The sequence below is a fragment of the Asaia astilbis JCM 15831 genome, from assembly GCF_000613845.1.
GTDB lineage: Bacteria > Pseudomonadota > Alphaproteobacteria > Acetobacterales > Acetobacteraceae > Asaia > Asaia astilbis.
Genome location: NZ_BAJT01000007.1, coordinates 56,358 through 163,083 on the forward strand (window position 1 = coordinate 56,358; position 106,726 = coordinate 163,083).

General features: G+C 57.0%; 92 protein-coding genes, 2 tRNA genes and 10 pseudogenes (1 of these 104 running past the window's edge). 54 read left to right on the plus strand and 50 right to left on the minus strand.

What is annotated here, in order from left to right; genetic code table 11:
- The 6 genes and pseudogenes from JCM15831_RS06610 to JCM15831_RS17185 form a co-directional block, all read left to right on the plus strand.
- Positions 1–1,343, plus strand: partial view of a sensor histidine kinase NtrY-like gene (locus tag JCM15831_RS06610; protein ID WP_232228041.1) — the 3' portion only. Its footprint begins 937 nt before the window's first position; only the last 1,343 of its 2,280 coding nucleotides appear in the window; its start codon lies beyond the left edge, outside the window; the stop codon is at positions 1,341–1,343.
- 20 nt (positions 1,344–1,363) lie between these two features.
- Positions 1,364–2,747: pseudogene (gene ntrX, locus JCM15831_RS17175) on the plus strand (nitrogen assimilation response regulator NtrX).
- A 123-nt stretch (positions 2,748–2,870) separates the two neighbouring features.
- Positions 2,871–3,170, plus strand: a complete 300-nt coding sequence (hfq, locus tag JCM15831_RS17180; RefSeq protein ID WP_025823637.1) for an RNA chaperone Hfq — start codon at positions 2,871–2,873, stop codon at positions 3,168–3,170.
- A 21-nt stretch (positions 3,171–3,191) separates the two neighbouring features.
- The gene (gene hflX / locus JCM15831_RS06625) at positions 3,192–4,502 is read left to right on the plus strand and encodes a GTPase HflX (protein WP_025823639.1); all 1,311 of its coding nucleotides are present in this window, start codon (positions 3,192–3,194) and stop codon (positions 4,500–4,502) included.
- A gap of 59 nt (positions 4,503–4,561) precedes the next feature.
- The gene (locus JCM15831_RS06630; protein WP_084490584.1) at positions 4,562–5,431 is read left to right on the plus strand and encodes an inositol monophosphatase family protein; all 870 of its coding nucleotides are present in this window, start codon (positions 4,562–4,564) and stop codon (positions 5,429–5,431) included.
- Positions 5,428–6,141, plus strand: a complete 714-nt coding sequence (locus tag JCM15831_RS17185) for a host attachment protein (protein ID WP_232228032.1) — start codon at positions 5,428–5,430, stop codon at positions 6,139–6,141. The genes JCM15831_RS06630 and JCM15831_RS17185 overlap by 4 nt, the downstream gene beginning before the upstream one ends.
- Here JCM15831_RS17185 and JCM15831_RS22520 read toward each other — a convergent pair.
- Positions 6,068–6,433 (minus strand): ferredoxin reductase domain-containing protein, encoded by a 366-nt coding sequence (locus tag JCM15831_RS22520; RefSeq protein ID WP_084490585.1) that lies wholly within the window; start codon positions 6,431–6,433, stop codon positions 6,068–6,070. The genes JCM15831_RS17185 and JCM15831_RS22520 overlap by 74 nt on opposite strands.
- Complete coding sequence (locus tag JCM15831_RS17190; RefSeq protein ID WP_051528360.1) at positions 6,391–7,266, minus strand: globin domain-containing protein; 876 nt, start codon at positions 7,264–7,266, stop codon at positions 6,391–6,393. The genes JCM15831_RS22520 and JCM15831_RS17190 overlap by 43 nt, the downstream gene beginning before the upstream one ends.
- Before the next feature lie 83 nt (positions 7,267–7,349).
- On the opposite strand from JCM15831_RS17190, the gene JCM15831_RS06645 reads away from it, so the two are divergent.
- On the plus strand, positions 7,350–7,790 hold the full coding sequence (locus JCM15831_RS06645; protein ID WP_025823645.1) for an RrF2 family transcriptional regulator: 441 nt from the start codon (positions 7,350–7,352) through the stop codon (positions 7,788–7,790).
- A 5-nt stretch (positions 7,791–7,795) separates the two neighbouring features.
- On the opposite strand, the pseudogene JCM15831_RS17195 reads toward JCM15831_RS06645, so the two are convergent.
- Positions 7,796–9,249: pseudogene (locus JCM15831_RS17195) on the minus strand (SulP family inorganic anion transporter).
- 280 nt (positions 9,250–9,529) lie between these two features.
- On the opposite strand from JCM15831_RS17195, the gene JCM15831_RS06655 reads away from it, so the two are divergent.
- A tRNA-His gene (locus tag JCM15831_RS06655) sits at positions 9,530–9,605 on the plus strand.
- A 128-nt stretch (positions 9,606–9,733) separates the two neighbouring features.
- Here the strand turns inward: JCM15831_RS06655 and JCM15831_RS06660 are convergent.
- From JCM15831_RS06660 to JCM15831_RS06690, 7 genes are all read right to left on the minus strand, one after another.
- Complete coding sequence (locus JCM15831_RS06660; protein ID WP_025823646.1) at positions 9,734–11,176, minus strand: mannose-1-phosphate guanylyltransferase/mannose-6-phosphate isomerase; 1,443 nt, start codon at positions 11,174–11,176, stop codon at positions 9,734–9,736.
- Positions 11,177–11,277: 101 nt separating this feature from the next.
- Positions 11,278–11,574 carry a hypothetical protein gene (locus tag JCM15831_RS23915; protein WP_373277615.1) on the minus strand — a complete coding sequence of 99 codons (297 nt, stop codon included), beginning with the start codon at positions 11,572–11,574 and terminating at the stop codon, positions 11,278–11,280.
- A gap of 64 nt (positions 11,575–11,638) precedes the next feature.
- On the minus strand, positions 11,639–12,745 hold the full coding sequence (locus tag JCM15831_RS17200; protein WP_373277616.1) for a phosphohexomutase domain-containing protein: 1,107 nt from the start codon (positions 12,743–12,745) through the stop codon (positions 11,639–11,641).
- A gap of 75 nt (positions 12,746–12,820) precedes the next feature.
- Positions 12,821–13,306 carry a hypothetical protein gene (locus tag JCM15831_RS06675; RefSeq protein WP_025823647.1) on the minus strand — a complete coding sequence of 162 codons (486 nt, stop codon included), beginning with the start codon at positions 13,304–13,306 and terminating at the stop codon, positions 12,821–12,823.
- Positions 13,303–14,202: an SDR family oxidoreductase gene (locus JCM15831_RS06680; RefSeq protein WP_025823649.1), complete on the minus strand. Its 900-nt coding sequence runs from the start codon at positions 14,200–14,202 to the stop codon at positions 13,303–13,305. The genes JCM15831_RS06675 and JCM15831_RS06680 overlap by 4 nt, the downstream gene beginning before the upstream one ends.
- Positions 14,203–14,204: 2 nt before the next feature.
- The gene (locus JCM15831_RS06685; protein WP_025823651.1) at positions 14,205–15,302 is read right to left on the minus strand and encodes a hypothetical protein; all 1,098 of its coding nucleotides are present in this window, start codon (positions 15,300–15,302) and stop codon (positions 14,205–14,207) included.
- The gene (locus JCM15831_RS06690) at positions 15,299–15,625 is read right to left on the minus strand and encodes a hypothetical protein (RefSeq protein WP_025823653.1); all 327 of its coding nucleotides are present in this window, start codon (positions 15,623–15,625) and stop codon (positions 15,299–15,301) included. Before JCM15831_RS06690 ends, JCM15831_RS06685 begins: the two co-directional genes overlap by 4 nt.
- 232 nt (positions 15,626–15,857) lie before the next feature.
- Here JCM15831_RS06690 and rplM point away from each other — a divergent pair, with 232 nt between their 5' ends.
- The 3 genes from rplM (at position 15,858) to JCM15831_RS06705 (ending at position 18,760) form a co-directional block, all read left to right on the plus strand.
- Positions 15,858–16,334 (plus strand): 50S ribosomal protein L13, encoded by a 477-nt coding sequence (rplM, locus tag JCM15831_RS06695; protein ID WP_025823655.1) that lies wholly within the window; start codon positions 15,858–15,860, stop codon positions 16,332–16,334.
- Between the two features lie 5 nt (positions 16,335–16,339).
- Positions 16,340–16,825, plus strand: coding sequence for a 30S ribosomal protein S9 (rpsI, locus tag JCM15831_RS06700; protein WP_025823657.1), 486 nt, complete (start codon positions 16,340–16,342; stop codon positions 16,823–16,825).
- A 960-nt stretch (positions 16,826–17,785) separates the two neighbouring features.
- Positions 17,786–18,760, plus strand: coding sequence for a LysR family transcriptional regulator (locus JCM15831_RS06705; RefSeq protein WP_084490586.1), 975 nt, complete (start codon positions 17,786–17,788; stop codon positions 18,758–18,760).
- Here the strand turns inward: JCM15831_RS06705 and JCM15831_RS20940 are convergent, their stop codons facing one another.
- Entirely contained in the window at positions 18,761–18,940 is a 180-nt protein-coding gene (locus JCM15831_RS20940) for a DUF2256 domain-containing protein (protein WP_084490587.1), read from the minus strand.
- Between the two features lie 165 nt (positions 18,941–19,105).
- On the opposite strand from JCM15831_RS20940, the gene JCM15831_RS06710 reads away from it, so the two are divergent.
- Together JCM15831_RS06710 and JCM15831_RS20945 are read left to right on the plus strand one after the other, a co-directional pair.
- Positions 19,106–19,915 (plus strand): alpha/beta fold hydrolase, encoded by an 810-nt coding sequence (locus tag JCM15831_RS06710; RefSeq protein WP_025823660.1) that lies wholly within the window; start codon positions 19,106–19,108, stop codon positions 19,913–19,915.
- 118 nt (positions 19,916–20,033) lie between these two features.
- Entirely contained in the window at positions 20,034–21,029 is a 996-nt protein-coding gene (locus tag JCM15831_RS20945; protein WP_232228042.1) for a sugar phosphate isomerase/epimerase family protein, read from the plus strand.
- 952 nt (positions 21,030–21,981) lie between these two features.
- Here the strand turns inward: JCM15831_RS20945 and JCM15831_RS17210 are convergent.
- The 4 genes from JCM15831_RS17210 to panB form a co-directional block, all read right to left on the minus strand.
- A complete protein-coding gene (locus JCM15831_RS17210) occupies positions 21,982–23,193 on the minus strand; it encodes a PepSY-associated TM helix domain-containing protein (RefSeq protein WP_035774003.1) in 1,212 nt (403 codons plus the stop codon).
- 330 nt (positions 23,194–23,523) lie between these two features.
- Positions 23,524–24,252 (minus strand): SDR family oxidoreductase, encoded by a 729-nt coding sequence (locus JCM15831_RS06735; protein WP_025823669.1) that lies wholly within the window; start codon positions 24,250–24,252, stop codon positions 23,524–23,526.
- A gap of 115 nt (positions 24,253–24,367) precedes the next feature.
- On the minus strand, positions 24,368–25,195 hold the full coding sequence (gene panC / locus JCM15831_RS06740; RefSeq protein WP_025823670.1) for a pantoate--beta-alanine ligase: 828 nt from the start codon (positions 25,193–25,195) through the stop codon (positions 24,368–24,370).
- Positions 25,192–26,010 (minus strand): 3-methyl-2-oxobutanoate hydroxymethyltransferase, encoded by an 819-nt coding sequence (gene panB, locus JCM15831_RS06745; RefSeq protein WP_025823672.1) that lies wholly within the window; start codon positions 26,008–26,010, stop codon positions 25,192–25,194. The genes panC and panB overlap by 4 nt, the downstream gene beginning before the upstream one ends.
- A 195-nt stretch (positions 26,011–26,205) precedes the next feature.
- On the opposite strand from panB, the pseudogene JCM15831_RS17215 reads away from it, so the two are divergent.
- Positions 26,206–27,302: pseudogene (locus JCM15831_RS17215) on the plus strand (branched-chain amino acid aminotransferase).
- A gap of 74 nt (positions 27,303–27,376) precedes the next feature.
- Here JCM15831_RS17215 and JCM15831_RS06760 read toward each other — a convergent pair.
- On the minus strand, positions 27,377–27,688 hold the full coding sequence (locus JCM15831_RS06760; RefSeq protein ID WP_232228033.1) for a hypothetical protein: 312 nt from the start codon (positions 27,686–27,688) through the stop codon (positions 27,377–27,379).
- Between the two features lie 121 nt (positions 27,689–27,809).
- Here JCM15831_RS06760 and folP point away from each other — a divergent pair, with 121 nt between their 5' ends.
- From folP to JCM15831_RS23310, 5 genes are all read left to right on the plus strand, one after another.
- Positions 27,810–28,706 (plus strand): dihydropteroate synthase, encoded by an 897-nt coding sequence (folP, locus tag JCM15831_RS06765; RefSeq protein ID WP_025823675.1) that lies wholly within the window; start codon positions 27,810–27,812, stop codon positions 28,704–28,706.
- Positions 28,703–29,581 carry a 2-amino-4-hydroxy-6-hydroxymethyldihydropteridine diphosphokinase gene (gene folK, locus JCM15831_RS06770; protein WP_025823676.1) on the plus strand — a complete coding sequence of 293 codons (879 nt, stop codon included), beginning with the start codon at positions 28,703–28,705 and terminating at the stop codon, positions 29,579–29,581. The genes folP and folK overlap by 4 nt, the downstream gene beginning before the upstream one ends.
- The gene (folE, locus tag JCM15831_RS06775) at positions 29,578–30,234 is read left to right on the plus strand and encodes a GTP cyclohydrolase I FolE (protein WP_084490589.1); all 657 of its coding nucleotides are present in this window, start codon (positions 29,578–29,580) and stop codon (positions 30,232–30,234) included. Before folK ends, folE begins: the two co-directional genes overlap by 4 nt.
- A gap of 67 nt (positions 30,235–30,301) precedes the next feature.
- On the plus strand, positions 30,302–31,057 hold the full coding sequence (locus JCM15831_RS23305) for an L-dopachrome tautomerase-related protein (RefSeq protein WP_269530366.1): 756 nt from the start codon (positions 30,302–30,304) through the stop codon (positions 31,055–31,057).
- Positions 30,999–31,481 (plus strand): L-dopachrome tautomerase-related protein, encoded by a 483-nt coding sequence (locus tag JCM15831_RS23310; protein WP_269530368.1) that lies wholly within the window; start codon positions 30,999–31,001, stop codon positions 31,479–31,481. Before JCM15831_RS23305 ends, JCM15831_RS23310 begins: the two co-directional genes overlap by 59 nt.
- A 39-nt stretch (positions 31,482–31,520) precedes the next feature.
- On the opposite strand, the pseudogene JCM15831_RS23920 reads toward JCM15831_RS23310, so the two are convergent.
- A pseudogene (locus JCM15831_RS23920) lies at positions 31,521–32,236 on the minus strand (MgtC/SapB family protein).
- 199 nt (positions 32,237–32,435) lie between these two features.
- Here JCM15831_RS23920 and JCM15831_RS17230 point away from each other — a divergent pair.
- A complete protein-coding gene (locus JCM15831_RS17230; RefSeq protein WP_025823678.1) occupies positions 32,436–33,965 on the plus strand; it encodes an outer membrane beta-barrel protein in 1,530 nt (509 codons plus the stop codon).
- Here JCM15831_RS17230 and JCM15831_RS20950 read toward each other — a convergent pair.
- The 3 genes from JCM15831_RS20950 to JCM15831_RS23315 all read right to left on the minus strand — a co-directional run bounded on the left by JCM15831_RS20950 (position 33,848) and on the right by JCM15831_RS23315 (position 35,336).
- Positions 33,848–34,564 (minus strand): SDR family NAD(P)-dependent oxidoreductase, encoded by a 717-nt coding sequence (locus JCM15831_RS20950; protein WP_373277617.1) that lies wholly within the window; start codon positions 34,562–34,564, stop codon positions 33,848–33,850. The two genes, JCM15831_RS17230 and JCM15831_RS20950, sit on opposite strands and share 118 nt — an antisense overlap.
- The gene (locus JCM15831_RS23925; protein ID WP_025823679.1) at positions 34,510–34,761 is read right to left on the minus strand and encodes an SDR family NAD(P)-dependent oxidoreductase; all 252 of its coding nucleotides are present in this window, start codon (positions 34,759–34,761) and stop codon (positions 34,510–34,512) included. Before JCM15831_RS23925 ends, JCM15831_RS20950 begins: the two co-directional genes overlap by 55 nt.
- 440 nt (positions 34,762–35,201) lie before the next feature.
- Positions 35,202–35,336, minus strand: coding sequence for a hypothetical protein (locus tag JCM15831_RS23315; RefSeq protein ID WP_269530369.1), 135 nt, complete (start codon positions 35,334–35,336; stop codon positions 35,202–35,204).
- A 366-nt stretch (positions 35,337–35,702) separates the two neighbouring features.
- Here JCM15831_RS23315 and JCM15831_RS06805 point away from each other — a divergent pair, with 366 nt between their 5' ends.
- The 3 genes from JCM15831_RS06805 (at position 35,703) to JCM15831_RS06815 (ending at position 37,925) form a co-directional block, all read left to right on the plus strand.
- A complete protein-coding gene (locus JCM15831_RS06805; RefSeq protein ID WP_156938771.1) occupies positions 35,703–36,248 on the plus strand; it encodes a hypothetical protein in 546 nt (181 codons plus the stop codon).
- A 193-nt stretch (positions 36,249–36,441) separates the two neighbouring features.
- The gene (locus JCM15831_RS22535; RefSeq protein ID WP_269530373.1) at positions 36,442–36,945 is read left to right on the plus strand and encodes a hypothetical protein; all 504 of its coding nucleotides are present in this window, start codon (positions 36,442–36,444) and stop codon (positions 36,943–36,945) included.
- Positions 36,942–37,925, plus strand: a complete 984-nt coding sequence (locus tag JCM15831_RS06815; RefSeq protein ID WP_025823683.1) for a Hint domain-containing protein — start codon at positions 36,942–36,944, stop codon at positions 37,923–37,925. Before JCM15831_RS22535 ends, JCM15831_RS06815 begins: the two co-directional genes overlap by 4 nt.
- A gap of 30 nt (positions 37,926–37,955) precedes the next feature.
- On the opposite strand, the gene JCM15831_RS17240 is transcribed toward JCM15831_RS06815, so the two are convergent.
- The 6 genes and pseudogenes from JCM15831_RS17240 to JCM15831_RS06840 all read right to left on the minus strand — a co-directional run bounded on the left by JCM15831_RS17240 (position 37,956) and on the right by JCM15831_RS06840 (position 41,964).
- Positions 37,956–38,393, minus strand: a complete 438-nt coding sequence (locus JCM15831_RS17240; protein WP_051528362.1) for a hypothetical protein — start codon at positions 38,391–38,393, stop codon at positions 37,956–37,958.
- 29 nt (positions 38,394–38,422) lie between these two features.
- Entirely contained in the window at positions 38,423–38,575 is a 153-nt protein-coding gene (locus JCM15831_RS21415; RefSeq protein WP_156938772.1) for a hypothetical protein, read from the minus strand.
- A gap of 426 nt (positions 38,576–39,001) precedes the next feature.
- Positions 39,002–39,561: pseudogene (locus JCM15831_RS17245) on the minus strand (6-pyruvoyl trahydropterin synthase family protein).
- Positions 39,548–40,249 carry a 7-cyano-7-deazaguanine synthase QueC gene (gene queC, locus JCM15831_RS06830; protein WP_035774005.1) on the minus strand — a complete coding sequence of 234 codons (702 nt, stop codon included), beginning with the start codon at positions 40,247–40,249 and terminating at the stop codon, positions 39,548–39,550. Before queC ends, JCM15831_RS17245 begins: the two are co-directional and overlap by 14 nt.
- The gene (gene queE, locus JCM15831_RS06835) at positions 40,249–40,890 is read right to left on the minus strand and encodes a 7-carboxy-7-deazaguanine synthase (RefSeq protein ID WP_025823687.1); all 642 of its coding nucleotides are present in this window, start codon (positions 40,888–40,890) and stop codon (positions 40,249–40,251) included. The genes queC and queE overlap by 1 nt, the downstream gene beginning before the upstream one ends.
- A gap of 87 nt (positions 40,891–40,977) precedes the next feature.
- On the minus strand, positions 40,978–41,964 hold the full coding sequence (locus JCM15831_RS06840) for a retroviral-like aspartic protease family protein (protein ID WP_025823689.1): 987 nt from the start codon (positions 41,962–41,964) through the stop codon (positions 40,978–40,980).
- A 181-nt stretch (positions 41,965–42,145) separates the two neighbouring features.
- Between JCM15831_RS06840 and JCM15831_RS17250 the strand changes: the two genes are divergently transcribed.
- The 4 genes from JCM15831_RS17250 to JCM15831_RS06860 all read left to right on the plus strand — a co-directional run bounded on the left by JCM15831_RS17250 (position 42,146) and on the right by JCM15831_RS06860 (position 45,136).
- Positions 42,146–42,880: an MBL fold metallo-hydrolase gene (locus tag JCM15831_RS17250; protein ID WP_156938773.1), complete on the plus strand. Its 735-nt coding sequence runs from the start codon at positions 42,146–42,148 to the stop codon at positions 42,878–42,880.
- 53 nt (positions 42,881–42,933) lie between these two features.
- On the plus strand, positions 42,934–43,149 hold the full coding sequence (locus JCM15831_RS23930; RefSeq protein ID WP_373277618.1) for a hypothetical protein: 216 nt from the start codon (positions 42,934–42,936) through the stop codon (positions 43,147–43,149).
- Between the two features lie 368 nt (positions 43,150–43,517).
- Positions 43,518–44,369 (plus strand): ABC transporter permease, encoded by an 852-nt coding sequence (locus JCM15831_RS06855; protein WP_025823691.1) that lies wholly within the window; start codon positions 43,518–43,520, stop codon positions 44,367–44,369.
- Positions 44,370–44,371: 2 nt separating this feature from the next.
- Positions 44,372–45,136, plus strand: a complete 765-nt coding sequence (locus JCM15831_RS06860) for an ABC transporter ATP-binding protein (RefSeq protein WP_025823693.1) — start codon at positions 44,372–44,374, stop codon at positions 45,134–45,136.
- 112 nt (positions 45,137–45,248) lie between these two features.
- On the opposite strand, the gene JCM15831_RS06865 is transcribed toward JCM15831_RS06860, so the two are convergent.
- Positions 45,249–45,325: transfer RNA gene (locus JCM15831_RS06865), tRNA-Asp, on the minus strand.
- Positions 45,326–45,506: 181 nt separating this feature from the next.
- A pseudogene (locus JCM15831_RS23935) lies at positions 45,507–46,687 on the minus strand (phosphatidylinositol-specific phospholipase C1-like protein).
- A gap of 267 nt (positions 46,688–46,954) precedes the next feature.
- Here JCM15831_RS23935 and JCM15831_RS06875 point away from each other — a divergent pair.
- On the plus strand, positions 46,955–47,461 hold the full coding sequence (locus JCM15831_RS06875; protein WP_232228037.1) for a GNAT family N-acetyltransferase: 507 nt from the start codon (positions 46,955–46,957) through the stop codon (positions 47,459–47,461).
- Between the two features lie 37 nt (positions 47,462–47,498).
- On the opposite strand, the gene JCM15831_RS06880 is transcribed toward JCM15831_RS06875, so the two are convergent.
- Positions 47,499–48,284: an SDR family oxidoreductase gene (locus JCM15831_RS06880; protein ID WP_025823697.1), complete on the minus strand. Its 786-nt coding sequence runs from the start codon at positions 48,282–48,284 to the stop codon at positions 47,499–47,501.
- A gap of 43 nt (positions 48,285–48,327) precedes the next feature.
- Positions 48,328–50,349: a transketolase gene (gene tkt, locus JCM15831_RS06885; protein WP_025823699.1), complete on the minus strand. Its 2,022-nt coding sequence runs from the start codon at positions 50,347–50,349 to the stop codon at positions 48,328–48,330.
- A gap of 498 nt (positions 50,350–50,847) precedes the next feature.
- On the opposite strand from tkt, the gene JCM15831_RS06890 reads away from it, so the two are divergent.
- From JCM15831_RS06890 to JCM15831_RS23660, 3 genes are all read left to right on the plus strand, one after another.
- Positions 50,848–52,191 carry an MFS transporter gene (locus JCM15831_RS06890; protein ID WP_198024263.1) on the plus strand — a complete coding sequence of 448 codons (1,344 nt, stop codon included), beginning with the start codon at positions 50,848–50,850 and terminating at the stop codon, positions 52,189–52,191.
- Positions 52,192–52,565: 374 nt separating this feature from the next.
- A complete protein-coding gene (locus JCM15831_RS23655) occupies positions 52,566–54,458 on the plus strand; it encodes a TonB-dependent receptor plug domain-containing protein (RefSeq protein WP_051528363.1) in 1,893 nt (630 codons plus the stop codon).
- The gene (locus JCM15831_RS23660; protein WP_051528364.1) at positions 54,455–55,660 is read left to right on the plus strand and encodes a TonB-dependent receptor domain-containing protein; all 1,206 of its coding nucleotides are present in this window, start codon (positions 54,455–54,457) and stop codon (positions 55,658–55,660) included. Before JCM15831_RS23655 ends, JCM15831_RS23660 begins: the two co-directional genes overlap by 4 nt.
- 183 nt (positions 55,661–55,843) lie before the next feature.
- Here the strand turns inward: JCM15831_RS23660 and JCM15831_RS06900 are convergent, their stop codons facing one another.
- The gene (locus JCM15831_RS06900; protein WP_025823701.1) at positions 55,844–56,824 is read right to left on the minus strand and encodes a LysR family transcriptional regulator; all 981 of its coding nucleotides are present in this window, start codon (positions 56,822–56,824) and stop codon (positions 55,844–55,846) included.
- Positions 56,825–57,552: 728 nt separating this feature from the next.
- Between JCM15831_RS06900 and JCM15831_RS06905 the strand changes: the two genes are divergently transcribed.
- Positions 57,553–58,248 (plus strand): glycosyltransferase family 25 protein, encoded by a 696-nt coding sequence (locus JCM15831_RS06905; protein WP_025823703.1) that lies wholly within the window; start codon positions 57,553–57,555, stop codon positions 58,246–58,248.
- 36 nt (positions 58,249–58,284) lie between these two features.
- Here the strand turns inward: JCM15831_RS06905 and JCM15831_RS06910 are convergent, their stop codons facing one another.
- Positions 58,285–59,124: a MurR/RpiR family transcriptional regulator gene (locus tag JCM15831_RS06910; protein ID WP_025823705.1), complete on the minus strand. Its 840-nt coding sequence runs from the start codon at positions 59,122–59,124 to the stop codon at positions 58,285–58,287.
- A 189-nt stretch (positions 59,125–59,313) separates the two neighbouring features.
- On the opposite strand from JCM15831_RS06910, the gene JCM15831_RS17265 reads away from it, so the two are divergent.
- The 10 genes and pseudogenes from JCM15831_RS17265 to JCM15831_RS06965 all read left to right on the plus strand — a co-directional run bounded on the left by JCM15831_RS17265 (position 59,314) and on the right by JCM15831_RS06965 (position 71,955).
- Entirely contained in the window at positions 59,314–61,356 is a 2,043-nt protein-coding gene (locus tag JCM15831_RS17265) for a bifunctional 5-dehydro-2-deoxygluconokinase/5-dehydro-2-deoxyphosphogluconate aldolase (protein ID WP_232228038.1), read from the plus strand.
- Entirely contained in the window at positions 61,295–63,130 is a 1,836-nt protein-coding gene (gene iolD, locus JCM15831_RS06920) for a 3D-(3,5/4)-trihydroxycyclohexane-1,2-dione acylhydrolase (decyclizing) (RefSeq protein ID WP_456303427.1), read from the plus strand. Before JCM15831_RS17265 ends, iolD begins: the two co-directional genes overlap by 62 nt.
- A gap of 52 nt (positions 63,131–63,182) precedes the next feature.
- The gene (gene iolE, locus JCM15831_RS06925; RefSeq protein ID WP_025823708.1) at positions 63,183–64,082 is read left to right on the plus strand and encodes a myo-inosose-2 dehydratase; all 900 of its coding nucleotides are present in this window, start codon (positions 63,183–63,185) and stop codon (positions 64,080–64,082) included.
- Positions 64,079–64,879, plus strand: a complete 801-nt coding sequence (iolB, locus tag JCM15831_RS06930; RefSeq protein WP_025823709.1) for a 5-deoxy-glucuronate isomerase — start codon at positions 64,079–64,081, stop codon at positions 64,877–64,879. The genes iolE and iolB overlap by 4 nt, the downstream gene beginning before the upstream one ends.
- Before the next feature lie 23 nt (positions 64,880–64,902).
- On the plus strand, positions 64,903–65,916 hold the full coding sequence (locus JCM15831_RS06935) for a Gfo/Idh/MocA family protein (protein ID WP_025823711.1): 1,014 nt from the start codon (positions 64,903–64,905) through the stop codon (positions 65,914–65,916).
- A 175-nt stretch (positions 65,917–66,091) separates the two neighbouring features.
- The gene (locus JCM15831_RS06940) at positions 66,092–67,558 is read left to right on the plus strand and encodes a sugar porter family MFS transporter (protein WP_232228039.1); all 1,467 of its coding nucleotides are present in this window, start codon (positions 66,092–66,094) and stop codon (positions 67,556–67,558) included.
- A gap of 13 nt (positions 67,559–67,571) precedes the next feature.
- Positions 67,572–68,696 carry a Gfo/Idh/MocA family protein gene (locus JCM15831_RS06945; protein ID WP_232228040.1) on the plus strand — a complete coding sequence of 375 codons (1,125 nt, stop codon included), beginning with the start codon at positions 67,572–67,574 and terminating at the stop codon, positions 68,694–68,696.
- 57 nt (positions 68,697–68,753) lie between these two features.
- A pseudogene (locus JCM15831_RS17270) lies at positions 68,754–69,144 on the plus strand (tautomerase family protein).
- Between the two features lie 109 nt (positions 69,145–69,253).
- Entirely contained in the window at positions 69,254–70,072 is an 819-nt protein-coding gene (locus JCM15831_RS06955; RefSeq protein WP_025823716.1) for a TIM barrel protein, read from the plus strand.
- A 422-nt stretch (positions 70,073–70,494) separates the two neighbouring features.
- Positions 70,495–71,955 (plus strand): catalase, encoded by a 1,461-nt coding sequence (locus JCM15831_RS06965; RefSeq protein ID WP_025823719.1) that lies wholly within the window; start codon positions 70,495–70,497, stop codon positions 71,953–71,955.
- Between the two features lie 74 nt (positions 71,956–72,029).
- Here the strand turns inward: JCM15831_RS06965 and JCM15831_RS06970 are convergent, their stop codons facing one another.
- Positions 72,030–73,070: a tyrosine-protein phosphatase gene (locus JCM15831_RS06970; RefSeq protein WP_198024264.1), complete on the minus strand. Its 1,041-nt coding sequence runs from the start codon at positions 73,068–73,070 to the stop codon at positions 72,030–72,032.
- A 734-nt stretch (positions 73,071–73,804) separates the two neighbouring features.
- On the opposite strand from JCM15831_RS06970, the gene JCM15831_RS20090 reads away from it, so the two are divergent.
- On the plus strand, positions 73,805–74,803 hold the full coding sequence (locus JCM15831_RS20090) for a Hint domain-containing protein (protein WP_025823722.1): 999 nt from the start codon (positions 73,805–73,807) through the stop codon (positions 74,801–74,803).
- Positions 74,804–74,997: 194 nt separating this feature from the next.
- Here the strand turns inward: JCM15831_RS20090 and JCM15831_RS21425 are convergent, their stop codons facing one another.
- Positions 74,998–75,633 carry a hypothetical protein gene (locus JCM15831_RS21425; protein WP_156938775.1) on the minus strand — a complete coding sequence of 212 codons (636 nt, stop codon included), beginning with the start codon at positions 75,631–75,633 and terminating at the stop codon, positions 74,998–75,000.
- A gap of 805 nt (positions 75,634–76,438) precedes the next feature.
- Here JCM15831_RS21425 and JCM15831_RS23940 point away from each other — a divergent pair.
- Positions 76,439–76,606 (plus strand): carboxymuconolactone decarboxylase family protein, encoded by a 168-nt coding sequence (locus JCM15831_RS23940; RefSeq protein ID WP_084490591.1) that lies wholly within the window; start codon positions 76,439–76,441, stop codon positions 76,604–76,606.
- Positions 76,607–76,608: 2 nt separating this feature from the next.
- Positions 76,609–77,349: an SDR family oxidoreductase gene (locus tag JCM15831_RS06995; protein ID WP_025823724.1), complete on the plus strand. Its 741-nt coding sequence runs from the start codon at positions 76,609–76,611 to the stop codon at positions 77,347–77,349.
- 6 nt (positions 77,350–77,355) lie between these two features.
- Here the strand turns inward: JCM15831_RS06995 and JCM15831_RS07000 are convergent, their stop codons facing one another.
- Entirely contained in the window at positions 77,356–78,261 is a 906-nt protein-coding gene (locus tag JCM15831_RS07000; protein ID WP_025823726.1) for a LysR family transcriptional regulator, read from the minus strand.
- 126 nt (positions 78,262–78,387) lie between these two features.
- On the opposite strand from JCM15831_RS07000, the gene JCM15831_RS07005 reads away from it, so the two are divergent.
- The 8 genes and pseudogenes from JCM15831_RS07005 to JCM15831_RS20100 all read left to right on the plus strand — a co-directional run bounded on the left by JCM15831_RS07005 (position 78,388) and on the right by JCM15831_RS20100 (position 88,099).
- The gene (locus JCM15831_RS07005; RefSeq protein WP_025823728.1) at positions 78,388–78,777 is read left to right on the plus strand and encodes a (R)-mandelonitrile lyase; all 390 of its coding nucleotides are present in this window, start codon (positions 78,388–78,390) and stop codon (positions 78,775–78,777) included.
- 101 nt (positions 78,778–78,878) lie between these two features.
- Positions 78,879–79,801 (plus strand): annotated as a pseudogene (locus tag JCM15831_RS17285) (aldo/keto reductase).
- A gap of 225 nt (positions 79,802–80,026) precedes the next feature.
- Entirely contained in the window at positions 80,027–80,656 is a 630-nt protein-coding gene (gmk, locus tag JCM15831_RS07020) for a guanylate kinase (RefSeq protein ID WP_025823729.1), read from the plus strand.
- Between the two features lie 189 nt (positions 80,657–80,845).
- Positions 80,846–82,174, plus strand: coding sequence for a tricarballylate/proton symporter TcuC (gene tcuC / locus JCM15831_RS07025; protein ID WP_025823730.1), 1,329 nt, complete (start codon positions 80,846–80,848; stop codon positions 82,172–82,174).
- Positions 82,175–82,451: 277 nt separating this feature from the next.
- Positions 82,452–83,192, plus strand: a complete 741-nt coding sequence (locus JCM15831_RS20095) for a cache domain-containing protein (RefSeq protein ID WP_051528365.1) — start codon at positions 82,452–82,454, stop codon at positions 83,190–83,192.
- Positions 83,189–84,721 carry a methyl-accepting chemotaxis protein gene (locus JCM15831_RS17290; RefSeq protein WP_051528366.1) on the plus strand — a complete coding sequence of 511 codons (1,533 nt, stop codon included), beginning with the start codon at positions 83,189–83,191 and terminating at the stop codon, positions 84,719–84,721. The genes JCM15831_RS20095 and JCM15831_RS17290 overlap by 4 nt, the downstream gene beginning before the upstream one ends.
- A gap of 307 nt (positions 84,722–85,028) precedes the next feature.
- Positions 85,029–86,327: a tricarballylate/proton symporter TcuC gene (gene tcuC, locus JCM15831_RS07035; protein ID WP_025823732.1), complete on the plus strand. Its 1,299-nt coding sequence runs from the start codon at positions 85,029–85,031 to the stop codon at positions 86,325–86,327.
- Positions 86,324–88,099, plus strand: coding sequence for an OprO/OprP family phosphate-selective porin (locus JCM15831_RS20100; protein ID WP_025823734.1), 1,776 nt, complete (start codon positions 86,324–86,326; stop codon positions 88,097–88,099). The genes tcuC (JCM15831_RS07035) and JCM15831_RS20100 overlap by 4 nt, the downstream gene beginning before the upstream one ends.
- Before the next feature lie 102 nt (positions 88,100–88,201).
- Here JCM15831_RS20100 and JCM15831_RS17300 read toward each other — a convergent pair.
- The 4 genes and pseudogenes from JCM15831_RS17300 to sdhC all read right to left on the minus strand — a co-directional run bounded on the left by JCM15831_RS17300 (position 88,202) and on the right by sdhC (position 91,657).
- Positions 88,202–88,980: pseudogene (locus JCM15831_RS17300) on the minus strand (succinate dehydrogenase iron-sulfur subunit).
- Between the two features lie 12 nt (positions 88,981–88,992).
- Positions 88,993–90,795 (minus strand): succinate dehydrogenase flavoprotein subunit, encoded by a 1,803-nt coding sequence (sdhA, locus tag JCM15831_RS07050; RefSeq protein WP_025823735.1) that lies wholly within the window; start codon positions 90,793–90,795, stop codon positions 88,993–88,995.
- Positions 90,795–91,199, minus strand: a complete 405-nt coding sequence (sdhD, locus tag JCM15831_RS07055) for a succinate dehydrogenase, hydrophobic membrane anchor protein (RefSeq protein ID WP_025823737.1) — start codon at positions 91,197–91,199, stop codon at positions 90,795–90,797. Before sdhD ends, sdhA begins: the two co-directional genes overlap by 1 nt.
- Positions 91,196–91,657 (minus strand): succinate dehydrogenase, cytochrome b556 subunit, encoded by a 462-nt coding sequence (gene sdhC, locus JCM15831_RS07060; protein ID WP_035774007.1) that lies wholly within the window; start codon positions 91,655–91,657, stop codon positions 91,196–91,198. Before sdhC ends, sdhD begins: the two co-directional genes overlap by 4 nt.
- 249 nt (positions 91,658–91,906) lie before the next feature.
- Here sdhC and zapE point away from each other — a divergent pair, with 249 nt between their 5' ends.
- A complete protein-coding gene (gene zapE / locus JCM15831_RS17305) occupies positions 91,907–93,067 on the plus strand; it encodes a cell division protein ZapE (protein WP_051528367.1) in 1,161 nt (386 codons plus the stop codon).
- Here zapE and JCM15831_RS07070 read toward each other — a convergent pair.
- The 11 genes and pseudogenes from JCM15831_RS07070 to JCM15831_RS21865 form a co-directional block, all read right to left on the minus strand.
- Positions 93,058–93,780, minus strand: a complete 723-nt coding sequence (locus JCM15831_RS07070) for a histidine-type phosphatase (protein ID WP_156938777.1) — start codon at positions 93,778–93,780, stop codon at positions 93,058–93,060. The genes zapE and JCM15831_RS07070 overlap by 10 nt on opposite strands.
- Positions 93,781–93,923: 143 nt before the next feature.
- Positions 93,924–95,273, minus strand: a complete 1,350-nt coding sequence (locus tag JCM15831_RS17310; protein WP_084490592.1) for a phosphatidylinositol-specific phospholipase C1-like protein — start codon at positions 95,271–95,273, stop codon at positions 93,924–93,926.
- Between the two features lie 52 nt (positions 95,274–95,325).
- Positions 95,326–98,169: a TonB-dependent receptor gene (locus JCM15831_RS07080; protein WP_084490593.1), complete on the minus strand. Its 2,844-nt coding sequence runs from the start codon at positions 98,167–98,169 to the stop codon at positions 95,326–95,328.
- A gap of 462 nt (positions 98,170–98,631) precedes the next feature.
- Positions 98,632–100,754, minus strand: a pseudogene (locus tag JCM15831_RS17315) (M3 family metallopeptidase).
- Positions 100,755–100,846: 92 nt separating this feature from the next.
- Positions 100,847–101,464, minus strand: coding sequence for an IMPACT family protein (locus tag JCM15831_RS07090; protein ID WP_025823745.1), 618 nt, complete (start codon positions 101,462–101,464; stop codon positions 100,847–100,849).
- Between the two features lie 122 nt (positions 101,465–101,586).
- Positions 101,587–102,969, minus strand: a complete 1,383-nt coding sequence (gene radA / locus JCM15831_RS07095; RefSeq protein ID WP_025823747.1) for a DNA repair protein RadA — start codon at positions 102,967–102,969, stop codon at positions 101,587–101,589.
- Between the two features lie 200 nt (positions 102,970–103,169).
- Entirely contained in the window at positions 103,170–103,958 is a 789-nt protein-coding gene (locus JCM15831_RS07100; RefSeq protein WP_025823749.1) for an ABC transporter ATP-binding protein, read from the minus strand.
- Positions 103,955–104,740, minus strand: a complete 786-nt coding sequence (locus tag JCM15831_RS07105; RefSeq protein WP_025823750.1) for an MlaE family ABC transporter permease — start codon at positions 104,738–104,740, stop codon at positions 103,955–103,957. The genes JCM15831_RS07100 and JCM15831_RS07105 overlap by 4 nt, the downstream gene beginning before the upstream one ends.
- Before the next feature lie 111 nt (positions 104,741–104,851).
- Positions 104,852–105,001 carry a hypothetical protein gene (locus tag JCM15831_RS21430; RefSeq protein ID WP_156938779.1) on the minus strand — a complete coding sequence of 50 codons (150 nt, stop codon included), beginning with the start codon at positions 104,999–105,001 and terminating at the stop codon, positions 104,852–104,854.
- 98 nt (positions 105,002–105,099) lie between these two features.
- Positions 105,100–106,233, minus strand: coding sequence for a GIN domain-containing protein (locus JCM15831_RS20105; protein ID WP_025823751.1), 1,134 nt, complete (start codon positions 106,231–106,233; stop codon positions 105,100–105,102).
- 138 nt (positions 106,234–106,371) lie between these two features.
- Positions 106,372–106,726: hypothetical protein (locus JCM15831_RS21865; protein WP_198024265.1), on the minus strand; the 355-nt coding region annotated here is incomplete at its 5' end.

The following is a 106,726-nucleotide window of genomic DNA, read 5'->3' on the forward strand; positions in this document are numbered from 1 at the left end:
GATTGCTGATTCTTGCCGCGCGTAGGATCAGCGAGGGCGATCTCAGTGTGCGCGTTCCTGAGGCGCCCGTCAGGGATCCGCGACGGGACGATGAGGTCGGGACGCTTTCTCGCGCGTTCAACCGCATGACCAATCAGCTTTCCACGCAGCGCACCGAGCTCATGATTGCTTACGAGCAGATCGATGAACGACGCCGCTTCACGGAAACCGTGCTTTCCGGTGTCTCGGCCGGGGTGATCGGGCTTGATGCGGGTCAGACGATTGAGCTGCCCAACCGGGCGGCCTCGCGTCTGTTGCAACGTGATCTCGATCTCTGCATCGGGCAGCCCCTGCGAGAGATTGTTCCGGAATTTGCGACGATGCTCGATCAGGCGCGACTGGAGCCGGGTCAGGCGCATACGGCGGAAATCCAGATCGATACGTTAGAAAAAACGACTGTTCTGGGCGACGGGCCGAGCGTCGGCAGCTCCGGGCGGACGTTGCTCGTGCGCGTGGTCGGTGAGCAAAGTGGCGAGGGATCGACGGGCTACGTGGTGACGTTTGACGACATCACGGCGTTGCTGGCGGCCCAGAGAAAAGCGGCCTGGGCGGATGTTGCCCGCCGTATTGCCCATGAGATCAAGAATCCACTGACCCCCATCCAGCTTTCTGCCGAGCGGCTGAAGCGGCGTTTCCTGCGTGAGATTAGCTCCGACCCTGACACGTTCGGGCAGTGTGTCGATACGATCGTGCGTCATGTCGGGGACATTGGACGCATGGTCGACGAATTTTCATCCTTTGCCCGGATGCCGCAGCCTGTGCTCAGGGAGGAAGATCTGGTGCGTCTGGTGCGCGAGGCGCTGGTGCTTCAGCGGAACGCGCATCCGGAGATCGTGTACGATACGGGGTCCTTGCCGCCTCAGGGGCCTATCGTCCGGTGCGATCGCCGTCTCGTCGGTCAGGCGCTCACCAATCTGCTGCAAAATGCTGCTGACGCGATTGCCATGGTCGTACAATCACAGGAGACTATGTCCGAAAGCATCGAAGACGGGGCGGAGATGCGTGATAGCAAGGGGCACATCAAGGTGACGCTTGTCGTCAACGGAGCCGAGGCGGCGGTTCAGGTCGCTGATGATGGTGTCGGTTTGCCTTCTGTTGACCGGCACCGCTTGACGGAACCGTATATCACGCACAAACCGAAAGGGACGGGTCTCGGTCTCGCGATCGTCAAGAAGATCATGGAGGATCACGCAGGTGGCATCAGGCTGGAGGACCGACCGGATGGACGGGGCACCGTCTCGACGCTCACCCTGCCAGTACGTGATCCGGCCGTGGAGCCAGGTGATGCGGGCAAGGAGCAATGAACGGTTGATGAGAGATTCGCATGGAGCATGAAATCCTGATCGTCGATGACGAGCCGGATATCCGGCTTCTCATCGAGGGCCTCCTTCGCGATGAAGGCTATGAAACGCGCGTTGCGGCGAATTCGGATCAGGCTCTTGCCGCGTTCCGGGCGCGTCGCCCGTCGCTGATCATCCTCGATATCTGGCTTCAGGCTCGCGCCTCGACGGGATCGATCTGCTCAAGACCATTAAGGCTGAAGAGCCCGGTCTGCCTGTTGTGATGATCTCGGGTCATGGCACGATCGAGACGCTGTCTCCAGCCTTCAGCACGGCGCCTACGATTTCATTGAAAAGCCGTTTCAGACCGACCGCCTGATTCTGGTCGCCCAGCGCGCGATCGAGGCGGCGCGTCTTGAGCGTGAAAATGCCGAGCTGCGTCTGCGATCAGGCAATGAAACGCTGCTCTTCGGTGAAGGGCCTGGGATCAGTGCCGTGCGGGGGCAGATCGAGCGTGTAGCCCCCACCAACTCGCGCGTGCTCATCACAGGTCCGGCCGGTTCGGGTAAAGAGATTGCAGCGCGCATGGTTCATGCACGCTCGCGTCGCGGTGCAGGGCCGTTCATCGCGCTGAACTGCGCGACTCTGGCACCGAATCGTTTCGAAGAAGAGCTCTTCGGTATCGAGGGGCTCTCCGAAGGGGCGATGCGGCGCACCGGTGTGCTGGAACGTGCGCATAAAGGCACTCTCCTGCTCGATGAAGTGGCCGATATGCCGCTGGAAACGCAGGGCAAGATCGTACGGGCCTTGCAGGACCAGACCTTCGAACGTCTGGGGGGGGCAACGCGCGTCAAGGTCGATGTACGTGTCATTGCCACGACCAACCGGGACTTGCAGGGTGAAATCTCCCTCGGACGATTCCGCGAAGATCTTTATTACCGTCTGGCTGTCGTTCCGCTGCGTCTTCCCTCGCTGCGTGAACGCCGCGAAGACATTCCGGCTCTGGCGCAGCACTTCCTGCGTCGTTATGCGGAAAATGCCGGTCTCGCCCCACGTGAACTTTCAGTGGATGCTCTGGCAGCCCTGCAATCCTATGAGTGGCCGGGCAATATCAGAGAATTGCGGAATCTGATGGAACGCCTGCTGATCATGGTGCCCAATGGTCAGGACCTCATTCGGGCCGATATGCTGCCCAACACGGTCAGCCAGGGGGCGCCGTCAATGACACGGCTCGACGCCGGGGCGGATGTCATGGCGTTGCCGTTGCGTGAGGCGCGCGATCTGTTCGAGACACAATATCTGCAGGTTCAGCTTCTGCGTTTCGGGGGCAATATCAGTCGCACGGCCAATTTTGTCGGCATGGAGCGCTCTGCATTGCATCGCAAGCTGAAGCAGCTCGGCGTGACTCCCGAAGACAGGACCCTGTGAGTCTGGAAACCGGATTTCAATGAAGGTAAGGTAGAGTCACTGAGGTCACGGTGCCGTGGGTGGCGTTGACCTTTGGCCCGGTCCCGAGGGCCCGTTCAAACACCGGAAAAAAGAAGAGCAACATTGGCCAGAGCTAATCCAGATCCGACCTCCACCCCGTCTGCGACCCCCTATTCCGACTTCGACACAGGTGAGACCGTGCAGGAACTCTTTTTGCAGCATCTTCAGCAAAACGGCCTGCCCGTGACCGTGTTTCTGGTCAATGGCGTGAAGCTTCAGGGTGTCATCCCGCGCTTCGATCACGAAACCATCATCCTGCGTCGCGATGGTCATACCCAACTTGTTTACAAACATGCCGTTAGCACAATCATGCCTGTCGCCCCTCTGGCGGTCTTCGCGCAGGACAGCGACAGCGATCTGTAACGGCAGGAGTATTTTTAGAACGTGTCAGTAACGACCAGTACGACGCCTCCCGCAACGCGCGCTGCGGTTATTCTTCCCTGGGAGCGCCCGACACCCAATGACGAGTTTCGTGCAGCGGAAGCCCGTCTGGAGGAAGCCATCGGGCTTGCGGCTTCCATTGGCCTTGTCGTGGTCCGGCAGGCCGTGCTTGCCATCAGGGCGGTGCGCCCGGCAACCCTCTTCGGCAAGGGGCAGGTCGAGCAGCTTGCCGAACTCGTTGAAGAAAATGACGTCAAGGTCGTGGTTGTCGATGCCCGGCTCTCGCCAGGTCAGCAGCGCAATCTTGAAAAAGCCCTGAACTGCAAGGTTCTCGATCGTACCGGATTGATTCTCGATATCTTCGGAGCGCGTGCCGCGACTCGTGAAGGTGTTCTCCAGGTCGAGCTCGCTCATCTGGAATATCAGCGGTCGCGCCTTGTACGCCTCTGGACCCATCTTGAGCGTCAGCGCGGTGGGTTCGGCTTTCTGGGCGGCCCGGGTGAAACCCAGATCGAGGCTGACCGTCGCATGATCGGGGAGCGTCTGGTCAAGCTGCGCAAGGAGCTCGATCAGGTGCGTCGAACACGCGGATTGCATCGTTCGGCTCGCAAGAAGGTGCCTTTTCCGGTGGTGGCCCTCGTGGGCTATACCAATGCGGGCAAATCGACGCTTTTCAACGCGCTGACGGGCTCAGCCGTGCATGCCCAGGACCAGCTTTTTGCGACGCTGGATCCGACGATGCGCGGGTTGCGACTCCCGTCCGGCCGGCGTGTCATCCTCTCCGATACTGTCGGATTCATCAGCGAACTGCCGACGGAGCTCATTGCGGCCTTTCGGGCAACGCTTGAAGAAGTGGCTGAGGCAGACATCATTTTGCATGTGCGCGACGTGGCACATCCTGACAGTGCGGCGCAGCGTGCTGACGTCATCAATGTGCTCGACGGCATGGTGCGTGACGAAATGCTCGATAGCGACTGGCCCAAGCGCACGATCGAAGTGATGAACAAGGCCGATCTCATGGGGGGGATCGAAGCCGTGCCGCGCCATCCGGGATGCGTTGCGATTTCGGCGATTACGGGCGAAGGGCTGCCCAATCTCTACTCCATGCTCGATCAGCATATGACTGCGGCGATGAGTTTGACGCGTGTCAGCCTCGACATCAGCAACGGGGCTGCATTGGCCTGGCTCTACGAGCACGGCGAAGTTCTTGAGCGTCTCGATCAGGAGACAGAAATCACGCTCGATGTCAGGCTGTTCGATCAGGATCGGTCACGCTTTGGTCAGCTTTATCCGGATTGCCTTGTATCCGCCTGAAATCACCTCGATATTGGCCTGAATGAGAGACAAAGCAGCTCTTTGGAAGGTGAGACGCGGTGAAGGCTGAAGATATCGTCATGGCGGAGCGGCCTTCGGTCGTTACCCGTGGCCTGCTGGACGATCTGTCTGCGATCGTCCGTGAGGCTGCCTCGACAATCATCATGCCTCGTTTCGGTCGCCTCGCTGAGGGAGAGATCCGTACCAAGAGTTCGGCAACCGATCTGGTTACTGTGGCTGATCTCCTGACTGAGGAATATCTCTCTGAGAAATTCAAACGGTTATTGCCGCAAGCACTGCTTATCGGTGAAGAACAGTGCTGCGCCCGACCGGACCTCGCGCGTCAGGCGGCTGAGGCTGGTCTTTCCATCACGATCGATCCGATAGACGGCACAGCGAACTACGCTGCGGGCCTCCCGCTTTTCGGGGTCATGGTCGCTGTTCTGGAAAAGGGCATTCCTCTGGCAAGCGTTATCTTCGACCCTGTCACGCAGTCGTCGGCGATGGCTCTGAAAGGCGAGGGCGCCTGGATGGAAGACAGGACAGGGTGTGCGACGCCTCTTCGTGTTGCAGCGCCCTTCCAGAGGATCGATCAGATAACAGGGAAAATTGCCTGGAGGACGCTTCCCTTCAGCGATACGGCGCGGGCTGATCAGACATTGCGGGCAATGGATGGACTTTGGGATTTTCGCTGTGCGGCCCATGAGTATCGTCATGTCGCAGCGGGGCATGGTCATGTACTGGCCTATAGCCGGACCTGCCCCTGGGATCATTGCCCGGGCTGGCTTCTGCTCCATGAAGCCGGCGGATATGGCGCAAGATTCAACGGCGCTGCCTACCATGAAGCAATCCCTGGACGAGGCTTGCTTTATGCTCCTGACAAGCACTCCTGGCATCAGGTTCACGAGGCCCTCACACTCCCCGTGTGAAATTCATCTCAAGTATTTGTGTTATTCGAAACCTCGTTTGTTGTCCGACGTTTTTGTCTCGAGAACAAAGGAGAGGTTTCATGCCTGTTCAAGATCCGGTGCTCTATGCAGTTTGTGACGGCGAAAAAGCCCGTTTTCTGCGTTATGACGGTCAGCAGATGCGAACAGTCCAACGCTTTGGTGCTCACGACAAGGATACCGATGCGGTTGGCGAGGTAGCTTCCATCAAGGAGCCTCGTTCGGACCCGAAAGTGCAGGTCAAGGAGCGGTTTGCACGACAGATTGCCCATGAAATCGAGACGACATTAGATAGCAATTCAGCGCTGGAGGGTCTGATATTGGCGGCAGCACCTCACGTGCTGCACGATATTCGCGAACATCTGTCCAAGGCGGCCAGCAAGAAACTCATCAAAAGCCAAAGCAAGGATCTGACCAATATACCGGATCACGATCTGCTTTCTCATTTCGATCGCCCCGCCACAGGATGGCCTACGCCTGATTTTTCGATCTCCCCTGATTTCGTACTGATCGTAAAGGTTCGACGTGGCGGCGTTTACCATCAGGCGCGCCGTCGGGATGGTCACGGTCGTAACTATCCCGATGGTAGCGGGGAGGCGATCCTGATCTCGACTTTATTTAATCGCGCAAAGGCTCGGACGAGCCGAAAAATTCATGATGAAGACGGTTTTCTGAAACACCGAGCGCTTTGAGGCCGCCAATAAGGTCATGCTGAAAGCTGCTGGGACCGCAGAGGAAAATATGCGTCTCGTCGTCAATCTGCGTACTCAGCCAATGAGCGCTTACGCGACCCGTCTGAGTTGCAAGTGGTGCCAGATTGGTCGTTTCTTTTCCCTCGCTCCCGAAAAGCCGGATTCTGGATCCATAGGCTTCTTGGTTGAGGGCAGACAGAGTGCTCAGGAAGGGTCGGTCATGGAAATCATGGGCGGCATGTACGAGGCTCAACCGATGTGCCGAATTTGCGTCGTTTTCAGCCAGAAGCATGCTGATGAAGGGGGTAACGCCAATACCGGCCCCAACCAAGAGCACTGGGGCCCCTTGGCGCGAGCAAGTGTGAAATCTCCTGCGGGCGGAGCAACGTCCAGAAGAGCGCCTTCTTGGACGTGGTCATGGAACCAGTTGGAAATCTTGCCGTCGGGAACGCGTTTGATCGTCACACGATAGCTGTCGTCAGCGGGCGCGCTTGAGATGCTGTAGCTTCTGCGCGTGTTGAAGCCATCCTGAGTCAGGCGGAAGGTCAGGAACTGGCCAGGGTCGTGGCGAAGAATAGGCTTGCCATCCGCGGGTGTGAGCCAGAAAGACACGATGTCCGCGCATTCCTCAACGCGCGAGGAGACTCTGAACCGACGCCATCCACGCCAGCCCCCTGTCGCTGTCGCACGCTGTTCGTAAAGGGTGGCCTCACGAGCAATGAGCACATCGGCCAGAAAGCGATAGGCGTCTCCCCAGGCATCGAGAATTTCTTCAGTTGCAGCACTGCCGAGAACAGTTCTGATGGCTTCAAGCAGTGCTTTACCGACAACAGGATAGTGCCCCGGTTCGATCATGACAGCGACATGCCGCTCGACGATCAGGCTCAGCGCTGCATCGAGTTTTTCAGGATGATCTATGTGACGAGCATAGGCGAGCACCGCGGCGGCAAGGGCGTGGGGCTGGCGCCCATTGGCCTGGTCCGTCTGGTTGAACAGGGCCGCAATCGCGGGATCCTGCATCAGAGTGCCGTACATGGTTGTCGCGATCGCGACACCATGGATTTCAAGGGCGGGAATGGTTGCTTTGACGATCTCGGCTGTACCGGGCTTCAGAGGCTGGGGCATCGTCTCTCATTCTATAAGATGTATTATTTATACACCTTATAGGACAGCATCCTGAAAGATGCAAATATGGTACATCTTCATCTATGAGACTGACCCTGCACACAGATTATGCATTACGAGTCCTGCTCTACCTTGGCTTGAATCAGTCACGGAGGGCGTCGATTCGTGAAATAGCCGAGCGTTATCAGATCTCTGAAAATCACCTGGTCAAGGTGGTTCACAGGCTCGGGCAGGGCGGATTCGTGACGACTGTACGTGGCAAGGGTGGCGGATTGGTCCTTGCTCGTTCACCCGACGATATCAGAGTGGGTGACGTTGTCCGCTTTGCAGAAGAGGATATGGCGCTTGTCGCCTGCCTTCAGGCAGGCCAGAGCTGTCTTCTGACCGGAGCGTGCCGCTTGCAGCATGTTCTGGGTGATGCGCTTGAGGCGTTCATGGCCGTTCTTGATCGTCAAACATTGGCCGATCTGCTGGCCCCGCCAGAGTTTTCGAAGCTGGCGGGGCGGCTGAAAGTCCCTGAGTAGCGGGGTTACATCGAAAGCAGCGGGGCGTCCGATTGCTCGGCGATCAGCCCGTGGCGGCGACTATGCAGTCCCTCCACACGGACTTCGATGGAGCGCCCCTGAAGCTTGGCGATGGTTTTCTCGAGGATATCGACAGAAGTGATGTCCCAGAAAGTCGCATCGGCAAGATTGATTTCGACCGTCCTGGCCTGTGTCTGAAAATCGATGGCCTCATAAAGCATGTCGGCCGAAGCGAAGAAAACCTGTCCCTTCACAAGGTAGGAATCCGTCTCTTCTGTTCTGTTTGTCTCGACACGCAGCATGCCCATGGCGCGCCAGGCGAAAAAGACACCGCTTAACAAGACGCCGATTGCCACACCTGCGGCAAGATCATGGGTTGTGACAGTCACAAGGACGGTGACGATCATGACCAGACTCGACAATTTGGGATGACGCATCAGGTCACGCAAAGAACCCCAGGCGAATGTACTGACGGAGACCATGATCATGATGGCAACCAGCGCTGCCATGGGTACCCGCGCGACGTAGCTGTGCAGCAGCACCATCAGAGCGAGCAGAAATGCGCCCGCCGTAAAAGTGGAGAGCGCCCGCGCCCGCCATAGCGCAAATTGCCGACTGTCTGACCGATCATGCCGCATCCGGCGATCCCGCCGAACAGGCCGACAAGAATGTTCGAAATGCCGAGACCTGTGCATTCCATGCGTGGTTCGCCATGTGTGTCCGTATGATCGTCCACAACGCCCGCCGTCATCAGGGATTCGAGCAGACCAACTGCGGCCATTGCCAACGCATACGGCATCACGATTTCGAAGGTTTCAAAAGTGAACGGGACATGAGGAAGAATGAGGGACGGCAGACCGTTGGGCAGGGCGCCCAGATCGGCCACTGTATGGACCGGCATCGGGTGCCAGATCGTAATGAGCGTCAACACCACGATACAGATCAGGGGCGACGGTATGGCCGTCGTCAGGCGTGGGACCAGGTAGATAATGGCCAGCCCCAGCGCAATCAACGCATAGGTATGCCACGTGACATGCAGCATCTGGGGCAGCTGGGCGGCAAAGATCATGATCGCCAGCGCGTTGACGAACCCTGTCTGCACCTCTTTCGAGACGAAATGCATCAGCACGTGCAATCGCATCAGGCCGAACAGGATCTGCATCCCACCAGCGAGAAGCGTCGCGAGAAACATGTAGTCAATGCCGTGACGGTGGACGAGGGCCGCAGCCACCAAGGCGACGGATCCCGCCGCGCCTGAAATCATGCCGGGCCTTCCCCCCGTTATGGCGATCGCGATGCTGATGACGAAGGATGCGTAAAGCGATACGGCGGGAGAGACGCCAGCGATATACGAAAAGGCGATCACCTCGGGGATGAGCGCAAATGTGCCAACCATGCCGGCCAGCACCTCGCGCAGCGGGCTGAAAGCCCACTGTGCGCGATAAGTTGAGAGATTCAACAGACGTCTCCTAGCGAATGACAAGACAAAAGATTTTCTCGTCGTATTCCGGCCCGACGCGGCAATGATGCCGTGAAACTAGAAAGAGCGGTGCAGGATCGCAAGGGGAAATGACAAAAACTGCTCTCCGGTTGAAAGCAGAAAATTTTCTCGCTCCCTGCCGGGCCATTTGCGGGCTGTCCCGCTCACCTGTGAGAAAAGGGTCTGGATGGCGAAAATAATCTCGCCAAAGGGGCTAGACGTTTGCCGCGCAGTTCTCTAAATCGGGCCTCGCTATGTGGCGGATGTAGCTCAGTTGGTAGAGCGCCGGTTTGTGGTACCGGTGGTCGCGGGTTCGAGTCCCGTCATTCGCCCCAGCACTTCCCAAAAAAGCAGCCATTCGATTCTGGGGCCGAGCTTCCCCGAGACGTGTTCGCTCTCCGGGCGTTTTTTCGAACGCCCTTCGAGAAGTGGTTTTTTACGAGCCGTCATTCCTCGGGCTGGCTCAGCTGCGCGCGTAGACATCGTCCAGACGAACGATATCGTCTTCACCAAGATAAGGGCCGGATTGCACTTCGATCAGGGTAAGTGCAATTTTCCCCGGGTTCGCGAGGCGGTGGGTACAGCCCAATGGCAGATAGACGCTCTCATTCTCGCGGATGATCAGCTCTTCTGAATCCCGCGTGACGACAGCCGTACCCGCGACAACGACCCAGTGTTCCGCCCGGTGGAAATGCTTCTGCAGGGACAGGATCTGCCCCGGATTGACGTGGATGCGCTTGACCTGAAAGCGATCGCCCCGGATCAGACTCTCGTAGAAGCCCCAGGGACGATACATGCGATTATGAGTTGTCGCCTCTAACCGACCGGCTTTGGTAAGCTGGGCCACCATTTTTTTGACATCCTGGGCCCGGTCGCGATGTGACACCATGATGGCGTCTTCAGTGACCACCACAATCAGGTTATCGACCCCCATCACGGCTGTAACCGTGCCATCCGAGCGGACATAGCAATTACTGGTGGTGTCTAAAAAGACCTCACCAGAGGTGACGTTGCCGTTCTCGTCCTTGTCGCTGATTTCCCATAAAGCATCCCAGCTGCCGATATCCGACCAGCCGAAACTGGCAGGCACGATGGCGGCAACGCGTGTGCGCTCGGCGACAGCATAATCGATGGAAATGTCCGGCGATTGATCGAACATCTCTGGAGCCAGACGCTCGAAATCGAGATCCGTCTTGCGGTGTGCAACCGCTTGCCCGACATGCGTATGAATATCGGGCTCAAAAGCCTCGATTTCGCGGAGCAAGATATCGGCACGAGCGACAAACATCCCGGAGTTCCAGGAATAACGTGCATCCTTGATGAGCTCCGAGGCGCTGGCGAGATCGGGCTTTTCCATGAAGCGTGCGACATGAAACGCTCCCGGCATAGCAGGAATTTCGTCCCCACGCTCGATATAGCCGTAGCCGGTCTCTGGTTTGTTGGGTTGGATGCCGAACGTTGCGATAAAGCCCTTCTCGGCAGCCTCGACGGCTGTGTCGAGCGTTCTGTAGAGTGCCGCAACATCGCTGATGGCGGCATCGGCGGCCATGACCCATAGAATGGCTTGTGGGTTTTCCTCTGCCACTAAAAACGCCGCCGCAGCGATGGCCGGAGCAGAGTTGCGGGCGGATGGCTCCAGAAGAATACGCGCATCGTCGATCTCGATGGCGCGTAATTGCTCGGCGATAATGAATCGATGGGCAGCGTTGCACACAACGATAGGCTGACCCAGATTTGCGTTTTTGCCACGCAGGGCTGTTTCCTGCAGCAGGGTCTTGTCGGTCAGCAGGGGCCAGAACTGCTTGGGAAAGCTGCCCCGTGAAACCGGCCAGAGCCGGCTGCCGGAACCACCAGACAGAATGACCGGAACGATAAGGGGCTTTGAAGGGCAGAGTGCAGACGACAAGACGGTATCCCGTAGAGAAGCGCTGAGCCGGGGCGCTCGTGTTGAGACTAAAGAATAGACGCTCGCAAAAGCAGGCCGGGTGAGAAGTTACCGTGTCTTCTCTAGTCGCGCCATGGGGCGGCTACTGCCAGACCGAGTGCCAGCAGGGTTTGGGCGGTAACCGTGCTCTCTGCTTCGGCGTAGACGCGCAGCTCTGGTGCATTGCCTGAGGGGCGGAAATGCACAATTGCTCCGCTCTCGAAAGTCAGACGCAGCCCGTCACTCTCATCGATATGGGCAACAGACCCGAAGGACGTGCTGAAGGGTGCCAATGCTGAATGGTGCTTCAGTCCGTCGCGGAGGGCGGCAATGTTCTCTCGACTGCGCCGGGTAGGGAGAGGGGACAGGCGGTCACTCACCGTGTAGCGCTGGGGCAGAGTTGCGCAGAGGCAGAGAGGTCATCGCCCTCGTCGCGCGCCGCCATCAATGCGCACAGCATCGGCAGCACGGCATCGCGCGTCGCAGCGCCTTAAGTGTTTTGCCATTCAGCGTCACAGACGTTGCCAGGAGGAAACCGCCATTGGCCTCATAGCCGATTGATGGGGCAAAGCCCTCTTGAGCGGCTTCAGTCATCGCGTCGACGACAAAGGGTGAGCCGATGCGGGTGCGGGAAATCCGTTCGGCGAAGGCTGCTTTTTCGAGGGCTGTATTGCTGTTGACCGGGGTGGCGACCGCCCGGGCTTGCAGGTAGCGTGCCGCCAGAATACCGAGCACATCGCCGCGAAGCCAGCTTCCCTCCCGGTCCGCCAGAAGCGGTCGATCCGAATCCCCGTCAGTGGTCAGAAGGGCATCGAATCCTATCTCTTGAGCCCAGCGGCATGCGGCTGCCGCATCTTCCGGGCGGACAGCTTCGGTATCGACGGGGAGGAAGTCTTCGGAGCGTCCAAGCGGGATGACGATGGCGCCCATCCCTTCAAGCAAGGGGATAAGGGCATCACGGCCAACGGCTGAGTGCTGATAGACGCCGAGCCTGAGGCCCTTGAGGGCGGTATCGCCGAAGAATAGTCGGTATCGCGCAGAATAGGCTGTCAGGACGTCATGAGCTGCAGGCAGATCGATCTTGGTGAGCAGGGCGCCTGAATGATCAAACCAGCCATCAGGCAGGGTCACGCGCTGTTCACGCATCCCGGCTTCGTCCTGCTTGAGGAACTCGCCGGTTGCGCGATTGAACTTGATGCCGTTTCGATCGGCCGGGATATGGCTGCCCGTCACCATGAGAGACGGTATGGCGCGATCATAGGCGTAGAGGCAGAGTGCCGGTGTGGGGACAAAGCCACAGAACAAGGGCACACCGCCCGCGTGTCGAATCGCTGCCATGCAGGCGCGCAAGATACGCGGCGTGCTGGGACGTAAATCGCCCGCGACGGCGACCGAGACGCCGGGGCCGAATTCGTCGAGGCTTTCGAGATGGTGCAGGTAGCCCAACGTGTAGGCGAAGCACACATCATCGGTCATGGCGGCAACAAGTCCGCGTGCGCCGCTGGTGCCGAACCCCACCCCGGAGCGCTGCATCCACTCGGAAATAATCACCGAGCCATCCGTGTCAGTTTGGCGAGAAGCATTTCTGCAAACGCCTTCGCCATGCCTTCTTCGATTAAGTGCGCCTCAGACACGACCATAGCCGAAGCTGTTGCGTGCCCGCGGGGCGAGGCGGCAGCAGAGCCAGCCCCCCTGGCCCATATCCGGCGTATTCTGATCGGTTGCCGGGGTCAGATAGCCATTAGGCAGCAAGACATAATGGGAGATGTGCAGTTCCGGCCCTTTGAGGAAGACATTGCGCCAGATCTTGCCATCGACGGTGTATTCTTTAAGTGTCCAGGTGCCATCCAGCGAGTCCGAGCGGTTGAACATCATGTCTTCTGCCCAGAAAGACTGTCTGTGCAGACGATAGCGTCCAGAGCTGGCCGTCGGCCCACCATCCAGAACCAGCTCGATTGAAATATTGCCTTGTGGTGTTGGTAACGGATTGAAGCCGTACCAGTCGCCATAGACAGGCCCGGTCGGGTCTGTGCAGGCCGGAAGTGTGCTGAGGGTTGCCAGAGCGATCGAGAGGCTGCCAAGTTGCGAAAGTGTTTTGAGCAGACGTGTCATGAGCGTTTTCCGGCAGGGAGGGGGACCGTCGATGCGGTCTTGTGAAAGAGACGATCAAGCCCGTCTTGCAAGGCGAGAGGAGACAGGCCCAAACGGCTCTGCATAGGCTGGATGGAAAATGCCTTATCTTCAAGTAAGCGTCTGATCTCGGCGCGCCCGATTGACGGAAAACCCGGTATTTTCGCGGCAATCGGCGCTATAAATTCGAGTATAATACCCGGGACAGGCAGGTAGACTCGTCGGCCGAGCCCCGCTGAGCGGAGAATGGCGTCGATGAATTCGCGATAGGTTGTCGCTTCCGGACCTGCGATGACGAGCGCTTCCGGGCCGGTCAGTTGCCCCGTTTCTGCCAGAGTGAGTGCGGCAAGCACAGCGTCTGTCACGTCATCCTGATAGATAGGCTGCACGAGGGCGCGCCCGCCATTGGGAAGCGGGATGAGCGGAAGCCGGCGCAGTAGAGCAGCGAGGCGCTGGACGTTATTCTCCCCCTGAGCCCCATAGATCATGGTCGGATGCAGGATCATCCCCTTGCGTCCCGAGTGCAGAAGCGCATTCTCTCCTACCAAGACGCCATTGCCATGCGCGTCGGGCCAGCGGGTAAATTTTCGCGTACTGCCGAGCGCGATCAGAGAAGCCTTGCTGGGTGACGCTTCCAGAATAGTCGGGATATGCCGCGCGTGAGCGGTCGAGACAATCCTCTCTGCGTCATGCAGCGCTGCGCGCAGAGTCTGGATGTCTTCAAGATGGGCAGTACGAAAGGTGCTTCGCAGAAACTCAGGGAGGTTTTCCGGCCTACGGACGACAGGGATCACCGTTTCACCAAGCGCTTTCAGAGCGCGCGCTATGGCTGAACCCGAGCGTCCGGTTGCACCGATGAGATGGACGGGTGATGCCATGCTCAGTTTACGCTGGAAGACAGGGTAGGCGGTGAAATCCAGCGCTGTGCAAGGTCGGGGTTCTTCGAGAACTGCGGCGCGAGACGCTTTACAGACGCAGCATCGACGGGCTCTGGCGGATGGAAGGAGATGGTCAGACTGTGACCGGAAGGCGTGTTCAGGAACTCTGGAACGGCGCTGAGGCCGGGGGCGCGCTGGGTAATGAAGGCAAGGGGGATGGCCAGCATTTCCTTCAACTGCGGCAAGGTCTGGTTGCGCTGCGCAGCCACGCGGGTAAGCAGCGTATCGATGTTGGTCGCATCGTCGCGGTAACTTAATTCCAGCGATGTCAGGGCTGGTGGATGCGCGACATCAGGATTTTCGACATTGTTTATGCTTGCGTGCCACTCGAAGCCAAAAGATTTGGGTGTCATGGCGGCCAGAGCGAGAGTGCTTATGAACGTCTTTGTGTCTGTCGAGACTTCCTGGGTCAGGTTGGTGATGTGAATTCCGTCAGGAAGGAAGGCCGCTAAAGGCGACGAGGAGGGTACGGTGATGCTGATGTTGTGGGACTCGCCCCTTGCAAGCATCTTGTCGCCCTGTTTCCAGCGACGCCCGGTGCTCGTCTCAACGAGAGTTCGAATATCGAACAGCGAGAAAGAAAGACCGTGCGTCTCAGCATTGCTTGGTGTCTCTGCGACGTCGCGGAGCGGGGTTGTCTCGGCAGGGATGGGGTCGCGCGCGAATTGCTCGGCCCATGCAACAATCCGGGCATAGCGCGTCCCCGTCTCGTGTATCTCCTTAACGTCGAGAACGACGGGTCCAGCTGGCAGGTGCGTCAGGCTGTGTAGTTTCTGGGACAGCACACTGTCAGGTGAACAGGCTGCATGCGCGTCATGCAGCGACCCGGCATTGCCATCGTCATGGCCATAATTCTCGAGGGTAGCTTCCGACAGGGTGAGCGCACAGCCATTGGTTGAGTTCAGGGAAACTCCGTGAATCTGGCCATGACGGAAATGAATTTGTGATGCAGGCGGCAGTTCGCTGACATCGCGCTTATCGACGCTGATCGGCGGAAGCAGGAGTTTGCTGAGTGTGAGATCCTCGATCGTGCCGCTCAAGGTCCCTGGATCGACACATCCTCGGCATGAATGCGTGAAAATTTCAGACCCGTCGACAGATAGCCATTCGGGTTGTTGATCGTCAGGACGCGGGCTTTGAAGGTCATATTCCCTTTTATAAAGCGCGCATTGTCGAAACCGGCACCCCGGGCGAAAAAGCGAGGGTAGGCGTGATCGTATTCGAATCTTGCGTCTGGCGGGAGGTTGGCGCGCAGACTGGCGAGCGCCCGTTGCAATTCGGCTCTGGACTCGTGCCGCACGCCGATGCCGCCTAGTCCGACAACAACGAGGCACAAGCCTGCGACAAGCAAAGGTCTCTTCACGTCAGATCATCCTCAGAAATACCGCTTCGACAGACGGGCGCATGTTAGTCCGGCTTTGCGCCAGGGACAATCGCGTGTCAAATAATGTGGTATAAAGATACCGCAATACAAAAAATGGCGGAAATCAGCCATTTTCTGGGGATGGAGACTCTCAAAAAAGCTTGACCTTAGGCGCAGGACATCCGATAAGGCGCCCCCAATACCAACACATGTTGCTGGATCAGTCCGAACCATGAAGACCACACCTTCGTTAAAGCCTGCAGAGGTGACGAAAGGCTGGACCCTGATCGACGCCGAAGGGCTCGTTCTTGGCCGCCTCGCCACCATCATTGCGACCCGCCTGCGCGGCAAGCACAAGCCTCAGTTTACCCCGCATGTCGATTGCGGCGACAACATCGTCGTGATCAACGCCGAGAAGATCGTCCTGACCGGCAACAAGGTGGGTCAGAAGCTGTTCCATTATCACACGGGTCATCCCGGTGGTATCAAGGAGCGCACGATCACGCAGCGCCTCGAGGGCAAGAACCCGGGCAGCGTCGTCGAGAAGGCAGTCGAGCGTATGATTACGCGCGGCCCGCTGCAGCGCGCCCAGATGAAGCATCTGTATGTCTATGCCGGTGACAAGCACCCGCATGAGGGGCAGCAGCCGGTGAAGCTGGATGTTGCGTCCATGAACCGCAAGAACACCCTCAACGTGATCGAGGCCTGAGAGATATGTCTGAAACTCAAGAGCGCACGGGTACGCTTCAGGACCTCGCTGGCATCGCTCCTGCAACGCAGGCTGCACCGGTGCACGAAGTCAAGCGTGATGCACAGGGCCGTTCCTACGCAACCGGTCGTCGTAAGGACGCCACTGCTCGCGTATGGATCAAGCCAGGCAAAGGCGACATCATCGTCAATGGCCGTCCGGTCACGACTTATTTCGCTCGCCCGGTTCTGCGCATGCTGATCACCCAGCCTTTCCTGCTGACCGATCGCTACAACCAGTTTGACGTTTATTGCACAGTCAGGGGCGGCGGTCTCTCCGGCCAGGCTGGCGCAGTCCGTCATGGCATTTCGCGCGCGCTGACCCATTATGATCCCGCTCTTCGTGGTATCCTGAAGGTTGCTGGCTTCCTGACGCGTGATAGCCGCGTTGTGGAGCGTAAGAAGTACGGCCGTGCCAAGGCACGTCGTTCCTTCCAGTTCTCCAAGCGCTGATTTCTTCGGGCCTCTCGGCCCGGCGATATCAAGGGCTTCAAAAAAACCCGGCCTCGCGAGAGGTCGGGTTTTTTGCGTCCAGACTCTTCATCCGACCGTTTTATCCCTGCCTAAAAATATCGGGGTCTTATCTGCGTAATTTGCAGAGGCCTTTATGGCGTCTCAGGCAGCGTTACGCTGATCGCTTGCTACGTAAGCTGACAGCGAGGGCGGTATATCGAAATTAAGTTCAGGGCTGTGAACCTAATTTCGATTGCCCGTGTATGATCCGAAATTATAGAGCATCAGAAATGAAGAAGGTATTTATGGGTAATTCCTTCGTTGTAAAAAAAGTATTTCTTTCTATCGGTACGCTCTACCTAAAGTTTTAAACTCTTACATCAATGATTTCAGAGGTTTCGGATACTGTCCTTCTGCCTGTGGCGCGACACTTCAGAAGTGAACTCGCCTTATATTTCGGATGATGGATGGAAAATACAGTTATGACGATGTCGATCAGGAGTCTACTGAGTGAAACCAACGAAGAAAAAAGGGCTTCATACGGAATAAATGCAGCGATGAGAGACGACCTTACTCGGTCGATGCGCCGGTGGAGAGGCCCCATTGGTCGGCTTATGTTCCTCGTATCGGATTAATTGACTGCTGATGATCTAGGCGGTGTGAGGAGTGAATGCTTCATGAAACGATGAATAAAACTGTCCATGCTGCCCGTTAGAGTAATGCTGCCAAAAGAGAGAGTCAAAATAGTAAGCTTAGTATTTACAACGGATATTAATAATCCCGCCGTCACCTGAAAATTCGGATCGATGTAGGTGTTTTTTGTGACAGTTCGAATAGTGCTGTCTTCTACATGTTGGGGAGAGACGTTTTAAGTAAGTAAATGCGCTTTTCAATGATTTCCTCAAGAACAATGAATGCCCAAAGGCTCAAATCGGGTCAAAGGCGGCACAGAGAGCCGAAATGAATAGAGAAGGTTTTGGACTTGAGTCGTGTCGAGCTATGAAAAATATGAAGCTTCGATATCTCAAAGTCATCGAAGAAATATTCAATGCTCAGTCTCTGGTCGGAGCATCGTCAAAACTGAACTTGACGCCGACCGCTGTCTCGAAGGCTTGTTTGGAAGCAGAGAACATTCTCGGGCTCAAACTTTTCACGAGATCGAATTCCGGAATGACACCGACTGATATTTGTCTGCCCGTGGTCGAGGCCGGTAGAGTGATAAAATTTGAGCTTGAGAAACTTGCTTGTAAAGTAAATGAATTCAAAGAAATAAAATCAGGTGTGATCAATATTGGATTTCAGGCTCCAGCACTTGAATCAAGAATGATGCAGGTCATATCTGCGTTAAAGATGAAATATTCTTCTATAAAAATAAGAGTTCTCTACAAGGAAAGGCCTATTATAATAGACATGCTTGAGAAGGGGGATTTGGATTTTGCCTTTGTGGATTTTTTCCAGCTAAATCAGAACGACAAGCTTAATCTTTCTGTGATGCATTGCGATAATTGCTTTGCCGCCTCACGCGCAAATTCACTTTCTCTTCCCGAGCTCCTGATGGGGTGGCAAGAAAACAGGTGCAATTTATGGGTCTTGCCTGTGAAAGGTATCGCCCTTCGGGAGCGTTTCGACGCAATCTTGTCGGCGCGCGATCTGCGGCCTCCGTTGAATATTATCGAGTATAACTCTTCAGTGGGTTTGAACGATTTATTTCACTATTCCAACGGATGGGGCATCGTACCGTTTTATACGGTGCCTCTTGAGCAAAAGCATTTCCTCAGTGAGAGAAGGTACGAGCTTCTCGATGAGATGAAGCTTGAAAGTGGCCTGATATGGCTCAAGAACCGGACTCGCTTGCCCCATATTGAGGATGCGATAAGAATGTTTGCCGAAAATGAGGTGGAGAACACGGAAAGCGGACGCTGTTTCCCGACCTAATTAGCCCGGAGGGTTTACGCTCGATTTTCGTCGACAGGCCTCAGAACAATAGCGCACGCGTTCCCAATCACGAGCCCATTTTTTCCGCCACGAAAAAGGGCGCTTGCACACGGGGCAAATTTTCTCAGGCAGATCAGCTTTATCTGGCCCTCGGGCTACACGCCCTTTGCCTCGGCTCATGACAGGTTCGATCCCTTTCCGCAAAGTGGTGCTTAACGTCAATTGCCGGGAAGGTTTCAGTTTCCTGTAGTCTGCATCGTCTTTTCTTTCAGGGAACCTACTCTTCGCTCAAGCGCTTGCCAGAGGACTTCAGATCCGATTCAGAATATCGCCAGGAGCGTTCCCATGCCTTTCATTACCACCAGCGACGGAATACGGCTGCACTACAGGGATGAAGGGCGTGGTCGTCCTCTGGTCATGATCCATGGATGGACATTCTCTGGGCAGTTCTTCCACCGCAATGTCCCGGCGTTGTCGCAAAATGCTCGTGTGATCACTCTGGATCTGCGAGGCCATGGTGACTCGGATAAACCCGAGCATTCCTATCGTATCCCGCGGCTTGCTGCCGATTTGCGCGACTTGCTTGAGGCGCTCGAACTTGACGATGTGACCGTTCTCGGCTGGTCGATTGGCTGCCCGATTATCTGGTCCTACCTTGAGCTCTTCGGCAAAACCCGTCTGCGCGACGCGATTTTCGTACAGCAAACCCCGCGACAATATTTTTCTTCCGAATGGAAATTCGGTCATGCGGCTTGCTATGATCAGGCTGGTCTTGCCGAGACAATTCAGAAGCTCACCTTGGCTCCGGAGGAGTTCGACAAGCAGAATTTCTCTGATTGCCTCGCCACTGAGCCGGAAGAAGACGAACGTGCCATGCTCTTGGCGGAAATGGCGAAGAGTCCTGCCTATGCCCGCGCTGCGATGATGGCGGATCATACGGTGCACGACTGGCGCGATCTGTTACCCCATGTCGATTTGCCGGCTCTCATGATGATTGCCGAAAAAGACGCTGTGCTGGTGCCTGAGGGACCTTCCTGGGTTGCTGAGAATATGCCGAATTGCCAGGCTCTTCGCTTCGAGAAGAGCTCCCACATGCTTTTTCTTGATGAAACGGAAAAATTCAATGAGGCGGTCAAGGAGTTCCTGAATCGATGAGCTCCTTTCCGTTTCAGTACGGCGTGAACGAATTTACGACACAGCTTGGTCTTTTGAAGAAGATGTCGCGCGTTACGCGGCGCTCAACGTCGATGCCATAGAAATCTGCGAAGCCAAACTGGACCCGCAGCGCACGGAGCAACAGCTGCGTGCCGCGAAACAGGCCGGGCTTGCGATAAGTGCGGTCCAGCCAAAAATTCGTACCTTCTTCAGCAGCAAGATGGCACCTGAACCTGAGGGTATCGAAGCGCGTGTTTCCGCATTCGCCCAGAGTATGCGGACGCTCTCCCCTCACGTAGAAGGGGCGCCTTTCGTTATGAATACCGGCGCGCCGCCAGAGGGAAATATGCAGCGCTGCCTGGACGAGACCGTGCACCATCTGCGTCGCCTCGCACCGCTTGCCGCCGATCTGGGCGTTACGATTGCGATCGAACCGCTGAACCCCACGTCGATCAACATTGAAACGGCGATCTGGACGATCGATCAGGCGCTCGATTTGCTGGACGCTGTCGGCCATGAGGCGTGTGGTCTCTGTCTGGATTACTGGAACATCTGGCAGCAGCCGGACTGTGCGCAAGCTATCCGCCGTGCCGGACGACGCCTGATGGTGGTACAGGCCAGTGACTGGCGGACACCTTATTCCGGGATGGATCGTCTCATTCCTGGTTCAGGCAGCATACCTCTGGGCGAGCTTTTGCACGCGACAGCCGAAGCAGGTTTTCGAGGGGCATGCACGCTGGAAATTTTCTCCTCAGGGTACCCGATTCGCTTTATGATCAGGACTTGTCCGAGGTTGTTCATCAGGGGCGTCTGGGTTTGGAGCGGGCCTGGAATGACTACCGATCGGCTGAACACTCAGTTTGATCTGTTCCGATTACTAAAGTCCTCTCTGATCGAGATGCGCGACAATGCCGGGGGAGCTGAATGGTCTCCTCCGGTGTTTTCAATTCTTCCTGTCGCTTCAATAAGGCGTAAAAACAGTCGGGCTGGAAGACCTTGCTGCGCGCTTATGCGGCGGAGCGGGTTGAGATTGCTGAACTGCTATCCGTTGGTTTCTCAGTGTGATGGCTGGGGCGGTGGCCTGTTGCCCGAGCTCGGTGGCCATTGCGTATGAGGTCGAAAAGATCTGACCATGGCAGAAGGTGAGAAGTTCTTTAAGGGAAGCCGTGGTTTCCCGACTTTTCTAATCGTGGATTAATCAAAAGACAGTGAAATCGTCGGTTCAGATTTTATTGCGTTTTGAGGAGGGGACACGAAGCGAGGGTTTCTGTCCTGTATTTCAGGACCGGTACGGAAAATAGTCAAGAACTTAATATATACGACATAAAATGTGATAAATCCTGTCATTTACTATAAACAAAATCTAATTCTCGCAAGAAGAAAGTATAGAAACAATATAAATTTGTTTGTTTAAATGAAACAAAACGGACTATGCAAGATGACTCATTCTCACGAAGTCGTTCTGACGAGAATTTTGGTTTTCGTCTGAAGGCTCGATCCCTGTTTTTTATTTCGAGCGATGGGCTAGAGATGTCACCCGGTGAGAGGGTATTGTCACTCCGGCATGTCACATCTTTCCGGATGGACAGCTCGTTTTTTGTTAGAATGACCCACCTAGGGTTTTTCGAGATGCTTTTTTCACTGGAGTAGAGTCTGACTTTGACCGACGACCCCGATTTCCATCTCATGGATGAACGAGGGCGCCGTATCCGCAAAGCCCGGACCCATGGTCGGAAGTCCATTTTCATGGTTCCAGGCGATGTGGATTTCGTCTGGCTGGTTTCGCGCCTCTGCATCCCAAGAGAGCCTTCTGAGGGTGAGCAATCAAAGCGTGGTGTTCTCGTCGGCGGTGTCACATTTTTCGACTCACGTCGCTCACGCAATCTCACGGAGCACCTTGCCAAGCGCCGTTGGAGGGGTGGGACCACGTTCTGGGCGAGGGGTGCCGGTGGACTTCAGGTCATGCGCGGCTCCCTCTTACCAAGCGAGACAGTTACGCTCAGGGGGTTCTTTCTATCGAAATTCTGTCCAATGAGACTTACAGCCTTGAATGAGTGTGAAACCGTCTAGGTGACCACCCGTTTCTCAGGCGATGAGATCTCTCTCTTGTGCCTCGCTGAGCGCCGCGCGCGCCGCTTGCGCTCCCAGATCAAAACCCCGGTCACGGTGAGAAGCGCGGTGACAACCCCGCTTAGGCAGACAAGGGCGCGGCCCACGCTTCCGGCCAGGCGCCCGCTATGAAAAGGATCCTGACCCTGCAGAATCAGATCGCCGAGTTTGCCCTGGGGCGCAAACACAGCCTGTGTTGTCGCGCCGGTATCGAGAGCAATCGTGATCAGGGGGCTTCCGAAGCCTGACGGAAGCTCTCCCGTGTCTGAGAAAAGATAAAAAAGGGCCCGATCCGGCGCGTGGGTAAGCATGAGGGCGGCGGGATGGGCCGTCCAGCCATGTGCGTGCACCACTTCGAGGGCGCGTTGTTCCGCCGCGTCAAGGGTAAGCACGTGGGGGCCACCCGGCAGAGCAATCTCTTCACTAAGTGGCGCCATTGGGAAAAGAGAGCGAATGGCCGGCTGAAAGAGTTGTGGACCCAAAGCCAATGCGACTCCGCTAATGGCCATGCCGAGCAGTAAAAACCAGAGCCAGAGTCCGCAAGCCCGATGGAGATCGAAAAGAAGGCGGAGGATGTGCCGCGGTCGGAGGATCTTCCATGCCGGGCTCCATGCTGCCCAGAAGGCTCGTCTCCAAGGAGGGACGATTGCGGGAAAGGTCAGCAACAGACCGGTCACGCAATCGAGACTCCATACCAGCGCTGTCAGCCCGACAATCCATAGCCCTGTCTGACCTGCGGCGAGGGAGTAATGCAGACGGTAAATGAAAGGAAAGAGTGCGCGACGGTTGAGGCAGCATCCTTCAGTAAAGCGTGCGCCCAGTTCATGGGCGTCTCCGGGGTCGAGGAAGATTTCATCCGGTTCGGGAAGCTTTGCTGCGTTTCGTCCCGGTGTCAGATAGGCATGCACCGTCTCATGCAGGCCTGGACGATACTCGAGGGCGATCACGGGCTGGTCAGGGTGTTGTTGCTGGATGCGTTCGAGGAGAACGGACAGGGGGAGGTGGCGGTCAACGGTCTGGGTACGAAAAAAATCAGGATTGAGCATCGCGTCGAGTTCGTTGCGATACACGCTGAGACTGCCCGTGAGGCTGATGACGATAAGCAATGGCGCCAAAGACAGGCCAATATAGCGATGCGCCAGAACAAGAGCGTTGCGTGACCGCTTCAAAGGCCAGAACGCACTCTCATTCTGTCTTTTCCGTGTGGGGCGTTTGGCGACCCGTTCCGACCGGTTGGCGATAGGGGTAATTCCTGAATGAGCGCATCCGCTTATGCACGGCGCAAGCCGGATCCGACCGAGAAGAATCGGACCTTACGCACCGGATCACGATCTAGAGAGGGCGCAAGTGATAGTCAATCGCATCGTTTAGGAGCACGCCTTTGAGCATTGTCGCCTGAAAACACCCGTGATGATGGGCAAAACAAAAACCCCGCCATGAAGGGCGGGGCTTGTTGAGATCTTTATAAAGGCTGACGGCCTGGTGAGCGGGCGCCCGCTTCAGATGTCGAACCGGCTTGGTAAAAGGACCAGATCACGCACGACGGTCCCTTGACGGCGGGTCAGCATGAAAATGAGAGCCTCTGCGACGTCTGTGGGTTGCATCATGCCACCGTTTTCGAGAGCGGCCTTGCGGCGCTCGGGATCCCAGTCGTCGATGAGCGGCGTCACAACCGGGCCCGGCTGTATCGCACTCATCCGCACGCCGTGAGGGGCGAGCTGACGACGACATGTGTGGGTGAAGGCCTGAATGGCATGTTTGGAGGCCGTATAGACGGGCTCCACCATCACGGGCACGACTCCCGCAACCGAGCTGGTGATGACGATGTCGCCACTGCCCTGTTTCATCATGGGCGCCATGGCAACGCGGGCAGAGTGAAGAGCCGCATTGATGTTGAGGATGAGCATGCGATCCCACGCATCCGGATCGCCTTCCCAGGCATCGCCACCCACATAAGAGCCCGCATTGGCGAACATGATGTCGAGACGGCCCTGCTCCTTCAGAATACGGTCTACGGCCTCCTGAATGCTGGCATGGCGAAAGAGATCGACCTCGATACCATGCAGGTTTTCGCCCAGCTCGGCGTGCGCCTTCTCCATGGCCGCCTTGTCGCGGTCGAGGACGTACACGACGGCACCATTGGCGATGAGGTGACGGACGCATTCCAGGCCGATGCCTGAGGCACCGCCTGTAACAGTGGCGATTTTATTCTGAAGTGGGAGCGACATGCTTGCCTACCTTCCTGTGCTCTAGCGCTCTTTTTTTGGGAGAGAGCGCCGGAGGTCAGGCAGTCAAGGCCCGACCTTGCGATGACAGGAAGGATCGCATGCGACTCAGCCTCGGCTAAATGACGATGTTGTCAATCAGACGCACAGTATCGAGAGCCACCGCCGCCATAAGGCGCAGAGGGTCATTATTTCTCTCGGCAGGCTCGAGAGTCTCGGCGTGACAGCAATCGAGATAATCGATTGGCGCGAAGCCTGCGTTTTTCAGGGCGGAAAGGCCGGTATTGAGGGCCTCGTTGATCGGGGTGCCTTGTCGGATCGAATTTGCCGTTTCCTGCATGATGCTGTGCAGCTGCGGCGCGATCTCGCGGGCCTGTGGTGTGAGACGTCGATTGCGTGAAGAAAGGGCCAGCCCGTCCCTTTCTCTCAGCGTTGGACAGCCGATAATCTCGATCGGCAGGGCCAGATCGGCAACCAGTCGGCGCACGATCTGAAGCTGTTGCCAGTCTTTCTCGCCGAAAAAGGCGCAATCGGCTCCTGTGATCGTGAAAAGCTTGGTGACCACGGTTGCCATGCCGTCGAAATGCCCCGGTCGATGCGCGCCTTCCAGACGGGTCGAGAGCCCCCCGACATGCACAGCGGTGCAATAACCCGCAGGATACATGGTCTCGACAGAGGGAATGAAGACGGCGTCGGTCCCGGTAAGGAGCGCGATATCGTCCTCTTCCGTGCGGGGGTAGAGCGCCAGATCGGACGGGTTGTTGAACTGGCGCGGATTGACGAAAATCGAGACGATCACACGCTGACAGGTTTTTCGCGCCTCGTTCACGAGGCTCAGATGGCCCTCATGCAGAGCACCCATGGTCGGCACCAGCCCAATACGCTCTCCTGCGGCCTTCCAGGCCGCAATTTCAGCGCGTAAGGAGGGGATCGTGCGAAAGATCATGGTTTGTCCCCAAAACTATGCTCTGCGTCGGGGAATGCGCGCTGCCTTACATCGTCTGCATAGGCCGCAAGGGCCTTGGCTGCGTCATCGGCCAGGGTGGCATAACGCTTGACGAATTTCGGCTTGAAGTCGGCGAACAGTCCTAACATGTCGTCAATGACCAGGATCTGTCCGTCGCAATCCGGCCCGGCGCCGATACCGATGGTGGGGATTGCGAGGCATTCGGTAATGTCCTGGCCAAGGCTCCGGGGCAGTTTTTCCAGCACGATCGCAAAAGCGCCTGCCTCTTCCACCGCGCGGGCATCTTCCATGACACGTTGCGCATCCTCATTGCGCCCCTGCACCTTGTAGCCCCCCAGAACATTCACGGCCTGGGGAGTCAGCCCGATATGTCCCATGACAGGCACGCCGCGCGCGACCAGAAACGCGATGGTCTCTTTCATCTGCACGCCGCCTTCGAGCTTAACCGCTGAAGCGCCCGTCTCAGCCAGAAGGCGCGAGGCATTGCGAAAGGCCTGAGCCGGACTTTCCTCATAGCTGCCAAAGGGCATATCCACGACACAGAGCGCCTTCTGGATTCCCCGCATGACGGCCTTCCCATGCAGGATCATCATCTCCATCGTCACGCCTAGTGTGGAGGGCAGGCCATGCAGGACCATGCCCACGCTATCGCCCACCAGAACGATATCGCAGGCGGCGTCGGCGAGACGCGCGATCGGGGTGGTATAGGCTGTCAGGCAGACGAGGGGTGTCTGTCCCTTGCGTGCCAGAACAGAGGCCGGGGTCAGGGTCCGGATGGGGGTTGAAGCGCTCATGGAGGCCCTTTCAAAGCAGTGCTGTCTGACACGCAACGCGCGAGGGCGAGGCGCAGGGTCCTCTCCCCGCAGGAGCGATCCTTTCACGATCCGGTCAGGCGCAGGTCGCGTTCTTCTCTCTCCCCGACAAAGGGTGTCAAGATGAGGCGAACTGGATAGAGTGTCACGACAATCGACCTGAAGATGGAACAGAACATGGTTTCCGAGAGCGCCGCGCTGCAATTCACCATCGAGCCCACGAGCAATCCGACATTGGCGGATCATCGTGCAGAGCTGATCGCCAACCCGGCTTTCGGCCGGATTTTCACCGATCACATGGCGATTGTGAAATACAGCGAGAACCGCGGCTGGCATGACGCCAGAATCACCGCTCGCAAACCGCTTTCTCTCGATCCCGCAGCGGCGGTTCTGCATTACGCACAGGAAATCTTCGAGGGCATGAAAGCCTATCGGACCGAGAGCGGCGGCATTGCCGCTTTTCGTCCGGAAGAGAATGCCAGACGTTTTCGTGCCTCGGCCGAGCGCATGGCGATGGCCGATCTTCCGTCTGAGATTTTCATCAAGGCTGTCGATGAACTGGTCAAGATCGATCAGGATTGGGTTCCTGCCGGGGAAGGCAAAAGCCTTTATCTGCGCCCCTTCATGATCGCGACCGAGGTGTTTCTCGGTGTGAAGCCAGCCTCGGAATATCTGTTCATGGTCATTGCCTGCCCTGTGGGCGCGTATTTTGGCTCGGGTTGTGTCTCGGTCTGGGTTTCCGAGGATTACACGCGGGCAGCGCCGGGCGGCACGGGTGCGGCTAAATGCGGCGGCAATTATGCAGCCAGTCTCGTGGCTCAGCGTGATTCAAAAACGCATGGCTGCGATCAGGTGCTGTTTCTCGACAGCCGTGAACAGCGCTTCATCGAAGAAATGGGCGGCATGAATGTCATGTTCCTGCGAGATGACAACACGCTTGTCACGCCTCCGCTCACCGGAACCATTCTGCCGGGTATCACCCGCGATGCCATCTTGCAGCTCGCCAGGGATCGCGGCCTGAAGGTGGAGCAGACGCCGCTAGAAGTGGACGAGATCTTCGCTGGAGCCGCCTCGGGGCGGTACAAGGAGGCTTTCGCCTGCGGCACCGCTGCCGTCATCAGCCGATCGGGGTTCTGCGCCGTAACGGGGGTGAGGCTGTCTTCGGAGATGGCAAGACACCCGGAGAGGTGTCGACCGGCCTCAAGAAAGCCCTGACGGACATTCAGGCGGGTAAGACGAATGATGCCCATGGCTGGATTCATCCGATCGTCTGACGCTTGTCCCCTCTCCAGTCCGGATCGGTCCCGGCCGTCTCTCGACAGGGCGGCCCGGGAAAGATTCTGCTGGGTCAGTAGTTCTCGTCGATTGCTTCAGGCGGCGGGCTGCGCCTTTCCGGCTCGACCGTACGGCTCATGGCCGCCACTTCTTCATCGTTTGAGGCAGGAGTGGGGGTAAATCCCGGGTGTTCGCTCCGACGTTCGAGTAGGACACTCTCAAGAGCGGACGGGTCTGCGGCCTCAGCCTGTCGGAAAAGCTGTTCTGCCTTTTCCTGATCGCCCTCTTCTTCAGCGCGCAGAGCAGCCTCGGCGAGAGCCCGGGCGCTGTGATGCTTGTTGTCTTCCCCGTCAAAAGCTGGGGTTTCAAAGTGATCGTTGGCCATGATGCCTCTCCTTGTCATCAGGCAAAACACCTCCGACGCAGCCCGGTTCGTTTTTGTGGACCTGTGCGCTCCTGTACTTTATGAGCGGGGCTTTCGTGCAGTCATGACGTGAATGGATAGAATGGAAGCGGTCAGATCCGCAGCGCAGAATGTCCGATGGCAAGAAAAACGGGATGCGCTCGTCCAGGCAATATGGGCGGCTCATGACGGATCTGCGCCGCTGGTCATGGGGATCGTCAACGCCACGCCTGACTCGTTTTCCGATGGAGGGCGCTACGATCGACCAGATGCGGCCATCGCACAGGCCCGCCGACTGAGTGCGGAAGGGGCTGCCCTGATCGATATCGGGGGAGAGTCGACCCGTCCCGGTGCTGAATTTGTCTCTGTCTCTGAGGAAATCGCGCGCACGCGTCCGGTTTTTCAGGCGTTGCAGGACGAGGCCGCGTTTCTCTCGATCGACACCTATAAAGCCAGCGTCGCGCGCGAGGCGGTTCAGGCCGGGGCCGTCATGGTCAATGATGTCTGGGGCATGCAGCGTGATGCCGCCATGGCTGACACGCTGGCAGAGACCGGAGCTGTCGCCGTCCTGATGCACAACCGTGACACGATCGACCCCGCGCTCGATTTACACGCGGCGTTTCGCCGCTGGTTCGACGCAGTGCTCGGTCAGGCTGAGCGGGCGGGGATCAGTCGGGATCGGATCGTGCTGGACCCGGGAATTGGTTTCGGCAAGACAGATCCGCAAAATCTGGAGAGCATCCGGCTCATCGCGGCGCTCAGAGCAGAGTATCGTTTGCCGGTGTTGCTTGGCCTGTCGCGCAAATCGCTTTTCGGCCGTCTTCTCGGTCGGCAGATCGAAGACCGTCTGGCAGGAACACTGGCCTCCAATCTGTATGGCGTGCGACAGGGAGCCGCTGTCTTGCGTGTTCACGATGTCAGTCAGCATGTCGATGCGGTGAAAATGACAGCGTGGCTTCACACGTCTGCCTCGCAACAGGAAAGTGCTCTGCCTGCATGACACAGTCGATTATCCGCCTTGAAGGGCTGACGGTTTTCGGGCGCCATGGCGTGCTCCCCGAAGAAACCCGGCTCGGGCAGAAATTCGTGATCGATCTCGTGGCAACCGTGGATACCGAGGGCGCGACACGAGACGATGATTATCAGCAGGCTGTCTGTTACGCCGCTCTCTGCGACCGGATGGTGACGCTGACGGCGGGTGAGCCGGTGCAGCTTATCGAGACGCTGGCCGATCGGATTGCCCGCGATCTTCTTGCGCATTTTCCGACGCTCGCCCATGTGACGGTGCGCGTCAGCAAACCGGGCGCACCGATTGCTCATCCCTTCGGGATGGTCAGTGTCGAGACGTCGAAGGCGCGCCTTCTGCCGGTCGGGTTCTCACTCGGCTGCAATATGGGCGATCGTGCGTCCGCTTTGAATTTGGCGGTTACCTGGCTTGGCCTGATACCGGGTCTGACCCTTGAGGCAGTCTCCGGGCTTTACCGCACCGCGCCATGGGGCGTCGTCGAGCAACCTGACTTCTATAATCTGTGTGCCACAGGCCGGACCAGCCTCGATCCCATGACCTTGCTGCGCCATTGCAAGGAGATCGAGACCCGTCTCGGACGTGTGCCCTCCGTGCGCTGGGGGCAGAGGGCGATGGATGTCGATCTGCTCTATCTGGGCACGCAGGAAGTAAAAAACACCGTTCTGAGTTTGCCGCATCCGGGCATCGCCCAGCGCGCTTTTGTACTCGTTCCTCTTGCGGAAATTGCATCGGAACAGAAAATCAGTGGACTTTCCGTTTCGGACATGTTGGACAGGCTCCCCCGCGAGGCTAATGACGTTGTCCCCTGCGCGGAAGACCCGTCTTGCATTGCCGAGGACCAGAAATGACCAATCCGACTGCCGATCTCGTGGCGCTGGATGCCGCCCGCCACAAGGGGCAGGGTGGGGAGCGCCCCATATCACCGATTGCAAAACCCGAAGACGCCCAGATGCGTATCGCTGGAGCCGTGCGCGAGATCCTCGAAGCGCTGGGCGAGGACCCCAATCGTGAAGGGCTGTTCGAGACGCCCGATCGCGTCGCACGCATGTATCTCGACGTGCTGGGCGGCCTGCATGAAGATCCGCGGGATCATCTGCACAAGCAGTTTCTGGCCGATCAGCATGAAGGGGCCGTGATCGTTCGCGATATCGGATTCCACTCGATGTGCGAACATCATCTCCTGCCGTTTTTTGGCAAGGCTCATGTGGCTTATTTGCCAGAGGGCGGTCGTCTGACGGGGCTCAGCAAAATTGCACGTACTGTCAATGTGTTGGCACGCCGTCCTCAGCTGCAGGAGCGCCTGACAGACCAGATTGCCGCGTCGATCATCGAAGTGCTCGAACCCAAGGCGGTTATGGTGCTGGTCGAGGCCGAACATATGTGTATGGCTATGCGTGGGATACGCAATGTCGGCAGTCGTACGGTGACGACGGTCGTGCGCGGTACCTGGCAGCGTGATGCTGCCTCGCGTGCAGAGATTATGTCGCTTCTCAAGGGATAAGCCTCACGCTGCTGTGGCTTGACGCGTGGGCGCAGACCTCTCTTCATGATTGATTGGAAGAGAGAACATGAAAACGCGTCTGGCCCTCTACACCCTGATGATGTCCCTCTCGCTTGCAGCATTCTGTCCCGGTTCGGGACGCGCTGCAGATGAGAAGGATGACACCCCGGACCTCGGCGCAGCACTGGTCGATGACAGCATCGATGAAGGGTATCGGCCGAGCGGCAATGTCGTGGTCATAGGCCGGTTCTGGGATGCGCAGCCTTCGGGCATTGCTATTTTATGCGATCACCGTCTTGTCCTTGGTTTTCCGCGTAGCCTGCACGATCATGACGGGCCAAGACTGGCGCTGTTCGATCATGGAAAACTGACCCCTTTTCCCAATGCCGAGAGCCAGGGACGTTTTGTTTCGCCGCTCGGGATGACGGTCGATGCCAGTGGGCAGCTCTGGGTTCTGGATGAGGGGATCCTTGCGGATAAAGGCACGGTGCCGGGAGCAGCGCGTCTGATTCACATCGATCCGGTGCGCGCACGGATCGTCGAGGAGATCCCCCTGGCCGCGCCGGCTCTTCGTTCTGACAGCCATCCGAATGATGTCCGTATCGACCTGACCCATGGCGACCGCGGCGTTGCGTTTATCACCGATTCCTCTCTGACTGTGCATCCAGCCCTGATTGTGGTCGATATCGCGACTGGGGTGCAGCGCCGCATTCTGGCCGATACAGGACCGGTCATGCCGCGCCACGGGTTTCTCGCAGTGCTTGATGGCAAGGCGTCTCGCTATAATCCTGACAAGCCGACCATGGCGCAGGCGGGGGGCTAATGGGATCGGACTGAGCGCCGATCAGCAGACACTTTTCTGGCAGCCTTTGACGAGCCGTGAGCTTTATTCAGCACCGACGGCAGTATTGGCAGATCCGAAGGCATCCGAGACGGAAATCGAATTTAGCGTGAAAGATGAGGGCGAGGCAGGAATGGGCGATGGGATGGCCACCGCGCCAGATGGTCGTCTGTTCCTGACCGATATCGAACGTCATGCCATTCTCGAGCGCGCATCCGATGGGACGATTTCGGTCGTCGCGCATGATCCTCGTCTGATCGCCCCTGACGGTCTCGCTTATCGCGACCACATGCTCTACGGCACGATTGGCCAATGGTCGCGTCAGCCCGCCTTTCATGGCGGGCATGATCAACAAAAGCGTCCGTGGCTGTTGGTCAAAATATGCGTGCCGCTCTCTGCGCCCTGAGGGTGAGCCGGGGGCGGAGTGTCAACAGAAACCGGGCGTTTAACTATCGGCGTTGAGCGATAACGACGCCTCGGAAACGCGACTATCCTGCATCAAGGTCGAGATTAATGTCTCCAGAGGTTCCGATCCATTGGAGGAAACCATGAGGCTGACGCAGATGGCGGCCTGCTCCTCCTCTTCCTCACTCAGGGAAAGCCTGCCGATCGTGTAATCGGCGTCCTCCAGCCTTGCCTTGAGCAGCTGGGTCATTTCCTGAACCGATTGACGGCAGGTCAGGACGCGCAGGGCGTAACCGGCTTCCATCGATTTCTGCTGAAGCGGAATGCGGTCAATAGCCCGCACGATGGGCCTGAGCAGAGTGTTCCCGGCAATGATGAAAAAGGTCAGTAAAATGCCTTCGGCCAGCATGTCACTTCCGACACAGGCGCCGACGGCAGCAGAACACCACAGCGTCGCCGCCGTGTTCATACCGCGGACTGTTGCCCCTTCCTTGATGATGGCGCCAGCCCGATGAAGCCAATCCCCGAGACAACATAGGCGATGACGCGCAGTGACTCGACGTCGCCCGCGAGTCTCTGTGCGAGATCGACGAAAGCCGCGCCTCCAAGCGCGACCAGGGCATTTGTACGTACGCCGGCCGTACGCTGCCGATATTGTCTTTCAGCTCCGATCAGCGTGCCAAAAATGAAGGCACTCAACAGGCTGATACTGGAATCCCCGAACGAGCTGAGGTCGAAAGTGTCAATGAACCGCACGGGAGCTCCTGATTTCAGCAAGTGAGCGGACTGAATTTCGTTAGACGGGTTTTCGGAACTTAGCCATGGGGGCGACAGATGAAATCGACCTGAGGGAAGAGTGTTTGCAATAAAAAATCACGTGAAAGTGAGGTGGTTTATAGGTCACATGGCCGCCAAGAAGACAGGAGATCACTCCAGCTGATGTTTGGGACTTAAAATGACGAAGACCCGCTCGGGCTTTTTCTGGGCTTGGCCCACGATTTTCCCGTTCATGTTCAATGGGCGTGAAGGTGGCGCAAGCCTCCCCCTTATCACTCCTTGCTGCATTATACTTGCCTCTGCGACGTTTTTTGCTCCGTTCAGCAGTGCGGGCGCAGTCACTCCTCAAACAACGGGAGAGAGCACCGACACCCCTCAGCAGACCTCTCAGCAGACGAGCAAACGGGTGCATCTGCCGCGGCGCGGCATGGGGCCGCAGGCGCGTGGTGTTCGCCGTCCGGAGCCGCCCCAACCGGAAGTTCCAAAAGAGACGCCCAATACATTCTGGAGCGGCCTGAAAACCCATATGACGGTCGAAGCGGGGATTGCGGCCAATCCCTGGACCAAATCGGCACGCAATTTCGGCCAGTTCTATCTCGATCGAGCGAATACCGTGACGCTCAATCAAATTCTGGGTTCGGTCTCTCGTGATGTGGCTGATATCGGAGGAGGGTATGGCCTTGGGTTTGTTGCTGAAGCGATGTACGGATCTGACTCGCGTTTTGACGGAACGCTTGGGATGGGCGATCGCGCCCTGAGCGGAATGTATCAATGGGCGCCGACGCAGGCACATATCGATCTGCACACGCCCTGGATTTTCAAAAAGGGAATCGATTTCCAGATCGGTCAGTCTTACGGGCTCATGGGGTCCGAAGGGACTGGTGCGCTGACACGCCCGTTTTACAGCTTCGATTATTCATCAGATTTCATTGTGCCGTTTCAAACGGTGGGGATTATCGCGACCGCGCATGTGAATTCCGATCTGGACGTCATCACAGGAATCGATGCCGGAAATTCCACAACCTTCGGGAGAGCGCGCAATAACAAACGGCCCTCAGGCTATCTTGGCGTGGCGTTTGCTCACCTCATGGATGGGCGGTTGGAAGGGCACGTGATCGGGCGCGTCGGTCCTCAGGGCCATGATGGGGATCCGAGGATTTCCCCCGAAGGCTGGGCGAGTGCGGGTATCGGCTCGGCTGCTGTGCATCGCATGCAGTATAATGCAGATCTGCTGCTGACATATCACGCCAGCAAGACCTTGGCGTTCATGTTCGATGGCATCTATCTGCATGATGAAGTGCCCAATGACGATCTTTACGGTGCGACGGCCTATCTCGCCTGGGATATCAATCCGGAGCTTCAGTTCAACGCACGCGCCGAGGTGTTCAGAGACAATACCGGTGTGATGATCACGTCTTATCCGGGAACGACAGCCTATAGTAAGCAGATGCGGAACCTGCCATATCCGTTTTACGCGGCGCCTCCGACGACCTATGGAGACCTGACAGTCGGTGTTCGTTACATGCCGGGCTTCGTCAATCGTCATCTGCCTTTGGGCCAGTTCAGCATTCGGCCTGAGTTGCGTGTGGATCAGAGCCTGAACGGAACCCATCCTTTCAATCGCGAGGCGTCCTTGCCCGATCCTGTTGTTCGCAACGGGGATTCGACCATGTTCTGGTTCTCATGCGATGTGATCTGGAGCTTCTGACAGGCTTGTGACTTGTCAGGATCAGGCTGAGCGGCCGATCCGGCCAGCAGCCCACCCTCAATCGAGAGCTCAGAGCCCGTTACATAGCGCGCTTCGTCTGAGGCCAGCATGACGCAGAGTGCGGCGACTTCCTCTATCGTGCCAAAGCGCTTGAGCGGTGTATCGGCGACGAGCGCTTCCATGCGCCTGTCTCGATCAGGCCCGTCACCCAGCATGGCGTCCCATAAGGGAGTGAGGATTGCTGCCGGATGTACCGAGTTACAGCGTATGGTCCATCCTTTCTGGGCAGCGTAGAGCGCGACTGTCTTGGTATGATTGCGTATCGCGGCTTTCGATGAAGCATAGGCCGCTGCACCGGGAATTCCGACGAGGCCTGAGCGCGAGGAGATATTGATGATCGACCCCGTTCCACGCTTGCCCATGCAGCGTAGCGCGTAACGACAGCCAAGAAATGTGCCGTCGAGATTTGTGCGATGCACGTCATGCCAGTCCCGTAGGGAGACATGTTCCGGATCGTGAGGCGCTGTCCCGTTCTCAAAACCGGTTATCCCCGCATTATTGATGAGAATGTCCGGCGTCGGGCATAGCTTTTCCAGCATCTCCCAATCGTCTTCGGTGCGTACATCGAGTCGAACGAACCGGGAGGATAGGCCTCTGCTTCGCGCGACCCTGCTTCGACATCGATGTCGGTCAAAACGACTTCGCAGCCTTCTTGGACAAAATGCTTGGCAAGGCCCAGTCCTATGCCGCGTGCGGCTCCGGTGATGATGGCGCGTTTGTTCTTGAGGCGGCTCATATTTTCGTTCCGGTTTTTGGGAAATTTTTACGCTTATCAGGGAGGTGCGCAAGCCGGTCTGTGCCTTCCTCGGGTCGAGATTAGTGTAGGCTGACGCGTCAGCCGGGAAGAGCGTGATGGACGTGAAGCCCGTTTTTTTGCCAATCGACTTTCAGGAACGTCACGCCCGGCTCGTTAAGGCTGGTCCTAAAGCGTGCCTTGATGCTGTCGAAGCATTCAGAAGCGACGATGACGTAGTGGTTCGTCTTTGTTTGGCCCTGCGTGACTTGCCGGGACGTCTGATACGGGGACAGACTGCGCATCGTTTCAGTATGGAGAGTTTCACGCCTCTGGGACGCGTAGGGGACAGCGTGGTCCGCTATGGTCTGGTCGGCGCGTTTTGGCGTTGGGACTATGGCCTTGCACCTGATTGCCGAGATGCGACCCGGTTTTGGGAAGAGTCAGGCGCAGCGTGTCGCCTGTTGCTGACTTTTGAGACTGTACCCGTGACGCACGAACTGACCAGACTGGTGAGGCGCACCATGGTTTCGTGCCCGCATGGGCCAGATCGCCGCCGCATGGCGTCCTACTGGCATGCAATCCGTCCGGTGAGTGGTTTAATCAGGCGGCGAATCCTCGCCCAGCTCGCTGCTCGTGCCGAGGGTCTAGACCGGGGATCTAACTCCGTTCCTAGAGACGGGGATAATAAGGGCATCCCAGTAATACTTTAGAAACTAATTTTTGTATTAGGGGCGTTGGTCGCTGCTGCGATCCAGAGTCGGTTCATTGCGCGACTTAGTTCATAAAAAAAACAATGAACTCTTTTATTCCCGTGCGTTTAAAGATTGTTGAGAGTAAACTTTTCGTGTATCACACCGTCGTGATATTTATCGATGTCTCTTTTTAAAAATAAAAAACATCGAGAAAAGTAAAAAACAAACTTTTCCGTAATGGATATAGAATTGGCAAATAACCAGAAGAGAAGCGGTGCTACTGTGACTGGTGGCGCGACTAATTATGTCGGCAAGGGCAAAGTCACTTCTGGCGATCTCGTTTATGGTTTGAACGGGGGTACCAATCGCCCTTCGGTCAATCTTGCTTCTGGCGGAGTCATTTCCGGTGCCACCGTCCTCTCGGGTGGTGTCGCTGCTGCGGCGGCCAATGGAACCGTTTACGGTGGCACGGCCTATGAGAGCGGGTCCATTGCGGCGCTAAATCAGGCACTGTCATCAGCTCGACGATTGCATCGGGAGCAGGTCTCGCTGTCGGTAATCTTTCTGGTTACAAAGGAACACCGGCTCAGGCGATCGCTCCTCATGTCATGGCCGGAGGACACGCGATTGTCGGAGGTGGTTTCACGATCAAAGGTCAAACCTTTGCAGGCTCTGGTGTGGTCTCGGGTGGAACGTTTGACGTGGGATCGACCGAGCAGCTCGCCAGCGGCGGGACCGATAGCGGCAGCCTCTTCGGTGGGACGCAGATCGTTTCCGGGGGCGGCACCGCGTTGAAGGATATCTTCAGCGGAGGCGTCCAGCTGGTGAAAGGAGGTCTGGCTTCGGAGACCGTCGTCTCATCAGGCGGCACTGTCGTGGCGATGAGTGGCGGCAGGGTCTCATCAGTCCGCGTGGGAGAGGGGGGGACGGCGGTCGCAGGGCCCGGTGGCGTGATTATCAACCGCTCGTCCTTGCGAGAGCTGTCTCGATCGTCAGTTCGGACGGAACGGTCAGTGGCGCGACTATTGCCTCGGGTGGGTCTGAGAAGGTTCAGTCCGGCGGGGTCGTCAGCGGCGCAACAATCCAGTCTGGGGGAGAGCAAAGCGTCGAGTCCGGGGGCACAGTGTCAAGGGCGCTGGTTTCGGCGGGAGGATCGATGCTTGTGGATTCCGGGGCAACGGTTTCCAATCTCACAATCGGCGGTGCGTCTAATAGCACTGATCCGGCAGGGTTGGTGGTCGTTTCTCCTGGAGCCGTGCTGAGCAATGTCAGTGTTGGCTGGCGCGGTCGGGTCGAAATCAAGGGTCTTGCGTATCAGCCGGGCAGCAAGATCACGGTCAACAGGGGTGTTCTCCGGGTCGCTATCCTGATGGGTCCAGCTGGTCGACTCCCCTTGCGGGGTCGTACAAGGCGGCGGACTTCCATGTCGAAGCGGATAGCGATGGCAGCACCGACCTCGTTTACGACAATTGTTTTCTTGCAGGGACAATGATTCGAACCTTGGAGGGCGAGCGACCGGTTGAATCACTGCGTGTGGGTGACGCTGTCCTCGTTTCCTCGGATCAGGGACTGACCATCAGGCTGGTCACCTGGGTTGGGTCTGGCGATGTTCTTGTCGATGCATCGCGCCCCGACGATGAGGCAGGTCATCCTGTCCGGTTCCGTGCTGGCGCGATCGAGCCATCTGTTCCGGATCGTGACCTCTATATCACGGCAGAGCATAACGTCTTTTTGCGCGGCGCTCTCGTGCCTGCCCGCATGTTGGTCAATGGCGATAGCATCGCCTATGATCGGACGCGGTCGCAGTACAAGGTCTATCATTTCAGAACCGGAGATCATGCGATTATCTGGTCGAACAACATGGCGACCGAGACCTTCCTGGACGACGGAAATCTGTCAGGGTTGGTGCCTGATGCAGACTCAGCCGCTGTGGTCGCGGCATCCGAGCCGCAAGCTCTCGCAGCCCCGTTGAATGTCACGAGGGAGTTTGTCGAGCCGCTCTTCTACGATCTGGCGAGAGTGGGAGAGACGCTAGCTGAGAGTGCCCCGAAACCGCAGAGGAGGCAGGATTCCGACATGCATCTGACCTCCGCCGATGGCCGGGTTATCAGACCGACCCGTCAAATGGATGACATGGTCGTCTTCCATGTCCCGACCGAAATTGAGGAGGTGTGGATCCGTTCCAACTCGGCGCGTCCATCCGATACTGAAGGACCTTTTGTCGACGATCGTCGCGACCTTGGTGTGCTGATCGGCGATATTCTCTTGTGGGATACGGATCACACGAGCCGTCTGGATGCCCATCTCAAGGACGAAGTTCTGGAGGGATGGTACGGTCTCGAGAGCGAACCGATGAGGTGGACAAACGGCAATGCGCGTCTCGTGCTCGGCAGTCGCAAGGTGGGCGCACCGGGCGTTCTGGGCATTCATGTCAAGGCGAGGGCGTTGTACGAGCCGGTGGTCACTGGCTAAGTTGATTTACAGACGGCTCTGTTCCTGAGGTTACGGAAAAAGCTGTTCCTGGCGGTTTAACTGTTTGCCCGAGCGTAGGGCACTGCCTCGCCGCACATGCTTTGCCTGAGTGAGTCTGAAGAGCTCCTCAGGTGGGGCCAAAGCCAGCTGACGCTGAAGAATATGCGCCGTCACATAGGCATCCGGCCCGGCACGGTGGGCCGGAGACGCCAAAGCTCGATCGAGATCGAGTTTGAGCCAGTACCGCAGGATCTGGTTTGTGTGGCGAGGTGCCTCCGGCCAGAGTTTTTGCCCGATACGCAGCGTGCAGAGCCAGGGAAGTTCCTGAGTTATGGAGTCCGTTAGAAAATAGCGCTCGAAGGCAATATGATGCGCGGCCAGCATGTCTGGCGTTGGGGCCCGGTGCACGAGAGCTGCCAGTGTCTCTGGTGTTGCCCGAGGGAGATCAGACGCGAAATCCTTTTCCATCAGATGATGAACGGCCTGTGTTTCGGGCGTCAGCGGGGCATTGGGCAGAAAAAGTTGAGTGTGAGGCGCTCGATCTGCCAGCCTTCCTTACTCGAGATAAGATCGACAGAACCGAATTCGATGACTTCGGAAGAGCCGGGATGATTTCCCGAAGTTTCGAGATCGATAACACGCAGGCGCATGAAGTTGTTGAGATCCCTAGGTTTATAACGGACGCAACTTGGAAACGTGTCATCGTTGCTTGGGGTCGCTAAAAATAAGACAGAAAAACTGTAACGAGATCGTATTTATCCCAACTTTCCATAGCGAATGACGTTTAGGTCAGCAGGGAACGCGTCCGCCTCGAGGCGCCTCATTCTTTCATGACGATGCCAGATTGACGCCATCTTCCCTTGATGTCCTGTAAAAAAGGAGAGGGTTATGAGCCAGAAACCGACATCCCCCCACAAAGATGTTCCTCCCCTCGACCAGGAGGTCCAATCAGAGCCTCCTGTCTCGCGTGATGTAAAGACCGACGATCACGGTGCGTTTCGTGTCCACGTCCAGCTTCTGGGACAGGAATGGTCTCGGACACCTTGAGCGCTCTCTTGAGAGGGCGTTTTCTCTCTTCAAGCGATGGATGCGGAGGTCGGGCGTAGATCCGAGATCGAAGAATCTGCCCTGTGCCACCAGAATAAGGCAGCGTCTCCCTCTGTTGAGGGAGGTAGGCTTCAGGACCGCCGGTTATTTTCACAGTGTTGGTCGGAGTCTCTTCCAGCGTCAGGCTCGTACACCGGAGCAGATCGCCTTCCGCGAGCAGAATTGCCTGCAATTTGGCGTAGAGAAGTGCCGCCATCAATTCGGTTGTTGGATCACCGGGAGTAACGACAAGTCTGTCTGCACGCTGGGGTTCGTTTTGCAGAAACCAGTCGAGCAGTGGATCTGTCGAGGAAATCTGGAAGGCATGATCCAGCCGTGTATCGATAAACGCATGCCATCGTGCTTTTGCCTCGGCAAAAGGGACGACCATGTTGCGCGCGCCATCAAGGCGAGCCGGTTGTTTGGCTTCCAGCGTTACCGTGACGAACTCATTATGCCCGTGTGGAATGGCGCAGCGCTCCGAACTACCGGTGATCAGCCGGTGGCCCATGCTGAAACGGCGGGTAAAGCTGAGTTCAAGCGCTGACATAGCTTGACCATCCCTTGGCTCGCAGATCACAGGCCGGGCAGGTACCGCACCCATAGCCCCAGTCATGACGATGGGTTCTGTCGCCCAGATAGCAGCTATGGCTATCATGGTTGATCGTGGAAACGAGGTCTTGGCCGCCAAGTGTTTCGGCGAGGCGCCATGTGTCAGCCTTGTCGAGCCACATCAGGGGCGTGTGCAGGACAAAGCGCGTTTCCATACCGAGGTTGAGGGCAACCTGGAGCGCCTTGATCGTGTCGTCGCGACAATCGGGATAGCCTGAATAATCGGTCTCGCAGACGCCGGTGACGATGTGGCGTGCGTTGCGTCGCACGGCAAGCGTCGCGGCAAAACTCAAAAAGAGCAGGTTGCGGCCCGGCACGAAGGTTGAAGGCAGACCGTTTTCATTCATCTCGATGGCTGCTTCGCGTGTCAGTGCCGTGTCCGAGATCTGACCCAGCACAGACAGATCGAGGGTATGGTCCTCTCCCAGCCTGTCACGCCATTCGGGCTTCGCCTCGATCAGGGATTCACGCAGTGTGTCCCGGCATTCCAGCTCGATCAGATGCCGCTGGCCATAGGCAAAGCCGAGTGTCTCAACCCGGGCGAAACGGTCGAGTGCCCAAGCGAGACAGGTGGCGGAGTCCTGTCCGCCCGAGAAAAGAACGATCGCTGTAGTGTCGGAAAGCATCAGGGAATACCGATCAGCTTGTGGGTTTGCAGCGAGAGACGCCAGCGTGGATGCTCAAGGCAATAGGCCACCGCTTTTTGCGTGTTCTCAACACGCTCGGGACCGTCCATCGGTTGCAGCCAGAAATGATCGAAATCCCAGTTCTCGAACATTTCCGGATGAAGGCTTTCCTGAGGGAAAACCAGTTTCAGCTCCTGTCCGGAGCGCTGTACCAGTGTGCTGGCTGGTTTCGGGCTGATACAGATCCAGTCGATGCCTTCCGGGACTTCGATCGTGCCGTTGCTTTCAATGGCGATCTCGAAACCGGCCTTGTGCACAGCGGCGACAAGGGCCGTGTCGATCTGCAGCAGCGGTTCTCCACCCGTGAAGACAACATAGCGTCGGGCGGGATCGGCAGAGACGCTGTTCCACGAGGCGACAAGGGCGTCGGCGAGGGCGTCGGCCGTTGCGAAGCGACCGCCGCCTTCACCATCTGTGCCGATGAAGTCTGTGTCGCAAAACTGGCAGGCTGCCTTGTGACGGTCTTCTTCACGGCCTGACCAGAGATTGCATCCGGCGAAGCGACAGAACACGGAGGCGCGTCCGGCATGGGCGCCTTCTCCCTGAAGTGTCGCGAAGAGTTCCTTTACGGCGTATGGCATGCACCGCATGTCGGCGAGCTGCGCGCCTGATGCAAGTGAAAAAACACCGGGATTGCGTTCAAGGTGTTCTCTCGCGCTTTTTCCGGGTCAGGGATTGGCGGAAAGAGGGCGCTCATCAGGCTGTATTTCAGAGATGTGTTGCACGTACATCGTGTCTTTTGTCGTAATCCAGACACGATGCTGACTCAGAAAATCCGCACCGAACAGGGCGTATTCTAGGGTATCGGTGTCGATGATCGTCACATCAGCATCGCGGATCGTGAAATCCCCCAAGGTCATGGTTTCAAAACGATGATGATATGCGGTGACCTTATCGTCACCAATAGCGCTGAGATCGGTTGTTGAGTGATCGTGTTTCAGCATTTCGTCAGTGATGCCGAGCCTGTGGGCATAACGCAGAGGAAGTGTGATCCGCGACGAGCCAGTATCGAAAATGGCTTTCAGGGGCGCGCTTCCGTTGAGTTTAAACTGCAGATGGATCTTCATGTCATCGAGATTGCGCTCGATCGGCACTTTATGAGCGATGCCTTTCCAGAGTGGGGCTGGATAGGGACAGCGTTGCATGTCGAGCAACTGCATGTTGTGATTTGGCAGATCGATCACGAGGTCCGAGGCAAGCAGGATTTCGGCTCCCAGAATGCCAACCAGTGGGGGAAGAGGGGGCTTGCTGGCTTCGAACTCCATCGAGGTTAGTGCGAAAGCGTGGTTGGTGTTTGTCGCGCCTCCAAGGCCAATATCATCGACCTGAGCGATATTGGCCATTTCGGTGCCTTTGACGCCTGTAGTCCGGATCGTGGCTGCGGCATAGGTCAGATCAAAACGTTTCGCGAGGCGCTCGCTCAGCACGCTGTTGAAAGCGCCTGTGTCGACTACGAACAGCACGGGCTGCTTGTTGATGGTTGCTCTGACCACAGGAACGTTATGTGTTGTGAAGAGAGGGAGCTTCCCTATGGTACCAATGGTGCAGCTACCGTCTTTTACTGGTGCATCGCATCCTGCGACCGAAGATGCGGCCAGAATAAGGGGAAGTAGTGCAAAAGATCTCTTTTTGAAGGCAGTGGCAGATGTTTTCATTCATAAACTCATGATCTTTTGCGGTTCGTGCTGACGCTATCATTCAGACCAAAATGGATCATGTGACAGTTTTGAGTACTGCGTCACGCGATTTGTCGACATGGTCTATTCTTGCAAGCATCATGTGATCCCGATACCTCGTGAGGGGTAGCCCTATCGCCGGGGTGAGAGAGGAAGATCGATGCGTGTCAGGATTGGGAAAGCCATACTCGGCTGGGGCGCGGTCGCGCTCATTCTGTTTTCAGGGGCGAAGGTGCAGGCCAAGGGCTTCGAGGTGACGGTTCTCGGCGCCCATGGGGGGCTCGAGGATGGTAACCTGAGTGCCTATCTTCTGCGTGAGCAGGGGGCCAATGTCGGTGTGCTGCTCGATGCCGGCACGGTTCTGAACGGGATGGAAAAAGCTGACGCGGCGCATGCGTTTGACAGACTTACCCTTCCGGATGACCCAAAAACATCTCGCGCAGGCGGTCTGGTGCATCATGTCATTCAGGGTTATCTGATCAGCCATGCCCATCTGGATCACGTCGCCGGATTGATTGCCGTCTCTCCCAATGACCCGGGCAAACCCATCTATGCTCTGCCTTCTGTCCTGTCAGTTATGCAGGATGATCTCTTCAACCATCGCGTCTGGCCTAATCTGGCCGATCGGGGCCCGAAGCCGGCCCTTGGCCTGTTTCATTACCATGATCTACTTGAGGGTCAGTCCGTACCTTTGGCCGAAACAACACTGACGGTCACCTCGTATCCGCTCAGTCATGGAGGAGTGGAATCGACCGCTTTTCTGCTGAGGTCGGGGGCAGATGCACTTCTCTATCTCGGCGATACCGGTCCTGATGCGGTTGAACATAGCAATCGGCTGGAGACCTTGTGGCGGCTAATGGCCCCTTTGGTGCGGGCTCATCAGCTACGTGGATGATAATCGAGTGCTCGTACGACAATAGCAGAGCCGACGCGCAGCTCTTCGGTCACATGACACCTCTCTGGCTCCTCCGGGAACTCAGGGCGCTCAAAACCCAAGCCGGCCTCTCCATGAAAGGGTTTCCGGTTCTGGTTTCGCATATCAAGCCGGTTCTTACCCAAGGTGAGGCGGTCGAGCATCGTATCGAGGCGCAGCTTGGCGCCGGTAATGAGGAAGGGTTTCGTTTCATAATAGCCCGTCAGGGCGCGCAAATCGCGTTTCCCTGACAGCAGGCTTCTTTGGTGGACATCTCGATCAATGCTGGGCTCATTTGTCTGAATGATCGAACAGGCTTGATTTATAGATGCGTCGGACGAGCAGTGCAGCCAGAAGAGGGCCTATCGCGTAGGCAGCGAAAACGAAACAGATCATGAAGTAATCGGCCGCGTTCATCGTTCTCGCCAGGCCTTAAGCATGCTGCGGCACCCCGAATTGAAGGTCCCTACCATAGGTGAGTGGCGGGTATGGATCCAACATTCGATGATGACAACGCTGATTTTGATGGTATCGCGGAGAGCGCCGCGCGAAGCGACCCTAGGAGGGGCGCCTCCGAACGGCTAGAGCATCTGTTCAGGCCCAGTGAAGAGCGAGAAGCATGAAGACAACGCAGTCAGGGACAGGCATTCGAGAAAAGGTGCTCGACCTTTCGTCTTTGACGGGGGCGGCGCGCTTCAGGGCCGCTTTTGTCGATCTGCGCGAGGGCATCAATCTGTTGCCACTTGCTGTGACTCTGGGGTGGCTCGATATCAAGATGCGCTACCGAGGGTCGATTCTCGGCCCTTTCTGGATGACGATAACGACGGCTGTCATGGTGGCTGCCCTTGGTGTTCTCTATGCCGAGCTCTTCGGGATCGTGCTGAAGGATTATCTTCCCTTCCTCGCCCTGTCTCTCGTTCTGTGGGGCTATATTTCGACATTGATTACCGAGGCTGCTTCTGTCTTCTCCCTGCAATCGAAGCTGATCACGGCGGCGCGCATGCCGTTCAGCATGTTTGCCACTCAGGCGATCATCCGCAACTTTTTGGTGCTTGCGCATAATGCGGTTGTCGTGCTCGGTGTCTTCCTCATCTTCCATATCGTTCCGCATAAGATCTGGCTGATTGTTCCGGCGCTGGCGCTCTGGAGCCTCGACAGTCTGGCGATATTGCTTTGCCTTGGGGTGGTGGGTGCCCGTTTTCGCGATATTCCTCCCATTGTGGGATCGCTGCTTCAGGTTTTCTTTTTCATCACACCGATCATCTGGCGGCCTGAGCTGGTTGGCGCTTTGAGCGGGTGGCTGCTTCTCGACCCCTTATATCCCCTGATCGCCATTATCCGTGCGCCTCTTTTAGGGGAAAGCCTGCCGAGGCTTATCTGGGAAGCGGCGCTCGCCCATAGCGCTGTTCTTGTCGTTATTGCGACACTTGTCTTCGCCCGCTTTCGTGCCCGCATTGCTTACTGGGTTTGAGTATGACCAGAGTTTCCGTTGACCGTCTGTGCCTGCAATTTCCGGTCTATCATGCCGAAAATCGGACTCTCAAGCGTTCCATGGCTCACGCTGTCGCCAGTCGGACCGGACAGCGCGTGGGTAGTGTTCTCGTGGAGGACGCCCGTCAACGTGTGACAGTCGATGTTCTGAAGGAGATCAGCTTTTCGCTGCGCAGTGGTGAGCGTCTTGGTCTTGTAGGGGGCAATGGCGCAGGCAAAACGACTCTTCTGCGTGCATTGGCCGGTATCTACGAGCCAGTCTCGGGCCGTGTCTGCGTGCGGGGGGAGATCGGGACCCTTCTCGACACCCAGCTTGGTATGAACATGGAGTTGACTGGCGCAGAGAACGTGCGGCTTCGGTGCCTTTTTCACGGAGTGGGTCAGGCTGAAACGCGTGCCATCCTGCAGAATGTTTCCGACTTTGCGGAGTTGGGTGACTTTCTGGCCTTGCCAGTCAAGACATATAGCAGTGGCATGCTGGTGCGTCTGGCTTTTGGGCTTGCTACTGCCATCACGCCAGACGTGCTTTTTATGGATGAATGGATTCTGGCGGGAGACATCACATTTCTGGCCAAAGCACGAAAGCGGATTGAAGCGCTCGTGCAGAAATCGGATGTTCTGGTCATGTCCTCGCATCAGCCGGAGATCATCCGACAATGGTGCACGCGCCTGATCTGGCTCGATAAGGGGCAGATCCGTATGGATGGGCCTACCGACGTTGTGCTTGATGCGTATCTTCAAGGCTGAGCGCAACGACGCTCAGATCCAAGCATCAGGCGGCGTCACTGAGCGTAAACGTAGCGCGTAGATCACAATCTTCCCTATGTGGAGAAGATAGATATTTTTTATTTTGGAAAAGTGGCGCGAGTGACGGGGCTCGAACCCGCGACCTCCGGCGTGACAGGCCGGCGCTCTAACCAACTGAGCTACACCCGCATGAAGCTTTTCAGCTTCAGCAACCGTTTCGGAGGAGGCCGTAACGTCCTCGTCTTCGGTGAAGGGGGAACTACCAGCCTCACTTTCGTTTGGCAACAGCCGGAAGCGCATTTTTTTCATTTTTCTTGCCGTCCTCGCGCTCAACTCAGGAGTGGAGGGACGGCAAGAAGAAAGGGCGGCCTCAGGGGGTCTGCGGTTCGATCAGTCGATTCTGGCATGAATGCGGGGCATTGACCGGATTGCACCGCGCGACCAGCCCGGGACCGAACGTGACCGAATAGCCATGCCAGGGGGCGGGTTCGAAGCCAGGGTAGTCGGTGCTGATCAGATGCGCGCCTGAACCGAAAGCGACAGCGCGTCGCGTGAGATCGTTCTGCCTTGCTTCGATTGTGTTGGCATCTGCGCGTGTCCGCACGAGATAGCCTTGTTTCACAAGAGCGGGGATGGTCTGGGCGGCCGCCTTGTTATCGACACTCTCGCTGCCATTGCCCTTGGTCCCGACAAAGCCCTCATTGACTTCAGTAAAGGCGCAGTCCGGATCGCCGGGCTTTCCATTGGTAAAGACGATGCGATGTCTCAGGGCCGGATGGCCTTGCACATACCGTGCTGTGTCATGAGGGCGGTCGAACAGAAAAACGACCTTGCCTCTCGTCTCGGCGAGGCTCGGCCAGCCATGCTCGTGAACACCCTGATCGAGCGTCTCGGCAGAGCCACGCACCTGATCCGGTGTGACTATACCGTCTGCTCCGAAAACCGACACGAGCTCGGCATCGAGTTTGTCATAGGTGGCGGGGGTGAAGATTTCGGGTTGGGTGAAGTCGAGTTTGCCGCCTCCAAAGGGGATATCCTGCTTGGTTTCAAGATCGATGAAGACGGGCACATGGTGCGGATGCGCGTCCGACCAAGCTTGATTTCTGCCAGACAGGTGCGAAGTGGCTGACAGCTTGAACGCTGATCGATATCGACAACATGCATTACCTTGAAATCGGTGCCTTGCATGGTCTCGGGTGCTGTCGGGTCCTGATCGGGAGTGATGCCAGCCTTGCGCTCCCATTCTGGGCCCTTCGGATGGGCATAACGGCCGCCTTGAGTGTCGGCATAGATATCGATTTCAAGCTGACGCACTCCATGATCGAGCTGAGCCGTCAGCGTGCCATGACGATAATCGAGTGCAATGGCGGCTTGCGGGGAGAGCTGCGTCAGCCATTTCAGTGTCGCTGGTGAGATGTCGCGACGGTAGCTGTTATGCGTACCGATCACCTGTATCTGGTTGAGATGGATTGTCTTATCCATCGTTTCGGCATGGGCCGACCCAAGGAGTGAGGCCAGAAGAGTCAGGGGCAAGGCAGAGCGAAGGCGCATCGACAGATCCTGAAAGCGGGAAATGGAACTGTGATAAGGCCATGTCGATTTCGAACTGAATAGCGCGTCATGAAATCTTCACGGGCACTATAAAAAACCGCCACAAATAATTCACTTCGGCTTGTCACTCGGCATAGCTGTCGGAGAGGTGCATCGACCGTTTTAAGCAGAGTGCTTTAGCAGTTAGTATTCTTCGTAGCGGTCAACAGGATTGGCCAAAGGGGATGGCGCCTTTGTTAGGAAGGCAGTGCTGAGGGAGTATGTGGCTTGCAAGCTCTGGGAGGCCGAGGCGACATGGATGTGCAGATTGACGATCTCTCGAGCGTGGAGAGCCGTTCGCTTCTCGCGCTGCATCTGGAGGGGATGACTGAGCATTCTCCGGCTGCGTTCAGATTTGCGCTCGATCTGTCAGCGCTCACTGTACCCGAGGTTACGCTCTGGTCGGCACGGATCGAGGGGCGTGTTGCAGCCATTGGCGCTCTGAAAGACTTGGGTGCGGATCTGGGTGAAGTGAAGTCCATGCGGACCCATCCCGATTACCTCAAGCGGGGTGCCGCAGCGGCCATTCTGGCCACAATCATCGAGACAGCGCAGGAGCGCCCGCTCAAGCGATTATGTCTTGAGACCGGTGTCGGTCCCTCCTTCTCGGCAGCGATTGCGCTGTATCGGAAGAACGGGTTCGCGACCGGGCCAGCCTTCGGTGCCTATCAGACAAGCCCCTTCAACCAGTTTTTCCATCTTGATCTTGGAGAGGGGACGGCTGAGGGGTTTTAGCCTTTCTTATGGGGGACAGGTCGGCTTCGTTGCCGCGTCACCAGCAGCAGAAGCCACCATCGACCAGCAGGTCGACGCCCGTGCAGAAGGACGCTGCCCGTGATGAGAGGAAGATGGCCGGTCCCACCATCTCACGTGGTGTGGCAATGCGGTTCATGGGGGTGTCGTTTTCAAACACGATGACGCGCTCAGCCCATTCCGGGCGGGTGTTCATGGGGGTGGCGGTGTAGCCGGGGCTGATCGTGTTGACGCGTACACCACGCGCGGCCCATTCCATGGCGAGGCTTTTGCTGAGATGGATCACTGCGGCCTTGGAGGCGTTGTAATGCGCCTGCATCAGTCCGCGATTGACGATCACCCCCGACATGGAGGCGATGTTGACGATCGAACCACGTCCATTGGCGAGCATTGCGCGCCCTTCGGCCTGCGACGAGAGAAATACTCCTGTCGTGTTGACGTCGAGCACGCGTTGCCATTGCTCACGGCTCATCTCTTCTGCCGGTGCGGCATTGGCGATGCCTGCCGCATTCACGGCAACGGAAAGCGGGCCGAGCTCCTTTTGGGTGTCGGCAATGGCGTCGGTGAGGCTCGTTTCATCGGTTGCGTCGCCTGTGCAGACGAGGACAGAGCGCTTGAGACTGCGAATTCTGTCAGCCGTTTCCTCGAGTCCGCTGCGCGAACCGGGCAAATCGAAGCAGGCGACCGAGGCGCCAGCCTCTGCAAGACCGATGGCAATTTGCTGTCCGATACCACTGCCTGCTCCCGTTACGAAGGCGATGTCACCAGAGAGTTCGAAGAGTCCATGAAAAATATCCACTGTCATGGGCGTCGCCTCATGGCCCGCCCGGTGAGGAAGGGGCGGGAGGTCAGACACACTGACGGCTTCTGAGGCGTGTCAGAATCGCTTCGGCGCGCGCGACGACATTTTCGACCGTGAAGCCGAAATGGCGGAACAGATCCGCGGCAGGTCCGGACTCGCCGAATCCGCTCATGCCCACCACGTCTCCGTCGAGGCCGACATAACGCGCCCAGTAAGATGTGCTTGCGGCCTCAATGGCGAGCCGGGCTCGCACTGCGTCAGGTAACACAGTTTCGCGATAGGAAGCGTCCTGTGCGTCGAACGTTTCGGGTGAGGGGAGGGAGACCACACGTACGGCCAGATTTCTGGCTCGCAACGCCTTGGCTGAGTCGAGGGCGAGCGTCATTTCAGACCCTGTGGCGATCAGGATCAGATCGGGCGTGCCTGTGCAGTCGGAGAGTACGTAGCCACCGCGCCAGGCATCCCTCAGCTGCGCATCATTGCGACTTTGCTGTTGGAGCGGGAGGCGCGACAGCGAGAAGGCTGTCGGTCCGTCGAGGCGTTCGAGCGCACTCACCCAGGCAATGGTGGCCTCGACCTGATCGCAGGGGCGCCATGTCACCATGTTCGGGGTCTGGCGCAGGCTGGCCAATTGCTCGACGGGCTGATGGGTCGGACCGTCTTCGCCCAGCCCAATGGAGTCATGCGTATAGACCAGAATTTGGCGCTGCTTCATCAAGGCGGCCATGCGCACCGCGTTGCGTGCGTATTCCATGAACATCAGAAAGGTGGCGGTATAGGGAATGAAGCCGCCATGCAGGGCAACGCCACTGGCCATGGCGACCATCCCGAATTCGCGGACGCCGTAATCTACGTAATTCCCGCCAGCATCGACAGACACCGAAGAAGACCCCGACCAGCGCGTCAGGCAACTCGGGGTAATGTCGGCGCAACCGCCAAACATCTCTGGCAGATGCGGGGCAAAAGCCTCGATGGCGTTTTGGGACGCCTTGCGTGACGGGATATCCTGAGGCGCGTCCTGAAGGCTCCGGACAAGGTCGCGTGACACAGTCTCCCAATTTCGCGGGAAGCTCTTATTTTGGCGCCGCATGAATTCAGCTGCGAGCTCGGGATGGGCGTCTCTGTAGCGCGCGAACAGGTCGTTCCAGGCGGTCTCGACCTCTTTTCCTGCAGCGCGATGATCCCAGTCCCGATAGATCTCCTGAGGGATATCAAAAGCAGGGTGGGGCCAGTTCAGGCGCTCCCGGATTTTGGCGATTTCATCGGCCGGGAGCACGCCGCCATGGACCTTGTGCGTGCCTGCATAGCCTTCGGAACATCCCTGGCCGATCGTGGTGCGGCAGATAATCAGGCTCGGTCGTGTTCTTTCTTCGCGGGCCTCTTTCAAGGCCGTCAGAACGGCTTCGGGGTCGTGACCGTCAATCTCACCGATAACCTGCCAGTTATAGGCCTCGAAGCGCTTGCGCGTATCGTCAGTATAGACACCGTCAATCGGCCCGTCATTGGTGACCATGTTCCGATCATAGATCGTTATCAGCTTGCCCAGACCTAACGTTCCCGCAAGAGCGCAGGCCTCGTGCGAGATGCCCTCCATCAGACAGCCTTCACCCAGATAGGCATAGGTATGATGATCGACAATCGGCAATCCGGGACGGTTGAACTGCGCAGCCAATGTCTTTTCTGCCAGGGCCATGCCAACAGCGTTGGCAATGCCCTGACCGAGCGGTCCGGTTGTGGTCTCTATGCCGGGCGCATAACCGAATTCGGGGTGGCCGGGTGTCTTTGAGTGGAGCTGACGAAACTGTTTGATATCGTCGATGCCCAGCGCGAAGCCGGAGAGATGCAGCAGGGCATAAAGCAGCATCGATCCGTGGCCGTTGGAATAGACGAAGCGGTCCCGGTTGCACCAATCCGGATTGCCCGGATTGTAGCGCATGATGTCACGCCACAGCACTTCCGAGATATCGGCCATGCCCATTGGTGTTCCCGGGTGGCCCGACTGAGCTTTGAAAATGGCATCGATCGCAAGAATGCGGATGGCGTTGGCGCGTTGGCTACGTGTGGTCATTGGAAGACCTTCGTCTGATCCCGACTGGGGTGGGGGAGGATGTGATTTTCGTCACAGTGGAGCTTGTCTGTCTGACCGCAGGATATCTGCCTGTCTCATTTTCCGATGAGAGAAAGTATTTATAATAACAATACTTATGAGGATATTGGCTTAGACTCATTGTTATAAATCATAATTATGTGATTAAATCATGTTGTATCATCGAGATATGTTTCGAAAATCCTGATCGGTTTCTCCGAATCTCGAGAAATTTCTCATATAATCAGAAATATATCACCAAAACAGAGATGTTATTTCTCAAATATTTTGAGAAACATACCGATTCCCTCTGTTGATTATATCAACAACCGTATCAAAAATATCCCAAACTAACATCCAAGTTGGTATACATAACTCGAACTTGTGATTTGTTGACGCGTGAGACTTCAAGCAAGGAAGGGTGATCCAGGCGCGCTGCACACCAGTCGATGGCCTGATGAACAAAACAGGAGAAACACGATGGCAGGCGGGACATTCGCCGGCGACGCTCGCTCGTTAACCGGTACGTTGCAGGACATGGAGCCCAGAACCGCCGTTGAGCGGTTCGTTTCCTGGGCAGGAATTCCACCAGTCATGATCTGGGGATTTATCGGAACGCTGTTGTTCATGATCGGCGATGGGGTGGAAAGTGGGTATCTCTCCCCTTATCTCGTCTCGCTTGGCTTCCTGGAGCACGATGTTGCCGGGCTTTTCACGATTTACGGTTTGACTGCAGCGGTGTCGGCATGGGCTTCGGGCGCGCTCTCCGATATGTGGGGCAGCCGAAAGGTCATGTTGATCGGTCTGGCTATCTGGATCGTCTTTCAGATCGGTTTTCTAGGCTTTGCTCTGCCTTCAAAATCCTGGACACTCATCACGCTGTTTTACGGTCTGCGCGGTTTCGGGTATCCGCTTTTCGCGTTCGGTTTTCTTGTCTGGGTCGTCAACACGGCACCGGTGCAGAAGCTGGGGTCGGCTGTCGGCTGGTTCTGGTTCTGCTTCACGGCGGGGCTGCCCACGCTGGGTACGACAATTGCGGGTGTGCTCCTGCCGATCATTGGCGGCTATGCGACGCTTTGGGTTGCACTCAGCTTCGTTATCTTTGGTGGAGCGCTGGCGCTGCTTGGCATGAAGCGGGTCCCTCGGGTCGAGGCAGGAAAGCATGGCGCGCTCAAGACGCTTTTTCTGTCATTGGCAATCGGCTGGCAGCGCCCAAAAGTAGGTATGGGCTGCATCGTGCGCGCCATCAACTCCTCTGCCGAGTTCGGTTTTCTGGTGTTCATGCCGCTTTATTTCACCCATACGCTGCACTTCACCATGGGGCAGTGGCTGGCTGTTCTTCAGGCCATTTTCATCAGCAATATCTTCTTCAATCTTGTTCTGGGGATCATCAGCGACAAGTTGAGCTGGCGCTATACTGTCATGATCATGGGAGGGATCGGCTCGACCCTGAGCACCATGGCATTCTATTTTGCGCCGACCTTTCTCGGGCCCGACCATCTTTTTATCGTTATGGTGGCCGGCGCCTTTTACGGCATGACTCTTGCTGGCTATGTGCCGCTTTCGGCTCTGATGCCTTATCTGGCTCCTGAAAACAAAGGGGCTGCCATGTCACTGCTCAACCTTGGTGCTGGTGCGAGCGTCTGGATCGGGCCGGCAATTGTTTATATTTTCGAGCCGTCCTTTGGAGTGCTCGGCGTGATGATTGTCTATTCCGTGATCTACTTCATCAGTGCCGTTCTGACTTATTTTCTGACGCTGGATCCTGATGTTGAGGCGCATCTGCACGCAACGCGTGCGGAGGCCAGGGAGGGGGCGGCCTAGTGTTGTCCTGGTGAGATAAAACATTGGCGAGGGCGGGTTCACAGACCCGCCTTTTTTATTGCCTGCATCTAACGTGTTCGTCTCTTCGTGGATCGAAATCGATAAGGCTTGCGGTGATTATCAACCCGTTGCAGGAAAACAACGATAGGATGATATCTCACTATAAAATCTTGTGGAAAACTATAGATATCGGAAAACGCTGCTTTTTAATTCACTATATGCAATGTCATATAGTGTGACATTGTTGCACAACCGTGGCGAAAATGTGTAATAATCTTGTAACCCTCCTTGTGGGTTTGAACGATATCCCGTTACGAATTGGGAATGTTGCGACGATATCTGTCGCAGAGTAACCTATTTTGACGGACCCTTTTATGACGCCGCTCAGCCCAGAGATGAACGAATCCGCGATTATGCGCGGTGCGGTTGCCCCGTCGCGCCGCCAGAAGCGCGCTCTTGCCGCCGGTTTGATGGGCGCGACTGCCTGTATCGCCCTGTTGCATTTCGCAAGCGACGCTCAGGCACAAACTGTTTCAGCGCCTGTCACATCGACCGCCTCCAAAAGCCCTGTGAAAACGAAGGTCAAGGGGACTGCGTCGAGCCGCTCGGCTCGCGCCAAGGCGGTTGCGGCCCCGGTTTCTGACAGCTCTGTCTCAGCTCCTTCGTCGCGTGCAGAGACAATCATGGTCACGGGATCGCTGTTTCGCGATCCGAACACCACGAGCGCTTCACCGATCACCCATATCACCATGAAAGACATGCAGCAGCGCGGGATCAAGACCGTGACTGACGCGCTGCAACTTCTGTCTTCCAACGGTGCTGGTAATCTGACCAATTCCTGGTCGGCAGGTGGCGGTTTCGCAGCAGGCTCTTCGGCGCCCTCATTGCGTGGCCTCAGCGTGGACTCAACGCTCGTGCTGATGGATGGGCAGCGTCTGTCTTATTATCCACTGGCGGATGACGGGCAGCGCAATTTCGTCGACACCAACTGGATGCCGCAATCGATCATGCAGAGCGTTGATGTCCTGCAGGATGGTGGGTCGGCGACCTATGGCGCCGATGCCGTCGCCGGCGTGATCAACATGATCACCCGTAAGGAAATCAAGGGTTTCGAAGGGAATGCCGAGGGCGGTCTGACCCAACGTGGCGATGCGGGCCATCAGCGCCTTTACGCTACATGGGGTCACGGCGATCTGCACAAGGATGGTTATAACTTCTACATCAACTCGGAATATCAGCAGGACGATCCGCTTTATTACCGCCAGTTGAGTGCACCATATAACAACGGTGATTTGACGGATATCGGCGGGAAGAACGGCAATAGCAACATTGTCTCCGGCAGCGCGATCACCAATTTCTCGCCATCGACGGTTGCGATTGTGCGTCCTGTGACCAGCACGGGGGCGAATGCAGGTCCGTGGCAGTTGCTCAATCCGCAGGCTGGCTGCACCAGTGGAACAGATGGCGTCGTGAGTGGCGTTGTCTCTGGAACGACCGGGATCAGCCAAGCCTGCTCATGGAATAGCCGGAAATATGCCCAGTTGGCACCTGATCTGCGCCGCGTTAGTGCTACGGCTCATTTTACGGCCAATGTGACCGAACGTTCGCAGCTGACAGCGATGTTTACGTGGTCGCAGTCCCGGTCAATCACCACCGGAACGCCGGCAGCAACCTATGGCGGCTCGTCTTATAGCCAGGCAAAGCTGGCGACAGCGCAGAACACCTATCTGCCTATTTATCTCGCTGATGGATCGCTCAACCCAAATAACCCGTATGCGTCTCTAGGGCAGCAGGCGCAGATCAATTATCGCTTCGGTGATCTTGAGCCCACGACGGCAAGCACCACCCAGAATTTCCGCGGCTCGGTGCGCTATAACGGATGGCGTCCTTCACGCTGGGGTTCTGACTGGAATTACGACGTCAATTTCGTCGGGATGAACTCCCTTCTCAATCAGACGATCACCGGCGTCCCGACGATTGCGGGTATTCAAAACGCCATCACAAGCGGCAGCTATAATTTTGTCGATCCGTCGGCCAATTCGCAGTCGGTACTCAACTCCATCGCACCGCGTAATGTCATCAATGCGCGTACGCAGGAATATTCGGGTGAGGCGACCTTGAGCAAGGGACTGTTCCACCTGCCGGGCGGTGTGGCCAAGCTCGCGATTGGTGGGAACATTCGCTACGAAGCGCTGAACGACCCGAATGCCAACCCGCTCGATCCTGCAAATCCTGCGGCGCAATATACCGGTGCAATCAACCGGTGAATGCACAGGGGAGCCGTTGGGTCGAATCCGGCTTTTTCGAAGCCAATGCGCCGATCGTGAAAATGCTGACTGCCGATGCGTCCGGTCGCTACGATCACTATTCGGAAGGCTTTAGTAATTTCTCGCCGAAATTTGGAGTGCAATTCAAGCCAACTGAAAAGCTGACTTTGCGTGGCACGTTCGCCAAAGGCTTCCGCGTTCCGAGCTTCGCAGAAACAGGTGGGTCCAATGTTGGTTACACGACTTACACGCCAACAAACGCAAACTTCATTAGCCAGCATCTGAATGCCAACGGGACCCCGAATAACTACGCTCAGAATTACAGCATCGGCTCCAATGCATCAGGCAACCCAAATCTGCGCCCTGAGACGTCGACCAATTATTCGGCTGGTCCCATTTTCCGTCCGACACGTTGGCTGACTCTGAGCGCCGATTACTACTACATCCGCAAGAACCATTATATTGCGCCGAACCCGGTTGGCACGGCCACCGTGGCCAATGCCTATCTTGCGGGTGAGACGCTGCCGACGGGTGTGACGGTTACCCCGGATGTCGCCGATCCGCAGAATCCGAGCGGTCAGCTCCGTCCGGGCATCATCAATCTGGGCTATGTCAACACGAACAAGCTCGTCACTGATGGTTTCGATCTGTCTTTTGAGGCCAACACGCAGCTTCCTGGCGTGCTCCACGAGGTGCATTGGTACAGCAAAGGGACGGCGACCTATGTGCGTCGTATGAACCTGACCAATCCGGACGGCTCGGTCTATCGTTTTGCAGGAACACTGGGTAATTATGCTGCCGTGTCCGCTTCGGGAACGCCCCGCTGGCGCGCCAACTGGGCCAATACCTTTGCCTGGCGCAAGCTGGCTGTGACGCCGACAGTCTACTACACCAGCGGCTACCGCACGACGGCTGAAGATCAGACAGGTTCCAACACGGCGCATAATTGTGCGGATGCTCAGGTATCGAGCAGCTTCGTGCCTCAGGGACAGTGCAGCGTCAAAGCCTTCTGGGACGTCGATCTGACAGTGAATTATCAATTCAACCGCCGTTGGAGCGCTTATGCCAACGTCTACAATCTGCTCGGCTTCAAATCGCCTTATGATTTCGGGACTTATGGCGGTTATCTCTACAACTCTTCCTGGTCGCAGAACGGTGTCGTTCTCCGTTCCTTCCAGTTCGGCGTAAAGGTCGTTCTCTAACTCTCGTTGCTCCGGGCCTCGCGGCCCGGAGTTTTTCTATCCGGTCAGTGAATCCCATGCGACCGAACAGCAGGCCGCATTGTCCGGAAGATGGCTGAGCCGATCGGTGTCCGCCCGCTAAGCGATAGTGCTGCGTACGGTCTGTCTGTTTTGAATTACTCGCTGAGTGTCAATTCGCGTTGTCTAGCGTTCCAGTTTGAGGTCGTTTTCGCTGATTTCCATCAGAATTGTGCGGAATGTCTCGACCAGGAGACGGTTGCCCGGGGTCGGACGGGTCACGAAGTGGAAATGACTGACCAGATGCAGATCGTTGAAGTCGATACGACGAAGACTGCCTCGCTGCACCAATTGTGCGGCGAAAAGCTCGGGCAGGAAGCCTATATATTCGCCCGATAGAATGAGGAGCGCGCGTGCATCGATGTGATCGGCTCTGGCAGCAAAAGTCATTGACGGTTGCAGCTCTTCCCAAGAAGGAGATGAGGCAGCGTCGCTGACACTGATCATTCGGGCATTTGTCAGCGACGGATGATCGATCGTGTGGTCTGCTCGTTCGAAGAGGGGATGACCTGCGCCGCAGTAAAGATTGGAGCGCTCGTAGAAAAGCGGGATCGAGTCCATCTCAGACGGCTGATGCGGAGTCAGGGTGACGCCTGCTGTCGCCGTACCGTTGTGGACAGCCAACTCCACATCCTGTGTAGAGGCTGAGTGCAATTCCATCTCGATGGCTGGGTAGCGACTGGCAAGGGTCTGTATGGCGCGTACGAGAACCGTTTCGCCGTGAATCTGAATATTATCGGTCAGATAAAGACAGAACCGGCCTGAAACCGTGCCGCTTACATCATTAACACGTTGCTGGAACAGTTCAATTTCGTCAAAGAGCTTTGCCGTAGCGTCTAAAATTCCCTCGCCTTCGCGGGTTAGAGCAAATCCCGATCGTCCGCGATGGCACAACACCATGTTCAGACGATCTTCGAGGGCGGCGATATCGATACTGATCGAGGATTTGCTTTTGCCGAGAGCCAATTCGGCAGCCGCGAAGCCTCCGTGATGCGCTACGGAGGAAAATACGCGCAAAAGGCGCAGATCTACCTCAGCGATACGACCTTGAAACCCGCTGACACGGGGAAGAGGGCGGGCGTTGGCGGGTATGCGTGGACGAGACAAGGGCTAAGATCCAGTTTCAGACGTCAGGCAATGGTATCTCTCCCTGCGACGTGACGAAAATTTCAAAACGCCTACAGGTAATATCCTTATGATAAATGAAGTGTGATCGTGCGAAATCAAAGTTAAATTCTCTAAATGGAAAATAAAATATCGACTCGTTATTAGTGGATCGTCATTCGTACTTCGGGCGAAGGCTGGGTGATCAACCGCTCACACTCGAGGCATGTCAGCTTCATGTTGCCAGTTTATGGCCTTGACCGTACGCGATACGTCATCCGACTAGCTCTCATGAGCGGAGTGGCACCGCCCACCCCATGACGATGCCGCTCAGATGTGCCAAGTTGTGTAGCGTGTCCCAGTTCAAGCGCGAGCGCCCCTACGTCGGTGATGGTTCTTCGACATGGCCATATCGGATCCGGTGTCGCGGGATGTCTGACAAGCCTACCTCATAGTTACCGTACAAAGCGGCCCTGACATGCTGCTGCCTCTGCTCTGTGGGGTCGTTTTAAAATAATGCCTGACATCTGATATTGCTTCGGGATCATCACTTGAGGCGCAGGTTGTTCGTGTCGCAGAGGCAATAGTGAAGCGAGACCTCCGCCCTTCTCTAAAATTATAACCCGAGATGACTCGGCTTGGATCGACCTTGACGCGCCAATTTCGTGTTTTCTTCTGCATACGGTAAAATCTGGTATTGTCGCTTGACTGCCGCCACATGAGAGGACCCCATGCGCCGTGTCGTAATCAACCGTGCCGTCGATACAGATCGTCTTGAACGGTTCAGACGTTTCAATCAGCATGCTGGAGTGATCGAATGGGCCGAGGGCGTGGAGGGAGAGCGTTTTACTCCAGGAGACCTTGCAGAGCGCGGGATGGCTGACCCGGGTTTAAAATACACGCCCGGCGCATTGGGCGCGGCTCTGTCTCATCTCGGTTTATGGAGCCAGGCTGCGCAGCAGGACACGCCCTTGGTTGTTTTTGAAGATGACGCGCTACTGTGTCGTAATTTCACGACGGAAAGCGAGCGCCTGATTGCGACCTTGCCTGAGGGGTGGGACGTCGCGCTATTGGGCTATAATTTCAACGCGCCCATTACGATTGACGCTCTGCCCGGTGTTACACGAGGGACCGTTACCCTTGATGAAAAGCGGATGCAGAAAAATGCATCGTCTTTCACGTCACAGGATGTCAATGCCGGTGTCTTCAGACTACTTCAGGCGTTCGGCCTTTGCGCATATGTCGTCTCGCCCAAAGGAGCACGCAGACTGCTCGACTGTTGCCTCCCGCTAAGCGCAGGAATATCAGCAGCTCGGTCTGGACCGTATGGTGCGCAATGTCGGGATCGACGTTGTGACGTCCTATCACTACGCACAGCTCAATGCGTTTGGAGCCTTTCCACCGCTGGCTATTTCGCCCAACGATAAGGCACTTTCCACGACGAGACGGACCGCCTGAGGGTGTCAGCTTCGGCGTTCTGCCACTGCGGCTGCGAGCGTTGAGACAAGAACCATCGATGCGGCGTTGGAACGGAACCCCTGAAAATCGGCCTCATGGACCTCAAGCCATAAGCCGGATTGGGGAATGACCGGGCTGGCAGCGCTGTCGGTCATTGAGATGATCGGGACCTCACGGGCTTCGAGCGCCTGAAAGAGCTCGACCGTACGCGGGGCATAGGCCTTGTAGCTAAGGACGAGAGCGGCATCCTCAGGGCCAGCATAGGCAAAGCTTTCCTCTTCCATCCCGGTTTCGAGCCCGATGATGTGATGCTGAATGTCGAGCTTCGACAGCAGATAGGACAGATAGCGGATCACCGGCATCGACCGACGCAGTCCCAGTAGGTAGAGGCATTTTGCCTGAGCCAGCGTTGTGACCGCAGCGTCAAGCCGATCTGGCAAAAGCTGTGTCTGAAGTGCCCGAAGGGATTCGTGAGCAGCTTCGTAAAACCCGCTGAAAATAGCCGATGCTTCGACCGCTTCACCATCCACGCGATGCAGGGCGTTGACGCGCTCCTTATAGGTGACATTGCGCACACGCAGCCTGTCTCGAAACACAGCCTGCATATCCGAAAATCCTGCAAACCCCAGCGTCCGAGCAAAACGTACGACCGTCGAGGGCTGAACGACGGCCTGACGCGCGAGTGAGCTGACTGTGCCGAGGGCCACTTCGTCAGGCGCATTGCTGACGAAATCAGCGAGTTGCACCAGTCGTTTGGGCAGCTCCTCGTAACAGAGGCGCAAGCGATGATGAAAGGCGTCGAAATCGGACTGGATGGAGAAGGTGTCGTCAGGAAATTCGGTCAAGGTAGCGCAATCCGGTAAGGGAATGAAAATTCCATAACATTCTATCGGCAGAACGCCAAAGGCACTGCTGTCTAGGGCTCGGATCCCGATCTGATCACATCACCGTGCAAAATTAAAGAAAATTAGGGAATATACGTTCCGTGTGGTGACCTATAACAGAACTTATGTTCTGATAATGAGCAACCTAACATGCTGCAGGAGTCGGGGATGCGCGGACAGGATCTCGATATCGTCGCTATTGGACGTTCCTCTGTCGATCTTTACGGTCAGCAGATCGGTGGCCGACTGGAAGATATGGCCAGCTTCAGCAAGGCCGTGGGGGGGTGTCCCGCCAATATCGCGATCGGCACTGCGCGACTGGGTTTGAAATCGGCGCTTGTCACGCGCGTCGGCGATGAGCATTTCGGCCGCTTCATCACCGAGCAGCTGGAGCGGGAAGGGGTTTGTACCGATGGTGTGCAGATCGATCCGGATCGTTTTACCGCTCTGGCCATTCTAGGCGTGCGCGATCGGGAGAATTTCCCGCTTCTCTTTTATCGAACCGATTGTGCCGATGCTGCTCTCGATGAGGGCGATGTCGATCCGGCGTTGATCGCGCGCACGAAAGCAGTTGTCGTGACGGGCACGCATTTTTCGCGTCCCGCTTCGGCCAAGGCACAGCGCAAGGCAATGGATCTGGTGCATCAGCATGGCGGCAAGGTTGTGTTCGATGTCGATTATCGCCCCAATCTCTGGGGCCTGGCAGGGATTGGCGACGGAGAATCACGCTACATCAAGTCGGATAGCGTAACCGCTCATCTGAAGGAAATCCTGCCCCATTGCGATCTGATCGTCGGCACGGAAGAAGAGCTGCATATTGCGGGTGGCAGTGAGGACACGCTTGAGGCCATTCGTGCCGTCAGGGCTGTGTCGAAAGCCACCATCGTTTGCAAGCGTGGACCGATGGGGTGCGTCGTTTTCGAAGGAGCTATTCCGGACTCTCTGGAAGACGGCATTTCGGGGCCCGGTTTCCCGGTGGAGGTCTATAACACGCTCGGTGCTGGCGACGCCTTCATGTCCGGCTTTCTACGCGGCTGGGTTCGGGGCGAGAAAATTGCCGAATGCTGTCGTTTCGCGAATGCCTGCGGCGCTTTTGCGGTCTCGCGTCTGCTCTGCTCGTCTGAAATTCCGACCTGGGAAGAGCTCAGCTATTTCCTGGCAAAAGGCAGCAGTCAGCGCGCCCTGCGCCGTGATGAGGCGCTCAATCATCTGCATTGGGTCACGACACGTCGGCAGCAGACCACCCCCATCATGGCACTGGCATGCGATCATCGATTGCAGCTCGAAGAGATTGCGAACGCAGTCGGCGCCTCTTTCGATCGCCTGCCCAAGTTCAAGAAATTGGCCGTTCAGGCAGCCAAAAGTGTGGCGCAAGGCCGTCCTGGCTTTGGCGTGTTCATGGATGGACGTTACGGGCAGGATGCCCTGTTCGACGCCTCACACGCGGGTTTGTGGACAGCGCGCCCCATAGAGAAAACGGGCTCGCGTCCGCTCGAGTTTGAGTGTGGCGGATCTCTTGGTGCACATCTGGTTGAATGGCCGAGCGCGCAAATCATTAAATGCCTGTGCTTCTATCATCCTGATGACAGCGATGAGCTGAAGCATCGTCAGGAGCGCGAATTGCTTCGGGCGCAGGATGCGTGTCGCAAGTTTGGCAAGGAGATCCTGATCGAGATCATTGCGGGCAAGAACGGTACGCTGACCAGTAACACCGTCTCGTCTATTCTCTCTCGCCTTTACGATGTCGGCCTGCGTCCCGATTGGTGGAAGCTCGAAGGCCAGCGCGATCCAAAGTCCTGGGAGAAGATCGGGGCAGTTATCGAAGCACGCGATCCCCATTGCCGTGGTGTCGTCATTCTGGGTCTCGACGCGCCAGCAGAAGAGCTGATGGAGGCCTTCAGGGCCTCGTCAGCGACACCATGGGTCAAGGGCTTTGCCATAGGGCGCACCATTTTCGCACAGCCCGCCCGAGACTGGCTGGCCGGGAAGACTACTGATGAGCAGGCCGTTGCGAGATGGCGCGGCGTTTCAGCGCCTTCGTCGATGCCTGGACGTCCCGCGATCAGGCGGCACTGTCCGGCGCAAGCGCCTGAAGCGAGGGAGCACGGCAATGAAAACGATCCGTTTGACCATGAGCCAGGCCCTTGTGCGGGCCATGATGGCGCAGAAGACCGAAATCGACGGGCGTATTGAGCCCTTCTTTGCCGGGGTCTGGGCAATCTTTGGCCATGGCAATGTCGCCGGTCTGGGTGAGGCGCTTCATGCCCAACGTGAGACTCTGCCGACGCTGCGCGGTCATAACGAGCAGGGTATGGTCCACGCGGCGACGGCCTTTGCGAAGGCCTCCCGTCGTCGACGCGCCATGGCGTGCACCAGCTCGATCGGGCCGGGTGCGTTGAACATGGTGACCGGAGCGGCCGTGGCTCATGTGAACCGGCTGCCAGTCCTGCTTTTGCCGGGTGATGTATTCGCTAATCGTATTCCCGATCCGGTTCTGCAACAGGTCGAAGATTTCGGCGATGGCACGGTCACGGCGAGTGATGCTTTTCGGTCGGTCTCCCGTTATTTCGACCGGATTACCCGGCCCGAGCAGATCGTGCCCGCGTTCGCTCGCGCGATGGCTGTGCTGACCGATCCCGCCGAATGCGGGCCGGTCGCGCTTTCCCTATGTCAGGACGTGCAGGCAGAGGCCTTCGATTATCCCGAGAGCTTCTTTGCCGAACGTGTGCACCGCATTCGTCGTCCTCTCGCAGATGAAGTCGAACTCGAGGAAGCCATTGCGCTCATCAGTCAGTCGCGCAAGCCGCTGGTCATTGCGGGTGGCGGCGTCCTGTATGCCGGTATCGAGAAACAGCTTGCGGCGTTTTGTGCCGAAAAAGGCATTCCCGTGGGCGAGACACAGGCAGGGCGCTCGTCGCTGCCGACGTCGAACACCCTGAATATGGGGGGCATTGGTGTCAGTGGCACCACTGCTGCCAATGCAATGGCGGCGGAGGCCGATCTTGTTATTGCGGTTGGAACGCGCCTTGCCGATTTTACGACGGGATCCTGGGGGCTGTTCTCGAACCCCGATATGAAAATCGTGTCGCTCAACATCCAGCCTTTCGATGCGACCAAGCATCAGGCGCTTGCGGTTGTGGGTGATGCCGGAAAATCCCTCATCGCACTCGATGCCAGGCTGAAGGGCTGGAAAGCAGCGCCTGAATGGACGGGTAAGGCCGAGCGTGCCTATCGCGAGTGGAGGGAGATCTCGGCGCGCTATCAGGCCCTGCCTGATGCGACGCAAAAGACATTGCCGACCGACGCGCAGGTGATCGGCGCCGTGCAGCGCAACGGCCGCCCCACCGATACAGTGGTCTGCGCGGCGGGGGGGCTGCCTGCCGAGTTGCAGAAGCATTGGCAGGCCGAACAACCCGGCGGATACCATATGGAATATGGGTTCTCCTGCATGGGGTATGAATTGGCTGGAGCGCTCGGTGTAAAAATGGCCTGTCCCGATCGCGAGGTGATCGTGATGCTGGGGGACGGCTCGTGGCTGATGCTGAACACCGAAATCGCCACCTCCGTTTTGCTTGGCCAGAAGCTCATCGTCGTGTTGCTCGATAATCATGGATATGGCTGCATCAACCGTTTGCAGCAGGCCTGCGGCGGTGCTCCGTTCAATAATCTCTGGGAAGATTGCCAGCAGGTCCGTCCTTTCAAGATCGATTTCGTGCAGCTCGCTCATGGCCTTGGCGCGCATGCCGAAAAGATCTCAGGCCTCGCCGATCTGACAGAGGCCTTGGAGCGCGCACGCTCGGCAGACCGGACGACCGTTCTCGTCATCGACACCGACCCGGCACCGACCACCCAAGAGGGCGGCGCCTGGTGGGATGTCGCAGTGCCTGAGGTCTCGATCCGTCCGCAGGTCGATAAGGCCCGCGAAGAATATGAGAGGGCGCGTGGCGCGCAGCGTATCGGTAACTGAGACAGCTTTATTCCGTCTCTCGCCAATACGGCGATGAGGCAAGGAGACGAGTATGACAATCAAAATTGGCGCCAATCCCATCATCTGGTCCAATGACGACATGCAGTCGGTTGGCGCATCCACAACGCTCGAAATGTGTCTGGCACAGGCGAAAAAGGCCGGCATTCAGGGCATGGAACTGGGTCATAAATTTCCCCAGACAGTCTCTGGCATGAAGGCTGCACTCGATCCGTTCGGGCTGGAATTCATCTCCGGCTGGTGGTCGACCGAACTTCTGACGCGCTCTGCCGAAGAGGAAATTGAGGCACTCAAACCCCGTCTGGAATTGCTCAAGGGCATGGGGTGCAAGGTCTGCATTGCGGCAGAGACGTCCAACGCGATTCATGGGCAGATCGATACGCCCCTCTCTGCGCGCCCTTTTCTGGCGGCAGCCGAGTGGAAAGCGTTTGCCCAGCGTATGACCGTCGTGGCCGGTTTTCTGGCAGATCATGGGATCGATCTCGTCTATCATCACCACATGGGCACGGTTGTGCAGTCGCGAGACGATATTGCGCGCTTCATGGATCTGACCGGTCCCGCGGTGAAGCTGTTGCTCGATACAGGCCATGCGCTTTGGGGCGGGTCCGATCCCGCCGAGTTGGCCCGCTCTTATCGGGAGCGGATCCGTCATGTGCATGGCAAGGATATCCGTCCGTTCAAGCGGGCGCAGGCCGATGTGTGTGACTGGAGTTTCTTACGAAGCGTGTTGTCCGGCGTGTTTACCGTGCCGGGCGATGGCTGCATCGACTATGCCCGCGTTATGCGTGAGCTGCCCGATTATGCAGGCTGGATCGTGCTTGAGGCCGAACAGGACCCTGAACTCGCTAATCCCCTCGTTTACGCCCGCATGGGCCGAAATTATCTGGTCGATACGCTGATTGCGACCGGCCATCTTTCGGGAGCGTCCCTATGACGTCCACTCTTCTGGTGCGGTCTCACAAGCCTGACGAGACCAAGCGCACTGTCTCCGTAACGCCTCAATCGGCGGGATGGGGCTATATCGATTTCAATGTGCGTTCTTTGGCGCCGGGAGATCACATCTCCGATCGCACCGGCCCGAATGAGACTTGTCTTGTGCTCGTCAGTGGCAAGGCGCGCATCCAGGGGGCAGGACAGGATTTCGGTCTGCTCGGAGAGCGCATGGATCCCTTCAGTGGAGCGCCCTGGTCTGTCTATCTGCCTTCTGGGGCCGATTGGCGTGTCGAGGCGGAGACGGCGGTCGAGCTGGCAGTCTGTTCGTCTCCTGCCAAGGGCAAATACCCTGCCCGTGTCATTTCGCCGGACGATGTGGGCGAACTGACGCGAGGGACGGGCACCAATCAGCGTTTCGTCCGCAATATTCTGCCTGACACGGCAGAAGCGGAAACTCTGCTGGTCGTCGAGGTCATCACGCCGGGTGGGCATTGGTCGAGCTATCCACCGCACAAACACGACACCGACGATTTCCCCAACGAGACCTATCTCGAAGAGACTTATTATCATCGTCTCAAACGCGGCAGCGGGTTCGCCTTACAGCGTGTCTACACAAAAGACGGGTCGCTGGATGAGGCCATGGCTATTGCCGATCGTGACGTGGTGCTCGTGCCCAAAGGCTACCATCCTGTCGGCGCGCCGCATGGTTTCGACCTTTATTATCTCAATGTCATGGCGGGACCCCGTCGGGCCTGGAAATTCTCCATGGATCCTGACCAGGCCTTTCTCCCCTATTGATTTGGACAAGTGGAGTTCTTGAAATGACTCTCAAAATTGGTGTTATCGGCACGGGCGCTATTGGTGAGGACCATATCCGCCGGTGCATGCAGAGCCTCTCCGGTGCAGAAATCGTTGCTGTGACCGACGTCAATCTCGATCGCGCTCAGGAAGTAGCGAATAAATACGCGCCGAAAGCCAAAGTGCCGCAGGATGGCGGGACGCTGATTGTCTTGCCCGAAGTCGAGGCCGTGATCGTCACCTCCTGGGGCGGGACACATGCGCAGTATGTGTTGGAGGCATTGCGGCACAAGAAATACGTCTTTTGTGAAAAGCCACTCGCTACGACGGCTGAAGATTGCCGCCGGATCGTCGAGGCTGAAGCCGCACATGGCAAACGCCTTTTGCAAGTTGGGTTCATGCGGCCCTATGACACAGGGTACCGTGCACTGAAATCCCTGATCGACAAGGGTGAAATCGGCGAGGTTCTGATGATCCATGCGGCTCATCGTAACCAGCGTGTCGGCGCCAATTACAAGACCGATATGGGTATAACGGACACGCTCGTACACGAGCTTGACGTGTTTCGCTGGATGCTTGGCGATGATTATGTGAGCGCTCAGGTCATTTTCCCACGTCGGACATCCAAGGCGCTGGAGCATATTCGTGATCCGCAGATTGTTTTGCTGGAAACGAAAAAAGGCATTCGCATCGATGTCGAAATATTCGTCAATTGCCAATACGGATATGACATCAAATGCGCGGTGGTCGGAGAGCTGGGTGAGGCCAGCTTGCCCTTACCTCCTGCTATTGAACTGCGTAAGGCCGCCGCCTTGTCGACCGAAATCATGACCGACTGGAAAGAGCGGTTCATCGCGGCGTATGACGTTGAGGTTCAGGATTTTATCAATGGCGTCAAAGCTGGCGCGCTGAACGGGGCGACCGCGTGGGACGGTTACTGCGCCTCGGTGGCTGCTGATGCCTGCGTCAGGGCGCAGGAAAGCGGACAGATCGAAAAAATTGAAATGACAATGCGTCCAGCCCTTTACGGCGGTTGAGTTTCCACTGGCGGAAACGACTGTCTGACAGAGGCTGAAGCCGTAAAGATCTCATGCACCATTTCCTGACCGAATAATGATCAGCACAGGGCGCACATGATCCGGAACGGCTCTCTAAAACCCGTTCAATGACTGTCTCTCCCGGCAAAAAAAAGCCGGGAAAGGAGAGCATCTCATGAAAAGAGTAAAAGACGTCGTCATGGTGCAATCAGAGCGCCATGACGTTGGATATGTGCTGCGTATCTGCGCGATCGCTGCTTTGGGGGGTATTCTTTTCGGCTACGATACGTCGGTGATCTCCGGCGCGATTTCGCCTTTGCAGGAATATTTCCACCTCTCTCCGGCCCAGACGGGCTGGGCTGTTTCCAATGTGGTGGTCGGCTGCATGGTTGGCGCGCTTGTTTCCGGCGCGATGGCGGACAGGCTGGGACGGCGTATGACGCTGTTTATCTGTGCGCTGTTGTTCAGCTTACAATCGATCGGAACGGCACTCGCGACGGATTTTACGTGGTTTGTCGTCTATCGCATGCTCGGCGGGATCGCGGTTGGCGTCGCTTCAGCTGTCTCGCCCATGTATATGTCCGAGGTCTCGCCAAAGGATATGCGGGGGCGCGCGCTCAGTATGGAGCAATTCGCCATCGTCTTCGGTCAGGTGGTCGTTTTCGTCGTCAATTATCTCATTGCGCGGTCTGCGACGCCCGAATGGCTGCTCGACATGGGGTGGCGCTGGATGTTCGGCTCGGAAATCGTGCCGTGTATCCTCTTCTGCGCGATGATTTTCTTCATTCCGGAATCGCCGCGCTGGCACGTGCTCAAGGGACGCCACGATGAGGCGCTGAAGACCCTGACACGCATTTCGAACGATCATCATGCGCGCAATCTTCATGCCGAGATCAAAGAGTCTCTGGGCGCCGTCGCCAAAACGTCTCTGGGCTTCTCAAAGGTTTTTGGCGATGCTCGTGCTCGCTGGATCATTTTCGTCGGGGCGAGTATCGCTGCGCTGCAGCAGGTCACCGGCATCAATGTGATGATGTATTACGCACCGATGGTTCTGAAATCGACCAGCGGCAGTCTTCAGGCCGCTCTGTTTCAAACCATCTGGATCGGGCTGGCCCTGCTGCTCGGATGCGTGATCGGAGCCTGGATTGTCGATCGTCATGGCCGTAAGCCGCTGATGCTCTGGGGCTCGATCGGCATGGTGATCGGACTTCTGGTCGTTTCATGGGGGCTTTACACCCAGTCAACAGGCCTGATGGCCCTGTCGGGCATGCTGGTTTTTATGCTGATGTTCGGTCTGTCCTGGGGGCCGATCTCCTGGATCCTTATCTCCGAGATTTTCCCCAATCGCTTCCGCGCTGTCGGGATCAGTCTGGCCGTAACGGCCAATTGGGGCATGAATTTCGTTGTCAGCCAATTCTTCCCGATGCTGAGCGAAAATCATTATCTCTCCGAGAAATTTCACGGTGCCTTTTCGATGTGGCTGTTCGCGTTACTTGGCCTTGGCGCCCTCTGGTTCATGATGAAATTCGTGCCTGAGACCAAAGGTGTTTCTCTGGAAAAAATCGAAGAGACGATGATCGATTATCGCTCTTTCTCTTCCTCGACGTCGCCTGTCGCCGTCAAAACCACCAGACATGTCTGAACCGGGAGCGAGCATGATGAGAAATACAATCCGCATCGGTCTGATTGGTACGGGCTTTATGGGCAAAGCGCATGCTCTGGCCTATCAGGCTGCAGGGAACGTCTTCGACGATATTCCGCGCCCAATGCTTCATGCAGTGGCCGATCTCGATGGTGCCCGAGCTGAGGGTTTCAGAAACCAGTTCGGGTTCGTCAAGGCTCTGACGGAGTGGCGCGCGCTTGTCGAAGATCCGGAGATCGATGTCGTATCGATCACGACCCCGACCCTGTTTCACAAGGAAATGGCGCTTGCTGCTCTCGCTGCCGGCAAGCATGTCCATTGCGAAAAGCCTCTGACGATCAGTGGCGCTGATGCGCAGGAGATGATGCTCGCTGCGGAAAAGGCGGGCGTCAGGACGGCAAGTGGATTTAATTATCTCAAGAATCCGCTGCTGAAATATGCGCGCGAGATGATTGCTTCCGGTGAACTTGGAGAGATCACCGATTTCAATGGGATCCACGCCGAAGGCTTCATGGCCGATCCGGAAACGCCTTGGTCATGGCGTTGTGATCCGGCAGGTGGACAGGGAGCTATCGCCGATGTGGGCAGTCATATCATCGCCGTTGCGCGGTTCCTGCTCGGCCCGATTTCAGAGGTTTTCGCCCAGCTCGATACGCCGATCAAAACCAGACCGGTCAAGGCCGGAGAGGCCGAGCGCAAGGAGGTGGGCGTGGATGACATCGCCCGCATGCTGGTCGTGTTCGAACGAGGATGCTCCGGGACGCTTCAGGCTAACTGGCTGGCGACAGGGCGAAACATGCAGCTCGGCTTTCAGATCTCTGGGAGCAATGGGACGCTTGTTTTCGATCAGGAGCGCATGAACGAACTGCATTATTACAAGGCGGGGGAAGATCCTCGCAGCAATGGCTTTCGTCTGATTGAGTCCGGGCCGCAGCATCCGCCTTATGGCGCCTTCTGTGTCGCGGGTGGTCATCATCTCGGCTTTAACGATCTCAAGACCATCGAGATGGCCGAGTTTATCCGCGCGATCGATCAGGGTGTGTCGGCAACGCCCGATTTCCGTGAGGCCTGGGAGGTTCAGCGTCTGATCGACGCTGCTGTCATGGCCCACAGAAATGGAAGCTGGGCGAGACTCTGACGTCTCTCGGGATCCGGCTTTCAATGCCGGAGTCTTTTCTTGATCCAGAGGAAGATTATGCCGCTACTTCATTTTCACGTTGTTGAAGGACGAAGCGATATCGAGGTGAAGGCGATGCTCGATGCCGCTCACGAGGCCATGCTTGAGATTTTTGATGTCCCTCGGGGCGATCGGTACCAGATTGTCTCCGAACATAAAAAAAACGCATCTGATCGTTGAGGATACAGGGCTCAATATCCCAAGAACCGACAAGGTTCTGGTCTTGCAGATGTTCAGCAGACCCAGGGGTGAGGAGAAGAATGCGGCGTTCTATCGACGCCTGACCGAACGCTTGCAGGAAGAATGCAACATGATGCCTTCGGATGTCATGGTATCGGTCGTCGAGAATGAAGATTCCCATTGGTCTTTCGGACATGGGCGCGCGCAGTTTCTGACAGGCGAATTGTAAAAAACCTCTCTGCGGCATGGGTGCCGCTTCCTTGAGATGACGATTTTCCGGCATCGGGAGGTGCCCGCCCGCAAATGAGCCGACGACAGACGTTTGGTGAGGGATCATCATGATAAAAGCCTATCCTCTGTCCGATCGCGCAGCGCCCTTTTCGCTTGCTGTCTGTGCAGAGATGATTCTGCTCGATCTGCCTTTTCTGGAACGCGTGCAGTATCTGGCGCGCAAAGGGTTTCTGGTCGAGCTCTGGGATTGGACCCGGCATGATCTCAGGTGCCTAGCCGCGACGGGCGCGCATTTCTCATCCATGACCGGATATATCAGAGGCACATTGGCCGATGAGAGTGGTGCGGAGGAAATGCTGCGCACAGCTTTACTCTCAATTGAGGCGGCAAAGGAGCTCGGTATACCCAGGCTCAATTTGCACGGGACAGGGCTCGGGCCTGACGGGCTTCCACTGAAGCCATGCCCAGCCGGTCCGGATGGGGCCATGTGGCTCAAAGCCTACGATACGCTAAGCCGCCTCGCTGAACTTGGCGGGAAACACGGCGTCACATTCGTGCTTGAAAACCTCAATGCGGCGGTCGACCACCCTGGGGTGCCCTTTGGACGGGCTCAGGACTGTCTCGCCTTGGTGCAAGGCGTCAATCATCCCCATCTGCGTCTGATGCTCGATCTTTATCATGCCCAGATCGGCGAAGGGAATCTCATCGCCTTGCTGGAGAAGGCTCTGCCTTTCATCGGGGAGATCCAGGTCGCTGACGTCCCTGGCCGATGCGAACCGGGAACAGGTGAAATCAACTACCCCGCCGTGGCTCGCGCGCTGCGCCATATGGGCTATCACGGGGTCATCGGCCTCGAAGCCTGGGCTTTCGAGAAGAACAGTGAACGTGCTCTCGAACGGTTCGCTACCACCTTCTGTCCTCCGTGAAGTTTTCTTGACAGCCCTGCTCTCGGAAGCGTTTCTCAGAACGATCTCGTCAGCTGAGACCCGTCCCGACTGCGTGGAGCAAGGGTAGAAGAGTTTCACGGGACGGCAGGTGGCTGGGATCCAATGCGCGCCGATCGGTCACTTCATGATAAGTGGCTTTCAATACTGGGAAAATCAGATGGGCACGGTGTCATTCACACCACCCCTTGAGGTTCAGAATCGCAGCCACAATAGTGTGGAAAGCGCTGAAGTATCACAATAAGCGCCCTGTATTGATAATAACTATTATTATTAACTTATGCCAGAGGCAAGTCTTTGCGGCCTCTCTTGTCTCTCTGATCGACAGTTTCGATGAGCGCTTTGTGCAACTCGAAGACCTCCGGATCATTCTAGCTGCATAAACTTCTGACCGGAGCATTTCCATGTCTGATGAACGCCTCAAACCAGCCACCAACGATGCAGGCAATCCCGTTGCCAGCACCGAGTATTCTCTGAGCGTTGGGGCCGATGGCCCGATCCTGCTGCATGATCACTATCTGATCGAGCAGATGGCGACGTTCAATCGCGAGATGATCCCCGATCGCCAGCCGCACGCCAAGGGTGGCGGTGCATTCGGGCATTTCGAGGTCACGCACGACGTCAGCCGCTATACCAAGGCCAAGTTCCTGCAGAAGGGCCAGAAGACCGAGACGGTCATGCGGTTCTCGACGGTTGCTGGTGAGTCGGGCAGCCCGGATACCTGGCGCGACCCCCGTGGTTTCTCGGTGAAATTCTACACCGAAGAAGGCAATTTCGACATGGTCGGCAATAACACGCCGGTCTTCTTCATGCGTGATCCGATGAAGTTCCAGCACTTCATTCACTCGCAGAAGCGCCGTGCCGATAACGGCCTTCGTGACAATGACATGCAGTGGGACTTCTGGACCCTCAGCCCGGAAAGCGCCCATCAGGTAACCTGGCTCATGGGTGACCGCGGTATTCCGGCATCATGGCGCCACATGGATGGTTTCTCCAGCCACACCTATATGTGGGTCAACGAGGCTGGTGAGCGGTTCTGGGTGAAATATCACTTCAAGACCGACCAGGGCATCAAGTGTCTGACACAGGATCAGGCCGATCAGCTCGCAGGAAGCGACGCAGATTACCACCGCCGCGACCTGTACGAGGCGATCAAGCGTGGAGAGCATCCGAGCTGGACGCTCAAGATGCAGATCATGCCTTATGAGGACGCAAAGACCTATCGGATCAACCCGTTCGATCTGACCAAGACCTGGTCTCAGAAAGAATATCCGCTGATCGAAGTGGGCAAGCTTGTGCTTGATCGCAATCCGACGGATTTCTTTGCCCAGATCGAGCAGGTTGCCTTCGAGCCGAATAACTTCGTACCGGGCACGGGTCTGTCGCCTGACAAAATGCTGCTGGCACGCGCCTTCGCCTATGCTGATGCTCACCGCGCGCGTCTTGGCGTGAACTACAAGCAGATTCCGGTTAATGCACCGAAATGCCCGGTTCATTCCTATTCCAAGGGCGGCACGATGCGGTCGCAGAACGCATCCGATCCGGTCTACGCGCCCAATTCGAAGGGTGGCCCGGCGGCCGATGCACAGCGCTTCCCTGAGAATGCGGTTTGGGCTGCGGATGGTGAATTCGTCCGTGCAGCTTATACGCTGCGCCCCGAAGATGACGATTTCAGCCAGGCAAATGACCTTGTTAATCGCGTAATGGACGATGCGGCGCGTGACCGTCTGGTGCAGAACGCTTCGGGCCATATTCTGGGTGGTGTTGAAGAGCCAGTCCTGTCACGTGTGTTCGAATACTGGACCAATGTTGATGCCAAGCTCGGTCAACGTATTCGCGAGGCCGTACTTTCGCAGAAGAAGTAAGCATGTAAAGACTGTCCGGAGACCAGTCTCCGGAGGTTTTGGAAGGGGAGACGTCGTTAAGACGTCTCCCTTTTTTAGTCCAGATAGAGGCTCTGAAGCGTGGCGCGCTGCTGGGGTGTCACGCCAAGTTCCTGCGTCAGATAGGCGTCGATTGAACCGTAATGCTTTTTGATCGCGTCGAAGGCAGCTTTGAGATAGGCGGGGTCTGAAGCCAGCATCGAGTGCATGGCAGGCGAAGCTGCCATGGCGCCGCCATTCTGATGATCCGACATGGCGGCTTTGAAGCTGGGCGTCAGATGCGCACGAAGCAGATCGCCGCTCATGGCATAATCGGCCAAAATGGTCTGTTCCGGCACACCAAGGGCATAGAGGACAAGAGCGGACGCAAATCCCGTCCTGTCCTTGCCTGCGGTGCAATGCGTCAGAGTTGGCGTCTGGTGCGCTTCAAGCCGGGCGAAGAGTGCCTTGAGTTCAGGAGCGTAGTATTCTGGCATACGAGCGTAGAACGCTTCCATGAGTGTCTTCGCATCGGTATCGCTCAGTTTCGCCAGATGCTTACGGTCGGTCATGTCGCCGGGCAGCGTCGGTTTTTCCGAAGCGAAAAAGGCCGGGGAGACGCCCTGCCAATGGGTCGGCTGCTTTTTCTGTTCGGCCTGGGTGCGGAAATCGGTCACAGTTTTGATGCCGAGAGTGTCCACGAGCTGATAATCTTCAGCAGTCAGCCCGCTTGGAGCTGCGGAGCGATAGAATTGTCCCCAGCGAACATGATGATGATCCGTGGTTTCATAGCCGCCCATATCACGGAAATTGGCGACCCCGTTGAGTGGCAGAACGCGGTTGGAGACCCAAAGGCCGGGTGTGCCGTCGGTCGGCTTGATGAAAAAATAGACGCGACCTTTGCCCGGAAGAGGCGAGACAACGGTAATGGATGAGGTCGTGACGTGTCGCTTCACCGGAGTCATGGTGCCTTGATCCGGCGTTGATGCAGCGTAAAGATCGACGGTTCCGAGTGTCGCTGGCCAGCTCAGGGCGTATTGTGAGGCTACCGTCAGTTCGGCCTTGGCCACTTCAGGGGTCTGGGGAAAAGCGTGAGCAACTACGGCGAATGCTGCCATTGATGCGAAAACCAACGTCGATTTCTTCAATAACATGTTTAATTTTTCCTCAAAGTGCTTCTGCCAAGTAAAAGGCATAGAGAATGAAGGCTGGTCCCGTAATTCGAATATACCGCATCATGCGCTCCATTTCGAACAGGTCGCCCAGTTGTGATACCGGGAATAAGTGAAACTGAATGGGAGTATAAGGGGCTGATTCGTATGAATAAATTTACACAGACATCAGACGGAACTATATATTACTTTTACAAACAATGATGAAATTTTTCTTACATTATAGGTATATTTTATCGTTATGCTTCATAATAGAGGCGCTGACGCAATGAGAGCTTTTGCAAGAATGAAGATGATCTTTGGAGCCAAGGGTGACATCGGCGCCCGTGCGACCTCTGGATAACATCTTTTACCAGAACAATATCCACGGGCGGCGTCACTGTCAGTGCATTGGTGAATTCGGATATTTTAATATAAATATATAATATTTATTAAATGCGTAGACGAGATTTAGATGTTTATAAACTATATAACTTAAAATAACTGCACCATGTACTATAGTATTATCGAGTGGAACTATGATATATATTTCTGACCTTTCGATAAATCAATTATTTCTTATTCGAAACTTAATGGTTACTGTTGGGTTTTAATAAATTACACTGTGCAACATAAGTATCTGTTATCTTGTTTTAAAATAAATTTCTAGTTACTTAAGCCCTAAGCATGGAGCGCCATTTATGCCATCCGAGATATTTGCGAACGGTTCCTACGTTTTGTCAGGTTCTTATTTCACCGTTACGGATGGAGTGGGTTACATTAAACCAAACGATCCCGAGAAAAATGTTGATGCGACGATTGATGGATTTTGGATCACATTCGATAGTGTGAACTCTCCTGGTACGACAGTTCGCTGGGAATATGATTATTCTTGGGGCAATAAGGATATTGGTATCTTGATACTTGGGGATACCGCAGGCGCTTATCATGTCATCGTCATGGGGAATACAAATTTTGACTGGTCTTCGTTGAGTATAACCTACACTGGGGAAGGGGAGTCGACGGGAGAAAGTAATTTTTTTACCGTCACTTACGAGGGTGTGAGTTATGATTTCACTCAAGATAGTACCGGTACGGCGCCTGTATCCTTCACCCCGTGCTACCTTGCTGGATCTCTAGTAAAAACCACAAAAGGTTTCGAAAATATCGAGGATATAAAGCCGGGAGATATGGTTCTTACTTATGAAGGTGATGTTGAACTTCCTGCTCGTGTTATGTGGGTAGGAGCTTCTTTTGTTAAAGTTCTCGAAGGCCCTCATGATGATATGGCGGGGTATCCGGTAACTGTCTGCAAGGGTGCGCTTGGCGATAACGTACCTTTCGAGAATTTAAGCGTTACATCTGAGCATTGTATTGTAATCGATGATAAATTTATACCGGTACGTATGCTCGTAAATGGAAAATCTATATTTTATGATAAGTCTCAGGTATCTTTCACGGTCTTTCATATCTTGACGGAGCGACATAGAGTCATCAATGTGAACGGGGTACTTAGCGAAACCTATTTGCTCAACGATAAGAGCTCATGGAAATTTAGTGTGCAGAAAGGCATTTCACTATCCAGTGTCGAAGCCATGTCTTGGCAAGAAGACGCTGCAGTTCCTCTGTGTTGTGAACGTGGTTTCGTAGAGCCTATCTGGAAAAAGTTGAGTGAAAGAGCGAAAGAAGACTTAAGTTAACTTTATAAATACCATTCAAATGGTTCGATCTATTTTTATATTTTGAATTTTAATGGAAAAACGTGTATTTCCCATTAAAATTAGAACTTCGTGTCAGAGAGAGCTATATCTAAGCGGAAATAAGACACTCTGTAAAAATCTTACTCTACCTAGTTCATAGGTGTGTTTGTCGAAACTCGAGAATTTCGTCAGATTTACCGCTTTAAAATGCTTTTCGGCGTAGTTTCGCAATGAGAAAAATCAGGGTGATCATTCACTTTATAAGGCCCCGCTGACAAAACATCGATGGACAGAATAGATGTCTGAAAGGTGTATTCGGAAGGGAGTCTTAAATGACCATTTCCAGAAGTCCAGCGACCGTGGGGGTTTTCGATGTCCATCCATCCATTTAACCGGCTCTCAAGCAGATGATTATTGATTTTTTGGAAAGAATGGCTCCCAAATATCCAAATGTCACCTATCAGAACGCCCAATAAGCGCCGATCGTCGACGAAGGGACCGACGACATCGCAAGGACGATCTGCTTTGCTTCTGATCCGAACCTGATACGTGCCAGCAGGTAGCAGAAATACAAAGCTATTTCCTCGTTTCCGCAGTGGTTTCAAGAGTGCTCCGTTCTGCGTAACGAGATGAAGCTGATGATCCATTGAGGTTTGTACATCGAGATTTTCGCCTTTTTCTCGTGAGAGGTCTGGCGGAGATGCCAGGTGAACAAATTCACGGTGGATACACAGGGATGTGCCTGCTCTTTTTTCTGAGAGTTGTGACGCGTTACTAAAAGCGTGAGCCGAAGCTTCAAGGCCTCTTTTAGTGTTTGTGGGCGTATTCATGGCGGTCTTAACTTTGATGGACGCTGAAGCGTCGGGGCAAAACCCGTTATCGTCCGGATTGTTATATAAAGGGCAATCAGAACTAACGGGATGACCATTCTCTACAAAATCAACTGAGTATACCGTCAAAGTCCTATGCCCATCCCGCTGTTATAGAAACAAATGGCCACGTCGCCAAAATCTTCCAGATTGACGAGGTGGGCTATTTCAAAGGCCGTGATGGAGCGAAATCTGCCTCCCTTTTTGGGTCAAAGGCTTTGATCTAAATCAAACTATCGTTCAATTTAATTAAAGGTGACTATGTTACATGGACGCCTCGGCTAAAATTCGATTCAAGGTACTGTGGTGGCCTATATTCTGAAATTTCGATACTAAAAGACATTCAGAAATAATTTCTATAACAATCCTTGTTACTTAATAGTAAAATATGTCTACAGTTCCAATCGTACGTCGCGCGGGCAAGGTGCTTATAATGAGTTCATTGGAGTAGTCTCACGAGCGCGTGCTCTGACACTTTTGCTGTGATTAGAATTCAAGCCCGGTAGATACGGGCGATGTCACCGCATCTGTAAGCTAAAAGTAGCTTCGTCCTTGACGAGATGGCCAGTTGATGGGGCCCTATGTTTGGTGTGTATGAATCTCCGGCTCTAGTCCCGCTTGGAGAGTGGGTATTGCGATGCTCAGCTTAGGGAACGTCCTAATCAGATTTTGCCCGGTTTTTGATCTGCTACAGCTGCTTCGGAGTCATCGTTGTGCCACCTGTGCTTAAAAAATGACTGTGTTGACCGGGTGGAGCAGTTAACGCATGTCTTATCATGGTAACGAGCTGGCATTTCATCTTCGTAAAGCTCTGGACATGGGCGTGACGCAGGATGAGATCATCACTCATCTGACATGTTACTCGGGTTGGCCAACGGCCTCTTCCGCACTCAGTTTTGTCAGAGAGGTTTTTCAACAAGAAGAGGATGTCTAAGTATGGCCCGAACCATTGAGGGAAAAGTCGTTGTCATCACCGGCGCGAGCAGTGGCCTAGGTGAGGCTGTCGCGCGCCGTTTGGCGGCTGAAGGTGCCAAAATTGTCATGGGCGCCCGCCGCTTGGAGCGGCTCGAGGCCCTTGCCGACACGCTTGGCTTCGATCGGAAGGCTGTGGTCAGAACCGATGTGAGCGATGCGGCACAGGTTCAGGCGCTTGTCGATCAGGCGATCAGTCTTCACGGCAGGATTGATGTGCTCATCAATAATGCAGGTCTTATGCCGTCCTCGCCTCTCGAGAAACGGGACATCGCCGCCTGGGATCGCATGATTGACGTCAATCTCAAGGGGACGCTTTACGGCATTGCCGCGGTTCTGCCGCAGATGCAGCGCCAGAAGAGTGGGCATATCATCAACGTTGCTTCTGTTGCAGGCCACAAGGTTCGAGCTGGCGGCGCGGTCTATGCTGCGACCAAAACGGCTGTGCGGATTTTGTCGGAGGGGCTGCGTCAGGAGGTCAAGGCTTACAATATCCGCACCACCATCATCTCACCCGGCGCCGTCGATACCGAGCTAACCGAGAGTGTGACCGATCCGGAAACCGCGCAGCGCATGTCCACTTTTTATGCTCAGGTGGCGATACCGGCAGAATCGTTTGCCGATACCGTGTTGTTTGCCATGAGCCAGCCCGAGAGCGTCGATATCAACGAGATCCTGTATCGTCCGACTGCTCAGGAGTTTTGAGACGGGTCAGGTTTCCCGGTCAGTCCGATAGCGCAACGTCTCGACAACAAGTCTGAAGGCAGCCGAGGCGTTGCGACGGCTGGGATAATAGAGATGGTAACCGGGGAAGGGAGGACACCAGTCTTCCAGAACCCGGATTAGCCTTCCTGCATTCACATGCTCTTGAATCTGATCTTCCATAACGCAGGCCAGACCGAAGCCGTCCAGAGCAGCCTGACGAACCATGGGCGCATTATTGAAGGTCAATTGCCCTTCGACGCGAATGCGCAGGGCGCGTCTCCCTTTCTCCAGCTCCCATGCGTACACGCCTCCAGAGCTACGCATGCGCAAATTGATGCATCGATGCTGCGACAGGTCCTGCGGACGGATCGGTCGAGGATGTTTCGCAAAATAGGAGGGCGCTCCCACCACCGCCATGCGCAAGGGCGGTCCAATGGGCACCGCAATCATGTCACGCGCAATTGTCTCTTCGAGCCTCACACCCGCATCGAACCGGTCGGCGACGATATCGGTCAGGCCTGAATCAAGTGAGAGTTCGACATGCAGGTCAGGGTATTCGGGCAAAATCTGTCGCAATCTGGGCCAGAGCAGGCTGATTGCCGCATGCTCCGAGGTTGTGATCCTGACCGTTCCGGAAGGTTTGAGTGAAAGCTCGCTGAGTGAGGCAATCTCGTCGGCAATACTGCTCAGAGCCGGGGTGAGGGTCTGAAGAAGACGCTCACCCGCCTCGGTGACAGAGACGCGCCGGGTGGTTCGGGTCAGCAGACGCACGCCGAGACGCGTCTCCAGGCGCCTGACCGTGTGGCTCAGGGCAGATTGGGACGTGCCGAGCCTGGCGGCGGCACGAGTGAAGCTTTGCTCTTCTGCGACCGTCATGAAGGCATTGAGATCGACCAGTTCATCGCGTTGCATTCATGAAGCTCCGGCATAGATGCGTGCGTATTATATTATCTAATCGCTTAGTCCGGCTTGTGGTCCTTTGTCTCGGGTCGATCGACATGGGTGCTCATGTCGTTTCTCCGGAAAGGAAGCCTTTTCATGCATATCAGACAGCCTGGTTTTGCGCCCTCGGCCAAAGGGTCTGCCGAGTGGTTCACGGGAGCCGTGCGTATCGACTCCCCTTTTTCGGGCAGTGGCGCCCTTGCCTGTGCCACAGTCACCTTCGAGCCGGGTGCAAGAACCGTCTGGCACAGTCATCCTCTGGGGCAGACCATTCTCATCACTCAGGGGCTGGGCTGGGTGCAGCGCGATGGTGGTGCTGTGGCGCAGGTTCAGTCAGGCGATATGGTTTGGTTCGAACCCGGTGAGAAACATTGGCACGGCGCCTCTGCCACAAGCGCGATGACCCATATCGCGATCACAGAAACGCAAAATGGCACGTCCACCGACTGGATGGAGCCGGTGAGCGACGCGCAGTACCGCCGATAACTCGGCGCTTCTCTTTTTTCATCATCAGGACAGGGGGTCATATGCAGAAACGATATCTTGGAAAAAGCGGGCTTGAAGTCTCCGCGCTCGGCCTCGGGTGCATGGGGCTGAGCTACGCATACGGTCCGGCAACGGACAAGAGGGAAGCGCTTGCTCTTTTGCGCAGCGCTTACGAACAGGGAGTGACGTTTTTCGATACCGCGGAAGCTTATGGCCCCTTCGATAACGAAGAACTCCTCGGTGAAGCGCTCGCGCCCTTTCGGAATGAGGTGGTGATCGCGACAAAATTCGGCTTTAAAAATGGCGATGTGACGCAGGGAATGGATAGTCATCCTGACCGCATCCGTCAGGTGGCGGAAGATGCTCTGAAGCGGCTGCGGACCGATGTTATCGATCTGTTTTATCAACATCGTGTCGACCCCGATGTGCCGATGGAAGAGGTGGCCGGAGCGGTCAAGGAGCTGGTCTGGGAGGGCAAGGTACGTCACTTTGGTCTGTCTGAGGCCGGAGCTACCTCTATCCGAAGAGCCCACGCGGTCCTGCCGGTCGCCGCGCTTCAAAGCGAATATTCGCTCTGGTGGCGCGAGCCGGAGAAAGACATCCTTCCGTTGCTTGAAGAGCTTGGGATCGGATTTGTGCCGTTCAGCCGTTGGGCAAGGGCTTTCTGACCGGTGCCATCACGGTCGATACGGTGTTCGGCAAAGACGATTTCCGCAGCGTCGTGCCGCGTTTCGCTGCTGAGGCCGTGTCAGCCAATCAGGCTCTGGTTGAGGCGCTCAAAGTCATCGCAGCAGAGCGGCAGGTGACGCCAGCGCAGATTGCTCTGGCCTGGCTTTTGTCTCGCAAGCCGTGGATCGTGCCGATTCCTGGCACGCGCAACCCGGCACGTCTCGCCGAAAATCTGGACGCGGTCACTCTTCAGCTCTCGCCAGACGCTCTCCAGCAGATCGATGAGGCTCTTGAACGGATCGATGTGGTCGGGGAGCGGTATCCGGCTCATCTGCGAGAGCGCACGGGTCGCTGACGCGGAGCCTTATAGAGCGCTCACGACGGCCGCAGAACGGTTTGCACGCCCTCGCGGCCTGAGCTCGGCGCTTTGTCGGGCTGTATCGGTCTTGGCATGGATGACGGGATCGGACTTACCGGTTTCGTCATCACGGTTGCTTTCGGGAGGGTGGGGGCGGTTTTCAAAAGGCGTCCGAGCGGTTATGGCTCGGATCGGCCCTGCGAATGATGATGGAGTAAAGACATGACGACCGTAGCAAGACGTGGCGTTTGTCTCGTAATTTCTGCCCCGTCGGGCGCAGGAAAATCCACCATCGCCAATGCTCTGCGCGCCAGCGATTCCAGTCTTGCGCATTCTGTCTCAGTCACGACGCGTGAGCCGCGTCCGGGCGAGAAAGAAGGTGTTCATTATCATTTTCGGGCCATGGAGCAGTTTCGCGAGATGGCCGCGAAAGGTGAGCTCCTGGAATGGGCCGAGGTCTTCGGTCGTGGCTACGGAACGCCTCGTGCCCCCGTCGAAGCGGCGCTCGCCAGTGGGCGCGATATGGTGTTCGATATCGATTGGCAGGGACATCGCCTGTTGCGTGCTGCCCTGCCTGACGACGTGGTGAGTCTTTTCGTGCTGCCGCCATCGATGAAAGAACTTGATCGGCGACTGCGATCGAGAGCGTCGGATGCGGAAGCCGAGATCGACAAGCGTATGGGCGCTGCGCTCGCTGAAATCTCGCATTGGAGCGAGTTCGACCACGTGATTATCAACGAGGAACTCGACAGAGCTGTCCGTGAAGCGAAATCCATTCTTGTTGCGGCACGTCTCAAAACAACGCGGCAGCATGGTCTCGCCAGCCTGATGGCTGAATATGAGGCCCACTGAGCCTGACAATCGGGTCCTGTCCTGAAACGGGCTTCCCTCATATCCGGGCAGGAACAGGTCGTTACCCGGAACACAATCCGATAACAGAAAACAGAGTGCACCTTACCCACGGGCGCACCGGCGCTTTCCCCCTTTTTAAGGGAAAGGAACGGTGGCGCCTGAAGTTTTTGCACGGAGCACGAGACCGAGATGACCGGCGCCGATCCAACCCCCGAGTTTTCTGCATCCGGCAAAGAGGCCGGGTCGTCCCTAACGCAACCCAGCCTCATGAGGGCAGTCAGCCAGGTCGCTAGCGGCAATATGCTGGAGATGTATGATTTCATGGTCTTCGGCTATTATGCAGCCGATATCGGCAGGGCTTTCTTCCCGTCAGGCAATGCGCAGGCAGAGCTGATGCTCTCCTTTGCGACTTTCGGGGCTGGTTTTTTGATGCGCCCTCTCGGTGCGTTGGTTTTGGGCGCCTATATCGACCGGATCGGTCGACGGCAGGGGCTGATTCTTACCCTTGCTCTCATGGCAGTCGGAACCATCACCCTCGCTCTGACGCCGGGCTATGACAGGATCGGTATTTTTGCTCCGCTGCTCGTATTGTGTGGACGACTGATCCAGGGATTTTCTGCCGGTGTCGAGGTCGGGTCCAGTTCGGTTTATCTCTCCGAGATTGCGACAGAGAAGAACCGTGGATTTGTGGTGGCCTTCCAGTCAGCGTCGATCCAGCTTGCCGTGGTCGTCGCAGCGGCAGTCGGCTTTGCACTGACTTCGTGGCTCGGTACGCAAATCATGTCGGATTGGGGATGGCGGCTTCCTCTGCTGTTCGGCTGTCTGATTGTGCCGGTTCTGCTCTTTCTACGTCGCAACCTGCAGGAGACAGCCGCCTTCGAGGCAGAGAAGAACCATCCCGATTTGCGGGAAGTGTTCCAGACGCTTCGTGCCCATTGGCAGCTTGGCGGCATCGCCGTGTCGACAGCGGTCATGAGCACGGTCTCGTTCTATGTGCTGACCGCGTATACTCCCGCTTTCGGTACGCGAATCCTGCATATGGGGCGGCTGGACAGTCTGTTCGTGACGCTCTGCGTCGGGGTGCTCAACTGCCTTCTGGTGCCGTTTTTCGGTGCGTTGTCCGACCGTATCGGACGAAAGGCGCTGCTCAAGGGCGCAACACTTCTTGCGGTATGCTCGGCCTATCCGCTGATGCATTGGCTGGTAGCGGCGCCGGATATGGCCCGTCTGATGACCGTGGAGCTCGCACTGGCCGTTTTGTATAGCGCGTATAATGGAGCGGCCATTGCATGGCTGACCGAGATCGTTCCACCGCGCATCCGTACGACGGGTTTCTCTTTTGCCTATAGTCTGGCCACGTGCATCGGAGGATTTAGTCCGACGATCTGCACCTGGTTGATCGAGATGACAGGCAATCGCGCCATGCCTGCCTTGTGGCTGTCACTTGCAGCAATCTGCGGTTTGGGAGCTGCTTTCATTGCCCGTCCCTATCGAGAAGACGCCGATCTGCGCGCTTGATTGAGATGCGTTCATGGACCGCATGAAGGGAAAAACGCGACATCGGCAGAAGTATTAAAATCATTAACACTGCTTGGAAAACCCGGTGTTGCATCGTTTTTGGCAATACTCCGTGACGAATGCGCAACAGATTGACGCCTGATGACGAATATGCGTCAATAACGACATATTGACGCTTGTTGACGTGCACTATCTCCCTCTGATCTGTCGATGAGGGGGGTGCGAACGCATGCGATCACACATGTATTTTATGGCGTTCTGATCGGAGAATTTTCCAATGGCTCCCCCCTCGTCGTCGAAGCCGCGCGCGTCTCTCTCGACGGAAATCATCCTGATCTGTGGCGTATCTTTTTTATTGATCCAGCTTGTCGCAGTTGGCCTGTCGGGCTGGCTCATGAAGCAACAGGTTGAGAAAAACGTCTATGCCGAGGCTATTTCAAAAAGTCAGCTTCTGGGTGAGAAAATCATTCTCGCGTTGACCGAGCAAAATACGGTGGTTCGCAATATCCAGAGCACCATCGAGACGGCGCACAAAACGGGTGTGCTGAACAAGCAGTTCGTGGTCGATCTTCTGGTCGAAAACATGGTTCGTTATCCCGCCATTTACGGGATGGATTTCAAGGAGATTCCGCGCGGTTTCGACGGAACACAGTCTCCTGGAGGACCCGGTACGAACAGCAACGGAATATTTTTTCCGTATGCCCAGCGCGGGCCTGACAACAAAGTGGCGGTTACTACACCGAAAGAGCATTACAGCGCCGTATATTGGAATATCATCAAAACGGGCGAGCTCGACGGGCTTGAGCCTTATATCGATCTGGACTCGCATGTCGCGATGGTGTCGCCCACCTATCCGATCACGCTCAATGGCAAGCGCATTGGCGTGGTTGGGGCCGACATTCCTCTCGACTGGCTCGTTCCGTTTCTGAGTCGGGTTCAAATTGTGGACGGGTCGCATATCGGTCTGCTCTCTGCACAGGGATCCTGGATCGTGGCGCCTGATTCTGACAGAGCATGAAGCATTATGAAGATAACGCCACTCACGATCTGGCGCGTGCGCTGTCGGATCGGCAGGTGACGATCATGCATCATGCGCGTGGCATGGAGATTGACCGGGTTCTTGTCCCGCTGAAAATGGGCAATTTCAACGTCTACTGGACGCTGGTTGTCGACATTCCCAGAGCGGCCATCACGACGCCGATCTGGCACACGGTCTATGCGCTGGTTATCCCCGGTGTCGCGCTGATTGTTCTTTCTCTCGGGCTTATGGTGCTTGTCTTCAGGCGTCTGCTCGACGCGCCGTTGCGGGGACTGCAAAACTCGGTCCTCGCATTTGAAGAGGGACGCTACGACGCTGCGATTTATGGAACACGGCGCGGCGATGAAATTGGGTCTGTTGCGAGAGGGCTCGACAGTTTTCGTCAGACCTTGCTGCGCGCCCGATCCCTCAACGAGACGGTCGCGGCCGAGCGTGTCCGGCATGAGCAGGAGCAGGAGCGTCGCCATCTGGAGGACGAGCAGCGCCTCGAAGATGTGAAGCATGTCATCGACACAATCGGGTCGGCGCTCAATGCCCTGTCAGGTGGCGATCTGTCCTCGCAGATCCGTCAGCCTCTTCCGCGTGAATTCGATCTCCTGCGTGAAAACTTCAATCGCTCTGTCGAGCGGCTGGCGCTTACGATTACCGGTATCTCGGAGGCTGCGGGCACGATCAGCGATGGAAGCCGCAGCCTTGCCGTCGGTGCCGAAGATCTTGCCAAGCGTACGGAACAGCAGGCCGCTGCAATCGAGCAGACGACTGCGGCCATCAGCCAGATTACGCACAAGGCTGCGCATTCCGAGACAGTTCTGACGTCTGCGCAGGCGACGGGTGAGGAAGCCTGCCAGTCAGCGGGAAATTCGTCCGAGATCATGCGCCGTACCCGCAAGGCCATGGAACAGATCGAAACCAGTTCTTCCGAAGTCGCTGCAATCGTGCATGTGATTGAAGGGATCGCTTTCCAGACCAATGTTCTCGCGCTGAACGCCAGCATCGAAGCGGCGCGTGCGGGCGATTCCGGAAAAGGCTTTGCCATTGTGGCGAATGAAGTGCGCACTCTGGCGCAGCGTTGCACCGAGGCGGCAGGAGATATCAGCCAGCTTGTCGGCAAAACCGTTGAGGAGATTCAGGCCGGGTCAAGCTGCGTGCGTGATACTGAAAAGGCGTTGGATACCATCACCACGCTCGTGACATCGATGGGCGAAAAACTCGATACCATTGTCCATAATGCCTTTGAGCAGGCTGCCAGCCTCAAGGAAGTGGGAACGGCGATCGCCGTTATGGATCAGAATACGCAAAAAAGTGCGTCCATCGCAGATGATGCCCGCTCGTCGACGCTCCTTCTTTCAGACGAGGTGCATTCGATGAGTCATCTCGTTGCACGTTTTGCGCTCCCTCGTGAGGCTCGCGCGTCGTTGCTGCGGGCTGAAAATTTCGAGCGTGGTGTAATGGAAAGGAGCGCCTCTCAGGCGCTCCTTTTTTACGATCAGTGGGCGGCGTCTGAGTGACAGGGTTCTTTTTTCTGGACCGGTCAAAGCGAATAATGTCGCCATGCTGACTGGCTGGGGTCTGAAATCGCGACAGCTCGACTATTTTCAGGAATCGCGAAGAGCCTTCCACTCCACGAAGAACGCTCCTGGATGAACCCAACATTACTCTAACATTGCCAATAGTTCACGTTTAAATGAAGCCGCTGCACGCCAATTTTTATGTCCTCGTTTAATAAGACGTGCAGAAGATGATCGTCCTCGTTCCGTAAAAGGTAAAAGGTGGCGATATGAACTCGGTGAGCATAACAGTTAAGAACCTGGAGGTATGGCAGAAAGACGCTCTGAGTACAGACCATCCGGAAACTATACGCGAACGCATGAAGCTGTCGGGCAGGTTGCAAGTGGCAATATGCTTGAAATGTATGACTTCATGGTCTTTGGCTATTATGCTGCTGCTATCGGGGCTGCTTTTTTCCCTTCCGGAAATCCACAGGCAGAGCTGCTTCTCTCCTTCGCGACTTTCGGCGCAGGATTTCTCATGCGCCCGCTTGGCGCGCTTATTCTCGGCGCGTATGTCGATCGTATCGGCCGTCGAAAAGGACTGATCGTAACCCTGGCCCTGATGTCGATCGGCACGGCAACACTCGCCTTGACGCCAGGTTATCAGCGTATTGGGCTGTTTGCTCCGCTCCTTATCCTGTGTGGACGTCTGCTTCAGGGTTTTTCTGCGGGTGTCGAACTCGGCTCTACGTCGGTCTATCTGGCCGAAATCGCAACGGAAAAGACCAAAGGCTTTATCGTGGCCTTCCAGTCAGCCTCACAGCAGCTGGCAGTGGTGGGTGCCGCATTGCTGGGTGTCACGCTAACATCCTGCCTCAATACGCAGGAAATGGCGGCCTGGGGTTGGCGTATTCCGCTACTTATCGGCTGCCTTATCGTGCCAGTGCTGTTTTTCCTCAGGCGTAATTTAAAAGAGACAAAAAGCTTCGGTGCCACTCACGCGCCCCCGCATTTTCGCGAGGTGGTCAGCATGCTGTGCGCAGAATGGAAAATTATCGGTACCGGCATTTTGACAGTGATGATGACCACAACCTCGTTTTACGTCATCACGGCCTATACGCCCGCCTTTGGAACGCGCGTCCTGCATCTGACAAGCCGTGAGAGTCTGACCGTCACGCTTTGCGTGGGTCTGACCAATCTTGTTCTGCTGCCCTGTTTTGGTGCCCTGTCGGACCGGGTTGGGCGCCGCAAGCTCCTGATAGCGGCAACGGTTATCGCCCTTGTCTCCGCATGGCCGATGATGAACTGGCTTGTTTCTGCTCCGAGCTTCGGCCGTCTTCTCCTCGTGGAGCTGGTACTCGCCGTTATCTACAGTGCTTATAACGGGGCTGCTGTCGTCTGGCTGACCGAGATCGTTCCCCCGCGGATCAGAACGACCGGGTTTTCTTTCGCTTACAGTCTGGCCACCTGTCTTGGTGGATTTACGCCGACAATCTGCACCTGGCTTATCCAGACAACAGGTGATCGCTCGATGCCGGGCGCCTGGCTGTCTCTGGCTGCACTTTGCGGTCTGGTGGCGGCCTGCATTGCGCGTCCCTATGCAGAGAGAGCGCAGAACACATGAAACGCGCCTCTGCTGCAGGCGGGTCTTTGCGCAAACCTGCGGCAATGGGGTGCCGGTTTTTCGCCCCCCTTGCCGTGCCTGTCATGCTCGCATCACCAGCGGCTGCTTCCGTCAAGAAAGCCGAGATCGACATGCAGGTGCTGGCCGCACTGGTTAAGACACAGGCGCAACAGATCCATGCGCTTCAGGCGCGTCTGGCTGTGCTCGAAGGGCAAAGCGCGGCATCTCACAAGACGCCTTTGAAACAGCCTGTCCGGCACGAGCGTGTCGCCTCGACAGGGCGTGGCAACGAGATGCCGTACCAGAGTAGAGATGCTGGTTTCTCGCGTCCGGAGGGGAAACCTGCTGTCGCTCCGACGATTCTTACCGCGCATGTCCCATCCGGCCCTCCGCGTGATCCGTCTGATGATCTCGCCGCAGTTCCCTTATCTGCCCCACGTTCTGCGACCAATCACGGAATAGGCTGGGGGAGTCCCCGCTTGACCGAGCGTCCTGCGCCGCCCGGTAGCTGGGGAGCGGTCTCCTCTATTCCGCTGAACTCCTCGCCAGCAATCGGTGTCGACTCCTCCATTCCCTATGCAGGACGAACAACGCATATGGGCGGGCTTGTCCTGAAATGGGGCAAAGGCCTTCCTGAATTCATGACCCCTGACAAGCAATATGCCTTTCGGGTGCGTGGACGCATTCTGGTCGATTACGGTGCAGCCTTCGGCTCGAAATTCCATGATCAGAATGTGTCGCGTACGAACCTGCGTGCGGTACGACTGGGTGTCGAAGGACGCGCGCGCGAGCTCTCCTGGGTGTTCGAGGGCGATTATTCCAATAACGAGGTGTCTGTCGTCAGCGCTTATGCGACATGGAGCAGTCGTCTGGCGCGGCATAGGGTCGAATATACGCTTGGCAACAAGTTCAACGACCGTGGGTTCGATGGTTCCACGGGCTCGGCGGAGACTGTTTTCCTTGATCGTGATCTCGTCGCGACGTCGATCCTGCCCGTCAAAGGATGGTATGGCCTTGGAGCCACCTTCAAGATTTACGGTGAGGGCTGGCATGTTTCGACCCAGCTTACGGGCAATGATGTCAACGCGTCGAATATTTCCAATAACCTGCGCGATGATCTGACTTACGCTTTTCGTACGCACTGGATTCCCTGGCGGAGCAAGAATGCTCTTGTGCATCTTGGCGCCTGGGGCTTTTACGAAGACGTCAAACCTGCAGCGACCTTCTCTCAGAAAATACGTATGCTGGCGCGCACGAACGACGCGTTTGCTGCGCGCATTAATACGCTCCCGATTGCGAATTCTCTCGCTGGCGGTCTTGAAGCATTCGGCATCTGGAAAACGGCGTGGGTTCTGGGCGAATACGGTATTCGCGACATCTCCTTTCGGCGTAGCTACGGTACGACCGATTTCGGGACACATCGCGGCACGGTCCAGGCAGCCAGTCTGCAAACCGGCCTGTTTCTGACAGGCGAAACGCCCAATTACTACGCACTAACCGGCCAGTGGGCCTCACCGCGCGTTTTGGACCCGGTCACCCATGGGGGCGTGGGAGCGTGGGAGGTCGCGCTTCGCGGGGATTGGCTCGATGGCTGGAAAATGCAGGGCGGGACACGCGGCTGGTCTGCAACAGCTGGCGTCAACTGGTATCTCGTCGATTATATGCGTCTGATGCTCAACTACACCTACGCCCATGTCGATAACCAGAAAGGCCCCTATGTCGGTCCGACCGGAGGCAATATCGTGGGGCTGAGGGCAGGAATAACATTCTGAGATCAGAGCCTCACTATCTTGGAGGCATTTGACACCCCGCCTGCTCCGAGAGAGCTGGCGGGGTGTCTGTCTCCGGAGCCACACGGCCCCGGATAAGAAGAGCTATTCCCGCTCGACTTGCAGCTTCTTGATATTGGCAATGGCTTTTGCCGGGTTGAGCCTTTGGGGCAGGTCTGGGTGCAATTCATGATGGTACGGCACCCGTAGAGCTTCATTGAGTCATCGAGTGCCTCAAGACGCTCGCCCGTATGGTCGTCGCGGCTATCCATGATCCAGCGATTGGCGGCCAGGAGCGTGGCTGGACCGAGATAGCGGTCGCCGTTCCACCAATAGGACGGGCAGGACGTGCTGCAGCAGAAGCAGAGAATGCACTCCCACATACCGTCCAGTTTTTCGCGCTCCTCGACGCTCTGCAGCCGCTCTGTGTCGGGCGGAGGCGGGGTATCGCTTTTGAGCCAGGGCTGGATCGATTCAAGCTGGGCATAGGCACCGTTGAGGTTCGGCACCAGATCTTTCACGACCGGCATATGTGGCAGCGGATTGATCCTGACCGTGCCTTTGACGGAGCTGATGGGCTTGAGGCAGGCCAGCGTGTTCTCGCCATCGATATTCATGGCGCAGGAGCCGCAAATGCCCTCTCGGCAGGACCGACGAAAGGTCAGGGACGCGTCGATATGGTCCTTGATGTAGAGCAGGGCGTCGAGCACCATCGGCCCGACCTTGTCGAGGTCCAGCTCATAGCTGTCGAGGCTCGGATTGGAGTCATCATCGGGTGACCAGCGATAGACCTGAAATGTCGCTTTATGGGTCGCCTCGGCGGGAGCCGGATAGAATTTTCCCTGGCGGGTCGTGCTGTTTTTGGGAAGGCGGAGTTCAACCATGGTGAGGCTCCCTCAATAAACGCGTTTTTTGGGCGGAAAGACCTCGACATCATTGGTCAAGGTCTGCAGCCGCACCGGCCGGTAAAGCAGGCTCACCGCACCGTCCTTGTCGAGATAGGAGACGGTGTGTTTCATCCAGTGCTCGTCATCGCGCTCAGGATAATCGTCATGGGCGTGGGCCCCGCGCGTCTCGTGACGGGCATAGGCGCTCTCGATGGTCACGGTGGCGTTGGCCAGAAGATTGGCAAACTCGAGCGCTTCCATCAGGTCGCTGTTCCAGATCAGGGAGCGATCAGACAAACCCATATGCTGGGCGTCTTCCCAGAGTTGATGGATCTTCTCGCAGCCCTCCGCGAGCGATTTCGTGTTGCGGAACACGGCCGCATGGCTTTGCATGAGGCGCTGCAAACGCTCGCGCAATTCAGCCACGGTGAATTTCCCCGAAGCCTCGCGTGTCTTGTCGAAGGCCTCGAGAATGGCCTCGCCAGCGTTTTTAGGCAGGGGCGGGACGGGCGTTGTCGGGTCGATGATTTCCGCAGCGCGCTTACCAGCTGCGCGACCGAATACGATCAGATCGAGCAGCGAATTGGTGCCGAGACGATTGGCGCCGTGCACCGAGACGCAGGCGGCTTCGCCCACGGCCATCAGACCAGGAACGACCTGATCGGGGTTTTCTTCCGTCGGGCGAAGGACCTCGCCATACAGATTGGTTGGCACCCCACCCATATTGTAATGCACGGTTGGCAGAACCGGTGCCGGTTCCTTGGTCACGTCCACGCCTGCGAAAATACGCGTGGTTTCCGAGATGCCGGGCAGGCGTTGATGCAACAGCTCCGGGCCGAGATGCTCCAGATGCATCATGATGTGGTCTTTGTTCGGACCACAACCGCGCCCTTCATTGATCTCGATGGTCATGGCGCGTGACACCACGTCGCGTGAAGCGAGATCCTTGGCGGTCGGGGCATAACGCTCCATGAAGCGCTCGCCTTCGGAATTGGTCAGATAGCCGCCTTCACCGCGACAGCCTTCTGTCAGCAGGCACCCTGCCGGAAAAATCCCGGTGGGGTGAAACTGAACAAATTCCATGTCCTGTGTCGGGACACCGGCGCGCATCGCCAGACCGCCACCATCGCCCGTGCAGGAATGGGCAGACGTGCAGCTCTGGAACGCACGGCCATAGCCGCCCGTCGCCAGAACCACCATTTTCGCATTGAAACGATGGATCGATCCATCATCGAGACACCAGGCCACGATCCCGCGACAGGCGCCGTCCTCGTCCATGATCAGGTCGAGCACATAATATTCGACGAAAAAATCGACACGATGCTTCAGGCATTGCTGATAGAGCGTGTGCAAGATGGCGTGGCCCGTGCGGTCGGCTGCAGCGCAGGCGCGTGCCACCGGGGCCTTGCCAAACTCGCTCATATGGCCGCCGAAGGGGCGCTGATAGATCTTGCCATCTTCGGTGCGCGAGAAGGGCACCCCGAAATGTTCGAGCTCCATCACCGCGCTTTCCGCCTCGCGGCACATGAACTCGATGGCATCCTGATCGCCGAGCCAGTCCGATCCCTTGACGGTATCGTACATATGCCAGCGCCAGTTATCCTCGGACATATTGCCCAAAGACGCGCCAATGCCGCCTTGGGCTGCGACCGTGTGGCTGCGCGTTGGGAAAACCTTGGTGACACAGGCGGTGCGCAGACCACCCGCTCCCATGCCCAAAGTCGCACGCAGGCCAGAGCCGCCCGCGCCGACGACCACAACGTCATAGGCGTGATCGACAATGCGATATTTTTTGGCGGTATCCGCGCTCATTATTTCGCCTCCGTTGTGCGGGTCATGAGAATGCGAGCAAGCGAGGCACAGCCCAGCGCGACAAAAAGCAGGGTGCTGAGACGAATGACCAGTCGCAACCAGACACGACGCCAGCCGCGGGAATAATCAGAGGCAATGACTTCGAGCCCAAGCTGGGCATGACGCCCGGTCAGAGCAATCAGCAGACCCAGCGGGGCGGCGTTCTGCACGCGTCCTGCCCAGGCGAGAATGGCGTCGCGATCACGTCCGGCCAGACGCAGGATCTGCGCCACGCCCCAGATCGAAAGCGGGCCGAGGAGCAGGGCGGAGACGCGCTCTGCCGTCCAGTGTTCGGCGCCGTCTTGCAGGCCGCCCAGCCCCTTGGCGCGTGCCAGGGGCGTGCGCATGTCGGAAAGGCGGCTCATGCGCGTGGTCCCTTGTTGCGACGATGTGAGAGGGCGACGAAGGCCGCGATCAACCCGAGAGACAGTCCTGCCGTGGCAAAGACAGAACGGCGACCGTCAGCGTCGATTTCCTTCTTTTCGAAACGTGCCCCGCTATCCCAGATCAGATGGCGAATGCTCGCGACGAAATGATAAAGCGTTGCGACACCCCAGCCGAGAAAGATCAGACGCCCGAGGGGGTGAGTGGCGCCGCGTTGCGCGCGGTTAAAGGCGCGCGGTCCCTGTGCGAGCGCGGATAGCCACGCGACGGCCAACCCTGCGCCAAGCGAGGAAACGACGCCGGCCATGCGATTGCCGATCGAAAGAGCCATTGAGAGGCGAAAACGATAGACATCTAGGTGGGGAGACATGGGACGCCTTATGGCCTGCCCCTCAGTGTCGGTGCCGTGATAGAACGCTTCACGTCCGTCGGAAGCCATGGCGATACCTCGGAATTCTGTCTTCGGGCTATGCGATACCTAACCCACATAGTCGCATTTATCTGTGACGTCATGTGCATATTGATGTGAGAATCTGCACCGATTTTGTCTTGTATTTCATGAGATTCCGCCTCATTCGCAACTGGGGAATCTCACCAAGGCGTGACGCTGTGTGAGGGGCGCGTTACGCTTGCGCGCATGGTAGGAACCGGGCCAGAAACCTGAAGCGCGCGACGAAAAGAGAGCCCGATGCCAGAACTGAATTCAGCCTCGCTTCCCTCCCGGTCCGTGATGCCCGGAGCCACCGGGGTGTTGTCGGCTTACCGACGCCTGATCGCCCAGGGGAAGATCGAGGCGGACACGGCTCAGGGCCACGCTGCCGAGGCGCTCGACAAACTGGCGCAGGCGTTGCAGGCGCGGCACGAGACCAGGGAAGGGTTTTTCTCGCGTCTGTCGAAGCGCCGCCCGGCGCCGATCAAGGGGCTCTATCTGGTCGGCGAAGTCGGACGAGGGAAGACCATGCTCATGGATCTTTTCTGTCGCGAGGTTGCCGTCACAAAAAAGCGGCGCATCCATTTCCACGCTTTTATGCAGGAGGTCCTGCGCGCCCTGCATAAAGGACAGGGGAGGAGCGAGCGCCATGAGGACCCGGTGCGTGAACTGGCTCAGAAAGTGCATGAACAGAATGATCTGCTCTGTTTCGACGAGTTCCAGATCAACGACATGTCTGACGCGGTCCTCGTACTTCGTCTGCTCGATATGGTCATGGCACTCGGCACCGTCGTGGTGGCGACATCGAACACCGCCCCCCCGGATCTGATGAAAAATCAGGCCCAGAACCGCGCCACGATGCGGCCTTATCTCGAGGCATTCGGGGCGCATATGCAGGTGCTGACTCTTGAAGCTGCCCGTGATTACCGCAGGGGGCGGGAGCTGGATGCCCAGACCTGGCTTGTTCCGGATTCAGAAGAAAACTCGGCGCATCTGCGTCAGAAATTCGAGACGGAAACGCAGGGAAGCGCAGAGCCGGATTTCGTCTCAATCGGGTCACGCCGCGTCCCGGTGCCGTTCTGCAAAGGAGATGTGGCCTGGTTTACGTTCGAGGCCCTGTGTGGCGACGCGCGTGGTCCCGCAGATTATCTGGCTATTGTCGCGCGGTTTCGGACAATTTTTATCGACCGGATTCCGGCTCTCGTGCCCGACCAGTATGACAAGGCGCGTCGTTTCATCAATCTGATCGACGTCATGTACGAAAATCACACGAACTTGTTTGCCTCCGCCGCTGCGCAGCCTGAAGCTCTCTATCAGACCGGTGAGAATGCCACCGCATTCGAAGCACCGCCTCACGTCTTGAGGAAATGCGTTCGAGCGACTGGCAGCGCTGAGGGGCGCCCGCCTGCTCAGAGGTGAAGCGCCTTGAGGAATTCCGGCATTGTGCAAGTGCCGCCTTTTCCATGGCAGGCCGGGACCCTCGGATAGCTCCAGGATAATGGGGCCCGGTTGGGGTCGCGGCGTATGTCTTCGGGTGACTGGGAGATAAAGACGACCCTGACATGGCGGCTTCCGTCGGCATTACGGTACAGCGCAAATCCGAGCGCCGAACCGACAGGAATTTCGTCCTGTGCGTAACCCGGCGCCTTGACGTGACTGTCGAGCATGCCGAGCAGAGGGGCGATCGTGTCATCATGACCCATGTAAAGGGTCAGGACCGGACCGTCTGAAGCCGTGATGTTTTCCGCCAGCGCCTTGCGCAGCATCTGCGAAAGCGGCGCCGCAATGGGTGTTGGTTGCAAGGTGCTCGCCAGCATGGTCGCGTGGAGTCCGGAGAGGGATTCCAGCGTTTCTGTATCGAAGGGCTTTCCGTTCAGGTCCGGAAGGGGGTGTCCATCCAGATATCCGAGTTCGAGAACCTCCGCATAGGAAGAGGCTTCCTCAATCGGGCCGGAGAGAACGAACCCTCGGCCTGTGTGGTCAGCCTGTATCCGGCTTGGCTCGTGTAAGAAGTCACAGTGATGCGGTGTGCAGTGCAGCAGGCTGCCGAGCAGGCTGAGTTCTCGCTTTTGCCTGGAGGACAGGCGCTCCGGGTCGGGAAGGAGGGCGCTCAGACGTTTCGTATCGAACAAGGCGGGTGACGTTTGCTGAGGGGAAAAAAGAGCGTCGGGTTTGAATTCGGCGAGGTGATGCAGGCTCAACGCACAGGATGGGGCAAGACCCTCTGCAATGGCATGCGCGCTGGCAATTGTGCGCGGCTCGGAATTGGCGTGAATCAGAATGCTGCCGGAAGCAGGGCATAGACCAGCCTGGAGCAGGGCGTTCTGCTCGAGCCATTGGCGGAGCGATTTTCCCGCAGATGAAAGGCTTCTGCCCCATGAGGAGTCAAATCGCCCGGTCGTCCTGCCCAGTGCGGCCAGGTTGCAGGCAGGGTCGCCAGATCCGGTTGTTGGCCCGATAAGGCCGAGCGGATGCCATGCCGCATCACAAGAACGAGCCGTGTCAGGACCGGTGCGTCTGACGCACCGGCAGAGAGGGCCTCGTCGCGACACGCAGCAGAGGCTTCTGGCACCGTAACGGGGTTGCAGCGTGCGGCTCTGCCATTTGGAAAACCAACGCGATATCCGCTCCAGCGGGCCGGCTCACTATCCGGATAATCGGTACTGATCAGCTGGGCGCCGCTTCGAAGCGCCTTGTCGCGTCGCCCAATCGCGCCGGAACGCCCTTCTTTCGTGTCGGCATCCGCACGGATACGCACCAGGAGATGCTGTTTGACCAAAGCCGTCACCTGCTGTTCAGGGCCGTCATTCAGCTCGGTAAAGGCCGCTTCGGTGGCGTTTGGATCGGCATTGGGGAAGGCTATCCGCCCCTTCAGACCGGGATGCCCCTGAAGATAGGTCGGGCCGTCATGGCGCTGATCGAGCAGGAAGACGATCTTGCCGAGTGTCTTCGACAGAGCGGGCCATCCACGGGCTGCGATGGCGGCCGAAAGGGTTTCACCGGGAGCGTGAAGGTCATCGGGTGTCAGAAGCCTGTCGGCAGGGATCTCAGCGCGTATGGTGGCATCGAGCGCGTCGAATGTCTGGCGCGTGAAAGGCTGGACCGATGTGCCGCCGGGCACTTCGTCGCGCTGTTCGGTTTCCAGAATGATGAAAATCGGGATGTGACGGGGATGCGCTTGCGACCAGCTAGTCACCTCCTTCAGGCACGTGCTGAGCGTCAGGCAGGTCGCGTGCTGATCGAGGTCGGGAATATGCATGACCTTGATCCCAGGCCGTTCCATCACAGCCCGTGCAGACGGTGCCAGCGGCCAGATGATGTCGGGCCTGCCCGGACGATGAGGCCGGGCAAATCGCCCGCCCTTGTCGTCGGCATAGAGGTCGAGCTCGATCTGTCTCACCCCTGCATCCAGTTGCTGCGTGAGCGATGCATGACGGTAATCGAGCAAGGCTGCGAGATCCGGATTGACTGCTGCGATTTCAGCAAGGCGCTCAGCAGTCAGTCCAGCATGGTAGGAATTATGCGATCCGATTACCTGGATCTGATCCAGTCTTATCGGCGCTTCGGCGCCCTGCGTGGGGACAGGGTGTGTCTGTCCCCACGCTGATAGCAGGGAGACAGACAGGCACCGATGGCACCGAGCGCGACAAGCCTGCGCGCTTTCAAGCGGAGCGGCATCAGAATTCCCCGCTCAGTCCTGCGAGATACATACGCCCCGTCTGGACGAAAGCGCCATTGGCCGAGCCGTCATAAGCGAGATAGGATTTGCCCTTGCCCATCGTCTCCCAGAAAGCAGGCGTATTGAGCAGGTTCTGCATGGCCAGAGACCCTGTCAGACCCCAGCCGATTTTGTATTTCATGCTCAGATCGAGACGCTGTGTCGGCTGCAGATAAAAATCGGGCGTTTTACTGCTCACGCTGAGGAGCTGCGTCCCGACGTAATTATAGTTGAGGTCGAAATGGATCGGCCCCCGGCTGTAATAGACACCCAGATTATACATCATCTCCGGCGCACGGGGCAGGGCGGTATCGGCATGACCGGCAACGTTGCTCTTCGCGGTCGAATGCTGGAGCGTGATATTGGCATTGACCCCAAACCCGTTGAGCCAGCCTGGCAGGAAATAGAGGTTCTGCTGTGCGGCCAGTTCGAGGCCTTCCAACGTGGCACCGCGGCCGTTGACGGGCATCTGATAGACCGTGCCCCCATCGGTGTAGGAGTTTGTTGGGACGTTGCCGCCAAGAGTCCTACTGTTCGTGCTGCCGGATACGGAGGTGAAGATGAATTTCTGGATCTGCTTGTAGTAAACCGAGGCAGAGATCATGCCTGCGTGGTGATTATAAAGTTCGGCCGAGAAATCGAACATCGTGGCGGTTGTCGGGCGCAGATTGGGGTTCGGTTGGGACACGGCGAGGATCTGGTTGGTCAGCGGGTCGAGACTGAGTGAGGTCGCGCCATTGATCAGGCCGAAAGCCGGTCGGGTCAGCCCGCGACGTACGGAAAAGCGCAGAACACTGAGGGAGGACGGCCGCCAGTTGACATTGAGATAAGGCAGGGGGCTCCCATAGGACTGCCCGATCTTGACGAAATTTCCGGTCGTGCTGTCGCCGTTCGAGCTCCAATGCGTGCCGCTGAAATCGGTGTATTCATAACGGAACCCCGGATGAATATCGACCGGTCCCGCTTGCAGGTTCAAGGAGACGAACCCGGCATAGATTTTTTCCGATCCGGTACTCGTATTCGCATTCCAGTCGTTTTTCGTATAATTTCCGGCCCCATTCGGATCGTTTTGATATTTGTAAGGGACGGTCGTGTTTTTAACCCAGTTACGATCCAGAAGGCGGAAATCGCCGATTTTTCCGCCGAAGGCATCGACCTGATAGCCAGGGATATCGCCGATCATGAGGCCCTGAGCATTGGACGAGGGCCATTTCTTACCGCCGAAGAACGGGCCGTTATAAACGAAATTATTGTCGTTATGGAAAAATGGGTGCTGCCATGCGGCGCGTTGCGTACTGCTGAATTTAAAGCCGAACGCGATGGATTTGAGAATTTCCGAACGGAAACGATAGGCTGCATCCGCATGGACGCCATACATGTCGGCGGTGCTCTGCGCATCGCGCCCCTGCGTTTTCCAGAACCGGCTGAGATTCTGGTTTTTGAATTGATCGACTGCCGCTTGCGGACCGTTCATGCGTGGAAGGGTCGTGTTGGCGATGTCGAAGGTAAAAGGTCCCGCGATACCACCGCTGCCGTACATGCTGGCTTCGACCGTGTTGGGGCTGGATTGCACACCATAGCTGTTGAACACGTCGTAATTGACGGTCCAGCGGTCGAAATGGCTGACGCCACCGATTTTCTGTGTTGTCAGAAGTTGAGCTGAGTCGTTGGTCGTAAAATATTGCGCGCGCTGCGCACCGCCCGCCCGATAGACACCGTCCGGATAATATGAGGTCAGTCCGCCGCGCAGACTGACCTGATTGTCATTCATCTGGACGTTGTACTGGCCATAGGTGCCCAGGGCATAAAATTCGTGATGGTCGCCCTTGTAGTTCAATGAGAGCGAGCCGCCATAGCGTTTGAGCTTGCTGGTAAAGAGATCATATTTGAGCTGCGTGCTTGTCAGCTGGGATGCCTGATCGAGCGACGACACGTTTGATTCGGAGAGAAACGTGGGTTTGTAGCTCGTATTGGGAGCGACGGCGTTCGCGAGAACGTTCTTGGTTGAATAATAGCCGGTCGCATAGACGCCGAAGCGGCCATCCCGACCGAAACGGCGCGCAAATTCGCCTTGCACCGTCCCCCCGAGATCGGGAGTGCCTGTGCGTGCAGCATTATCGTTCAGCTGACCCTGAAGCGTCAGCTTGTGGAGAGGGGCAGAAAAATCGAAGGCAGTCGGCGTGCGTATGTCGATGGCGCCGCCGATGGCATCGCCATCCATATCTGTCGTTGTGCTTTTGGATACCTTGATGGACGTGATGCCATAAGGCGCGAGCATGTCGAAAGAGATGGCGCGTGTTGCGGCATCGGCGGGGGCGATACGCTCCCCGTTAAGCGTATAGGCATTATAACTGGAATCCAGGCCACGTATGGTCATGTACTGGGTTTCACCGGTGGCTGCCTGACCGCCCGACATGTTGCTATAAGCCGACAGACCCGGAAGGCGCGTCAGGATATCCGACAGATTGGTCTCGGGAGCACGCTCAATCTGCTCTCTCGACATGACACTCGCCACGCCCGTGCTTCGGCGTTGCTCATCGAGGGCCGCAGCCACGGTTCCGCCGCGCAAAGCTGTCACCTGGATGTGTTCGTAAGACCGTTTTTTATCGAGATCGCCGGTTGCGGCCTGCGGTCCAGCCTGATGGGGCGGAATGGTTTGCGGCTTTTGCGCAATGGAGGGAGGCGTTGTCCTGCGCCCGTCCTTTTTTTTATGGTGCGTGCCCTGTGCGTGCGCCGGAGTGAGAGCCCCAAACACCACGAGGGAAACGAGACAACGGGTCAGCAAAGGCCTGTACGACGTCATGGAGTATTTACCTCTCGGACGCAAAAGATCGCTCTCCACCTTCGACAGTAATTTTCCGCCAAAAATGAAAGTTAAAGAAAAGGAATATTCCCCATTCTATTTTATAGATCAGTAAAGCAATCGGATGCGCCGTCTATTTGACGGTTATTGTTATAGACAAGACGATATATTAACGATACAGCTCTTTCGATCTGTCGCGTTTATTCCGATGCAATATCTAGAGCGTGTTGCCGATCATTTGTATGAAGGCTTTATTAAAAGTCGAACTGTATCTTTATGTGACGGATGAGAGCCGAAAGGCGTATTTTAACGCGTCGGCCTTGTGCCTTCGTCACGTTCGACTGATCGCCGGGGCGTTGCACCTTCAAGGCGATCTGAGGCAATTTTTGTGTGATCAGGCCCTTGAGGAGGCCCGAAGGCGATGGCCCCTCCGCTCAATGAGCGAAAGGGCCATGGCAGACATCATTTATTGTCGGCGGTCAGGCCGCGATGGGCCAGCATCGGGCCGATTTCAGGATCCTTGCCATAGAAGGCCTTGAACATCGGGCCGTAATCCATGGTGTGTCCCTTGGACAGGATCAGGTCACGGAAGCGCTGACCGTTCTCGCGGGTCAGGCCGCCATGTGACTGGAACCAGGAATAAACGTCCTGATCCAGCATTTCGGTCCAGAGATAGGCGTAATAACCCGCTGAATAGCCATTACCCCAGATGTGCAGGAAATAGCTGGAACGATAGCGAGGCGGAACATTCGCCACGTCGAGACCGGTTTCGGCGAGGGCCTTGGCTTCAAACTGATCGGCGTCCTGACGCGGGGCATCGGCAGCGATGCCGTGCCAGGACATGTCGAGCTGGGCTGCGGCGACGATCTCACCCAGCGCATAACCCTGGTTGAAGTGAGCGGCTTTCTTGATCTTGGCAACCAGCGCGTCAGGCATTGCAGCGCCGGTTTTGTAATGACGGGCGTAATGGGCGAAGACTTTCGGGTCCATGGCCCAGTTCTCGTTGAACTGCGACGGGAACTCGACAAAGTCGCGCGCCACGGCTGTACCAGAAAGCGACGGATAGGTCTGGCTGGCGAAAAGCCCGTGCAGCGCATGCCCGAATTCGTGGAACATGGTCGTGACGTCATCGGATGTGATGAGCTGCGGCTGACCCGGTGCGGCCTTGGTGAAATTGGCCACGTTGTAAATTACAGGGCGTGTCTTGAGCAGGTCGCTCTGTCCGACGAAATTCGACATCCAGGCGCCACCGGATTTGTTGTCGCGCTTGAAATAATCGAAATACATCAGGCCGAGAGGCGAGCCGTCCTCGTCCTTGACCTCAAAAACCAGAACATCCGGATTATAAACCGGGATGTCCTTGCGGGGCTCGAACGTAATTCCGTAAAGCTGGGTCGCCGCATAGAACACGCCATCAGTGAGCACCGTGTGCAGCTCGAAATAGGGCTTCACATCGTTCTGGTTGAGGTCGAATTTCTGCTTGCGCACGCGCTCGGCGTAGTAATTCCAGTCCCAGGGCTTGAGTGTGAAGCTCTGATGGTCTTCGGCAATCGCTTTTTGCAGCTCGGCCGCTTCGCGATGCTGTTCAGCAGCGGTGGCAGGCACCAGCTGATGGATGAAGTCGTTCACGGCAGCCGGGGTTTTGGCCATCTGGTCGTACAGCGTGTAGGCGGCAAAGCTCGGGTAGCCGAACAGGGCGGCCTTTTCGGCGCGGAGCTGTGCAATTTCCGTAATCGTCTGACGGGTGTCGTTGGCATCGCCCTTTTCGGCGCGCGTCCAGCTCTGGTTGAACAGGGCTTCGCGCGTCGTGCGATCCGTCAGCGAGACAAGATCCGGCTGCTGGGTCGTGTTTTGCAGCGGCAGAACATATTTTCCGGAGAGCTTGCGGCTTTCTGCAGATTTCTGGGCGGAGGCGATGGCCCCGTCATCAAGGCCTGCAAGTGCCTCTTTCTTGTCGACCACAAGCGCACCAGCTTGGCGCTGGCAATCAGCTTCTGGTTATAGGCCGTTTCCAGCTTCGAGAGCTTGGTGTTCAGCGCACGCAGCTTCTGCTGATCGGCGTGAGAGAGCTCAGCACCGGAATGGACGAAGCCCTGATAGGTCTGTTCCAGGAGCATCGTCTGCTCCGCATTCAGGTTCAGCGTGGCGCGGTTGTCATACAGCGTCTTCACACGATGAAAGAGCTTCGGATTGAGATAGATCTCATCCTGATGCTGGCTGAGCTTGGGAGCTTCCTTGCTGTCGATGGCGTCCATGGCGTCGTCTTTATCCGCCGAATAGACACCGTAGAACACGCTCTGTACGCGGCCGAGAAGCTGGCCCGAGCGTTCCAGGGCGACAATCGTATTATCGAAAGTCGGCGCTGCCTTGTTATTGGCAATCGCGCGGATTTCCTTCAGCTGGTCCGCCATGCCCTTTTCGAAAGCGGGCACGTAGTCACTATCCTTGATCTTGTCGAAGGGCGGAGCCTGATAGGGCAGGGTGCTGGCCTGAAAGAACGGATTGGAAGGTGCTGCTAGCGCGGTGGAGGAAAGCAACGGGAGCGCAACAGCCGCCAGGGCTGCAGCATGTCTGAAAACGGGCATAACAGAAGGATCCTACGATCGTAACTTGAACGGGCACCGTAGGAAGGAAACACAGGAGCGTCAAACGAGGGGCACAATGGTGCGCTTTCGTATCAGTCCGTCACGTCCGTTTCATCTTCCTCGTCATCATCTAGAACCCTGATCGCTCCCCCTCTCAGAAGATCCTGTAAAAAGCCCTGTATGGGCTCCGAGCGGGAGAGCGGTATGCAAAGCGTGACTGTGGCGCCCGTCGCATCGAACTCGCATCCGTCCTGCGTGGCGTCCCATTCTGTCAGCCGGGCCTGGATAATGGGGAGCAGGCTGAACGAGGCGTGGAATTCAAGCCGCTGCATGGGGACGATCTCAACCGCCTCGCCCTGCTTGAGACATGCGGCCGCCGCGCCGCCATAGGCACGCACCAGACCACCCGCGCCCAGCTTGACCCCGCCGAACCAGCGCACGACCATCACCGCGACGTGGTCGAATTCCTGAGAGTCGATCGCCTGCAGAATGGGTCGCCCCGCCGTGCCTCCCGGCTCGCCGTCATCGAAGCTGCGGTAGCGACCGCCGATCCGCCACGCCCAGCAATTATGGGTTGCATCGAGCTCACGCACACGCTCGAAAAACGCCAGGGCTTCCTCTTCATTCGCAATAGGCGCGGCATGGACACGAAACAGGCTTTTCTTGACGACCGTGTCCAGCTGCGTTTCTGCCACCAGGGTTTGGGTCATATAGGGGCCTTCCTGCTCTGCCTTTGCGGGTTCTTGCTTGCTGATATGGCTCGGTCAGGAAGCAGCCCCGCCTCTCTTTTGCAAGAGAAGATCCTTTTCGACGGAGCAGGGTCGCGCTGAGATCAGTCCTCGACCGGTTGGAACAATTCAACCAGATCATTGAGATGGCCGATCTCCTTGAGCCCCAGCCCTTCCGGGGCTTCGGGGCGTGCGGCGCCGCTGGCGACACGTCTTGGCAGGATGGCCTGAGCGAAACCGAGTTTCTGGGCTTCTTTCAGGCGCAGATCGGTTTGGGAGACCTGACGCACTTCACCGGATAATCCGACCTCGCCAAAATAGGTGGCACCCGCTGAGGTCGGGACGCCGGTCGCGGCCGAGATGAGGGCGGCGGCGACTGCCATGTCGCAGGCGGGCTCGCTGATACGCAGCCCACCGGCGATATTGAGATGGACGTCCATCCCGGCCATCTTCAGCCCACACCGCGCTTCAAGGACGGCCAGAAGCATGTTCAGGCGAGCCGTTTCCCAACCGACGACGGCCCGTCGCGCGGCACCTTCCCCGGCTTTGGGCGAAACCAGAGCCTGAATTTCCAGCAGGACCGGGCGCGTGCCTTCCATACCGGCAAAAACCGCAGAGCCGGCGATGTGCCCGCGCCGTTCGGCGAGAAAGAGAGCGGAGGGGTTCGGGACCTCGGTCAGACCGGCATCGGTCATGGCAAACACGCCAATTTCGTCGGTTGCGCCAAAGCGGTTCTTGGCGGCGCGCAGGATCCGGAATTGATGCCCACGGTCGCCTTCGAAATACATTACGGCGTCCACCATGTGCTCAAGCACTCGCGGCCCTGCCAGAGCGCCTTCCTTGGTCACATGCCCGACGAGGACGAGCGAGAAGCCAACGGTCTTGGCCAGTCGGATCAGTTCGAACGCGCAGGCCCGCACCTGAGCGACAGAGCCCGGGGCACTTTCGATCGTCTCCAGCCACATCGTCTGAATTGAATCGATCACCACCACGTTATGCTCGCGGTCCTGCTCCAGAGAGCCTGCAATCTCCGAGACATTGATGCTTGCAGCGAGTTCGAGGGTCGGAGCGTCCAGCTTGAGTCGTCGGGCGCGAAGGCGGATCTGATCCACGGCCTCTTCGCCTGAAACATACAGGACCCGTCGACCGGCTTTGGCCAGCGCGCAGGTGGCCTGCAATAGCAGGGTGGATTTACCGATACCCGGATCACCGCCCACCAGGACGACGGAGGCCGGTACGAGTCCTCCGCCCAGAACACGATCGAATTCCGCAATGGAGGTTTCGATGCGAGGCGGTGGCGTCAGATCGCCATCCAGATGCATCAGCGTCAGGCGTCCGGCACGCTTGCGGGTTTCGCGATTAGTCGGCTCGACGGCTTCTTCGACGATGGTGTTCCATTCGCCGCAGCCATCGCAGCGTCCGGACCATTTGCTGGTGACCGAACCGCAGGCCTGACACACAAAACGGGCAGTGGGACGCTTGGCCATAGGTCGGTCTTTCAGACAAAGGGTTCAGTCTGCAAGATAGGACAAGGAGAGAAACGTAACAAGAACGAAGGGCGAGGTTCTTTTATTCGGAAGACATAAGCGTGAGGGAACCCGCAAGGAGGATCACGCCAATAGCCGGTGCCAAGTGCCAGAATGGGGAAGGGTTTTTGGTTCTTTTTGCAAAAAAGAACTGGAAACCCCTATTTCCGCAGTTCCATCCCGATCGGCCCATCCTTGCGCCCATGGGTGAACTGATCGACCATCGCGTTACCGCTATCCATCAGCTCGGATGCCAGACCTTTCCAGACCAGCTTGCCATGATAGAGCATGGCGGCCTGATCGCCGATACGCTGTGCGGAGGCCATGTCATGGGTAATGGCGATGGCGGTCGAGCCGAGACGTTTGACGCAGTCAACGATCAGACCGTCGATGACGGCGCCCATGATCGGATCCAGGCCGGTCGTGGGTTCATCGAAGAACAGGATATTGGGCGTGCCCGCAATGGCACGAGCCAGACCGACGCGTTTTTGCATGCCGCCGGAAAGTTCTGATGGAGCCAAAGCACCAACCGAAGGATCGAGCCCGACCTGCTTCAGAATTTCACCAGCCTGCTGACGGGCCTGAGCGGCCTTCAGCCGCGTGGATTTGCCACGACCTTTGGCGCGCAAACCGAACACGATGTTATCGGCAACGCTCATGCTGTCGAAGAGGGCGGCATTCTGAAAGAGCATGCCGATCTGTTCGATCAGGGCGTCCCGTCGCGCTGCCGACGCTGTCAGCACGTTCTCGCCATCGATTTCGATGGTTCCGGCGTCGGGCGTGATGAGACCGAGGATGCAGCGCAGGAGAACGGATTTACCGCTTCCCGAGCCGCCAATGATCACCATCGAGGTGCCGGCTTCGACATCGAGATCGATCCCGTCCAGCACGGTCTTGGAGCCGAAGGATTTCGTCAGGCCGCGAATGCGGATCTTGGGCAGAGCGCTCATTGGGCGAAAAACAGATCCGTCAGGAGGTAATCGAAAGCCAGAAGCAGGATGGACGCCGCTACGACAGCTGCCGTGGTTGCAGAGCCGACGCCTTCAGCGCCGCCACGGCTTGTATAGCCGTGATAGCATCCCATCAGACTGATGATGAAGCCGAACACGGCCGCCTTGGCCAGCCCGACCATGACATCGAGCGGTTTGACGGCATTGAATGTCGCCTGAATATAATTCTGCGGGTCGAAGCCGAGCTTGGAGACCGAGACTGTAAACCCGCCCAGCACGCCAAGAAGATCGGCCACGAGCACGAGAAAGGGCAGGGCCAGCGCGCCCGCCAGAAGCCGCGGCGTGACCAGATATTTCATCGGGTCGGTCGAGAGTGTACGCAGCGCGTCGATCTGATCGGTCACGCGCATGGTGCCGATCTCGGCCGACATGGCCGCACCGACGCGACCTGCCACCATCAGACCCGCCAGAACCGGACCGAGCTCGCGCACAACTGCCAGAACGACGATGCCGGCAATCGCATTTTGCACGTGATATTGTGCAAATCCTGCATAGGATTGAAGTGCGATCACACCGCCTGAGAAGATGGCTGTCAGCGCAACGACAGGCAGGGAGAAGAAAGCGATTTCAATCAGGCTGCTGAAGAAGACGCCCCAGTAGAACGGAGGACGGAGCAGGTGAGAGAGACCGGCAAAGGCAAAGAGTGCCAGCGCACCGGCCTTGCGCACAATACCGAGAAAAGCACGCCCAATGGCTGCGACGGGATCGAGGAGAAAATTCACGGTCAGCAGCCGCCATCAGGGAGGTTCATAGGTCAAGCCCTAGCCTGACTGACGCGCCACGTCAAAGCCCCAGACCCGCCCTTGGTGACCCTCGAGGGCACGAGGCGGCCCTCAACCATGGCGGCGATCCAGATCGCGAAATTGCGCATGAAGAGCGAAGTCGCGTGACGTGACGCAGGTTTCGACGGCGCCAACCCGTCTGTCGAGTTTCTGGAGGCGCTGCGTCAGATCCAGAAGCTGAGGCAGCTGGGTTTGCGGCATGGGAGCCGAGACCTTGGCCATCAGCGAGAGCAGAAACGGCTCGGCGCGTTTTGCAAGGTCGGGATTTCGGGCGTGAAGGAAGGCAATTATTCGTGGGATCAGCGCCGACGCATGAGAACGATAGCAAGTACGATCAGAACGATCATCCCGGAGGTGTAGTTGGTGTTACCGAAGGAAAAGGAGAAAAGATCGTCGGATTCTGGGGCGGCCTTCGCGGAAGAGGGGCTCTCCGCTGTCTGCGCAATGGTGTTCTGTTTTGCAGAGATCTTGGGTGGCTGAGGAGGCTCGGGCGGGAGCGGAGGGGCACTTTGCGTCGCGTCACTGGCGATATGGCGCAAGGCATCGAAATCGAGCACCGAGCCATCAGGATTGATCAGGCGGTGCGCGTTGAGACGCGTGCCATCAGATAGGCTTATCTCACCATCTGTGACACTGGCTCCATTCCGGGAGACGTCTCTGGCGTTCGGGTCGTTGGATTGCTTGCCGGAACCTGCCGGTACCGCGATCTCGATTGCTCCGCTAGCGCTCGAATGTGCGTGTTCAGCCTTAAGCACCTGATGGACGCGGATATCGCCCGGGCCATCTGTCTGCAGCGTTGCCTCGCGCGCGCTCCCACCGAAAGAAGCCTCACCGGGTCCGGAGAGCGTGATGGTCAGCCGGTCGATCGTGCCGCCTCGAATTACCACGTCACCGGGCCCCGTCGTGCCGATCGCGAGCGACGGGGCGGTGACGGTATCGATTGTGGCGTCGCCTGGCCCTGAAAGAGCAAAGATCGCTGGCCCTGTCAGACTATTCAGACTGAGATCGCCTGGACCGCTTCCGCGATAGAGAAGGGCAGTGGCCTTGTCGATGACGATATCGCCACGGCCCTGACGCAAGGACACAGGGCCTTCGACTCCCTCGATCGTCAACGTGTCGAAAGTCGAGGCCGTCGAGACGACGGCCGAGCCAGCGCTGAGCTGGATTGTCGCGTCTTTTTGGCATGCGCTGCCTGTCAGCCACGCATCGTGATCGCCGGTCTGGAAAGACAACCCTCTCGGGACGTCGCGCATGTCGGCATGTTCAGCGAGTCCGGCTGTACCAATGACATGAATTGTGCCGATACAGCCGGTCTCGATGTGGAGCGTGTAGGGCGCCGCAGTGAGAGCCGCCTGAGGCGTTTCCGGGCTGGCGAGAGCCAGAGTCGGCAGCGCTCCGATGATGAGCGTAAGGCTCAGTCTTAGCCGTATCACCTTGGCTGTTCTCCCTTCGCAGCCTGCGCAGGAGACGCTGAGGGCGCGACCTCTGCCGGCGATGAGGCGGGGGTGTTGCTTTCCGAAGGGGCGGTCGAGGGTCTGGTCACTGGCTTGGCCGTGGGAGCAGTCGTCTTTTCAGGAGCTGGCGTCTTTGATGGCGTAACAGGCATCGATTGCGGTTCTGGTACCGTGACGGCTGGTTCTTGCGATTGAGCAGGCTCGCCTGGTGCAGGCGGCGGGACCGGCGCGTCGGAAACAGGGGCGGACATTGTGGGTGTGGCTGGTGCGGGAGTGACGGGTGAGTTCCGCGGCAATGCCGAAGGAGCTTCCTGAACGCTCGCCGGTTCCGATGTGGTGACGTGCGTCACTGTCTTGCCAGACGCTGCATTTGGCTCTGTCGCGACCGGGGGGAGCGTCGAGGACGTCACGGGTTTCGTCGGGGCCGAAGGCGCTGTGGGGGCAAGGGGGGCGCTCGGCAAAGCGGGCGGAG

Bases quoted from the DNA above. Each gene is read 5' to 3' on its own strand.
- JCM15831_RS22520 (WP_084490585.1), bottom strand. From the start codon at position 6,433: ATGCTTCTGGCTGAAAACGACGCAAATTCGGCACATCGGTTGAGCCTC.
- JCM15831_RS17190 (WP_051528360.1), bottom strand. From the start codon at position 7,266: ATGCCCCAGCCTCTGAAGCCCGGTACAGCCGAGATCGTCAAAGCAACC.
- JCM15831_RS06645 (WP_025823645.1), top strand. From the start codon at position 7,350: ATGAGACTGACCCTGCACACAGATTATGCATTACGAGTCCTGCTCTAC.
- JCM15831_RS06675 (WP_025823647.1), bottom strand. From the start codon at position 13,306: ATGACACGTCTGCTCAAAACACTTTCGCAACTTGGCAGCCTCTCGATC.
- JCM15831_RS06680 (WP_025823649.1), bottom strand. From the start codon at position 14,202: ATGGCATCACCCGTCCATCTCATCGGTGCAACCGGACGCTCGGGTTCA.
- rplM (WP_025823655.1), top strand. From the start codon at position 15,858: ATGAAGACCACACCTTCGTTAAAGCCTGCAGAGGTGACGAAAGGCTGG.
- rpsI (WP_025823657.1), top strand. From the start codon at position 16,340: ATGTCTGAAACTCAAGAGCGCACGGGTACGCTTCAGGACCTCGCTGGC.
- JCM15831_RS06705 (WP_084490586.1), top strand. From the start codon at position 17,786: ATGAATAGAGAAGGTTTTGGACTTGAGTCGTGTCGAGCTATGAAAAAT.
- JCM15831_RS20940 (WP_084490587.1), bottom strand. From the start codon at position 18,940: ATGAGCCGAGGCAAAGGGCGTGTAGCCCGAGGGCCAGATAAAGCTGAT.
- JCM15831_RS06710 (WP_025823660.1), top strand. From the start codon at position 19,106: ATGCCTTTCATTACCACCAGCGACGGAATACGGCTGCACTACAGGGAT.
- JCM15831_RS06735 (WP_025823669.1), bottom strand. From the start codon at position 24,252: ATGTCGCTCCCACTTCAGAATAAAATCGCCACTGTTACAGGCGGTGCC.
- panC (WP_025823670.1), bottom strand. From the start codon at position 25,195: ATGATCTTTCGCACGATCCCCTCCTTACGCGCTGAAATTGCGGCCTGG.
- panB (WP_025823672.1), bottom strand. From the start codon at position 26,010: ATGAGCGCTTCAACCCCCATCCGGACCCTGACCCCGGCCTCTGTTCTG.
- JCM15831_RS06760 (WP_232228033.1), bottom strand. From the start codon at position 27,688: ATGGCCAACGATCACTTTGAAACCCCAGCTTTTGACGGGGAAGACAAC.
- folP (WP_025823675.1), top strand. From the start codon at position 27,810: ATGGAAGCGGTCAGATCCGCAGCGCAGAATGTCCGATGGCAAGAAAAA.
- folK (WP_025823676.1), top strand. From the start codon at position 28,703: ATGACACAGTCGATTATCCGCCTTGAAGGGCTGACGGTTTTCGGGCGC.
- folE (WP_084490589.1), top strand. From the start codon at position 29,578: ATGACCAATCCGACTGCCGATCTCGTGGCGCTGGATGCCGCCCGCCAC.
- JCM15831_RS23305 (WP_269530366.1), top strand. From the start codon at position 30,302: ATGAAAACGCGTCTGGCCCTCTACACCCTGATGATGTCCCTCTCGCTT.
- JCM15831_RS23310 (WP_269530368.1), top strand. From the start codon at position 30,999: ATGGCAAGGCGTCTCGCTATAATCCTGACAAGCCGACCATGGCGCAGG.
- JCM15831_RS17230 (WP_025823678.1), top strand. From the start codon at position 32,436: ATGACGAAGACCCGCTCGGGCTTTTTCTGGGCTTGGCCCACGATTTTC.
- JCM15831_RS20950 (WP_373277617.1), bottom strand. From the start codon at position 34,564: ATGCTGGAAAAGCTATGCCCGACGCCGGACATTCTCATCAATAATGCG.
- JCM15831_RS23925 (WP_025823679.1), bottom strand. From the start codon at position 34,761: ATGAGCCGCCTCAAGAACAAACGCGCCATCATCACCGGAGCCGCACGC.
- JCM15831_RS23315 (WP_269530369.1), bottom strand. From the start codon at position 35,336: ATGCCAGTAGGACGCCATGCGGCGGCGATCTGGCCCATGCGGGCACGA.
- JCM15831_RS06815 (WP_025823683.1), top strand. From the start codon at position 36,942: ATGATTCGAACCTTGGAGGGCGAGCGACCGGTTGAATCACTGCGTGTG.
- JCM15831_RS17240 (WP_051528362.1), bottom strand. From the start codon at position 38,393: ATGGAAAAGGATTTCGCGTCTGATCTCCCTCGGGCAACACCAGAGACA.
- JCM15831_RS21415 (WP_156938772.1), bottom strand. From the start codon at position 38,575: ATGCGCCTGCGTGTTATCGATCTCGAAACTTCGGGAAATCATCCCGGC.
- queC (WP_035774005.1), bottom strand. From the start codon at position 40,249: ATGCTTTCCGACACTACAGCGATCGTTCTTTTCTCGGGCGGACAGGAC.
- queE (WP_025823687.1), bottom strand. From the start codon at position 40,890: ATGCCATACGCCGTAAAGGAACTCTTCGCGACACTTCAGGGAGAAGGC.
- JCM15831_RS06840 (WP_025823689.1), bottom strand. From the start codon at position 41,964: ATGAAAACATCTGCCACTGCCTTCAAAAAGAGATCTTTTGCACTACTT.
- JCM15831_RS17250 (WP_156938773.1), top strand. From the start codon at position 42,146: ATGCGTGTCAGGATTGGGAAAGCCATACTCGGCTGGGGCGCGGTCGCG.
- JCM15831_RS23930 (WP_373277618.1), top strand. From the start codon at position 42,934: ATGACACCTCTCTGGCTCCTCCGGGAACTCAGGGCGCTCAAAACCCAA.
- JCM15831_RS06855 (WP_025823691.1), top strand. From the start codon at position 43,518: ATGAAGACAACGCAGTCAGGGACAGGCATTCGAGAAAAGGTGCTCGAC.
- JCM15831_RS06860 (WP_025823693.1), top strand. From the start codon at position 44,372: ATGACCAGAGTTTCCGTTGACCGTCTGTGCCTGCAATTTCCGGTCTAT.
- JCM15831_RS06880 (WP_025823697.1), bottom strand. From the start codon at position 48,284: ATGACAGTGGATATTTTTCATGGACTCTTCGAACTCTCTGGTGACATC.
- tkt (WP_025823699.1), bottom strand. From the start codon at position 50,349: ATGACCACACGTAGCCAACGCGCCAACGCCATCCGCATTCTTGCGATC.
- JCM15831_RS06890 (WP_198024263.1), top strand. From the start codon at position 50,848: ATGGCAGGCGGGACATTCGCCGGCGACGCTCGCTCGTTAACCGGTACG.
- JCM15831_RS23655 (WP_051528363.1), top strand. From the start codon at position 52,566: ATGACGCCGCTCAGCCCAGAGATGAACGAATCCGCGATTATGCGCGGT.
- JCM15831_RS06905 (WP_025823703.1), top strand. From the start codon at position 57,553: ATGCGCCGTGTCGTAATCAACCGTGCCGTCGATACAGATCGTCTTGAA.
- JCM15831_RS17265 (WP_232228038.1), top strand. From the start codon at position 59,314: ATGCTGCAGGAGTCGGGGATGCGCGGACAGGATCTCGATATCGTCGCT.
- iolD (WP_456303427.1), top strand. From the start codon at position 61,295: ATGAGCCAGGCCCTTGTGCGGGCCATGATGGCGCAGAAGACCGAAATC.
- iolE (WP_025823708.1), top strand. From the start codon at position 63,183: ATGACAATCAAAATTGGCGCCAATCCCATCATCTGGTCCAATGACGAC.
- iolB (WP_025823709.1), top strand. From the start codon at position 64,079: ATGACGTCCACTCTTCTGGTGCGGTCTCACAAGCCTGACGAGACCAAG.
- JCM15831_RS06935 (WP_025823711.1), top strand. From the start codon at position 64,903: ATGACTCTCAAAATTGGTGTTATCGGCACGGGCGCTATTGGTGAGGAC.
- JCM15831_RS06940 (WP_232228039.1), top strand. From the start codon at position 66,092: ATGAAAAGAGTAAAAGACGTCGTCATGGTGCAATCAGAGCGCCATGAC.
- JCM15831_RS06945 (WP_232228040.1), top strand. From the start codon at position 67,572: ATGATGAGAAATACAATCCGCATCGGTCTGATTGGTACGGGCTTTATG.
- JCM15831_RS06955 (WP_025823716.1), top strand. From the start codon at position 69,254: ATGATAAAAGCCTATCCTCTGTCCGATCGCGCAGCGCCCTTTTCGCTT.
- JCM15831_RS06965 (WP_025823719.1), top strand. From the start codon at position 70,495: ATGTCTGATGAACGCCTCAAACCAGCCACCAACGATGCAGGCAATCCC.
- JCM15831_RS06970 (WP_198024264.1), bottom strand. From the start codon at position 73,070: ATGGCAGCATTCGCCGTAGTTGCTCACGCTTTTCCCCAGACCCCTGAA.
- JCM15831_RS20090 (WP_025823722.1), top strand. From the start codon at position 73,805: ATGCCATCCGAGATATTTGCGAACGGTTCCTACGTTTTGTCAGGTTCT.
- JCM15831_RS21425 (WP_156938775.1), bottom strand. From the start codon at position 75,633: ATGAATACGCCCACAAACACTAAAAGAGGCCTTGAAGCTTCGGCTCAC.
- JCM15831_RS23940 (WP_084490591.1), top strand. From the start codon at position 76,439: ATGTCTTATCATGGTAACGAGCTGGCATTTCATCTTCGTAAAGCTCTG.
- JCM15831_RS06995 (WP_025823724.1), top strand. From the start codon at position 76,609: ATGGCCCGAACCATTGAGGGAAAAGTCGTTGTCATCACCGGCGCGAGC.
- JCM15831_RS07000 (WP_025823726.1), bottom strand. From the start codon at position 78,261: ATGCAACGCGATGAACTGGTCGATCTCAATGCCTTCATGACGGTCGCA.
- JCM15831_RS07005 (WP_025823728.1), top strand. From the start codon at position 78,388: ATGCATATCAGACAGCCTGGTTTTGCGCCCTCGGCCAAAGGGTCTGCC.
- gmk (WP_025823729.1), top strand. From the start codon at position 80,027: ATGACGACCGTAGCAAGACGTGGCGTTTGTCTCGTAATTTCTGCCCCG.
- tcuC (WP_025823730.1), top strand. From the start codon at position 80,846: ATGACCGGCGCCGATCCAACCCCCGAGTTTTCTGCATCCGGCAAAGAG.
- JCM15831_RS20095 (WP_051528365.1), top strand. From the start codon at position 82,452: ATGGCTCCCCCCTCGTCGTCGAAGCCGCGCGCGTCTCTCTCGACGGAA.
- JCM15831_RS17290 (WP_051528366.1), top strand. From the start codon at position 83,189: ATGAAGCATTATGAAGATAACGCCACTCACGATCTGGCGCGTGCGCTG.
- tcuC (WP_025823732.1), top strand. From the start codon at position 85,029: ATGGCAGAAAGACGCTCTGAGTACAGACCATCCGGAAACTATACGCGA.
- JCM15831_RS20100 (WP_025823734.1), top strand. From the start codon at position 86,324: ATGAAACGCGCCTCTGCTGCAGGCGGGTCTTTGCGCAAACCTGCGGCA.
- sdhA (WP_025823735.1), bottom strand. From the start codon at position 90,795: ATGAGCGCGGATACCGCCAAAAAATATCGCATTGTCGATCACGCCTAT.
- sdhD (WP_025823737.1), bottom strand. From the start codon at position 91,199: ATGAGCCGCCTTTCCGACATGCGCACGCCCCTGGCACGCGCCAAGGGG.
- sdhC (WP_035774007.1), bottom strand. From the start codon at position 91,657: ATGGCTTCCGACGGACGTGAAGCGTTCTATCACGGCACCGACACTGAG.
- zapE (WP_051528367.1), top strand. From the start codon at position 91,907: ATGCCAGAACTGAATTCAGCCTCGCTTCCCTCCCGGTCCGTGATGCCC.
- JCM15831_RS07080 (WP_084490593.1), bottom strand. From the start codon at position 98,169: ATGACGTCGTACAGGCCTTTGCTGACCCGTTGTCTCGTTTCCCTCGTG.
- JCM15831_RS07090 (WP_025823745.1), bottom strand. From the start codon at position 101,464: ATGACCCAAACCCTGGTGGCAGAAACGCAGCTGGACACGGTCGTCAAG.
- radA (WP_025823747.1), bottom strand. From the start codon at position 102,969: ATGGCCAAGCGTCCCACTGCCCGTTTTGTGTGTCAGGCCTGCGGTTCG.
- JCM15831_RS07100 (WP_025823749.1), bottom strand. From the start codon at position 103,958: ATGAGCGCTCTGCCCAAGATCCGCATTCGCGGCCTGACGAAATCCTTC.
- JCM15831_RS21430 (WP_156938779.1), bottom strand. From the start codon at position 105,001: ATGCCGCAAACCCAGCTGCCTCAGCTTCTGGATCTGACGCAGCGCCTC.